Annotated in this window: 94 protein-coding genes and 1 pseudogene (2 of these 95 running past the window's edge); 37 read left to right on the top strand and 58 right to left on the bottom strand. The window is 66.3% G+C overall.

Going from position 1 to position 115343, the window contains the following annotated elements:
- Positions 1 to 273, bottom strand: the start of a protein-coding gene (locus AKG11_RS14835) for an MFS transporter (protein ID WP_050744403.1). Its footprint begins 894 nt before the window's first position; 273 of the gene's 1167 nt are visible here — the first part of the coding sequence; its start codon is at positions 271 to 273; the stop codon falls past the left edge of the window.
- A 24-nt stretch (positions 274 to 297) separates the two neighbouring features.
- Positions 298 to 501 carry a DUF1127 domain-containing protein gene (locus tag AKG11_RS14830; protein WP_050744435.1) on the bottom strand — a complete coding sequence of 68 codons (204 nt, stop codon included), beginning with the start codon at positions 499 to 501 and terminating at the stop codon, positions 298 to 300.
- 134 nt (positions 502 to 635) lie between these two features.
- Here AKG11_RS14830 and AKG11_RS14825 point away from each other — a divergent pair, with 134 nt between their 5' ends.
- The 8 genes from AKG11_RS14825 to AKG11_RS14790 all read left to right on the top strand — a co-directional run bounded on the left by AKG11_RS14825 (position 636) and on the right by AKG11_RS14790 (position 10203).
- The gene (locus AKG11_RS14825; RefSeq protein ID WP_050744402.1) at positions 636 to 2141 is read left to right on the top strand and encodes a winged helix-turn-helix domain-containing tetratricopeptide repeat protein; all 1506 of its coding nucleotides are present in this window, start codon (positions 636 to 638) and stop codon (positions 2139 to 2141) included.
- Between the two features lie 70 nt (positions 2142 to 2211).
- Entirely contained in the window at positions 2212 to 3108 is an 897-nt protein-coding gene (locus AKG11_RS14820) for a fructose bisphosphate aldolase (protein ID WP_050744401.1), read from the top strand.
- 114 nt (positions 3109 to 3222) lie between these two features.
- Positions 3223 to 4506 (top strand): NAD(P)/FAD-dependent oxidoreductase, encoded by a 1284-nt coding sequence (locus AKG11_RS14815; protein ID WP_050744434.1) that lies wholly within the window; start codon positions 3223 to 3225, stop codon positions 4504 to 4506.
- A 218-nt stretch (positions 4507 to 4724) separates the two neighbouring features.
- Complete coding sequence (locus AKG11_RS14810) at positions 4725 to 5561, top strand: MurR/RpiR family transcriptional regulator (RefSeq protein WP_024270290.1); 837 nt, start codon at positions 4725 to 4727, stop codon at positions 5559 to 5561.
- Between the two features lie 24 nt (positions 5562 to 5585).
- The gene (locus tag AKG11_RS14805; RefSeq protein WP_050744432.1) at positions 5586 to 6707 is read left to right on the top strand and encodes an ABC transporter substrate-binding protein; all 1122 of its coding nucleotides are present in this window, start codon (positions 5586 to 5588) and stop codon (positions 6705 to 6707) included.
- Between the two features lie 51 nt (positions 6708 to 6758).
- Positions 6759 to 8504: an ABC transporter permease gene (locus AKG11_RS14800; protein WP_023516416.1), complete on the top strand. Its 1746-nt coding sequence runs from the start codon at positions 6759 to 6761 to the stop codon at positions 8502 to 8504.
- Entirely contained in the window at positions 8501 to 9601 is a 1101-nt protein-coding gene (locus AKG11_RS14795) for an ABC transporter ATP-binding protein (RefSeq protein WP_050744400.1), read from the top strand. Before AKG11_RS14800 ends, AKG11_RS14795 begins: the two co-directional genes overlap by 4 nt.
- A complete protein-coding gene (locus tag AKG11_RS14790) occupies positions 9598 to 10203 on the top strand; it encodes a histidine phosphatase family protein (RefSeq protein WP_050744399.1) in 606 nt (201 codons plus the stop codon). Before AKG11_RS14795 ends, AKG11_RS14790 begins: the two co-directional genes overlap by 4 nt.
- A gap of 56 nt (positions 10204 to 10259) precedes the next feature.
- Here the strand turns inward: AKG11_RS14790 and AKG11_RS14785 are convergent, their stop codons facing one another.
- The gene (locus AKG11_RS14785) at positions 10260 to 11555 is read right to left on the bottom strand and encodes an SGNH/GDSL hydrolase family protein (RefSeq protein ID WP_082342441.1); all 1296 of its coding nucleotides are present in this window, start codon (positions 11553 to 11555) and stop codon (positions 10260 to 10262) included.
- A complete protein-coding gene (locus AKG11_RS14780; RefSeq protein ID WP_050744398.1) occupies positions 11552 to 12745 on the bottom strand; it encodes an MFS transporter in 1194 nt (397 codons plus the stop codon). Before AKG11_RS14780 ends, AKG11_RS14785 begins: the two co-directional genes overlap by 4 nt.
- Positions 12746 to 12840: 95 nt before the next feature.
- On the opposite strand from AKG11_RS14780, the gene AKG11_RS14775 reads away from it, so the two are divergent.
- Positions 12841 to 13746, top strand: a complete 906-nt coding sequence (locus AKG11_RS14775) for a LysR family transcriptional regulator (RefSeq protein ID WP_050744397.1) — start codon at positions 12841 to 12843, stop codon at positions 13744 to 13746.
- Between the two features lie 15 nt (positions 13747 to 13761).
- Here the strand turns inward: AKG11_RS14775 and AKG11_RS14770 are convergent, their stop codons facing one another.
- Together AKG11_RS14770 and AKG11_RS14765 are read right to left on the bottom strand one after the other, a co-directional pair.
- Positions 13762 to 15012, bottom strand: a complete 1251-nt coding sequence (locus tag AKG11_RS14770) for a GGDEF domain-containing protein (protein WP_050744396.1) — start codon at positions 15010 to 15012, stop codon at positions 13762 to 13764.
- A 145-nt stretch (positions 15013 to 15157) separates the two neighbouring features.
- The gene (locus AKG11_RS14765; RefSeq protein WP_245290156.1) at positions 15158 to 16180 is read right to left on the bottom strand and encodes a LacI family transcriptional regulator; all 1023 of its coding nucleotides are present in this window, start codon (positions 16178 to 16180) and stop codon (positions 15158 to 15160) included.
- A 306-nt stretch (positions 16181 to 16486) separates the two neighbouring features.
- On the opposite strand from AKG11_RS14765, the gene AKG11_RS14760 reads away from it, so the two are divergent.
- The gene (locus AKG11_RS14760) at positions 16487 to 18961 is read left to right on the top strand and encodes a beta-mannosidase (RefSeq protein WP_050744394.1); all 2475 of its coding nucleotides are present in this window, start codon (positions 16487 to 16489) and stop codon (positions 18959 to 18961) included.
- Between the two features lie 150 nt (positions 18962 to 19111).
- Here the strand turns inward: AKG11_RS14760 and AKG11_RS14755 are convergent, their stop codons facing one another.
- From AKG11_RS14755 to AKG11_RS14745, 3 genes are all read right to left on the bottom strand, one after another.
- Positions 19112 to 20125: an NAD-dependent epimerase gene (locus tag AKG11_RS14755; RefSeq protein WP_050744393.1), complete on the bottom strand. Its 1014-nt coding sequence runs from the start codon at positions 20123 to 20125 to the stop codon at positions 19112 to 19114.
- Complete coding sequence (locus tag AKG11_RS14750) at positions 20122 to 21465, bottom strand: UDP-glucose dehydrogenase family protein (RefSeq protein ID WP_050744392.1); 1344 nt, start codon at positions 21463 to 21465, stop codon at positions 20122 to 20124. Before AKG11_RS14750 ends, AKG11_RS14755 begins: the two co-directional genes overlap by 4 nt.
- Before the next feature lie 184 nt (positions 21466 to 21649).
- Entirely contained in the window at positions 21650 to 22612 is a 963-nt protein-coding gene (locus AKG11_RS14745; RefSeq protein ID WP_050744391.1) for a glycosyltransferase family 32 protein, read from the bottom strand.
- 260 nt (positions 22613 to 22872) lie between these two features.
- Here AKG11_RS14745 and AKG11_RS14740 point away from each other — a divergent pair, with 260 nt between their 5' ends.
- The 9 genes from AKG11_RS14740 to AKG11_RS14700 all read left to right on the top strand — a co-directional run bounded on the left by AKG11_RS14740 (position 22873) and on the right by AKG11_RS14700 (position 35950).
- Positions 22873 to 24768, top strand: coding sequence for a dipeptide ABC transporter ATP-binding protein (locus AKG11_RS14740; protein ID WP_082342445.1), 1896 nt, complete (start codon positions 22873 to 22875; stop codon positions 24766 to 24768).
- Positions 24765 to 26666: an ABC transporter substrate-binding protein gene (locus AKG11_RS14735; RefSeq protein WP_050744430.1), complete on the top strand. Its 1902-nt coding sequence runs from the start codon at positions 24765 to 24767 to the stop codon at positions 26664 to 26666. Before AKG11_RS14740 ends, AKG11_RS14735 begins: the two co-directional genes overlap by 4 nt.
- A gap of 112 nt (positions 26667 to 26778) precedes the next feature.
- Positions 26779 to 27777, top strand: a complete 999-nt coding sequence (locus AKG11_RS14730) for an ABC transporter permease (RefSeq protein WP_023515393.1) — start codon at positions 26779 to 26781, stop codon at positions 27775 to 27777.
- A complete protein-coding gene (locus AKG11_RS14725) occupies positions 27774 to 28949 on the top strand; it encodes an ABC transporter permease (protein WP_023515394.1) in 1176 nt (391 codons plus the stop codon). Before AKG11_RS14730 ends, AKG11_RS14725 begins: the two co-directional genes overlap by 4 nt.
- A gap of 73 nt (positions 28950 to 29022) precedes the next feature.
- Positions 29023 to 30225 (top strand): glycosyltransferase family protein, encoded by a 1203-nt coding sequence (locus tag AKG11_RS14720; RefSeq protein WP_023515395.1) that lies wholly within the window; start codon positions 29023 to 29025, stop codon positions 30223 to 30225.
- A 17-nt stretch (positions 30226 to 30242) separates the two neighbouring features.
- Positions 30243 to 31553: a glycosyltransferase family 4 protein gene (locus AKG11_RS14715; RefSeq protein WP_050744429.1), complete on the top strand. Its 1311-nt coding sequence runs from the start codon at positions 30243 to 30245 to the stop codon at positions 31551 to 31553.
- Positions 31550 to 32701 carry a glycosyltransferase family protein gene (locus AKG11_RS14710; RefSeq protein ID WP_050744389.1) on the top strand — a complete coding sequence of 384 codons (1152 nt, stop codon included), beginning with the start codon at positions 31550 to 31552 and terminating at the stop codon, positions 32699 to 32701. Before AKG11_RS14715 ends, AKG11_RS14710 begins: the two co-directional genes overlap by 4 nt.
- A 70-nt stretch (positions 32702 to 32771) precedes the next feature.
- A complete protein-coding gene (locus AKG11_RS14705) occupies positions 32772 to 35483 on the top strand; it encodes an ABC transporter transmembrane domain-containing protein (protein WP_024270293.1) in 2712 nt (903 codons plus the stop codon).
- Between the two features lie 47 nt (positions 35484 to 35530).
- Positions 35531 to 35950: a cyclic nucleotide-binding domain-containing protein gene (locus AKG11_RS14700; protein WP_023512973.1), complete on the top strand. Its 420-nt coding sequence runs from the start codon at positions 35531 to 35533 to the stop codon at positions 35948 to 35950.
- 506 nt (positions 35951 to 36456) lie between these two features.
- Here the strand turns inward: AKG11_RS14700 and AKG11_RS14695 are convergent.
- Positions 36457 to 37191, bottom strand: a complete 735-nt coding sequence (locus tag AKG11_RS14695; protein ID WP_050744388.1) for a polysaccharide deacetylase family protein — start codon at positions 37189 to 37191, stop codon at positions 36457 to 36459.
- Positions 37188 to 38285, bottom strand: a complete 1098-nt coding sequence (locus AKG11_RS14690) for a glycosyltransferase family 4 protein (RefSeq protein ID WP_050744387.1) — start codon at positions 38283 to 38285, stop codon at positions 37188 to 37190. Before AKG11_RS14690 ends, AKG11_RS14695 begins: the two co-directional genes overlap by 4 nt.
- A gap of 221 nt (positions 38286 to 38506) precedes the next feature.
- Here AKG11_RS14690 and AKG11_RS14685 point away from each other — a divergent pair, with 221 nt between their 5' ends.
- The 8 genes from AKG11_RS14685 (at position 38507) to AKG11_RS14650 (ending at position 47216) form a co-directional block, all read left to right on the top strand.
- Positions 38507 to 39850, top strand: a complete 1344-nt coding sequence (locus AKG11_RS14685; protein WP_050744386.1) for a nucleotide sugar dehydrogenase — start codon at positions 38507 to 38509, stop codon at positions 39848 to 39850.
- Between the two features lie 11 nt (positions 39851 to 39861).
- On the top strand, positions 39862 to 40347 hold the full coding sequence (locus AKG11_RS14680; protein WP_050744385.1) for a class I SAM-dependent methyltransferase: 486 nt from the start codon (positions 39862 to 39864) through the stop codon (positions 40345 to 40347).
- A 5-nt stretch (positions 40348 to 40352) separates the two neighbouring features.
- The gene (locus tag AKG11_RS14675) at positions 40353 to 41996 is read left to right on the top strand and encodes a metallophosphoesterase family protein (RefSeq protein WP_050744384.1); all 1644 of its coding nucleotides are present in this window, start codon (positions 40353 to 40355) and stop codon (positions 41994 to 41996) included.
- 119 nt (positions 41997 to 42115) lie between these two features.
- Entirely contained in the window at positions 42116 to 43060 is a 945-nt protein-coding gene (locus AKG11_RS14670; RefSeq protein ID WP_245290157.1) for a hypothetical protein, read from the top strand.
- Positions 43057 to 43932, top strand: a complete 876-nt coding sequence (locus tag AKG11_RS14665) for a HesA/MoeB/ThiF family protein (RefSeq protein WP_050744382.1) — start codon at positions 43057 to 43059, stop codon at positions 43930 to 43932. The genes AKG11_RS14670 and AKG11_RS14665 overlap by 4 nt, the downstream gene beginning before the upstream one ends.
- Positions 43929 to 45131: a hypothetical protein gene (locus AKG11_RS14660; protein ID WP_050744381.1), complete on the top strand. Its 1203-nt coding sequence runs from the start codon at positions 43929 to 43931 to the stop codon at positions 45129 to 45131. Before AKG11_RS14665 ends, AKG11_RS14660 begins: the two co-directional genes overlap by 4 nt.
- Positions 45115 to 46218, top strand: a complete 1104-nt coding sequence (locus AKG11_RS14655; protein ID WP_050744380.1) for a GNAT family N-acetyltransferase — start codon at positions 45115 to 45117, stop codon at positions 46216 to 46218. The genes AKG11_RS14660 and AKG11_RS14655 overlap by 17 nt, the downstream gene beginning before the upstream one ends.
- Positions 46215 to 47216 carry a hypothetical protein gene (locus AKG11_RS14650; protein WP_050744379.1) on the top strand — a complete coding sequence of 334 codons (1002 nt, stop codon included), beginning with the start codon at positions 46215 to 46217 and terminating at the stop codon, positions 47214 to 47216. The genes AKG11_RS14655 and AKG11_RS14650 overlap by 4 nt, the downstream gene beginning before the upstream one ends.
- 200 nt (positions 47217 to 47416) lie before the next feature.
- On the opposite strand, the gene AKG11_RS14645 is transcribed toward AKG11_RS14650, so the two are convergent.
- From AKG11_RS14645 to AKG11_RS14635, 3 genes are all read right to left on the bottom strand, one after another.
- A complete protein-coding gene (locus AKG11_RS14645; protein WP_050744378.1) occupies positions 47417 to 50815 on the bottom strand; it encodes an acyl-[ACP]--phospholipid O-acyltransferase in 3399 nt (1132 codons plus the stop codon).
- Between the two features lie 75 nt (positions 50816 to 50890).
- Complete coding sequence (locus AKG11_RS14640) at positions 50891 to 51169, bottom strand: YiaA/YiaB family inner membrane protein (protein WP_023517096.1); 279 nt, start codon at positions 51167 to 51169, stop codon at positions 50891 to 50893.
- Positions 51170 to 51194: 25 nt separating this feature from the next.
- Positions 51195 to 51872 carry a PspA/IM30 family protein gene (locus tag AKG11_RS14635; protein ID WP_050744377.1) on the bottom strand — a complete coding sequence of 226 codons (678 nt, stop codon included), beginning with the start codon at positions 51870 to 51872 and terminating at the stop codon, positions 51195 to 51197.
- A 105-nt stretch (positions 51873 to 51977) separates the two neighbouring features.
- Here AKG11_RS14635 and AKG11_RS14630 point away from each other — a divergent pair, with 105 nt between their 5' ends.
- Positions 51978 to 52571 (top strand): TetR/AcrR family transcriptional regulator, encoded by a 594-nt coding sequence (locus AKG11_RS14630; protein ID WP_050744376.1) that lies wholly within the window; start codon positions 51978 to 51980, stop codon positions 52569 to 52571.
- 364 nt (positions 52572 to 52935) lie between these two features.
- On the opposite strand, the gene AKG11_RS14625 is transcribed toward AKG11_RS14630, so the two are convergent.
- From AKG11_RS14625 to cyoA, 10 genes are all read right to left on the bottom strand, one after another.
- The gene (locus AKG11_RS14625) at positions 52936 to 53178 is read right to left on the bottom strand and encodes a hypothetical protein (RefSeq protein ID WP_050744375.1); all 243 of its coding nucleotides are present in this window, start codon (positions 53176 to 53178) and stop codon (positions 52936 to 52938) included.
- A gap of 22 nt (positions 53179 to 53200) precedes the next feature.
- A complete protein-coding gene (locus tag AKG11_RS34565; RefSeq protein WP_023517515.1) occupies positions 53201 to 53347 on the bottom strand; it encodes a hypothetical protein in 147 nt (48 codons plus the stop codon).
- Between the two features lie 11 nt (positions 53348 to 53358).
- Positions 53359 to 54279 carry a dihydrodipicolinate synthase family protein gene (locus tag AKG11_RS14620; RefSeq protein ID WP_050744374.1) on the bottom strand — a complete coding sequence of 307 codons (921 nt, stop codon included), beginning with the start codon at positions 54277 to 54279 and terminating at the stop codon, positions 53359 to 53361.
- 12 nt (positions 54280 to 54291) lie between these two features.
- Positions 54292 to 54708, bottom strand: a complete 417-nt coding sequence (locus tag AKG11_RS14615) for a hypothetical protein (RefSeq protein WP_156334100.1) — start codon at positions 54706 to 54708, stop codon at positions 54292 to 54294.
- On the bottom strand, positions 54701 to 54895 hold the full coding sequence (locus AKG11_RS14610) for a hypothetical protein (protein ID WP_130516631.1): 195 nt from the start codon (positions 54893 to 54895) through the stop codon (positions 54701 to 54703). The genes AKG11_RS14615 and AKG11_RS14610 overlap by 8 nt, the downstream gene beginning before the upstream one ends.
- A gap of 134 nt (positions 54896 to 55029) precedes the next feature.
- Positions 55030 to 55749: an SURF1 family protein gene (locus AKG11_RS14605; protein ID WP_050744371.1), complete on the bottom strand. Its 720-nt coding sequence runs from the start codon at positions 55747 to 55749 to the stop codon at positions 55030 to 55032.
- A 266-nt stretch (positions 55750 to 56015) separates the two neighbouring features.
- Positions 56016 to 56414, bottom strand: a complete 399-nt coding sequence (gene cyoD / locus AKG11_RS14600; RefSeq protein ID WP_050744370.1) for a cytochrome o ubiquinol oxidase subunit IV — start codon at positions 56412 to 56414, stop codon at positions 56016 to 56018.
- Complete coding sequence (cyoC, locus tag AKG11_RS14595; protein WP_050744369.1) at positions 56411 to 57034, bottom strand: cytochrome o ubiquinol oxidase subunit III; 624 nt, start codon at positions 57032 to 57034, stop codon at positions 56411 to 56413. The genes cyoD and cyoC overlap by 4 nt, the downstream gene beginning before the upstream one ends.
- A gap of 3 nt (positions 57035 to 57037) precedes the next feature.
- Entirely contained in the window at positions 57038 to 59041 is a 2004-nt protein-coding gene (cyoB, locus tag AKG11_RS14590) for a cytochrome o ubiquinol oxidase subunit I (protein ID WP_050744368.1), read from the bottom strand.
- A 102-nt stretch (positions 59042 to 59143) separates the two neighbouring features.
- On the bottom strand, positions 59144 to 60238 hold the full coding sequence (cyoA, locus tag AKG11_RS14585; protein ID WP_023516010.1) for a ubiquinol oxidase subunit II: 1095 nt from the start codon (positions 60236 to 60238) through the stop codon (positions 59144 to 59146).
- A gap of 296 nt (positions 60239 to 60534) precedes the next feature.
- Between cyoA and AKG11_RS14580 the strand changes: the two genes are divergently transcribed.
- Positions 60535 to 61860, top strand: a complete 1326-nt coding sequence (locus tag AKG11_RS14580) for an MFS transporter (protein WP_050744367.1) — start codon at positions 60535 to 60537, stop codon at positions 61858 to 61860.
- A 105-nt stretch (positions 61861 to 61965) separates the two neighbouring features.
- Here AKG11_RS14580 and AKG11_RS14575 read toward each other — a convergent pair whose 3' ends face one another.
- From AKG11_RS14575 to AKG11_RS14565, 3 genes are all read right to left on the bottom strand, one after another.
- On the bottom strand, positions 61966 to 63042 hold the full coding sequence (locus AKG11_RS14575) for an NAD(P)H-dependent flavin oxidoreductase (protein WP_050744366.1): 1077 nt from the start codon (positions 63040 to 63042) through the stop codon (positions 61966 to 61968).
- Positions 63043 to 63104: 62 nt separating this feature from the next.
- Positions 63105 to 63530 carry a hypothetical protein gene (locus AKG11_RS14570; RefSeq protein ID WP_050744365.1) on the bottom strand — a complete coding sequence of 142 codons (426 nt, stop codon included), beginning with the start codon at positions 63528 to 63530 and terminating at the stop codon, positions 63105 to 63107.
- 130 nt (positions 63531 to 63660) lie between these two features.
- Positions 63661 to 64575: a LysR family transcriptional regulator gene (locus AKG11_RS14565; protein ID WP_050744364.1), complete on the bottom strand. Its 915-nt coding sequence runs from the start codon at positions 64573 to 64575 to the stop codon at positions 63661 to 63663.
- A gap of 142 nt (positions 64576 to 64717) precedes the next feature.
- On the opposite strand from AKG11_RS14565, the gene AKG11_RS14560 reads away from it, so the two are divergent.
- The 3 genes from AKG11_RS14560 to AKG11_RS14550 all read left to right on the top strand — a co-directional run bounded on the left by AKG11_RS14560 (position 64718) and on the right by AKG11_RS14550 (position 70280).
- On the top strand, positions 64718 to 65515 hold the full coding sequence (locus tag AKG11_RS14560; RefSeq protein WP_050744363.1) for an alpha/beta hydrolase fold domain-containing protein: 798 nt from the start codon (positions 64718 to 64720) through the stop codon (positions 65513 to 65515).
- A gap of 58 nt (positions 65516 to 65573) precedes the next feature.
- Positions 65574 to 66764 carry an efflux RND transporter periplasmic adaptor subunit gene (locus AKG11_RS14555; protein WP_050744362.1) on the top strand — a complete coding sequence of 397 codons (1191 nt, stop codon included), beginning with the start codon at positions 65574 to 65576 and terminating at the stop codon, positions 66762 to 66764.
- Between the two features lie 327 nt (positions 66765 to 67091).
- A complete protein-coding gene (locus tag AKG11_RS14550; RefSeq protein ID WP_050744361.1) occupies positions 67092 to 70280 on the top strand; it encodes an efflux RND transporter permease subunit in 3189 nt (1062 codons plus the stop codon).
- A gap of 100 nt (positions 70281 to 70380) precedes the next feature.
- Here AKG11_RS14550 and AKG11_RS14545 read toward each other — a convergent pair whose 3' ends face one another.
- The 7 genes from AKG11_RS14545 to AKG11_RS14515 form a co-directional block, all read right to left on the bottom strand.
- Positions 70381 to 72000 carry a dihydroxyacetone kinase subunit DhaK gene (locus AKG11_RS14545; RefSeq protein ID WP_050744360.1) on the bottom strand — a complete coding sequence of 540 codons (1620 nt, stop codon included), beginning with the start codon at positions 71998 to 72000 and terminating at the stop codon, positions 70381 to 70383.
- A 14-nt stretch (positions 72001 to 72014) separates the two neighbouring features.
- The gene (locus AKG11_RS14540) at positions 72015 to 73010 is read right to left on the bottom strand and encodes an ABC transporter ATP-binding protein (RefSeq protein WP_050744428.1); all 996 of its coding nucleotides are present in this window, start codon (positions 73008 to 73010) and stop codon (positions 72015 to 72017) included.
- Positions 73003 to 74100, bottom strand: a complete 1098-nt coding sequence (locus AKG11_RS14535; RefSeq protein WP_050744359.1) for an ABC transporter ATP-binding protein — start codon at positions 74098 to 74100, stop codon at positions 73003 to 73005. The genes AKG11_RS14540 and AKG11_RS14535 overlap by 8 nt, the downstream gene beginning before the upstream one ends.
- Before the next feature lie 4 nt (positions 74101 to 74104).
- Positions 74105 to 74293: a hypothetical protein gene (locus AKG11_RS14530; protein WP_050744358.1), complete on the bottom strand. Its 189-nt coding sequence runs from the start codon at positions 74291 to 74293 to the stop codon at positions 74105 to 74107.
- On the bottom strand, positions 74290 to 75231 hold the full coding sequence (locus AKG11_RS14525) for a carbohydrate ABC transporter permease (RefSeq protein WP_050744357.1): 942 nt from the start codon (positions 75229 to 75231) through the stop codon (positions 74290 to 74292). Before AKG11_RS14525 ends, AKG11_RS14530 begins: the two co-directional genes overlap by 4 nt.
- Entirely contained in the window at positions 75228 to 76175 is a 948-nt protein-coding gene (locus tag AKG11_RS14520; protein ID WP_050744356.1) for a carbohydrate ABC transporter permease, read from the bottom strand. The genes AKG11_RS14525 and AKG11_RS14520 overlap by 4 nt, the downstream gene beginning before the upstream one ends.
- Positions 76176 to 76499: 324 nt before the next feature.
- A complete protein-coding gene (locus AKG11_RS14515) occupies positions 76500 to 77834 on the bottom strand; it encodes an ABC transporter substrate-binding protein (RefSeq protein WP_037406593.1) in 1335 nt (444 codons plus the stop codon).
- 296 nt (positions 77835 to 78130) lie between these two features.
- Here AKG11_RS14515 and AKG11_RS14510 point away from each other — a divergent pair, with 296 nt between their 5' ends.
- Positions 78131 to 79177 (top strand): LacI family DNA-binding transcriptional regulator, encoded by a 1047-nt coding sequence (locus tag AKG11_RS14510; RefSeq protein ID WP_050744355.1) that lies wholly within the window; start codon positions 78131 to 78133, stop codon positions 79175 to 79177.
- Between the two features lie 116 nt (positions 79178 to 79293).
- Here the strand turns inward: AKG11_RS14510 and AKG11_RS14505 are convergent, their stop codons facing one another.
- From AKG11_RS14505 to AKG11_RS14480, 6 genes are all read right to left on the bottom strand, one after another.
- Positions 79294 to 81945, bottom strand: coding sequence for a nitrate reductase (locus AKG11_RS14505; RefSeq protein ID WP_050744354.1), 2652 nt, complete (start codon positions 81943 to 81945; stop codon positions 79294 to 79296).
- A 175-nt stretch (positions 81946 to 82120) separates the two neighbouring features.
- Positions 82121 to 82456, bottom strand: coding sequence for a nitrite reductase small subunit NirD (gene nirD / locus AKG11_RS14500; protein WP_245290158.1), 336 nt, complete (start codon positions 82454 to 82456; stop codon positions 82121 to 82123).
- 5 nt (positions 82457 to 82461) lie between these two features.
- Positions 82462 to 84912 (bottom strand): nitrite reductase large subunit NirB, encoded by a 2451-nt coding sequence (gene nirB, locus AKG11_RS14495; protein ID WP_050744353.1) that lies wholly within the window; start codon positions 84910 to 84912, stop codon positions 82462 to 82464.
- A gap of 9 nt (positions 84913 to 84921) precedes the next feature.
- Positions 84922 to 86148, bottom strand: a complete 1227-nt coding sequence (locus AKG11_RS14490; protein ID WP_050744352.1) for an MFS transporter — start codon at positions 86146 to 86148, stop codon at positions 84922 to 84924.
- A gap of 314 nt (positions 86149 to 86462) precedes the next feature.
- Complete coding sequence (locus tag AKG11_RS14485; protein ID WP_050744351.1) at positions 86463 to 87674, bottom strand: ABC transporter substrate-binding protein; 1212 nt, start codon at positions 87672 to 87674, stop codon at positions 86463 to 86465.
- Positions 87671 to 88285, bottom strand: coding sequence for an ANTAR domain-containing response regulator (locus tag AKG11_RS14480; RefSeq protein ID WP_050744426.1), 615 nt, complete (start codon positions 88283 to 88285; stop codon positions 87671 to 87673). Before AKG11_RS14480 ends, AKG11_RS14485 begins: the two co-directional genes overlap by 4 nt.
- Before the next feature lie 355 nt (positions 88286 to 88640).
- Between AKG11_RS14480 and AKG11_RS14475 the strand changes: the two genes are divergently transcribed.
- Entirely contained in the window at positions 88641 to 89453 is an 813-nt protein-coding gene (locus AKG11_RS14475) for an alpha/beta fold hydrolase (RefSeq protein WP_050744350.1), read from the top strand.
- On the opposite strand, the gene AKG11_RS14470 is transcribed toward AKG11_RS14475, so the two are convergent.
- The 7 genes and pseudogenes from AKG11_RS14470 to AKG11_RS14445 all read right to left on the bottom strand — a co-directional run bounded on the left by AKG11_RS14470 (position 89438) and on the right by AKG11_RS14445 (position 96908).
- Positions 89438 to 90535 (bottom strand): pyridoxal-phosphate-dependent aminotransferase family protein, encoded by a 1098-nt coding sequence (locus AKG11_RS14470; protein ID WP_050744349.1) that lies wholly within the window; start codon positions 90533 to 90535, stop codon positions 89438 to 89440. The genes AKG11_RS14475 and AKG11_RS14470 overlap by 16 nt on opposite strands.
- Positions 90525 to 91322 (bottom strand): ABC transporter ATP-binding protein, encoded by a 798-nt coding sequence (locus AKG11_RS14465; protein WP_050744348.1) that lies wholly within the window; start codon positions 91320 to 91322, stop codon positions 90525 to 90527. The genes AKG11_RS14470 and AKG11_RS14465 overlap by 11 nt, the downstream gene beginning before the upstream one ends.
- Complete coding sequence (locus tag AKG11_RS33720) at positions 91319 to 92083, bottom strand: ATP-binding cassette domain-containing protein (protein ID WP_245293363.1); 765 nt, start codon at positions 92081 to 92083, stop codon at positions 91319 to 91321. Before AKG11_RS33720 ends, AKG11_RS14465 begins: the two co-directional genes overlap by 4 nt.
- A gap of 135 nt (positions 92084 to 92218) precedes the next feature.
- Positions 92219 to 93037, bottom strand: a pseudogene (locus AKG11_RS14460) (ABC transporter permease); the annotation flags it as partial.
- Positions 93034 to 94023, bottom strand: coding sequence for an ABC transporter permease (locus AKG11_RS14455; RefSeq protein ID WP_050744347.1), 990 nt, complete (start codon positions 94021 to 94023; stop codon positions 93034 to 93036). The pseudogene AKG11_RS14460 and the gene AKG11_RS14455, both read right to left, overlap by 4 nt.
- A 253-nt stretch (positions 94024 to 94276) precedes the next feature.
- Entirely contained in the window at positions 94277 to 95887 is a 1611-nt protein-coding gene (locus AKG11_RS14450) for an ABC transporter substrate-binding protein (protein ID WP_050744346.1), read from the bottom strand.
- Between the two features lie 178 nt (positions 95888 to 96065).
- Complete coding sequence (locus AKG11_RS14445) at positions 96066 to 96908, bottom strand: LysR family transcriptional regulator (RefSeq protein WP_050744345.1); 843 nt, start codon at positions 96906 to 96908, stop codon at positions 96066 to 96068.
- A gap of 303 nt (positions 96909 to 97211) precedes the next feature.
- Here AKG11_RS14445 and AKG11_RS14440 point away from each other — a divergent pair, with 303 nt between their 5' ends.
- On the top strand, positions 97212 to 98228 hold the full coding sequence (locus AKG11_RS14440; RefSeq protein WP_023517343.1) for a LacI family DNA-binding transcriptional regulator: 1017 nt from the start codon (positions 97212 to 97214) through the stop codon (positions 98226 to 98228).
- A gap of 97 nt (positions 98229 to 98325) precedes the next feature.
- Here the strand turns inward: AKG11_RS14440 and AKG11_RS14435 are convergent, their stop codons facing one another.
- The 11 genes from AKG11_RS14435 to AKG11_RS14385 form a co-directional block, all read right to left on the bottom strand.
- Entirely contained in the window at positions 98326 to 99915 is a 1590-nt protein-coding gene (locus tag AKG11_RS14435; RefSeq protein WP_050744343.1) for a metallophosphoesterase family protein, read from the bottom strand.
- Positions 99912 to 100553: a dual specificity protein phosphatase family protein gene (locus AKG11_RS14430; protein ID WP_050744342.1), complete on the bottom strand. Its 642-nt coding sequence runs from the start codon at positions 100551 to 100553 to the stop codon at positions 99912 to 99914. Before AKG11_RS14430 ends, AKG11_RS14435 begins: the two co-directional genes overlap by 4 nt.
- On the bottom strand, positions 100550 to 101395 hold the full coding sequence (locus AKG11_RS14425) for an inositol monophosphatase family protein (protein WP_050744341.1): 846 nt from the start codon (positions 101393 to 101395) through the stop codon (positions 100550 to 100552). Before AKG11_RS14425 ends, AKG11_RS14430 begins: the two co-directional genes overlap by 4 nt.
- Before the next feature lie 96 nt (positions 101396 to 101491).
- The gene (locus tag AKG11_RS14420) at positions 101492 to 102598 is read right to left on the bottom strand and encodes an ABC transporter substrate-binding protein (RefSeq protein WP_050744340.1); all 1107 of its coding nucleotides are present in this window, start codon (positions 102596 to 102598) and stop codon (positions 101492 to 101494) included.
- A gap of 72 nt (positions 102599 to 102670) precedes the next feature.
- Positions 102671 to 103792, bottom strand: a complete 1122-nt coding sequence (locus AKG11_RS14415; protein ID WP_050744339.1) for an ABC transporter ATP-binding protein — start codon at positions 103790 to 103792, stop codon at positions 102671 to 102673.
- Positions 103792 to 105618, bottom strand: a complete 1827-nt coding sequence (locus tag AKG11_RS14410; protein WP_050744425.1) for an ABC transporter permease — start codon at positions 105616 to 105618, stop codon at positions 103792 to 103794. Before AKG11_RS14410 ends, AKG11_RS14415 begins: the two co-directional genes overlap by 1 nt.
- A 222-nt stretch (positions 105619 to 105840) precedes the next feature.
- On the bottom strand, positions 105841 to 106641 hold the full coding sequence (locus tag AKG11_RS14405; protein WP_050744338.1) for an inositol monophosphatase family protein: 801 nt from the start codon (positions 106639 to 106641) through the stop codon (positions 105841 to 105843).
- Between the two features lie 115 nt (positions 106642 to 106756).
- Complete coding sequence (locus AKG11_RS14400) at positions 106757 to 107818, bottom strand: ABC transporter ATP-binding protein (protein ID WP_050744337.1); 1062 nt, start codon at positions 107816 to 107818, stop codon at positions 106757 to 106759.
- Complete coding sequence (locus AKG11_RS14395) at positions 107815 to 110028, bottom strand: ABC transporter permease (protein WP_050744336.1); 2214 nt, start codon at positions 110026 to 110028, stop codon at positions 107815 to 107817. Before AKG11_RS14395 ends, AKG11_RS14400 begins: the two co-directional genes overlap by 4 nt.
- A 72-nt stretch (positions 110029 to 110100) precedes the next feature.
- Entirely contained in the window at positions 110101 to 111129 is a 1029-nt protein-coding gene (locus AKG11_RS14390) for an ABC transporter substrate-binding protein (RefSeq protein ID WP_023515868.1), read from the bottom strand.
- Between the two features lie 122 nt (positions 111130 to 111251).
- On the bottom strand, positions 111252 to 112274 hold the full coding sequence (locus AKG11_RS14385) for an ABC transporter substrate-binding protein (protein WP_245290159.1): 1023 nt from the start codon (positions 112272 to 112274) through the stop codon (positions 111252 to 111254).
- A gap of 233 nt (positions 112275 to 112507) precedes the next feature.
- Here AKG11_RS14385 and AKG11_RS14380 point away from each other — a divergent pair, with 233 nt between their 5' ends.
- Both AKG11_RS14380 and AKG11_RS14375 read left to right on the top strand, forming a co-directional pair.
- Positions 112508 to 113248, top strand: coding sequence for a response regulator (locus AKG11_RS14380; RefSeq protein ID WP_050744335.1), 741 nt, complete (start codon positions 112508 to 112510; stop codon positions 113246 to 113248).
- Positions 113245 to 115343 carry the 5' portion of an ATP-binding protein gene (locus AKG11_RS14375; RefSeq protein WP_050744334.1) on the top strand. The gene runs 4 nt beyond the window's last position, so 2099 of the gene's 2103 nt are visible here — the first part of the coding sequence; it begins with the start codon at positions 113245 to 113247; the stop codon falls past the right edge of the window. Before AKG11_RS14380 ends, AKG11_RS14375 begins: the two co-directional genes overlap by 4 nt.

Genomic DNA, 115343 nt, shown 5'->3' with positions numbered 1-115343 from the left:
GAGGAGTGCGCAGAGGATTGCCAGCCGCGCCCCGCCGACGCGCTGCGCGAGCGCCGGAATGAAGGGTGCGGAAACGATGAAGCCGAGCGGCGTCATGGCGGCCGACAGGCCGATGAGGGCGGGTGTCGTGCCCTGCCGTTCCAGGATGAAGCTGAGCAGCGGATAGGTCAGCCCCTGTGCCAGGGCAAAGACCGAGACGGTCGCGATGATCCCGGCCATCGCGGCCCACGGGATGCCGCTCTCCCCTGTTGATGTCGTGTTTTCCGCCGTCATGCAAACCTCGACATGATCCCGGTCTTATACCCGCCAGAACGGCTTGGCGATCTCGGTCTCGACCGCGTCGCGCGTCAGGCCGATGTCGTCGATCAGGTGCGGGGTCTCCGCCGCCTTGCGCGCAAGATCCCAGCGGAAGCGCAGGCGGGCGTCCCAGGCGGCCAGAAGCGTGCGGATGCTGACACGGCCCGGCGGGGCGGACGGCCTTGCTGTGGAAATGTGGGTCATGGCAACCTCCAAGGGATTTTCCGGGGAAAGGCCCGGTCTTGAAGGCTCGATTGTGCCGGCGGCGGGCGGGAACCGTCCTTAAGCCCTCCCAAAAAGTTCTCAAAAACTTCCAAAACCGGCTATAGATGCGCCCTATGCAGGGAGCGCGCTTTGCCTTTGGTCCGTTCGTGCTTGATTCCGGAGCGGGAACGCTCCTTCGGAACGATGATCCTGTTGCCGTCGGCCATCGCGGGCTGAAGCTGCTTGCCGCGCTCGTCGGGCGGCCCGGCGAAATCCTCGGCAAGGCCGAGCTGATGGATGCGGCCTGGCCCGGCACGGTCGTCGAGGAGGGCAACCTCACCGTCCAGATCGCCCAGCTGCGCAAACTGCTCGGCCCGGCCGAAGGCGGCGGCGAATGGATCTCGACGGTGCCGCGCGTCGGCTATCGCTTCACCGGGGCCATCGCGCCGCACCGGATGGATCGGGTGCCCCGCCCGCTGCCCGACAGGCCGTCGATCGCCGTGCTGCCCTTCGTCAATGTCAGCAGCGATCCGCAGCAGGAGAGCTTTTCCGACGGGTTGACGGAAGATCTCATCACCGACCTTTCCCGCATGCCCGGCCTCTTCGTCATCGCCCGCAACTCGGTCTTCGCCTACAAGGGCAGGGCGGCGGATGTGCGCGCCATCGCCGAGGATCTCGGCGTGCGCTACCTGTTGCAGGGCAGTGCGCGGCATGCCGGCGGGCGTGTGCGGATCAATGCCCAGCTGGTCGATGCGCTGCATGGCGACCATCTCTGGGCGGATCGTTTCGACCGGAGCCTCGACGACATCTTTGCCGTACAGGACGAGGTCGCCGGCAAGATCGTCGAGGCGCTGCTCGGGCGTTTGCGCGCACCGCCGCCACGCAACCGGCCGAAGAGCTTCGAAGCCTACGACCTGTGCGTGCGGGCGCGAAAACTGATCGACGATTCGCCGCAGACGGCGCGCGAGGCGCATCTGATGCTGACGCGCGCCGTCGTGCTCGACCCGCACTATGCCGAGGCCTACCGCTGGCTCGCCATGAACCACTGGATGGGCTGGGTGCACTGGGGCGAGCCGGAGGAGCCGGCCCGTGGGCTTGCCCTCGCGCTTGCGGAAAAAGCCGTCGCGATCGACCCCAACGACGCGGGCTGCCGCTGGGTGCTGGCCAACCTGCTCGCCTACGAGCGCCGCTTCGACGAAGCGGATGCGGAATTTGACCGGGCCATCGCGCTCGATCCGAACGAGGCCGACACCTTCGCCACCCGCTCCGACATCCTCGTGCTTGCCGGGCGCGTCGAGGAGGGGCTGGAGCAGATCCGCAAGGCCTTCCGGCTCAATCCCTATCCGGCGAGCTGGTACTATCTGACGCTCGGTCAGGCGCAATATGCCGCCGGCGCCTACGAGGCCGCCGTCGAGACGTTGATCCGCGACGAGACCTACCGCACCGGCTCGCGCCGGTTCCTCGCGGCAAGCCTTGCCCAGCTCGGCCGGCTCGACGAGGCGCGGGCGGAGGTCGCGTTGTTCCTGATCGCAAATCCGCATTTTTCGACCAGCCAATGGGCCGAGACGGAGCCGTTCCGCGATGCCGCGACGCGCGCGCATTTCGTCGAGGGTTACCGCAGGGCCGGCCTTCCGGCATGAGGCCGGGCGGTGGGCAAGAAGAGATCAGGGCAGGGCGCGCCGCGTCCCGGCCCGCAACAGGGAGGAAACCATGGCCGATGCAAGGATGATGGCGCAGATGACCGGCAAGGAGGGCTTTATCGCCGCCCTCGACCAGAGCGGAGGCTCGACGCCCGGTGCCCTCCGGCTCTACGGCATCGCGGAGACCGACTATGACGGCGAGGAGGCGATGTACCGGCTGATGCACGAGATGCGCGTGCGCATCATGACGGCGCCCGCCTTCACCGGCGAAAAGGTGATCGGTGCCATCCTGTTCGAGAAGACCATGGACGGCGACGCCGGCGGCAGGCCGGTGCCGGCCTATCTGTGGGAGGAGCGCGGCGTGGTGCCCTTCCTCAAGGTCGACAAGGGTCTTGCCACCGAGGAGAACGGCGCGCAGGTGATGAAGCCGATGCCCGATCTCGACGCCCTGCTTGCCCGCGCGGCGAAGAAGGGCATCTTCGGCACCAAGATGCGCTCGGTCATCGCCCATGCCGACAAGGCCGGCATTGCCGCCGTGGTGAAGCAGCAGTTCGCGGTCGGCCGGCAGATCCTCGGCCACGGCCTCGTGCCGATCATCGAGCCGGAAGTCTCGATCAAGAGCCCGAGCAAGGGGGAGGCCGAGGCGATCCTGCGCGACGAGATCGCCCGGGAGCTCGACGCCCTGCCGGCGAGCGAGAAGGTGATGCTGAAGCTCACCATCCCCACGCTTGCGGATTTCTACAAGCCGCTTGTCGAGCACAAGGCGGTCACCCGCGTCGTCGCCCTTTCGGGTGGCTACAGCCGGGCGGATGCCTGCGAGAAGCTCAGCCGCAACCACGGCATGATCGCCAGTTTCTCGCGCGCCCTCACCGAGGATCTGCGCGTGACGATGAACGATGCCGCGTTCAACGCCAGCCTCGGCAGGACGATCGACGAAATCTACACCGCCAGCGTGGTGAAGGTCTGAGGGTGGGGCCGGTGCGGCCCTTGCCCTGAAACGGCATGAAACGCACGCCGCGACAGGGGCGCCGCCTCGTTCGCGGCGTCTGCGTGTGGAACAAGGACAAGCGGGATGACGAACATGCAGGATGCGCCTTCCTCCAACGCCCACCGTCTCGTCGTGGTCGGCGCCGGCTTTGCCGGCCTCGCGCTGGTCAAGGCGCTGCGGTTTCCGGGGCTGCACATCACGATCGTCGACCAGCGAAACCACCATCTCTTTCAGCCGCTGCTCTACCAGGTGGCGACGACGATCCTGCCCACCTCCGATGTCGCCTGGCCGGTCCGCAACCTCTTCAAGGCGCGCGCGGACGTGACGACGATCCTCGGTGAGGTGGTCGGCATCGACGAGGCGGCACGGCGCGTCGATCTCAAGGAGAGCGCCCCGCTTGCCTACGACACGCTGGTGCTGGCCACCGGCGCCCGGCATTCCTATTTCGGCCACGACGAATGGGAGGGCGCGGCGCCGGGTTTGAAGTCGCTGGAAGATGCGACGACGATCCGCCGCCGCGTGCTTCTCGCCTTCGAGAAGGCCGAGGTCTCCGAGAGCGCCGCGGAACGGGCGGCGCTGTTGACCTTCGTGGTGATCGGCGCCGGACCGACCGGCGTCGAACTTGCCGGCATCATCGCCGAGCTGGCGCAGCACATCCTGCCGAAGGAGTTCCGCAACATCGACACGCGCACCGCCCGCGTGATCCTGGTCGAGGCGGGGCCGCGCGTCCTGCCGGCCTTTGCCGAGAGCCTGTCGGCCTATGCGCAGGCGGCGCTCACCCGGCTCGGCGTCAGTGTGCAGACCGGCGAGGCGGTGACGAACATCACCGACGAGGGGGTGCGCATCGGCGAAAACGAGATCGCCGCCCGCACGGTGCTCTGGGCGGCGGGCGTGAAGGCGTCTCCCGCCGCGGCCTGGCTTGGCGTGGAGGCCGACCGGGCCGGGCGTGTGCGGGTCGGGCCGGATCTCGGCGTGCCCGGCCATCCCGAGATCTTCGTCATCGGCGATACAGCCAGCGTGCTCAACGAGAATGGCACGCCGGTGCCGGGCATCGCGCCGGCGGCCAAGCAGCAGGGACGCTTCGTGGCAGGGCTGCTGCGCGACCGGCTCTCCGGTAAACCGCCGCCGGGGCGCTTCCGCTATCGCCATTCCGGCAATCTCGCGACGATCGGCAGGAGCGCCGCGGTGGTGGATTTCGGTCGCATCCAGCTCAAGGGCGCGCTGGCCTGGTGGTTCTGGGGCATCGCCCATATCTTCTTCCTGATCGGCACCCGCAGCCGCATCGCCGTGGCGCTGAGCTGGCTGTGGTCCTATGCCACCGGCCGCAACAGCGCGCGCCTCATCACCCAGCGCGACATTCACCGGAACGAGCGCTAGCGACCCCGCCGGTTCCTTCGCATTCCATCTATCGGGTCGCGGCTCCCTGTTTCGGGTCCGCCCGCCCCGACGCCTTGTTTTCCCTGCCGAATTGTCTCCCACGGCCCCGCCCGGCGGCGCGGCTTTGCAGAGCCTTGCAAGGATTCTTGCGGTGCCTGTCTTGACTGCAAGGTGCTTTGCCAACACCATCGGCGCTGCAAACAACCTTGTCGAGCGCCATGACCCTTCTCGATCGCATAAAGGCCAAGTCCCGCCGGCTCACGGAGGCGGACCAGAAGCTGATCGCCGCCATGCTGGAGAACCGCGCGGAGGCGGCGTTCCTGTCCGGCCCGCAGCTCTCCCAGCGCGCCAGCGTGCATGAGGCGACGGCGACACGGCTGGCGCAGAAGCTCGGCTACAAGGGCTTTCCGGACCTGCGAGCCGAATTGCAGCGCGAGGTTCTGCTCGATCAGGACGCGGCCAACCGCATGCGCCGCTCGGTCGCCAAGGTCGAGCACGGCGACTACCTTTCCGACCTCATCGCGGCAGAGATCACCGCGTTGGAGGCATTGGCCCGCGCGGTGCCGCAGGCCGATATCGACCGCGCCGCCGACATGATCTTCGAGGCGCGCCGCGTCTTCGTCTTCGGTCAGGGCCATGCCCAGTCCGTCGCCGGCTTCCTGCAGCGCCGGCTCGACCGGTTCGGCATGACGACCATCGCGCTGACGGGCCGCGGCCGCGACATTGCCGAGCGGCTGGTCGGCATGGAGGCGGGCGACCTCGTCGTCGCGCTCGCCTTCCGCAAGCAGCCGCAGAGCTACGGGCCGCTGGTGCGCCACGCCGCGCGGGTCGGCGCACGCACCATTCTCGTCTCGGACCTTGCCGGACCGCTGATGGAGCCTGCGGCCGATCTGATGCTCGCCGCCCCGCGCGGGCGTTCGGGAAGTGAATTCCAGACCCCGACGATCCCCTTCGCCATTGTCAACGGCATCGTGCTGACGATCGCCGGACGGCACGAGCGGGAGGTCATCGGGCGATTGGAGAAACTGTCGGAGCTTTTCAACGACTTCGACTGAATGGGGAAAATGGAGGAGGAAACCATGCTGAAACGAGTATACGCATCCGCCCTCGTGGCGTGTCTCGCCCTGCCGGGCATCGCGCTTTCCGAGGATCTCGATAGCCTGACGCCGGAGCAATTGCTGCCGCTCGCCCAGAAGGAGGGCAGCGTTACGGTCTTCTCGCTGTCGAGCCGCATCGCCAAGATCGAGGCGGCCTTCGAGAAGGCCTATCCGGGCATCGACCTGGTCGGCGTCGACATGAGTTCGACCAAGCAGATCGCCCGCGTGGAGGCCGAGCAGCAGGCCGGCGTCCATGCCGTCGACGTGCTCTACATCGCCGACACGCCCGTCGTCTTCACGAAGCTTCTGGAGGGAAAGCGCGTCGTGAACTACGTGCCGCCGCGCGTGGCGGGCGAGCTGGAGGATCGCTACAAGGCGCCGCTGCTGACCCAGCGTCTCTCCACCAAGGTGCTGATGTACAATGAGAAGGCCTTCCCGGACGGTTCGCCCGTCACCAATCTCTGGCAGCTCACCGAGCCGGAATGGCAGGGGAGGGTGCTGATGGTCGATCCGAGCCAGCGCGGCGAACTGCTCGATCTCCTGACCGAGATCGCGCTGCATCCCGACGAGATGGCGGCGGCCTACAAGACGCAGTACGGCAAGGACATCGAGATCGAGGATGGCCTCGAAGGGGCCGGCGAGCAGTATATCAAGGCGCTGTTCGAAAACGACCTGATCCTCGTTCCCAACAGCGACGTGCTCAACAAGTCGGTCGGCGATGCCGGCGCCAAGAACCCGCCCGTCGGCTTCGGCACCTATTCCGACCGCCGCGACAACGAGAAGGAAGGCTGGGCGCTGCAGGTCGCCAACAATGTCGAGCCGTCGAACGGCATCCTCTTCCCGGCGGTGCTGACGATTGCCGACAAGGCGCCGCATCCGGCCGCCGCGCGTCTCCTGATCGACTTCATGTTCGGCGACGACACGCCGACCGGCGGTCCGGGCTTCGAGCCCTTCAACGTGCCGGGCGACTATGCGGTGCGCAAGGCGATCGCCGACCACCCCGATTCCGTCAAGCTCGGCGAGCTGAAGGCCTGGACGATCGATCCGGCGAAGACGGCGGCCGCGCGCGGCCGCATCGCCGACCTCATCATCACGCTTCAGTAACGGACCCGTCCACCGGCGCCTTGCGTGCGCCGGTGGACGTGGAGGATCACCATGACATCCACGTCGCTTTCCGTGCCATCGGGCAGGCGCCTGCTCCGATCGGGCTTTCTCTTGCCGGCGCTGCTCATCGCCATCGTCGCCGTCCTCGTCGTCGCGCCGCTCCTGCGCATTCTCCTGTCCACGCTGACGCCCGAGGGTCTCGAGGCCTGGCAGGCGGTGCTCGCCAGCCGGCTCTCCGCCAATCTGTGGTGGCGCCCGCTCCTCAACACGATGATCCTCGGCTTCAGCGTCGCCGGCGGCTGCCTCCTGATGGGCGGCTTCCTTGCCTGGCTGGTCGTGCTCACCGACGTGCCGGGCCGTCGTTTCCTCGCGCTGATGGCGACGTTGCCCTACATGATCCCGAGCTTTGCCGCCGCGCTCGCCTGGGGCACGTTGTTCCGCAATTCCCGGCTCGGCGGCTCGGCCGGCTTCTTTGAGACGAGCGGCCTTGCCATTCCCGACTGGCTCGCCTGGGGCCTCATCCCGACGGCGATCGTGCTCGTCGCGCACTATTATTCGCTGGCCTATACGATCATCGCCGCCGCGCTCAGCTCCGTCGGGGCCGACCTTGTCGAAGCCGGGCAGATGGCCGGCGCAAAACGCCCCCGCATCTTCTTCGGCATCATCCTGCCGGTCGTCACCCCCGCGCTGATCGCCGCCGCCTCGCTCACCTTCGCCGGCGCCGTCTCCAACTTCGCCGCACCCGCGCTGCTCGGCCTGCCGGTGCGCATGCAGACGCTCTCCACCCGCCTCTTCGGCATGATCGAGACCGGGCAGAACGAGCGCGGCTTCGTCATCGCGCTGCTGTTGATCGCCGTCTCTGCCCTGTTCCTCTTTCTCTCCGACCGTATCGTCTCGGGCCGCAAGGCCTTCATCACCGTTACCGGCAAGGGTGGGCGCACCAAGCGTTTCCCGCTGGGCAGCTGGCGCTGGCCGCTCTTTGCGCTCGCCGTGCTGATCGGCTTCGTCACCACTGTCCTGCCCGTTCTCGTTCTGGCGGCCTCCAGCCTCGCCCCGCAGAGCGGTGCGCTGTTCTCCAACTGGACACTGCATTTCTGGATCGGCGAGGGTGGCGGCGAGATGGCGCAGGGCCAGGCCGGCATCTTCCGCAATCCCGTGCTGCTCGATGCGCTCTGGACCACGATCCGCCTCGGCCTCGTCGTCGCCTTCACCACCATGCTGCTCGGCCTGGCGCTCGCCTATACGATCGTGCAGCGCCGCGGCAGCCTGCTCGCCACCGTGCTCAGCCAGCTTGCCTTCCTGCCGCTGCTGATCCCGAGCATCGCCTTCGCCGCGGCCTATATCGCGCTCTACGGTGCGCCCATCGGCCCGCTGCCTTCCCTCTACGGCACGTTCGCGCTATTGGTCATCGCGGCCTCGGCGCACAACCTGCCCTTCGCCGTGCAGTCCGGCCGCTCGGTGCTCGGGCAGATCTCTGCCGACATCGAGGAAAGCGCCCGGCTGACCGGCGCGAGCCTCGTGCGGCGCCTCTTCGCCATCATCTTCCCGCTGGCGATCCGGGGCCTGTTCGCCGGGGCGATCCTCGTCTTCGTGAAGATGGTGCGCGACCTCTCGCTCGTCGTGCTGCTCTTCACCGCTACCTCGCCGGTGCTCAGCATGGTCGCCTACCGCTATGCGGCCGAAGGCTTCATGCAGTTCGCCAATGCCATCACCCTCGTCATCCTCGTGGTCTGCCTTGCGGCTTCCTTCCTCGCCCATGGCCTGCAGAACCGCGTCCAGAAATGGAAAGAGACATGAACGCCCTTGCGAAAGGCGCCGCGGACGCCATCCAGATCCGCAATCTCGTCAAACGGTTCGGTGCCTTCACCGCCGTTCAGGACGTCGATATCTCCGTTCCGCCCGGCGCTTTCCTGGTTCTCGTCGGCCCGTCGGGCTGCGGCAAGTCGACCCTGCTGCGCATGCTGGCCGGCCTGGAAAGCCCGAGCGAGGGCGAGGTCGCCTTCGTCGGGCAGACCGTCTCCAGCGGCACGGGCGGCGTCATCGCCGATGCCGGCCGGCGCAATGCCGGGCTCGTCTTCCAGAGCTACGCGCTCTGGCCGCACATGACCGTTGCCGGCAACATCGCCTGGCCGCTGAAGGTCGCGAGATGGCCGCGCGAAAAGCGCGAGCGGCGGGTGAGGGAGGTGCTTGCCCTGCTCGGCATCGACGCGCTTTCAGAGCGCTATCCGGCGGAGATTTCCGGCGGCCAGCAGCAGCGCGTGGCGATCGCCCGCACCATCGCGCCCGAGCCGAGCATCCTGCTTTTCGACGAGCCCCTGTCGAACCTTGACGCGAAGCTGCGCATCGAGATGCGCAGCGAGCTGATTCGCATCCACCGGGCAACGGGCGCGACCTCGGTCTATGTCACCCACGACCAGGTGGAGGCGATGACGATGGCGACCCACGTCGCGGTGCTCAACAATGGCCGCGTCGAGCAGTTCGGCAAGCCGATCGACCTCCTGCGCAACCCGCAGACCACCTTCGTCGCCACCTTCCTCGGCACGCCGCCGGCCAATCTCTTGCCGGTGCGCCTCAAGGGCGATGCCCTCTTCTTCAACGACCTCGCCCTCGCGCCGGCGGCGCTTGCCGGCGGGCGGGCGGAAGCGCAGCTCCTTTACCGTGCCGAGGATGTCGGCGTCGGCGTCGTCGCCGGCATGCCCTCGCTGACGGCGCGCTTTGCCGAGGCCGCGCCGATTGCCGGACGGACCATGGTGACCGCGATGATCGGCGACCTGCGCATCACCGGCATGGCGGACGGCTATTTCACGGCGACGCCCGGCGAGCCGATCCCCCTCTCGTTCATTCGAACACCCGATGCGGTCTTTGCCGCCACTGGAGAAAGGATACATCAATGAGGCTGATCCTCATGCGTCACGGCGAAACGGAATGGAACGCCGAGCAGCGCCTGCAGGGCCAGGACAACTCGCTTTTGTCCGAACGCGGCGTCGCCCAGGTCAAGCGCTTCCGCCCCTATGCCAAGGCGCTGAAGCCGGCCCGCATCATCGCCTCGGATCTCGGCCGCACCCGGCAGACCGTCGCGCTCATCGGCCACCCCGACGCCCCCTCCGACGAGCGGTTCCGCGAACTCGACATGGGCGAGTGGACGGGCCTGCGCAAGCCGGACCTGATCGCCGATCATCCCGAGGACTACGTCGCCTGGCGCGCCGGCACCTTCACCCCGACGCGGGGCGAGACGTGGGGCGCCTTCCGCGGCCGCGTCGCCGATGGTGTGCACGACTGGATGTCCCGCACGGAGGGCGACCTGCTGGTCGTCGCCCATGGCGGTGTCATCCGCGCCGTCTGCCATGAATTCCTCGACCTGCCGCCGTCGCGCGTCGTTCCCGTCACGCCGGGTACCGCGACGATCCTCAACTTCCCGCAGAAGAACGGCGCGGCCGCCCAGCTCGAAGGCTACAATATCGGCTCCGTCGCCCCGGATGTTTCCGTCGCCGACTGACGAGGCGAGGGCCCCGGCGGACAGCCGGGGCCTTCCGCGCGGAACGGTGGCCGGGATCAGCGGCCGAGCAGTGCGTCGAGATCGATGGCCTCCGCCATCGCCCGGTTGCCCGCATCGCCAGGATGCAGATGGTCACCGGAATCGAACGACGGGGCGATGCGCTCACGGCGCTCCGGATCGCGCAGCACCGCGTCGAAATCCACGACGGCATCGAAAGCGCCGCTCTCCCGGATCCAGCGATTGATCTCCTGGCGCAGGGCGTCCTTGTCGGGGTGATAGTAGTTGTCGAGCGGCGTTCCGCTGAGTGCACCTTCGAAGGGCAGCAGCGTCGCTCCGATGACCCTGACATTGCGCGCATGGGCAAGGCTGATCACCTGCCGGTAGCCGGCGATCAGGTCTTGCGCCGTCGGTTGCGGTTGGTTCGGGGCAAAGTCCGTGCCGGGCCAGGAAATGTCGTTGATGCCGATAAGGACGATGATGGCCTTCAGGTTCGGCTGGGAGAACACGTCCCGCTCAAGCCGCGCGGCGATGTTCACGCCCATCTTGTCCTGCAGCAGCCGGCCGCCGGAAATGCCGGCGTTCAGCACGGCCACCCGATGCGGGGCGAGGCGCCTTGCAAGGAAGTCGGGCCAGCGGGTGTCGGCATCGACCGTCGCGCCGTTCCCGTCGGTGATCGAATCTCCGATCGCAACGACGGTGCCTTCGTTCGGCGTATCGACCAGCACCTGACTGAGGAAAAGGCGGGTGTCCGTGCTCGCCGTCGCGGGGAAGTCCTTCGCCGCCGTGAGGTCTCCCTTGCCGAACCATGCCGTCTGCCGGCCGTCCCAGTGAAAGGTGGTCAGCGGCGTTTCGCCGGGCAGGTAGAGGGAGACGGCGAGCTTGCCCTGGGCATCGACCTCGATGTCCAGGGGATCGCTGACGACGGGCGCTCCGGGTGGCACGACGATCATATCGCCGCCCCCGAAAGTGATCTTATGGATCGTGCCGGATACCGCTCCGGTTTCTCCGGCGAGCCCCACGCTCGCTCCGCCGATCCGCAGCGGACGGTCGCCATAGGCATTGGAAAAGACGAGGCGGACACGCGAGCCGCCGAGGCTGACGCGCACGATCTGGCGGATGGTCTCGTCCGTCACGGAGGCGGGGATTTTCGTCGGCAGGGCGAAATCCGCTCCCCAGATCGGCTGGGGGCTCGCCGCCCAGGTTCCGACCCAGCTCGTCTCTGCGGCCATCGCCGGCGATGGGCCGGAGAGAGCGGCGGCAAGCAGGAGGGTGCTGGCGAGAAGCGCGGTGCCGGCAGGTTTTTCACGTGGTTGACGGCGGCGGGTCGGCCAGTGTGATGTAAGAGAGGTCATTTGCTCAATCCTGCGGTTTGATTTGCGTAGACGGTTTGCGCGGAAGGCTGCGGGCTCCGTGCCGCAAGCGCGGCGACGAGGATGGCGGCGGCGGGAAAGGCGGCGGCGACGAGCGGCACCCAGGCGAGGCCGGGCCCCTGGTCGAGGATCACGCCACCGACCCAGGCGCCGATGGCGTTTCCGAGGTTGAAGGCGCCGATATTGAAGCTCGAAGCGAGGCTCTGGCCTGCGCCTTCCGCCTTGGAAAGCACCCACATCTGCAAGGGGGCGACCGTGGCAAAGCCGGCGGCTCCGAGGAGCCCGATGAAGATCACCGCGGCCACCTGGCTGTTGAAGGCGAAGGTCATCAGCCCGAGCACAAGGGCGAGGGCGGCAAGGGTGCCGAAGATGGAGCGCAGCAGGTTGCGGTCGGCGAGCCTTCCGCCCAGCAGGTTGCCAACGACCAGCCCACCGCCGAAGACCAGAAGGATCAGCGACACCGCGGTATCCGAGAAGCCGCTGATCTCAGTCAGAAGCGGCGCGACATAGGTGAAGACGGCAAAGACGCCGGCATAGCCGAGCACCGTGGTCAGGAGACCGAGCAGGACGGCGGGGCGGGCGATCGCCCGCAGATCGGCCCGCCAGTCCGACACGGTGGGCGCAGCCGTATCCCGGGGAACCAGCGTGGCGAGAACGATCAGCGCGACCAGTCCGACCAGCGTCACGGCCCAGAAGGTGGACCGCCAGCCATAATGCTGGCCGAGCCAGGTGCCGAACGGCACGCCGATCACCGTCGCTACGGTCAGTCCCGTGAACATGAGGGCGATGGCGGAGGCGCGCTTGTCCTCGGCGACGAGGTTCGTGGCGACGACCGAGCCGACGCCGAAGAAGGTGCCGTGGGTCAACGCCGTCAGCACGCGTGCCGCCATCAGCCAGCCGTAGTCCGGCGCAAGCGCCGCGGCAGCGTTGCCGGCGACAAAGATGGCCATCAGGCCGACAAGCACGCGCTTGCGCGGCCAGCGTGCGGTCATCGCCGTCAGGATCGGTGCGCCGATGGTGACGCCGAGCGCGTAGCCGGAAATCAGCAGCCCCGCGGCCGCGATGGTGACGTTCAGTTCGCTGCTGACCTCCAGAAGGAGGCCCATGATGACAAATTCGGTGACGCCGATGCCGAAGGCACCAACCGTCAGGGCGTAAAGCGCTAGAGGCATTGTCCACTCCAATCGTGTGTTGACCGGAAGATAGACACTGACGAAGGGGTGAATTAGATATCCGAGAGGAACATAATTTGTGAGTTGAATTCATCATGGGTCGATCCGAAGTCAACCGATCCGGCGAAATGGAGATCTTTGCGCGCGTGGTCGAGCTCGGGGGATTTTCGCCCGCTGCGCGTGCCGCGGGCATGACGCCCTCGGCGGTCAGCAAGCTCATCGCGCGGCTGGAGGCGCGGCTCGGTGCACGCCTGCTCAACCGCTCAACGCGGCAGCTGCAGGTGACGCCGGAGGGCTGCGCGTTCTACGAGCGGGCAAAGCGCATCCTGGCTGATCTAGAGGATGCCGAGCGGGCGGCGGGCCTCGGGGAGCAGCCGGTCGGGCGCGTGCGCATCAACACCAGCGCGTCCTATGCCACGCATGTGCTCGCGCCGCTTCTGCCGGAGTTTCTGGCGCTGCATGCCGGCATCACCCTCGACATCATTCTGACCGACGCCGTCGTCGATCTTCTTGCCGAGCGCACCGATGTCGCCGTGCGTGCCGGACCGCTGAAAAGCTCGAGCCTCATCGCCCGCAAGCTGGGGGAGACGCAACTGGTCGTCGTTGCCGCGCCCGCCTACCTTTCACGCTGCGGCGAACCCCACACGATCGCCGAGCTTCAGGCGCACAACCGCCTCGGCTTCGGCTATACGCGGGCAGTGGACGGCTGGCCGCTGCGGGAGAACGGCAAAGCCGTCATCGTGCCCGCCACGGGCCGTATCCAGGCGAGCGACGGCGAAGCCCTTCGCCATCTGGCATTGGCGGGGGTCGGCCTTGCCCGTCTTTCCGCCTTCACCGTGCGCCAAGACATTGCCGCCGGCCGCCTCGTGCCTGTGCTCGGGCATCTTGGTGCCGAAGAGAAGGAGGCCTTCCATGCGGTCTATGTCGGCCAGGGCGGGCCGCTTCCTTCCCGCGTGAGGGCGCTGCTCGATTTTCTTGCGGAGCGCGGCAAGGTCTCCTGACCGGCTTGCCGCTTGCTAGCAGAAGGCCACTTCGAGGTTCTGCCGGTCGCGGGCAATGACCGAACAGGCCGTTTCGAAGCCCTCCGCCTTGATGGAGAGCATGAAATCGGGCGGTATGCCCGCGGAATTGCTGACCGTGATGCCCGCGCCGTCCACGCCGAGGCTCTTGACGGTGCAGTCGATCGTCGAGCGGCGGTCGTTGAAGATGATGGATCCGGCCTTCAGCACGCGCCGCCGTGCGCCGATACCGCCGGCCGCCTGCAGGGACGACCAGGCGGTGCAGCGGTTTCGCCCGTTCTGCTTGGCGTGGTACATGGCGGCATCCGCCTGGGCCAGCAATGTTTCGATGTCCCGCCCGACGATGGACAGAGCCGCGCAGCCGAAGCTGGCGGTAACGGCGAGTGTGCCGAAGGCGCCGGAAATCGGCCATGCGGCAATCTCGCCGCGCAGCTTTTCCGCGGTGATCATCGCATCTTCCGCGCTGGTATGGGGCAGTACGATGGCGAACTCCTCGCCGCCGAGCCGCCCGAAAAGATCACTGGCGCGCAGGCTGGACCGGCAGGCGGCGGCCACGGCCTTCAGTGCCTCGTCGCCCGCCGCATGGCCGTGGGTGTCGTTGACGTTCTTGAAGTGATCGACATCCAGCACCAGGCACGACAGGTCGTGCTTGTGGCGCAGTGCCGCGGCGATCAGCTGTTCCGCCTCGCGCTTGAAGGCGCGGCGGGTGAGGGCCTCGGTCAGGCTGTCGGTCGCGGCCGTCTGCATCAGTTCGATCCGGTCCATCGCAGCCCCCGCCAGCTCCCGCAGGATGTCGAGATCCTTCCGGCCGAAGGAGCGCGGCCTCCGGTCGATCGCGCAGACCGTGCCGACTGTGGAGCCGGCCTTGGTCTTCAGCGGCACGCCGGCATAGAAGCGGATGTGCTCGGGGCCGGTGACCGCGGGATGCGCGACGAAACGCGGATCCCGCGTCGCGTCCTGGACGATCATCGGCTGCTCGTCGACAAGCACATGGCGGCAGAACGTATCCTCGAGCGGGACCTCGTCTGCGGAAAGGCCGGAGCAGGCCTGGTACCATTGCCGATGCCCGTCGATGAGGGAGACGAGGCCGATCTCCACGGTGAAGATCTGCTGGATCAGCCGGACGAACCGGTCGAAGCCCGCGTCGCGCGGACTGTTGAGGAGATCGAGGTTTTCCAGTGCGGCAAGGCGTTTCCTTTGCCGCTGGATCGTCTCGTCAGACGATTTGCCGAATGTCCTGACCGTCACGAAACACTCCTCCGCTGGACAAAACCGGTTTGCTGGTTTCAGCACGACGGGCGCCTGCCTGCAACACTGCCAGGGTTGGCGCCGGGTGTTTTCCCCGCCGGGCTTGCCGGCATGCGAACCGGGCGTTGCGCCGGCGCGGTGCCTATCAACGCAGGTGTGAGGCCGCTTCGGGATTCTTCCAGACCGGATGGCTGAGGGTTTGCAGGCTGCGGGCATCGGCGCCGGCGATCCGGGCCATCAGCGCTCTCGCCATCTCGCGGCCGGCCAGATGCACGTCCTCGTCGGCCGTCAGGATCTCCGGGCGCATCCAGTTGAGGGCGGGCGAGACCTGCTTGGAAACGATGTCGAGGTCCTTGCCGATCTCCTTGCCGGCCATCTCGGCACCAGCGCTGACGGCAACGGCGAGGCTGGCGCTGACGCAGAGGACGGCGTCCGGCGGCTCCGGCGCCCGCATCGCGCGGTCCATCGCGGCCCTGACGTCGAGAAGGGGGGTGTCGATCGAGACCGGCAACGGCACCTCGGTCATGCCGAAGTCGCGCAGCCCGCGCTCGAGCCCGGCGGCGATATGGGCCGCGTAGGTGAGATCGCGGGGAGGGCGGATGATCGCCAGGCGCCTGCGGCCCCGGCCGGCCAGCTTCCCGACGGCCTGATAGACGAAGCTCTCATTGTCGAAATCGTGGAAGGGATGCGTCCATCCGGAATCGGTCCGGCCATGGGTCACGAAGGGAAAGTCCTTCTCCAGCAGCAGCTGCACGCGCCGGTCGTCCGGCGCAGTGCGCATGATGATGACGCCGTCGGCCGAGCGGCTCTGCAGGATGTTGCGGACCGGCAGCAGGGGATCGCTGTCATGGGAACTCGGGCTGACGATCAGATTGTATCCCGTGTCCTTCAGCGCCTGCGAAATGCCGAAGATCATCTGGCTGGTGAAGCCCATGATCTCGTCGTCGACATTCAGGACCAGTGCCAGCACGCTGGTCCTGCCCGTCCGGAGGCGCAGGCCCGCCCTGTTCGGCTGATAGCCGATCTGGCTGGCGACGAGCCGGACACGTTCCTTGGTTTCCGGCCCGATATCCGGCGCATCGCTGAGCGCGCGTGAAACCGATGTGGTGCTGAGGCCCGTCATGAAGGCGATGGTCTTCAGGGTGGGCGGCAGGTTTCCATCCCGCATGTCGCTCTCCATTTCCCTATGGCGCCTGATGCGATCAGGCCCGCCGGGCATCCGCTCGAAATTTTCTACGATTCGCTTTAACGATAAAGTATCTTGGGTGATATCCCCGCTCGGAAAAATATCTTTATGAATCAGAATAGTAGGAGATGCTTTTGGTGGTGTATTGAAAAATATTCCGATGTGGCGTAGCAATTTACATTATCGATTAAGTTGGCGATTGTCGATGCACCTGCGCGTGTGGTCATCGTCGCTGCCGATCCCTGCAGGCCGCCGGTCGTCCATCGAGCGGCAGATCCGGACAAAGCCATGACATCCTTGCCGAAAGCCAATCCCGCGATCGATCTTTCCGGCCCGTGGACACTCACCTCGGCCGATGGCGACATCACGGCGCCGATCACGCTGCCGGGCGATGTGCACACGGCGCTGACGGCCGCGGGCCTCATTCCTGATCCCTATGTCGGCCGCAACGAGGGGGCGGTGCAATGGGTGGCGCATCGCGGCTGGGTTCTCGAGCGCCGCTTCCTGTTGCCGGAACCGGATGGCGACTGGTACCTCGACATCGACTATCTCGACACGGTGGCAGCCGTCTTCGTCAACGACGCGCCGGTGCTGCTCGCCGACAACTGCTTCCGCCGCTACCGGCCCGATGTCGGCGCCCAGTTGAAGGCGGGCGAGAATGTCATCCGCATCGTCTTCCAGTCGAGCATCGCGGCGGGTGCCGACCGACAGGCCCGGCAGCCCTTCTACGTTCCCTACCATCCCGGCAATTCGCCCATCCCCAACGGCAACATGCTGCGCAAGCCGCAGTGCCATTTCGGCTGGGACTGGAACATCGCGATCGCGCCGCTGGGTCTCTACGGCACGATCCGGCTCTGCCGGCTCGACAGGGCTCGCATCGAGCACGTGACGACGCGGCAGACGCACAATGCGGATGGTTCGGTCTATCTGCAGGTGGCGGCGACGGTTTTTGCGAAGAACCCAGACATCGTGGCCCTCCATTTCGCACTTGATGACGAGCGTGTCCGCCTCGATGTCGGCGTCAATGCCGGCGAAACGGTTGTCACCCATGTCTTCGAGATCGCCGCGCCGCGGCTGTGGTGGCCGGCGGGAAGCGGCGAGCAGGCGCTCTACACGCTTGGCGTGGAGCTGCCCGGTGATGTCGTCGTCAGGCAGATCGGTCTGCGCATGGTGGAGCTCGTCACCACGCCCGACGCGGCCGGAAGCCGCTTCGCGCTGAAGGTCAACGGGCGCGAAATCTTCTGCCGCGGCGCCAATTGGATCCCGGCCGACGCGCTGTTTTCACTGTCGAGCCCGGACGGGACCGCGGATCTCCTACAATCCGCTGCGGCAGCCAACATGAACATGATCCGCGTCTGGGGCGGTGGTTTTTACGAGCCGGACTGGTTCTACGACCTTTGCGACCGGCTGGGTCTTCTCGTCTGGCAGGACTTCATGTTCGCCTGCAATCTCTATCCCTCCACCGAGGACTTCCTCGACAATGTCGCACGGGAGGTGGACTACCAGGTGCGTCGCCTCTCCTCCCATCCGTCGCTCGCGCTCTGGTGCGGCGACAACGAGCTGGTCGGCGCGCTCACCTGGTTCGACGAGCCGCGGAAAGACCGCGACCGTTACCTGGTGTCCTATGATCGCCTGAACCGCACGATCGAGCAGGCGATGCGCAAGGCGGCGCCCGATGCGATCTGGTGGCCGTCGAGCCCGGCCTCCGGCTATCTCGATTTCGGCGACGCCTGGCATGCCGATGGCTCCGGCGACATGCACTACTGGTCCGTCTGGCACGAGAACAAGCCGTTCGACAATTACCGCAGCGTGCGGCCGCGTTTCTGCTCGGAGTTCGGCTTCCAGTCCTATACGTCGCTGCCCGTCATCAAGACCTATGCCGAGGCGAGGGATATGAACATCGCCTCGCCCGTCATGGAACTGCATCAGAAGAATGCCGGCGGCAACGAGCGCATCGCCGCCACCATGTTCCGCTACTTCCGCTTCCCGAAGGATTTCCCGAACTTCGTCTATCTCAGCCAGATCCAGCAGGGTCTCGCCATCAAGACGGCGGTGGAATACTGGCGTTCGCTGAAGCCGCATTGCATGGGCACGCTCTACTGGCAGCTCAACGACACCTGGCCGGTCGCCTCCTGGTCGAGCCTCGACTATGGCGGCCGCTGGAAGGCGATGCACTATCTCGTCCGCCGCTTCTTCCAGCCGGTCGCGATCGCGGCAATCCCGGAGGAAGGCGGCGGAGCGATCCGCTTCTCGCTGGTCAACGACACGCTTGCCGATGTCACGGTCGACCTTTCGATCGCGCTCCTCGACATGAAGGGGAAGCGCCGGCCGCTCGTGGAGGCCCGGGCGGCCTGCACGCCGGATGCCGCGGTAACGGCTACGACCGTCACGGCGGCGGATCTGCCGGCCGGTGCCCTCATTGTCTGGCGCTTCACCGCATCGAACGGCATGCAGGGTGAAGGGCACTATGTGCATGGCACCTACAAGGCGCTGGACCTGGAGCCGGCCGGGCTGACATTCACGCAGGAAGATGGACCGGACGGGACCATCCACCTCGATGTCACCGCCACCGGACTGGCGCTCTTCGTGATGATCGAGACCGACAGCGACGGCCGTTATTCCGACAATGCCTTCGACCTTGCGGCCGGCGAGACACGCCGCATCGCCTTCACTCCCGCCAAACCGCTCCCCGCCGGCCCCCGCCCGGTCTTCCGCCTCTACGACCTGCAATCCTGCCATGCGACAGAACCGGCTGCCGGGTGAGACGCTTCCGGCCGGAGGCATGGGCGGTACATGCGTTCCATAAATCGCCTTATGTGATCTGAGGGCAAAAAATGCGGCTCTGATCGCCGAGGCACTGTCTGGCGGCCCCAGTCACCTTGCGCCACCCCTGCCCGGTGGGCAGACGCGGCGTCAGTGCGCCCGCCACTCCCGATACCATGCCGCGAAGGCGGCGATGCCGTCTTCCAGCGACACGCGTGGGACAAAGCCGGTGAGGTGGGTCAACAGGTCGGTGGAGGCGAAGGTGCGGGGCACGTCGCCGGGCTGCATGGGCATGTAGTTGCGCGTGGCGGGGCGGCCGAGCGCTTTTTCGATCGTCTCGATGAAGGTCATCAGCCCGACCGGCTGACCGCCGCCGATGTTGACGGTGCGGAAGGGCGCGCCGGCCGAGAGCGTATCGATGATGCCGGGCGCCGTGACACGGCCGTCTTCCCGCGGCACGACGTCGACGAGCCGCACGATGGCCTCGACGATGTCGTCGATATAGGTGAAGTCGCGGCTCATCCCGCCCTCGCCATAGACGTCGATCGGGCGGCCGGAGAGGATGGCGTCGGAGAACTTGATCGGCGCCATGTCGGGCCGGCCCCAGGGGCCGTAGACGGTGAAGAAGCGGAAGGCCGTCGTCGGCACCCCATAGAGATGGGCGTAGGAATGCGCCATCAGCTCCATGGATTTCTTCGAGGCGGCATAGAGCGTCATCGGCTCGTCGGCCCGGTCGGCCTCGGCGAAGGGAACCTTCTCGTTGGCGCCGTAGATCGAGGAGGTGGAGGCGAGCAGCAGGTGCTTCGGCTGCAGCGCGCGTGCCAGCTCCAGCACGTTCCACGAGCCGACGAGGTTGGATTCCACATAGGCGCCGGGATTTTCCAGGCTGTAGCGCACGCCGGCCTGGGCGGCGAGATGGAGGATGACGTCGGGCTCTTTCAGCGCGGCCGCGGCATCGAGCGCGGCACGGTCCTCCAGCCGGCCGGTGACCTGGCGGAAGCCGTCATGAGGTTCGAGCAGGGCGAGGCGTTGCGCCTTCAGCCGCACGTCGTAGTAGGGTGTCATGCCGTCGAAGCCGGTGACCGTGTGGCCGTCGGCGAGCAGGCGCCGCGCGAGGTGGAAGCCGATGAAGCCCGCGGTGCCGGTGACGAGGAAATGCGTCATTCCGCCGCCTCGGAGACCGGTGCGACCATCGGAGAGGTGCCGCGGCCGATGCTCGAATAGGCAAAGCCGTGGCGGGCCACTTCCTCCGGCTTGTAGACATTGCGCAGGTCCACCAGCACGGGTTTGGCCATGCTCGCCTTCAGCCGCTGGAAATCGAGCGCGCGGAACTGGTTCCATTCCGTGACGATGACCATCGCCTCCGCACCTTCGGCAATGTCGTAGGGCGAGGTGCCGTAGGTCACGTGGTCGAGCACGGTCCTGGAGGCCTCCATGCCCTCGGGGTCGTAGGCGAAAACTTTCGCGCCGCCGTCCTGCAGGGCCTGGATGATGGAGATCGACGGCGCGTCGCGCATGTCGTCGGTCTCCGGCTTGAAGGTGAGGCCGAGCACGGCGATCTTCTTGCCGCGCACCTCGCCGCCAAGTGCGGTGACGACCTTGCGGGCCATGGCGCGCTTGCGCGTGTCGTTGATGGCGATGGTGGTCTCGATCAGCCGCACGGGGCTGTCATTATCCTGCGCGGTCTTGACCAGCGCCAGCGTGTCCTTCGGGAAGCACGAGCCGCCATAACCGGGGCCGGCATGCAGGAACTTCGCGCCGATGCGCCCGTCGAGGCCGATGCCGCGCGAGATCTGCTGCACGTCCGCGCCGACCTTTTCGCAGAGATCCGCAATCTCGTTGATGAAGGTGATCTTCATCGCGAGGAAGGCGTTGGCCGCGTATTTGATCAGCTCGGAGGTGCGCCGGGTGGTGAAGAGCAGCGGCGACTGGTTGAGGTAGAGCGGCCGGTAGACCTCCGTCATGACCTCGCGCGCCCGCTCGTCCTCGATGCCGACGACGATGCGATCCGGTCGCTTGAAATCGCTGATCGCAGCCCCCTCGCGCAGGAACTCCGGGTTTGACACGACGGCGATGTCGGCCTCGGGGCGGGTTTCGCGCATGATGCGCTCGACCTCGTCGCCGGTGCCGACAGGCACGGTCGATTTCGTGACGACGACGGTGAAACCCTTGACCGACTCGGCGATCTCGCGGGCGGCGGCGTAGACATAGGAGAGGTCCGCATGGCCATCGCCGCGTCGCGAAGGCGTGCCGACGGCGATGAAGACGACGTCGGCCTCGCTGACAGGGCCGGAAAATTCGGTGGTAAAGGAGAGCCGGCCCGCCTTGACGTTCTCCGCCACCAGCGCCTCGAGACCCGGTTCGAAGATCGGGATCTCGCCGCGGTTCAACGCCTCGATCTTCGCCTCGGCCTTGTCGATGCATACGACGGTGTGGCCGAAATCGGCAAAACAGGCGCCGGATACCAGGCCCACATAGCCCGAACCGATCATCGCGATCTTCATGATGCTTCTTCTCCGGATGGGACCTTTTCGCGGCTGTCCTGGCCGTCGACGATCACAGATAGAATACGACGCCGGGCAAAGCACGGAACGCCGCCCGCTTCAAGCGGAATGCGGGCGGTATCTAGTGTGCGGCGGCGGCCTTCGCCACCCCATGCCTTCCGCCCTGCCGGCCAGGGGGCGCCTGTCACCACGATTTCCAGGCCAGCAACAACCCGCCATCGTCATGCTCGGCCGCCCGGCAGGCCGCCTCGACATCGCCGAACGGTGCGCCGCGCGGCAGGTCGCCCGCCACAAGCGCGGCGTCGGCCAGCGTGATCGCGCCGCCCCGGGTGACGACGGTGAAGATCAGCGGGCCGGTGGACCACCAGGCCGGCGCCCCGGGCATGGCCGCGACGACATCGGGCAGCACCGCATTGAGGCGGATGAGGACCGGGTGATGGGCGGGCGCGGCCAGGAAGGAATTGGCGAGCAGCAGGCTGCCGCGGCCGGTCTTGCGGGGAATGTCCTCCGCCATGGCGGTCAGCCCGGTCATCGGCAAGAGATCGTGGAAGCTGATGTCGGCGCGGGCGGGATACCAGTCGCAATCGAGGTAGATGCCGCCCTCCTGTTCGACGAGGAGATAGCGCGCGATATCGACGGCGCCGGGATAGTCGCCCCGCTCCAGCATGGCGCGGAACGCCTTGTTCTCGTGGATGCCGGCCTCTTCCAGGTCCTTCTCCCGCCAGAGGAAATGGCCATAGCCATGGGCCTTGGCGTGCTTTTCCCAGGCTTTGGCCGAGGGCGGCACGGCCCCTTGCCCGATCCAGACCTGATGGATGACGGGCGGGATCGCGGTGCGGTTCGCCTCGGCGATCGCCCGCCGCTCGGCCGAGGAGAAGGTTCCGTGCGTGGCCAGAAGGTCCGGATCGGGCACGAGATGGTACTGGTAGCCGATCCGCTCCAGCGGATCGTCCTCGGCCTTCGCGAGCTTGAGGAAAGCCGAATGCAGCCGGCGCGGCAGGCCGAGCGCCGTTTCCTGCCCGAGGGCGGCACGCTCCGGATCGGCGGAAACCGCCTCCAGCACCTGCCAGGCGGCACCGAAATCGCCGTCCTCGCGGTATTCGGCGGCTTTTTCCAGTTGTTCGTTCAATCGTTGCTTGGCTGACATCAAGCTGTCCTAGGGGAGTTCCGGCAAAAGTGCGAAGCGGTTTTGCATCCGCCGGCGGGGTTGAAGCAAGAGCGTGCCCGTCTGCCGGCGGCGTTTCTTCATATTCGGTCCCGGCCGGAGCAACGACAACCCCCAACCTTGCCTGGAGTAAGGCGTGGACAGAAAAAAGTGTGCGCGCTAGTGTCTTGGCGGGGAACATCAAGAAAAGGCCGCGTGGAAAAAATCCGTCAGGCGGGAAAGCACATATGAATTCGAATGCGATGCGCCGGCCGAGGGACCTGCTGCGGATTGAAGACCTGCACGTCTCCTTCTCCCTGATGGGCGCGAGGATCACTGCCGTCAGGGGCGCAAATCTCAGGGTGTTGCCCGGCAAGGTGACCGCCCTCGTGGGAGAATCCGGCTCCGGCAAGTCCGTCATCAGCCAGACCGCCATGGGCTTGCAGCCGCCGACCGCGCGGGTCACCGGCAAGATCCTCTTCGACGACCCGCTCTCCGACGAAGGCCCGATCGACATCCTGCCCCTGCCCCGCGACGGCAAGAAGATCCGCTCCATTCGCGGCGGGCGCATGGGCATGATCTTCCAGGAGCCGATGACCTCTTTTTCGCCGCTGCACACGATCGGCGACCAGATCAGCGAGTCCCTTGTCATCCACACCGGTCTTACCGGCGCGGAGATGCGCGAGCGCTGCGAGGATATGCTGGGGCGCGTCGGCTTCAACAATCCGCGCAAGGTCTACGACATGTATTCCTTCGAGTTGTCCGGCGGCATGCGCCAGCGCGCGATGATCGCCATGGCGCTCGTCTGCGGCCCGGCGCTGCTGATCGCCGACGAGCCGACCACGGCGCTCGACGTGACCATCCAGGCGCAGATCCTGAAACTCCTGCGCGACCTGCAGCAGCAGATGGACATGGCGGTGCTGCTCGTCACGCACGATCTCGGCGTCGTTGCCAACATCGCCGACGAGGTCGTGGTGATCTACCAGGGCGAGATCATGGAGGCGGGGCCGGTCGAGACGATCTTCCATCGGCCTGCCCATCCCTATCTCAAGGGCCTGATGGCGGCGATCCCGCATTTCGGCATGAAGCGCGGCGACCGGCTGAAGCCGCTGCGCGAGATCGAGGTCAACCAGGACAGCCTGCTGTCGAAGAAGTATCAGGCCCGCACCGGGCCGGACGTCATTCTCTCGGTCCGCGACCTCAGCAAAACCTTCGTGACCCGCAAGGACAACTGGGCCATGCCGGGCCAGCAGAAGGAAAAGCCGCGGCCGGCCGTCGATAGCGTCAGCTTTGACATCAGGCGCGGCGAATGTCTCGGCCTCGTCGGCGAAAGCGGCTGCGGCAAGACCACCGTCAGCAAGATCCTGATGCGCGCGATCAAGCCGGACGCCGGATCGGTGCTGTTCGACGACGGCAAGGGGCCGGTCGATGTGCTGAACGCCAAGGGCGCCGAGCTGCAGTCGCTGCGCACGCGCCTGCAGATGGTGTTCCAGGACCCGCAATCCTCGCTCTCGCCGCGCATGACGGTCGGCGACATCCTGCGTGAACCCCTCGACATCCACGACTATGGCGATGCGGCCAAGCGCAGGATGGCGTCGAAGGCGCTGATCCGCGCCATCGGCCTCGACGAGGCCTCACTGAAGCGCTATCCGCACTCCTTCTCCGGCGGCCAGCGCCAGCGTATCGGCATCGCCCGGGCGCTTGCCCTCGGCCCGAGCATGATCATCTGCGACGAACCGGTTTCCGCGCTCGACGTTTCCGTGCAGGCGCAGATCCTCAACCTGCTCAAGGACCTCCAGAAGGACCTCGGCCTCACCTATCTCTTCATCTCGCACAACCTTGCCGTGGTCGATTACATGGCCGACCGGGTCGCCGTGATGTGGGCCGGGCGCATCGTCGAGATCGCGCCGCGCGAGATCATCATGACCGCGCCGGTGCATCCCTATACGCGGGCGCTGCTCGATGCGGTTCCCTTCCCCGATCTCGAGCGCCCGCTGAACTTCGAGACGGCCGGCCGGACCAGCGCCGTCTCGCGCGAGAGCTGGGCACAGGTCTTCCGCGACGAGGAGGGCAGCGAGGGTCTGGCGCCGGCCGATCTCGGTGGCGGCCATTTCGTGCTTGCCCGCAGGAATGCCGACATGCGGGAGCTTTGCTCGTGATCACGCGCCGCACCACACTCGGCCTGCTGGCCGCCGCCTTCGTTCCCGGCATCGCCCGCGGCTTGGACAGCGATGCCGCCTATTTCCAGGACAAGATCGCCGCGGGCGAACTGCCGCCGGTTGCAGAGCGCCTGCCGAAGGTGCCGCGCGTCGTCAACACCGCCGCGCTCGGCGGCGTCCCCGGCAAGCAGGGCGGGCGGTTGCGCATCCTGATCGGCGGCCAGCGCGACGTGCGCCTCGTCCCGATCAACAGCTATTCGCGCCTTGTCGGCTACGATCGCGACCTGAAGCTCGTCGCCGACATCCTCGAGAGCTTCACTGTGGAAGAGGAGCGCATCTTCACCTTCCGCCTGCGCGAAGGGCACAGATGGTCGAGCGGCGACCCCTTCACGGTGGAGGACTTCCGCTATTGCTGGGAAGAGGTCATCCTCAACCGCGAACTCCTGAAGGGTGGTCCGCCCACCGACCTGCTCGTCGAAGGCAAGCCGCCCGCCTTCGACGTGGTCGATCCGCTGACGGTGCGCTACACCTGGGAAAAGCCGATCCCGGATTTCCTGCCGAAACTCGCCTCGCCCATTCCGCTGGTGCTGGCGCTGCCGTCCGCCTACATGCGGCAGTTCCACAAGAAGTTCCAGACAGCGGAGGCGCTGGAAAAGCATATCAAGAAGCAGCGCGTCGACGACTGGCGCGGCCTGCACATCAAGATGTCGCGCCAGACCCGGCCGGAAAACCCGGATCTCCCGACGCTGGAGGCCTGGCGGCCGCGCACCGCCCCGCCCGCCGAACAGTTCATCTTCGAGCGCAACCCGTTCTTCCATCGGGTCGATGAGAATGGCACCCAGCTGCCCTATGTCGACCGGCTGGTGCTGAACGTCTCCTCGCCGGATCTCATCTCCGCCAAGACGGCGACCGGGGAAAGCGACCTGCAGATCGGCAATCTCGACTTCACCGACTACACGCTGCTGAAGAGCGCCGAGGCGACGTATCCGATCAACGTGATGCTGTGGAAACGCACGCTGGGCTCGCGTGTCGCCCTGATCCCCAATCTCAACTGCGGCGATGAAGGCTGGCGCACGGTGCTGCGCGACGTGCGCGTGCGCCGGGCGATGTCGCTCGCCATCAACCGTACGGAGATCAACAAGGCGGTCTTCTACGGCCTCGGCCAGGAAAGTGCCAACACGGTGCTGCCGGAAAGTACCCTCTTCAAGCCGGACTATGCAAAGGCCTATGCCGGCTACGACCCGGCGGAGGCCAACCGCCTGCTCGATGCGGCCGGGCTCGACAAGCGCGACGACGAGGGCACGCGGCTTCTTCCGGATGGCCGCCCCGCCCAGGTCGTCATCGAGAGCGCCGGCGAGAGCACGCTGGAAACGGACGTGCTGGAACTCGTCACCGACTATTTCCGCGAGATCGGCCTCGGGCTTTTCGTACGGGTTTCCCAGCGCGACATCTTCCGCAGCCGCGCCATCGGCGGCGAGGTGGTGATGTCCGTCTGGTACGGGCTCGACAATGGCGTGCCCACACCGGAAATGTCGCCCGCCGAACTGGCGCCGAGTTCCGACGACCAGTACCAGTGGCCCGTCTGGGGCATGTACTACGCGACCGTCAAGACCAAGGGCGAGCCGCCCGACATGCCCGAGGTGCAGTATCTCGTCGACAGGCTCGCCGCCTGGGAAATGACGACGACGGAAGCGGAGCGCACGGCGATCTGGCATGAAATGCTCGCCCATCACGCCGACCAGGTCTTCACCATCGGCACGGTCAACGGCATTTCCCAGCCGGTGGTGCGTGCGCGCCAGCTGCGCAACATGCCGGAAAAGGCCCTCTGCGGTTTCCAGCCCACCGCCTTCCTCGGGGTCTACATGCCGGATACGTTCTGGTACGAGGAGGGTGCGTGATGGGACAGGCGATCTTCCATGCGTGGTCGTCAGCCAGCCGGCAGGCGGATGAGGGGCGGCCACGGACGAAACCTTGTCGCTTCGCCCTGCCCCGTCCCCAGGAGCCAGCCCGATGATCCGCTACATCCTCTGGCGCATCGCCGTCATGGTTCCGACGCTCGCGCTCATCTCGGTGCTGGTTTTCACCATCATCGAGCTGCCGCCAGGCGACTATTTCGAGAGCTACATCTCGGAGCTGCGCGCCATGGGCGAGGCGACCGACATGGCCGAGATCGAGGAGCTGCGCGAGCGCTACGGCTTCGACAAGCCTGCGCCGTTGCGCTACCTGCACTGGGTCGGCGGCATGCTCATCGGCGATTTCGGCTACTCTTTCGAATATCGCCTTCCCGTTTCGGAGGTGGTGGGTGACCGGCTCTGGCTGACGGTGCTGGTCTCCTTCGTGACCATCATCTTCACCTGGCTCATCGCCTTCCCGATCGGCATCTACTCGGCCACCCACCAGTATAGCTGGGGCGACTACGGCCTGACGCTCGCCGGCCTCATCGGCATTGCCGTGCCGAACTTCATGCTGGCGCTGGTCGTCATGTATTTCGCCAATATCTGGTTCGGCGTCTCGATCGGCGGGCTGATGGACCGCCAGTTCCTCGGTGCGCCGATGAGCTGGGAGAAATTCCGCTCCATCCTCTCGCATATCTGGATACCCGTGATCATCATCGGCACGGCGGGCACGGCCGCGATGGTGCGCCGCCTGCGCGCCAACCTGCTCGACGAGCTCAACAAGCAATATGTCGTGACCGCACGCTCCAAGGGCCTGCATCCGATGCGTGTCCTCACCAAATATCCGCTGCGCATGTCTCTCAACTTCTTCATCTCCGATATCGGTTCCATCCTGCCCTCGATCATCTCGGGCGCGGAGGTGACCGCCATCGTGCTGTCGCTCGAAACGACCGGCCCCATGCTGATCAAGGCCTTGCAGACACAGGACATGTATCTCGCCGGTTCCTTCCTGATGTTCCTGGCCTTCCTGACGGTCATTGGCGTGCTGATCTCGGATATCGCGCTCGCCATTCTGGATCCGCGCATCCGGCTCGGCGGAGGAAGCCGCAAGTGAAGACGCCTCTTCCCGAACCCGGCGCCCCGCTCGGCCATTTCGTCTCGGACAAGCCGTTCGACCCCTATGCCGCCGAACACAAGACGGAGGAGCTGAAGAAGGTCGCGCAGGCCTCGCAGTTCCAGTTGATGTGGTGGCAGTTCCGTCGCCACCGCATGGCGCTCGTCTCCGGCATCTTCCTCCTCGTCATCTACCTGATGATCGCGGTCAGCGAGTTCCTGTCGCCCTACAACCTGCATACCCGCAACATCGACTTCATCTACTCCCCGCCGCAGACCCTGCGCTTCATGCATGAGGGCCAGTTCGTCGGTCCCTTCGTCTACGGCCAGAAGATGACGCTCGACATGGACAATCTGCGGCGCGTCTACACGGACGACAAGACGGACGTGCAGAAGCTGCGCTTCTTCTGCAGCGGCGACAAATACAAGTTCTGGGGCCTGTTCACCTCGGACGTCCATCTTGTCTGCCCGGCCAAGGACGGCCAGTTCTTCTTCCTCGGCACCGACCGGCTGGGGCGCGACATGCTCTCGCGCATCCTCTATGGCGCGCGCATCTCGCTCACCATCGGTGCGCTCGGCGTTGCCATGAGCTTCGTGCTCGGCATCGTCATCGGTGGCCTTGCCGGCTACCACGGCGGCGTCTTCGATCTCATCGTGCAGCGCGTCATCGAGGTCCTTCAGTCGATTCCAAGCATTCCCCTGTGGATGGCGCTCGCCGCGATCATCCCGGTCACCTGGAGCCCCATTCTCGTCTATATCGGCATTACGATCATCCTCGGCATGCTCGACTGGACCGGACTTGCACGCGCCGTGCGCTCGAAACTTCTTGCCTTGCGGGAGGAAGATTATGTATTGGCGGCCCAGGTCATGGGCGCGGGCAGCGCCCGCATCATTCGCCGCCATCTCATACCCGGCTTCATGTCCCACCTGATCGCCAGCGCAACGCTGACCATTCCGGGCATGATCCTCGGGGAGACGGCACTGAGTTTCCTCGGGCTCGGCCTCCGGCCACCCATCACCAGTTGGGGCATCCTTCTGACGGAAGCCCGCAGCATCAACATTATCGCTCTCTATCCGTGGCTGCTCTTTCCGGTGGTACCCGTCGTTTTGGTCATTCTGGCTTTCAACTTCCTTGGCGATGGACTGCGTGATGCGGCTGACCCCTATAAGTGAAATCGGGATTACGAATGCAGAAGAATCGCCCCTCCACGATGGCGAGCCCGGCGGATTTCGGGAGACTTTGCCCTTGAGCCGCAGTTTCGAGCACGCCCGCATCCTCATGTACAGCCACGACACGTTCGGCCTCGGGCACCTGCGCCGCTGCCGTACGATCGCCCATGCGCTGGTGGAGGAATATCGCGGCCTCAACGTCCTGATCATCTCGGGCGCGACGATCGCCGGCGCCTTCGATTATCGCGCCCGTGTCGACTTCGTGAAGATCCCCAGCGTCATCAAGCTGCGCAACGGCGAATACACCTCGCTGGAGCGCCATATCGACCTGGAAGACACGCTGACCATGCGCCGGTCGATCATCCGCCACACGGCCGAGACGTTCAATCCGGACATCTTCATCATCGACAAGGAGCCGATGGGCCTTTCCGGCGAGGTGGAGGAAACGCTGGCCTACCTGAAGGGCCGCGGCACGCGGCTGATCCTCGGCCTGCGTGAAGTCATGGATTCTCCGCACCTGCTCGATGCCGAGTGGAAGCGCAAGGACGTCATGCACAAGATCGCGCGGTTCTACGACGACATCTGGGTCTACGGCCCGCCGGATTTCTACGATCCGCTCGTCGGCCTCGACGTGCCGCAGGGCGTGCGCGACAAGCTGAACTTCGTCGGCTTCCTGCAGCGCAACGCGCTGCAGATGGACCGCGCCCAGTACCAGCCCTCGGGCGACTACATCCTGGTGACGACCGGCGGCGGCGGCGACGGGGCTGAACTGGTGGAGGATGTGCTGCGCGCCTACCGGCACGATGCCGGTCTCACCCATCGCGCCCTCATCGTGCTCGGCCCTTACATGCCGCAGGGCGAGCGCACCAAGCTGACGCAGGAAGCTGCGAAAATCCCCTATGTCGAGGTGATCGAGTTCGATTCGCGCATGGAGGACCTGGTGGCCGGCGCGAAGGCCGTGGTGGCGATGGGCGGCTACAACACCTATTGCGAGATTCTCTCCTTCGACAAGCCGGCGCTCATCGTGCCGCGCGTGCAGCCGCGCGAGGAGCAGCTCATCCGTGCCACCCGCGCTGCCGAACTCGGCCTCATCAACATGCTGCTGCCGGAGGAATCGGCCGATCCCGCACGCCTTGCCGCCGTGCTGAAGACCCTTCCGGAATGCCGACCGCCCTCGAGCGGCAATCCCGAACTCCGGCTCGAAGGCCTGCGCAACATCGCCCGCATCGTCGGCGAGGAGCTTTCCGCGCGGGAACTCACCCCGCCGTCCGTCGCTTGAAAGAGGCCACGCCCGCCGTGTCGCTGCCGCATAAGATCGTCGTGCTGCTGAAGGGCTATCCGCGCCTTTCGGAAACCTTCATCGCTCAGGAACTGCGCGGGCTGGAGCGCGCCGGGCTCGAGCTTGTGCTCGTCTCGCTCCGCCGCCCGACGGACAAGAAACGCCATCCCGTACACGACGAGATCAAGGCCCCGGTGTTCTACCTGCCGGAATACCTGCACGAGGAGCCGCTGCGCGTGCTGCGCGGCCTGTTCAAAAGCCTTCGCGCTCCCGGCTTCGGGGCCGCTTTCCGCCAGTTCCTGAAGGATCTGCCGCGCGATTTCAGCCGCAACCGGTTCCGCCGCTTCGGCCAGGCGGCGGTGCTCGTGGGGGAGTTTCCCGAGGCCGGCGGCTGGCTGCACGCCCATTTCATCCACACCCCCGCCTCCGTCGCCAATTATGCGGCCCGCATGCTTGCCCTGCCCTTCTCGGTCTCGGCCCATGCCAAGGACATCTGGACATCGAAGGACTGGGAACTCGCCGACAAGCTGACGATCGCCGACTGGGCGGTGACCTGCACCAAATCCGGCCACGCCCACCTGCAGACCCTCGCCGGCCCGCACCGCGACCGGGTGCACCTCAGCTACCACGGCCTCGATCTCGACCGGTTTCCGCCGCTTGAGACCGGGGAGCACGCCCCCCCGGCCGGATGCGACTGCGCCCATCCGGCAGAGGCCGCCGCGAGCGGCAATGCCCGCCCACTGCGTGACGGAGCTGACCCGCAGGATCCCGTCACCATCATCAGCGTCGGGCGCGCGGTGCCGAAGAAGGGCTACGATGTCCTGTTGAAGGCCCTTGCGCGGCTTCCGGCCGATCTTCACTGGCGTTTCGTCCATGCCGGCGACGGCGGCGAGCGGGCGAAGCTGCAAAAGCTCGCCGACGAGCTTGGCATCGCGCAAAGGATCACGTGGCTCGGCGCGGTCGACCAGAAGGATGTGCTTGCCGCCTATCGCCGCTCCGACATTTTCGCGCTCGCCTGCCGCATCACGCCGGACGGCGACCGCGACGGTCTGCCGAACGTGCTGGTGGAGGCGGCAAGCCAGCAGCTCGCCTGCGTGGCGACCGACATTTCCGGCATTCCCGAGCTTTTCGAGAACGAGGAGAACGGCCTGCTCGTCCCCTCCGAGGACGTGGATGCGTTTTCCCGAGCGCTTGAACGTGCGATCCGCGATCCCGCCCTTCGCCACCGCCTCGGTGCGGCCGCCGAGGCGAAGGTGCGCCGGAGCTTCGACCACCATACCAGCATTGCGCAGCTGAAGGCGCTGTTCGAGGCGGGAGCCCGCCGATGAGCGTCCCGCGCGTCCTCTTCTATGTCCAGCACCTGCTCGGCATCGGCCATCTCGCCCGCGCCAGCCGCATCGTGCGCGCGCTCGTCGATGACGGCTTTGCGGTCACGCTCGTCACCGGCGGCATGCCGGTCGACGGCTTTCCCGGTCCCGGCATCGACCATATAGCCCTCCCGGCCATCGCGGTCGGTGACGGCGGCTTTTCCGCGCTCGTCGACGAGAACGGCGCGGTCATCGACGAGGCCTTCAAGGCCGCGCGGCGCGACGAACTGCTCGCCGCCTATCATGCCCTGCGGCCCGATATCGTCATTGTCGAGGCCTTCCCCTTCGGCCGCCGCCAGGTGCGCTTCGAGCTGCTGCCGCTGATCGAGGCGATCGAGGCGAGCACGCCGCGCCCCCTCCTCCTGACCTCGCTACGCGACATCCTGCAGGAGCGCGCCAAGCCGGGCCGCGACGAGGAGACGATCGACCTCGTGCGTCGTCATTTCGACCGGGTGCTCGTGCACGGCGATCCCGCCTTCGTGCGTCTGGAGGATACGTTCCCGCTGGCGGACGCCATTGCCGAGCGGGTGGTCTATACCGGCCTCGTCGGCGGTCCGGCGGCAGAGCCTGCCGCCGAACGCTACGACGTCGTCGTCTCGGCTGGCGGCGGGGCTGTCGGCGCCGGCCTGGTGGAGGCCGCGCTCCAGGCGGCGCAGGAGCTCGATAGCGCCCGCCGCTGGCTGGTGATCACCGGCCCCAACATGCCGCAGGCCGATTTTTCGCGCCTTTCCGGCGCATGCCCGGCCAATGTCGATCTCGTGCGCTTCCGCACCGATTTCCGCAATCTCCTCGCGGCAGCGCGGCTCTCGGTCTCACAGGCCGGTTACAACACCGTCTGCGACGTGCTGCAGGCCGGCTGCGGCGCCGTGCTGGTGCCCTTCGCATCGGGCGGCGAGAGCGAGCAGACGGCGCGTGCCGAACGGCTGGAACGGCTCGGCCGGGCTGTCGTGCTGCGCGAGGATACGCTTTCCAGGGAGACGATGGCAGACGCAATTTCTCGTGCGCTTTCCGCGGAAACGGAGAAAAATGTGCCTGTTTTGCAACTGGATGGCGCCAATCGCACCGCAAAAATCCTGAGGGACCTACTAAAACAGCGAGCGACTACCTAGCTCTTGCGGTATTGCGGCTGTCTTATAATCTTCACACGAGACAGCGGCCTTTCACGCACAGAAGCTCTTCATGGAAAAAAGCCTCGCCCGGTACATTTGGGTCCACACCCGGCCGCAGCAGCTCGCGATCCTGCTGATCGTCGCCCTGTCCATGATTCCCTACTATCTGGCCTTCGACCTGCCCAAGCAGATCGTCAACGGCCCGATCCAGGGGACGGGATTCGAGCAGCCCGGCAACACCCAGCTCTTCATGCCGATCGCCTTCGACCTGCCGTTCTTCGGCCATGTCGAGCTTTTCGCGGGCCTGCCGCTGGAGCGCATGCCCTCGCTGCTCGCCCTCAGCCTGACGTTCCTCGTGCTCGTCATCATCAACGGCCTGTTCAAGTATTTCATCAACACCTACAAGGGCCGCCTCGGCGAGCGGCTGCTGCGGCGCATCCGCTACGAACTCGTCGATCGCATCCTGCGTTTCCCGCCGCGCTATTTCAAGCACATCAAGGCCGGCGAAGTTTCCTCCATGGTCAAGGACGAGGTGGAACCGCTCGGCGGCTTCACCGCGGATGCCTTCGTGCAGCCGGCGCTGCTCGGCGGCCAGGCGCTGACGGCGCTGATCTTCATCTTCATCCAGCATTTCTGGCTCGGCTTCATCGCCTTCGCGATGGCGATGATCCAGGTCGGCATCATCCCGCGCATGCGTCGCCGGCTCATCGAGCTCGGCCGCGAGCGCCAGCTTACCGCCCGCCAGCTCGCCGGGCGCGTGGCGGAAATCGTCGACGGCATCGACACGATCCATGCCTACGACACCTCGAACTACGAGCGCGCCGACATCGCCGCCCGGCTCGGCCGCATCTTCAAGATCCGTTACGACATCTACCAGTGGAAGTTCCTGGTCAAATTCCTCAACAACTTCCTCGCCCAGCTGACGCCCTTCCTGTTCTACTGCATCGGCGGCTACCTCACGATCGTCGGCAGGCTCGACGTTGGCCAGCTCGTCGCCGTCATCAACGCCTACAAGGAGCTTCCGGGGCCGCTGAAGGAGCTGATCGACTGGGAGCTGGTGCGCCAGGACGTGCAGGTGAAGTACGAGCAGGTCGTCGAGCAGTTTGAAGCCGATGAAATGATCGCCCCGGAAATCCAGGCGATCGATGCGGAGAGCCAGCCGGCGCTGAACCATCCGCTCAGCACCACGAATCTCCTGATCGACGACGATATCGGCGGGCGGGCCCTGGAGCATGTTACGGTCAAGATCGCGCCCGGCGAGACCGTCGCCATCATCGGCACGGCGGCGAGCGGCGGCGATCGTCTTGCCGAGGTGCTGGCGCGCGTCGTCTGGCCGGCCGGCGGCAAGGTGACGGCGGGTGACGACGACCTCTTCAGCCTGCCTGAGGCCGTGACTGGCCGGCGCATCTCCTATGTCTCGCCTGACGCCTATTTCTTCCATGGCAGCCTGCAGGACAACCTGCTCTACGGCCTCAAGCACGCACCGATCGAGCCGGCCGTCTACAAGGGGCAGGAGGCCGACCAGCGCAAGTGGGACGTGCTGGAGGCGCGCCGCTCCGGCAATCCGGATTTCGACCTCAACGGCAACTGGATCGACCTCGCCACGCTCAATGCCAACGGCACGGACGGGCTGTTCGGCGCGATGATGGCGGTGATGGACGTGGTGGAGCTGTCCGACGACGTGCTGCAGCTGGCGCTGCATTCCTCGATCGCGGTCAACAACAATCCCGATTTCGCCGCCCAGATCGTCGAGATGCGCCATGACCTTCGCGAGGAGCTGAACCGCCGCGACCTCAACAGCCTCATCGTGCCGTTCCGCGACAACGAGTACAACACCGAGGCACCGGTCGCCGAAAACCTGTTCTTCGGCATGATGCCGGATCCGAAGGCTTCCACCAGGGCCATCGTCAAAACGCCCTATTTCCGCAACATCATGCGCGAGAGCGGGCTTGGCGAGGCGCTGTTCGAGATGGGCAAGGGCATTGCGGAGAGCACGGTGGAGCTCTTCAAGGACCTGCCGCCCGACCACCCGTTCTTCGAACAGCTGACCTTCATGCGGGCGGACGAGATTCCGACCTATCAGCACCTCCTCCAGAAGCTGCGGCACAATGCCGCACCCAGCGAGGAAGACAGGATTGCGCTGATCAGGCTCAGCTTCTTCTATGTCGAGCCACGGCACCGCTTCGGCGTGCTCGACGAGACGCTGATGCGCAAGATCGTCGAGGTGCGCCACCAGTTCCACGCGAACCTGCCGGTGGAACTGCAGACCCATATTGAACGTTACAATCCGAATGCCTATCTGACATCGGGAACGCTGGTCGACAATATCGTGTTCGGCAAGCTCAACCATCGCTTCAGCGACGCGATTTCCAAGCTCAGGGAGATCGGTGGGGAGCTTCTGGCCAAGCGGCCGGAACTCTACCGCGCGTTGATGGCGTTGGGGCTGGAATCGAATATCGGGACCGGTGGCCGGCGACTGAACAGCCTGCAGCGCCTGAAGCTGGGCCTTGCCCGCGCCCTCATCCGCCGCTCTGACTACTACATCTTCAACCGGGCGTTCTCGGGCGTCGACCACCACCTCCAGGAGCACATCGTGGAGGCGGCCCTTGCGTTCCTGGCCAAGAGCGGTGATAATCCAGCCGTTGTCTGGGTTTTGTCAAATACCCCGCTTGCAAAACACTTTAAAAGAGTGCTTGCTTTTGATGGCGGAAGTTTGGTGGAAGACGGAACCTACGAAACGATCGTCGAAAGTGGTACGGTATACAAGCAACTGATAGCATGACTGGTATGAAGTGATCAGATAACCGGAATTCGAGGCGGTTGACTGTTATGATCTTGAACGACGAAGTGCAGATGTTACGACGGGTGCCGCTGTTCTCGGGCATCGACGCAGGCAAGCTGAAACTGCTCGCCTTCGCTTCGGACCGCGTCAGCTACCGTGAGGGCCAGGAGCTCTTCCATCAGGGCGATGAAGGCGATGCCGCCTATGTCGTTCTGTCGGGCGTCGTCGATGTCTACAAGGAAGGCCCCTCAGGAGACGAGAAGATCGCATCGACCGGCAGTTGCTCGGTCGTCGGCGAAATCGCCATCCTCTGCGGCACGACCCGCAATGCCACCGTCAAGGCCTCCACGGTCGTGGAAGCGTTGCGCATTCGCAAGGATTGCTTCCTCAAGGTTCTCTCGTCCTGCCCCCGCAGCATGGCCGAAACCATGCGCGTGATGGGCGAGCGGCTCGCAACCGCGCACTGAGGACCTCTCCGTCGGCCTTGCCTGCCGGCATTTCCTGAACGTCCCCTTCGGGTCGGCCAGATTGCTGTTGCGTGCGTCCACGCAACAGGCGTTCTCATCCTTTTCCGATAGCCTTTCGCGAAGGCATTCCGTTACCGGACTTTTCGCGGCTGTGAATGGAAAACCCGTTCCGCGAAGCAGCGAAGCACCTTGCGGCGCGGGCTGGATTTGCCAAGGAATTGCGGCAGAAACAAGGGACTAGTCCCCTCACCCCGCTCTCGCGTCTTTCATATTTCTGTGATCATCCGTTCACCGTCTGCAAGGCCGTGGTTTGCGCAAGTCGCCCGGCGCAGCGGCGGCGGGCGACTTGCGACCGGCATTTCCCGCTGGAAACCCTGGGCCGTCCGACGGTGAAGCGCTCCGCCCTGCCGGGAGGCGGGTGGTCACGGAACAAGACGTCTCTTCCTTTCCTGGCGAGCCGGACGGCAGCAAAAAATGAAGCGGCGGCACTGGAAGAGGATACTACCCTACCCGACGAGGTCTCCCGCGCGGGCCCAGACGCAGCCCGCCGTCCCGGCGGTCGCCTCGAAAATCAGCGCCATCAGCGCCCACGCGGCTGCGTCGTGCACGAGGTGGTGGGTCAGGAGGCCGATCGGGCCGTCGTGGGCCTGCGACAGGCGCACGAGATCGGCAATCACCGCCTCGGCCGGCCGGGCACCCCGCGTGCCGCGCCAGTCGATGATGTCCACATGCGTGTTGAGCACAGCGAGCGGTGCCGGCTTTTCCGGACCGAAGACGGAGAGCGCCTTGAAACCAAGGGACGGCAGGCCGCCGACAACGGCAGGTGCGATGCGGTTCCACGGCGGCACCAGCATGGGCACGAAGCGGCCGGCATGGAGCGTGGAAAGGTGTTTGAAGCCCTGCTCAAGCTCGGCAAGGACCGTTTCCGCCGGGCGATGGGCGCCGAGCTCCTGGTTCTTCTCCCCTGGCCCCGCATGGTTTGCATGCGCCCAGCCATGCACCGCCACCTGCGCCTGCGGGGCTTCGGCCAGCCGCGCCGCGAGTGCCGCACCTGTGAAGGCCGGGATGACCGCGATGAGCACGGGCACCGCGTGGCGCTCCGTCAGCGCCAGCAACGTGTCGAGCGCTGCTGTGGGCTCCACGGCGTCGTCGTCGCGCAGCCACAGCCTCAGCGGCTTTCCCGCCGCGGCCCGGCGGGCGATTTCTTCCACGAGGGGTTTTGCGCTGGCTGGCGGCGTCATCCTGTCTCTCCTACAGCTTTCCGCACGATGGCGTCGAGCGCCGCGGCGGCGGCCGGCAGCGAATGCTCGGCCAGCACGCGGGCGCGGGCGTTGTGGGCAAGACGCCGGCGTTCCGCTGCGTCGTCCATGAGGGCCGCGATGGCCGCCGCATAGGCAGCATGATCGCCCGGCGCGGTGAGGCGCCCCGTCTTGCCGTCCTCGACCACCTCCGGAACGCCCGCCGTCCGCAGGGCGACGACGGGAAGGCCGGCGGCCTGCGCCTCCAGATAGGCGAGCCCATAGGCTTCGCCGCAGCCCGGCCAGACATAGAGCGCGCCCTCGGCCAGGATCTCTGCCACAGCGGCCTGCGGCTTCTGCCCCAGCCAGGCGATGCGCCCGTCGCCGATGCCGGAAAACAGTGCTTCCACCTCGCCCCGCAGCGGCCCGTCGCCCACCACCGAAAGGCGCCAGGGCCTGTCCTCGACCAGCCGCAGCGCCGCAGCAAGCGCGCGAAAGCTCTCCAGCTTGTCGCCGGCCCGCATCATGGCCACGGTGACGAGATGGCCCGGCTGTGGCCGCGGGGTCTGACCTGTGAACGGTGCGGCGTCGATGAAGGGTTTCAGCGGCGCAATGACCGCCTCCGGCGTGGCGGCGGCAAGGCCCGCCCGGTCGCGGGCGGTGAGCCCGATATTGACGGCGGCGCCGCGGACGGCGTCCAGGACGCGCGCCTGCATGTCGGCCCAGATGCCGATATTGCGGCGCCCGGAATAGGAGGCTTCGGCCGTGGCATAGGCGATGCCGAAACGTTCGCAGAGCGCGGGGCCGATCAGGTCCGGCGCCTTGTAGTAGGGGTGGTAGCAGAACCAGAGGTCCGGCGCCCCTTCCGCCCGCCAGAGCGCCGAAAGCCGCTCGACCTCGGCCGCAGCCTGCGCCGTGAGCGCCGCATAGGCCGCTGCGTCATCGCTGTCGCCGCAAAAGGCGCGCAGCTCCGAGGCGAGCGCCACTGCATGGCCGGCGTGGCCGAGGCATGCGAGAAGCTGGCGGGCCATCAACCGGTCGCCCGAGGGCACGGGGTGGTGGGGCGATTTCAGCGGGGCGTAGAATGCGATCTTCATGCTCGCCCGCGGGCCCTTTCTGCTTGTCGTCCGGGTGCCGCAAGCACGGCGCGCGTTGTGGAACAGCTCGCTGCGCACCGTGTTGCCGCAGCATTGCGGGCGGGTCGGAAACCGGCCCACGGACCTCGCATCCATCCCTCGCCCCGTTCGGGCTAGGGTTGACAGGCTGGCCAAACTCTCCCATCTCAACGCGCGGTCCTGTATATGTGCGCGGAGTGCCGATGCCAACTGCCTTGCTTTCCCACGAGACGCTGCTGGCCCGAATAACGTCTCGCGGGGCCCGCGTCGGCATTGTCGGCCTCGGCTATGTCGGCCTGCCGCTCGCCATCACCGCTGCCCGTGCCGGCTTTACCGTGACGGGTTTCGATATCGACCCGGGCAAGATCACCGCGATCGAGGCCGGGCGCAGCTATATCGAGGCGGTGCCGAGTGACATTCTCGACGCGGAGCATCGCGCCGGCCGCTTTGCCGCGACGAGCGATTTCTCCCGGCTCGGTGAATGCGATATCATCGCCATCTGCGTGCCGACGCCGCTGACGCGTCACCGCGATCCCGACATGCGCTATGTCGAGCAGACCTGCCGCGACATCGCCGCGACGCTTCGCCCCGGCCAGCTCGTCGTTCTGGAATCGACCACCTATCCCGGCACGACCGACGGCCTGGTGCGTCGCACGCTGGAGGCCGGTGGCCTGAAATCCGGCACGGATTTCTTCCTCGGCTTCTCGCCGGAGCGGGAGGACCCCGGCAACCGCGAATTCCAGACCTCGACCATCCCGAAGGTCGTCGCCGGCGACGGCGATACGGCGCAGGCGCTCGTCACCGCCTTCTACGGCGCGGTGGTCAAGACGGTCGTGCCCGTCTCCTCCACCGCCACGGCGGAAGCGGTGAAGCTGACGGAGAACATCTTTCGCGCCGTGAATATCGCCTTGGTGAACGAGCTGAAGGTCGTCTACGAGGCCATGGGGATCGACATCTGGGAGGTGATCGACGCCGCCAGTTCGAAACCCTTCGGCTACATGCCCTTCTATCCGGGCCCGGGCCTCGGCGGCCATTGCATCCCGATCGATCCCTTCTACCTCACCTGGGCCTCGCGCGCCCACGAGCTGCCGACCCGCTTCATCGAGTTGGCCGGCGAGATCAATTCGGCCATGCCCCGCCATGTGGTGGCGAGGCTGGCCGAAGCGCTCGACCGGCGCGCCGGCAAGGCGCTGAGCCGCTCGAAGGTGCTGGTGATCGGCCTTGCCTACAAGAAGAACGTGCCCGACATCCGCGAAAGCCCCTCGCTGAAGCTGATCGAGCTGATCGAGGAGCGCGGCGGTTCGGCAAGCTACTATGACCCGCATGTGCCGGAGATACCGCCGACCCGCGAATACGGCGCGTTCCGCGGCCACCCGTCGGCTTCCTGGAACGAGGCGGATATCCGTGCCTTCGACGCGATCCTCATCGCCACCGACCATGACGATGTCGACTATGCGGCGCTCGCCGAATGGGGCGCGCTGATCGTCGACACGCGCAACGTCTTTGCCCGGCGCGGCATCGCCGCCGATACGATCCTCAAGGCCTGAGATTTTCCTGCATGAGCCGTCTCGAAAGCTTCATCCGCCGCATGTCCGCCCAGCGCGACGTCATCGATCATGTCGCGCAGAACCTGCCGCTGCCGGACGACGGCGCGATCCTCGAAATCGGCCTTGGCAACGGCCGCACCTTCGATCACCTGCGCGAAAAATTCCCCGGCCGGCGCATCGTCGCCTTCGACCGGGCGCTCGGCGCGCATTCCTCCTCCACACCGCCACCGGGCGACCTGGTGCTCGGGGAAATCGTCGAGACGGCAAGGGCTTTTGCCGGCACGAATGCCGCGCTCGTCCATGCCGATATCGGCACCGGTTATGACGACAAGGACGCGGTCACGCTGACCTGGCTGCCGGATGTCGTCGCCCGCGCGCTCGGCACCGCCGGCGTTGCCATCAGCGGCCTGCCGCTCGACCATGCCGCACTGGAGCCTCTGGCGCTGCCCGCCTCCGTCGACAGCAAGCGCTACTTCCTCTATCGCAGGCGGGCCTGAGCCCCATGGCCCGCGTCGCCGTCATCGCGGACGCCCATTTCCACGATATCGAAGGCGACTATGATTTTCCCGGCATCGTCGTGAACGGACGAAGGCTGACGGTGCGCACCTTCGCCGATACCGTCCGCTCCACCCGTGTCTACAACGAGAGTTTCGCCGCCCTGCCCGCGGCGCTCGACCGGATCGTCGCCATGGGCATCCGCCATGTCGTGCTGCTCGGCGACTATACGGATGACGGCCAGCGCGGCACGGTGGCGAGCCTCGTAGGGCTGCTCGCGGCCTATCGTGATCGTCATGGCCTCCGCTTCCATGCCACGCCCGGCAACCACGACGTCTTCGGCCCGCTCGGCAAGCATCATGACACCCGCTACGTGAATGCCGAGGGCGGCACGACGCTGGTGACGAGCGATGCGGAAAAGGCGGCGGAGGATCCGGGCCGTCCGGTCGTGACGGAGAAGATGTATTGCGACGGCGTGCTGGCGGGCATTCGCGCGCTCGGCGATTTCGGCTATTTCCGCCGTCCCGACGATCTTCATTTCGAAACGCCCTTCGGCACCCGCGATGCGCCGCCCGAGCGCGAGCATGACCTCCATTCCGCCGATGGCGGCACCGTGCGGCGGCTGATGGACGCCTCCTACCTGGTCGAGCCGGAAGACGGCCTGTGGCTCCTGATGATCGACGCCAATGTCTTCGAGCCGCGCAACGGCCGGCGCGACATCGCTCGCAAAAGGGCCTTTTTTGGCAGTTCCGATGCCGGCTGGAACGCGCTCCTGCGCGTGAAACCCTATCTCCTTGCCTGGATCGCCGACGTCGCGGCGCGGGCGGAACGCGATGGCAAGACGCTCCTCGCCTTCTCGCACTACCCCGTTCTCGACCCGTTCGAGGACGAGACGGACAGCGAGCGCGCCCTCTTCGGCGAAACGATCGTGGCGAAGCGCACGCCGTGCCCGATCGTTGCCGAGACGCTCGCCGCCGGCGGCCTGTCGCTGCATTTCAGCGGCCACCTGCATGTCGAGGCCCGCACGCGCCATTCGGCCGATGGCCGCAGCCTCGTCAATATCGCCGTACCCTCGCTCGTTGCCTTTCCCGCCGGCTTCGTCGTGGTCGAGACGGGAGACGGGGCGCCGTCGGTCGAGACCGTCTCGCTTGCCGAGGCGCCGCTCGATGCCGATCTACTCGCGCTCTACCGGACTGAGCAGGCCCGCGCCGGCCTTGCCCCCGACCCGGCGCTTGCCGCGCGTAACTATGGGGATTTCCTGCACCGCCACATGCGCGCCCTCGTCGTCCAGCGCTTCCTGCCACGGGAATGGCCGGCAGAGATGGCGGAACTGGCGCGCGGCATGACGCTCGCCGGTCTCTCCCGGCTGATGGCAGGGGGAACGTCGCCGGCCGGTCTCGACATCGCGCCGCTGGAGGCCATCCCTCTCCTCGACCTCGTCGTCGACTGGTATTGCCTGCGCCAGTCGCCGGCTGCCGCACCGTCCTATATCGCCCCCGACAGGTTCGCCTGCTACCGGTCTCTGGCCGATCACTTCGGCGGCTTCACGCTGGCGGCCGAGGACGGGCCCAGGCGGTTCTTCGCCATTTTTCTTGGCGTTCTCGGCCGGAGTTTGGAGCGGGCGTCAAGGGAGGCGGGGCGTTCGGCCTGAGGAGGAGCGTGGCGCACGATACCCCCTTACAAACCGCCTATCCTCCGCGTTAAACCAAATCTTACCTCTCGACCGCCACTATGCGCGGCCAGCCCGCCTCTCGTTTCCGGATCGGTCCCTTGTACAACCTCCTGTCGGTCGTCCTGAAGAAGCGCCTCGACCTCGATCTCAAGACCTCGGCCGATTTTCGCGCCCGGATCGTCGAGTTTCCGGGCCTGTGGATGAACGAGCGCGAGCTCGGCGCGCTCAGGGCCGATCTCCTGAAGGTCGCCGGCCGCGCGGTGCCGCATGGCGATCTCGACTACGGCGTCTTTTCGGCGCGCGAGGACGTGCTCCAGCGCACCATCGTCACGCTGGTCTACCGCGTTTCCGACGGCACGCCCGTCGCCTTCAATGCGCTGCCGGTCCTCTCGCTCTCGCTGTCGGGCAAGCCCGTCGAGGTGCTGCATCTCGGGCTGGTGATGATCGACCCGACGGTGCGCAGCCAGGGTCTTTCCTGGGTGCTCTACGGCCTCACCTGTTTCCTGCTTTTCCTGCGCAACCAGCTCCGGCCGCTCTGGATCTCCAACGTCACGCAGGTTCCCGCCGTCGCCGGCATGGTGGCGGAAACCTTTTCCGACGTCTTTCCCTCGCCGAGCCGCGGCGCGCGGCGCTCGCTGCGCCAGCAGATGATCGCGACGGAGATCATGGCCGCGCACCGCCATGTCTTCGGCGTCGGCAAGGAGGCGGGCTTCGATGCCGACCGTTTCGTCATCACCGATGCCTATACCGGCGGCTCGGACAACCTGAAAAAGACCTTCGACGCCGCGCCAAAGCACCGCAAGGCGGAATACAACGATTTTTGCGCCGCCGAACTCGACTATGCCCGCGGCGACGACCTGTTGCAGATCGGCCAGCTCGATCTCAACGCCGCCCAGCGCTACCTCCTCGAAAGTGTGCCGCGCAACGCGCTCGGGCGCCTTGCGGTGGCGAGCTTCGTCATCCTCGTGCAGCGGCTGGTGCTGCCCCTCATGCACTGGGCCGACGGCCGCCGGCCCTGGGGCATATTGAGACCTTCCCGATGAGCTTTTCCTACGAGACCTTCACCACCCGCAATATCGGCTTCGTCAGCGAGGCGGAGCAGCGCCGGCTGCAAGAGGCGACCGTCTTCGTCTGCGGCACCGGCGGCATGGGGGGCGCAGCCATCCAGGCGCTGGTCCGCGCCGGCATCGGCCGGCTGGTGCTTGCCGATATCGACCGCTTCGAGATGTCCAACCTCAACCGTCAGGTCTTCTGCTTTGCCGATACGATCGGCCGGCAGAAGGCCGAGGCGACACGCGACCTCTGCCTGAAGATCAATCCGGATCTCGCCATCACCGTCTTCGGCCCGGACTGGACGGATCAGGTGGAGACGCTGGTCGCAAATGCCGACGTTGTCATCAACGGCACCGACGATCTCGGCGCGAGCCTCCTCCTCTACCGCACCGCGCGCCGCCACGACAAAACCGTCATCGACGCCTATGCCGCGCCGCTCCCCTCCATCTATGTGACGCGTGCGGAAGACCCGATGCCGGAAGAACGGCTCGGCTACCCGACGACTGGCACCGCCTGGAACGCGCTGACGCCCGACCAGCGTGCGGAGAGTTTTCTGCGCGAGGCGGAGCATGTGATGGTGCATTCCTCCTCCCGCCACCATGTCGACCTTGCGCTCGCCGGCGAGGTGGTGGCCGGCACGCGCAGCCGCATGTCCTTCGCCCCCATGGTCATCTCGACCGGCATGCTGATGGCCTACGAGGCGATCAACGCCGTGCTCGGCCGGCCGCACGGCGCCGATTGCCGCGGCTGGTTCTTCAATCCGCACGCCGGCCGCGTCGAGCGCCCGCGCAATGCGCTTTTCGCGGCGCTGCTGCGCCCGCTGGTGCGGCGCTTCATTCAGCGGCTGACGGCAAAACCATGATCCCGCCGACCATCGCCGACACGTTCATCTCGCTTGCCGCCTTCGCAGGGCTCATCGTCCTGATCCGCGCCATCCGTTCGTTCGATGCGGAAAGCCCGCTGACCCGCCGCTTCCTCTTCGGCCTGCGCGTGCTGGCGGCGCTGATGATCAGCCGCGTCTTCGCCTGGTGGACGGGTCTGTTCGTCTTCGAGGCTGCAACGATGATCGCCGCCGGCCTCGTGCCGCTCGCCACCGTCATCCTCGCCGAGGGCCTGATGCGCCGGCATGCGCCGCGCCTCACCAAATGGATCGCCGCCGGCGGCGCGGTAAGCTTCGCCGTGCTCGCCTTCCTGCCCGCCTCCTTCGCCGATCCCTGGCGGTTCCTTGGCCTCTTCCTCTACCAGCTCGTCACCTTCGCGCTCGCCGGCCACATGGCCGTGACGCGCGACCGCAAGAGCCTTTCCCGGGCGGAAAACCAGGCGGTGGACCGCATCGCGCTGTCGCTGCTGCTCATCCTGCCGCTGCTCGTCACGGATTTCCGCTCGACCTATATCGACCTGCCCGTCCGGCTCGGCGGCGTCGCCATCCTCTTCCTCTGCTGGCTGCTGATCAGCCTCGGCCAGCGCGCCACCAGCCACCGCGACACCGTCACCGCCTTCGTCATCCTCACCGCCGTCGCCCTCACCGCCGCGCTCGCCATCGGCATGGAGAACGGTTTTGACGCCGCCGCCTTTACGCGAACCGCCAGCGTCATCACCGCGGCGGCGCTGCTCGGCACCCTCTGGAACGACACGATCAGCCTGCGCACCGAACATCGCCGCCAGAGCCTCATCCGCCATCTTGCCGAAGACCGCATCGACGACACGCTGGGTTTCCTGAAGGAATTGCAGAACCATCCGCTGGTCGAGGGCGCGCTGCTGCTCGAGGAGGCGGCGCTTGCCGATCTCGACCTTGCCGGCCTCAAGACGCTGCTTTCCGCCCGTCCGCTGCTGCGCGCCACGGAAACGGCGGACCTTGCGCAAACCGACGCCGAACAGCTCGCCTGGCTCACCGAAAAATACGAGGCGACCCACTTGATGCTGGTTTCCCGAAAACCCTTCCGGCTGATCGCCCTCAACATGCCCTCCGTCTCCGCCACGCCCGGCGCCGAGACGGAGCTGAAGGTCGTCCAGCGCATGGCGCTTTTGATTTCGGAGAGGGCGCATGATCGAGATCCGTGAGGGCGACATCGACGCCTTCTTCGCCGCCCCCTTCGCCGCCTATGCCGGCACGCCCTATGTCTCGCCGATGAAAGGCGACCTCAGGCGCTTCCTCTCGGCGAAGACCAACCCGCTCTTCGAAACCCCTGACGATTTTTCCATCTTCACCGCCCATGACAACGGCGCGGTGCGCGGCCGCATCACCGCCCATGTGCACCGCGCCTCCAACACGCGTTTCGGCCTGAAACGCGGTTATTTCGGCTATTTCGACTGCGCCGACGACGAGCGCGTCGCCGCCGCGCTGCTGGAACGGACAGAAGACTGGGCGCGCCAGAAGGGCTTTTCGGAAATCCTCGGCAACTTCAACCTCACCGCCATGCAGCAGGCCGGCATCATGACCGGCGGCTTCGAACATGCGCCCTATACCGACCAGATCTGGGGCCCGCCGCACCTACCGCGCCTTCTGGAAAAGCGCGGTTACTCCCCGTCCTTCCCCATGACGACCTTCGAGATCGACATCCGCTCGGCACCCCTCGGCGGCATCCTCGACGGCGCGGAGATGCGGGCGCTGCGCGCCGACGGTTTTTCCTTCTCGCCGATCGAGCGGAAAACACTCGACCGGCGGCTGGAAGATTCCCGCCTCATCCTCAACGAGAGTTTTGCCGACAACCCGATGTTCGTGCCCGTCAGCCGCGCCGAATACGAATTCCAGGCGAAAGAGATGAAGTGGATCATGGACCCGCGCATCTCGGCCGTCGCGGAAAAGGATGGCAACCCCGCCGGCGCCGTCATCGCCATTCCCGACGTCAACCCGATGCTGAAGGCCATGGGCTCGCGCCTCGGCCTCTCCACGCCCTGGCACCTTATAAAACATCGGCTGAGACGCCGCCGCGCCGTCGTCATCTTCCAGGGCGTCAAGCCGGAATTCTGGGGCCGCGGCCTCAACCCGCTGATGCTCGCCCACATCCTCGGTGAGATGAAGCGGGCCGGTTACGAGACCGCCGGGGGCACCTGGATCGCCGATGCCAACGCCGCAAGCCTGCGCCAGGCGGAAAAAGCCGGCGCCCGCCCCATGCACCGGCTGCATCTCTTCGGAAAAACGCTGTGATCGACATCGCCACCCTCAAGACGCTCGCCGCCGAGGCCAACCGCGCGCCCTCCACGCACAACACCCAGCCTGCCCGCTTCGCGCTGGATGATGCCGGCCGCATCCTCGTGCTCGCTGATCTCTCCCGCCGCCTTGCCGTCGGCGACCCGACGAACCGCGACATGGGCCTTTCCTGCGGCGCGGCGCTCGAAGGCCTCGTCATGGCCTTTGCCGGCCGCGGCATCGGCGCCGAAGTCGAGGACCTTTGGCCTGCGGATATCCTGTGGCGCCCCGGTTATCGCCTCGCCGCCCGCCTCACTCCATCGGGCGCGGCGACCGCGCCTGATCTCGCCGCCTTCACCGAAAAACGCTTCACATGGCGCGGCCTGTTTTCACCCGCAACGCCGGAGACGCTGGCGGCCCTCGAAGCCTCAGTGCGGGGGAAAGACGACGTCACCTTCGCCGGCGGAAAGGATGCCCTCGCTTTCATCGCCGCACGCAACGACGCGGCAAGCCTCGCCGTCATGCGCGAACGTGCCTTCCGCGACGAGCTCGTCGCCTGGATGCGGCTTTCGCCGAACCGCCCCGCCTATAGGAGCGACGGCCTCAATCTCGACGCGCTGCGCATGGGCCGGCTGGAGGGCGCCGTGGCGCGAAAAATCCTCGCCTCTCCGCTCTTTTCCCTCGCCGACCGTCTCGGCCTCGCGGCATCGCTGGTCTCCGAGACCGCCAAGACGATGACGGCGGCGGCCTGCCTGCTCTTCCACCGTCCGGCAGGCGAAAGCCCGGTCGCGACGGGCCGGGCCTTCTACCGGTTCTGGCTGGATTTCACCCGCTTTGGCCTTGCCGGCTGGCCGATGGCGGTTCTGGCCGACGTACCCGCCGCCGCCGAGGCGATGGGACAGCGCTTTGCCGTTCCGGCGGGGCATCGGCTGATCAATGTGCTACGCGTCGGACCGGCGCCTTTCGTGACGACGAAGTACCGGTTGCCGGCGGAAGAGCTTGTGCTGGACGGCTGACGGCGACGCAGATTGCCCCTCATCCGGCTGCCGCCACCTTCTCCCCGCAAGCGGGGAGAAGGGCATCTGTGGCTACATTCTTCCTCACGCAAGGCGGTTTCATTTGCGGGAGGCCGGTGCATCCTTTTCCTTCGCCCCGCAAGCGGGGAGAAGGTGGCGGCAGCCGGATGAGGGGCGAACCCTCGCCAGCGCCAAAAACCTCAAGCCGCCACTTCCGCCCGGGCCTGTTCCGCCAGCAACTTCTGTGCACTGACGAAATCCACCTTGCCGGAGCCGAGCACCGGAACGGTGCCGACCTTCACCTCCGAGGGCACCATCATGTCCATCGCGCCCTTTTCCTTGGCAAAGCGCAGGAAGGCGGCGCGGGTGGCGTCGGGGGCGTCGGTGAGGAGGACGAGGCGCTCGCCCTTCTTGGCATCCGGCAGGGAGACGACGACCGACAACTTTCCGGACCAGAGTTCGCCGGCCAGCGCCTCGACGGCGGCGAGCGAGACCATTTCGCCGCCGATCTTGGCAAAACGCTTGGCGCGGCCGCGGATGGTGATGAAGCCGTCCTCGTCGACGGTCACGATGTCGCCGGTGTCGTGCCAGCCGTCCGGCGTCGGCTCCAGCACGCCGGGGTTTTCGGCGCGCAGATAGCCGGACATGACGTTTGCGCCGCGCACGAAGAGGCGGCCGCCGACATCGACGCCCGGCACCGGGTCGAGCCGGTATTCCATGCCGGGCATGATCTTGCCGACGCTGCCGGCCTTGTTGAACATCGGCGTGTTGAGCGCGATGACCGGGGCCGCCTCGGTGACGCCGTAGCCTTCGAGGATGCGCACGCCGAACTTTTCCATGTAGAGCGCGCGCGTGGTGGCGCGCACCGGTTCCGCGCCGGCGAAGCAGTAGCGGATCGAGCGGAAATCATAGGGGTGCGCGGTGCGGGCGTAGCCGTTGAGGAAGGTGTCCGTGCCGAAGATGATGGTGGCGTTGGAGGAATAGATCAGCTCCGGAATGATGCGGTAGTGCAGCGGCGAGGGATAGAAATAGACCGGCACGCCCGAGACGAGCGGCAGGATGGTGCCGGCCGTGAGCCCGAAGGAGTGGAAGACCGGCAGGATGTTGAACACCTTGTCGCCGGAATGGAAATCGATGCGCGAGGCCGCCTGCGCGGCGTTGGAGAGGATGTTGCGGTGGGTGAGCACCACGCCCTTCGGCGCGCCTTCCGAACCCGAGGTGAAGAGGATCACCGCCGGATCGTCGGCCTTGCGCTTGACGAGCGGCCGGCCTTTTCGCAGGAGGCCGCGCAGCTTGTCGGCAAAACCGATGGTCTGGCGCAGGTCGTCGAGCCAGACGATCTCCAGCGTCTTTGCAAGTTCTTCCACGACCGGGCCCAGTTTCGCCTGGGTGATGAAGGCGCGGGAGGTGAGCACGCGGCGCACCTCGGCCGCCTTGCAGGCCGACAGGATGTTGGCGGAACCGGCGGTAAAATTCAGCATGGCCGGCACCTTGCCCGCGGACATGACGCCGAGAAGGGTCGCGACGGAGCCGTTGGCATTGGGCAGGAGCACGCCGAGCGTCCGGTCTTCCGGGTAGAGCGCGCGGAATTTTGCGCCGAGCACGGCGGCACCGGTCAAAAGCTTGCCATAGGTGAGCGAACCGGTGACGGGATCCTGCACGGCAAGGCGGCGCATGCCGCGCTCCTCGGCGCTTTCGATGACCTTTTCGAGGACGGTCGTGCTGGTGTCCGTGGTGGAGAACATCAGCATGGACATGATCTGGTAGAGTTCGGCACCCGCCGCCATGCGGCGCTTGCGGCCCTTCAGTTCGGCCGGCACGGTAAGGCGTACCGGCGGCAGGATCGTCACCTTGACCTTGGGGAACAGGCGGCGGCGCACATGCAGCGAGGAAAGGCGCGAAAAATAGCTCTTTTCCAGTCCGTCGATGCGCACGGGCACGACCATCGCGCCGGTCTTATCGGCCACCATGGCGGCGCCGTCATAGACCTTCATCAGCGCGCCCGTGACAGTGATGCGGCCCTCGGGGAAGATGACCAGCGGTTCGCCGTTGTTGACGGTCTTGATCAAGGTGCGCGTCGCCATCGGCTTCGAGGGATCGAGCGGCAGGAAGTTGCACATCTTCAGGAAGGGTTTCACCCACCAGGCCTTGGCGATGGTGTAATCGACGGCGAAGGTCGGTTCTTCGTCGGTGAGGGCAAGCGCCAACGCGCCGTCGAGGAAGGACACGTGGTTGAGCGCGATGATCGGCGCCTTGCCGGCCTTCTTCAGGTTGTCGAGCCCGTCCACTTCCAGCCGCAGGAAGGCGCGGAAGAGGATGGAGACGAAATCGCGGAAGGCATTGGTGGGAAGCGTCTTCAGCATCACCCAGGCAGCGACGATATTGGCGATGGCGAGGCCGGCGAGAAGCAGGGGCGTCGAGGTGCCCGCCGCCTGCAAGGCCGCGACAAGGCCGCCGCCGACTGTCATGAAGCCGGCCGAGAGCACATTGGCCGCGCCGATGACGCGCGAGCGCTGCTCTTCCTCTGCCCAGGCCTGCAAGGCGGCGAAGGTGGGCACGACGAGGAAAGCGCCCGCGATCGCCATGCCGGCGAGGTCGATGGCGATGCGGATCGTGTAGGGGCCGGCGAAGAAAGCGGAGAGGCTTTCCGCGGGCGCCGCGACACCGGCATGGCCGACGCTCCAGGCGAGATCGAGGCCGAAGAGGGCCATGATCAGCGTGCCGATCGGCGCCGGCAGCAGCACGATGCGGCCGGCGGACATCCAGGCGGCAATGGCCGAACCGATGCCGACGGCGACGGCGAAGACGGCGAGATAGGCGGTGATGGCGGTCTCGTCGCCGCCGAGGCTGCCCTTGGCCATGGGCGGCAGCAGCGAGAGCACGATGGCGCCGACCAGCCAGAACCACGACGCCATCAGCGCTGAACGCCACAGGCGCTTGTCGCCGCGCAGCGCATTGACGAGGCGGCTCGTGGAGCGGAAGACGTTGCGATCGACGGCGAGATCCGGGGCCTTCGCGCCGACGCGGGGAATGTAGCGGCTCGACAGCCAGCAGGCGAGCGCAAGGCCGAGCATCATCGGCCCGAAGAGCCAGGGATTGACGCCATCAGCGGCGGCAAGGCCGGCGACCAGCGTGCCGCCGAGAATGGCGATGAAGGTGGCGCCCTCGATCCAGGCATTGGCGCGCGGCAGTTCCTTGCGTTCGAGATGATCGGGCAGGATGCCGTACTTGACCGGGCCGAAGAGGGCGGAGATGACGCCGTAGAGGAAGAGCGCCGCCATCAGCACCGTGATGGAATGGAAGGCAAGGCCGATGACCGCAACGCCGGCGGCCGCCAGTTCCACCCGCTTCAGCCGCTCGGCCATCACGGCCTTGTCGAACTTGTCGGCAAGCTCGCCGCCGAGGGCGGAGAACAAGAGGAACGGCGCCATGAAGACGGCGCCGGCGAGCGTCACCAGCGATCCCGCGTCCTCTGCCGCGACCGTCGCGAGGATCAGGAAGACCAGCGTGTTCTTCAGGAAATTGTCGTTGAAGGCGGACAGGAACTGGGTCCAGAAGAGCGGCGCGAAGCGCCGGGACGTCATGAGATTCTGTTGCACGGCGCATCCCCCATCTTGCGGGATTGTTTAAAGGCAAGACCTTGCCGCTTGGTTGAGAGGCAAGGTCGCTTTCGATCAGACGTCTTCGCTCTTGATGCCGAGCAGCAGCTTTTCCGTCTTGGCGTCGTCGATGCGGCGGAGCAGCTTGTCGGCTTCCTGGTTGTCGCGCAACGTCTTGGTGACGTTTACGGTGGTCTGCACCAGCATCAGGATGCCCATGGCGAGATAGCCTTTGCCCCAGAGATCGAGCGGCATCATGTAGAGGCCGAGCGCCAGCATGAAGGCGGCGAGGCCGAAGCTGGCATAGGAGAAGGTCGTCCAGGCGGACGAGTGTTTCATCAGGCTGTCGTTCATGGCGATGGTTCCCTTCAAATCCGTTTTATTGGGCGTTCATGCGGCTGCGCAGGCGTTGGAGCACCTCGTCCGCGCTGGTGACGAGCGGGCGGCCGCAGCCGGCGGCGGCGAGTTTTTCGGCGAGCGCCGCCGGGTCCGGGCCGGTCTCCAGCGTCGTCAGCGCCTCGGCCGTCAGTTCGGCCTCGCGCTGGCGCTGCTCCAGCCGGGCCAGCGTCGCTTCGGCGTCGGCGAGCGTGTTTTCGCCTGGTGCGTCGTTCGAAAGGCGCCGCGTGCGATCGCGCGCCAGGGCCAGCCGTTCGCCGCGGCGCAGCGCCGAAAGCCGCATCTCGCTCTGCCGCACCGCCTGTCTCAGACGGTCGATGCCGCCGGAAAATTCGGCCTGCACCTGGCGGGCGTTCTGCAATTCGGTCTCCAGCCGGGCAATCGAGCCGGCGGCCTCGGTGGCAAGCTTGTCGCGGCCCGTTTCGAGCGCGGCGATGGTGCGGCTTTCGAGGTCCTTGATACGGGCGGCGAGGCGTTCGGCGTTTTCCGTCTCCAGCCGGTTCTGGGCAATGGCGACGGCCACCGCCCGGCGTGCCGCCTCCACGCCGCGCGCGGCGTCGCGGATCTGCTGGGCGAGGATGGGAAGGGCATGACGGTCGCCGAAGGCCTCTTGCGCCTCGTGGGCACGGCCGCGCATCAGCGTCAGGATCTGTTTGAACATTTGCGTCTCTCCCTATATGAACAATGTTCAATAATCTTGTCGCATAAAAATGAACGTTGTTCAATATAGAAAGTGAACGACGTTCAAAAATAGGAGTCGAGGCCGATGGCGGGACCACGGACGAAGAAGGAAGACCTGAAAGCCCGGCTCGTCGCCGCCGGCACGGACCTTATCCGCGACCAGGGGCTGAAGGGTCTGCGCGCCCGCGACATCGCCGAGCGGGCGGGATCGGCGCTCGGCGGGCTCTACACGGTGTTTCCCGATCTCGACGGGCTGATCCTGGCGGTCAATTCCGGCACGCTGAAGCGGCTGGAGACGGCGCTGGAAACCGCCATCCCGCAAGAAGCCGGCATCGAGGAAACGTTCCTCAACCTGTCGCTCGCCTATCTCCGTTTCGCGCTGGCGGAAAAGAACCTCTGGGCCGCGCTCTTCGAGCATCGCATGCCGGAGGGCGTTGCAGTGCCCGACTGGCACCTTGCCGAACACGCCTTCCTGATCGGCCTCATCGCCGTGCCGATGGCGGCGCGCATGCCGGATGCGTCCGCCGAGGACATCGCCATCCGCGCCCGCACCTTCTTTTCCGCCGTGCACGGCGTCATCGCCATCAGCCTGGAGGGGCGCTTCGTCGGCATCACGCCGGCGCGGCTGGAACAGGAGGTCGCCGCCCTCGCCCGCATTCTGGCGAGAAGTCTCGGGTGACCGGCGGGACGGGCGGATTTTCGAACAAAGTCCCCCTCTGCCCATCGGCACTTTCCACAAGCGCCGGCAATCGCTCGGGCATGCGCGGTGGCCGCACCTTCCCTTCTCCCCGTGGGGAGAAGGTGGCCCAAAGGGTTCAGGCGCAACATGTTGCGCCGGGGATGAGGGGGGCACGCGGATGGCTCCCCGGCTTTTCTAGCCTTCGGCTTCCCCCTCATCCCGCTGCCGCGACCTTCTCCCCCTCGGGGAGAAGGGGCTGGGGGCAGCGAATGTATTCCATAGGCAATAGCCCGCCCCCGGGGAGATTGGGAACGGGCCTTCGTGATGTAAACCGGCTCTGCTGCGGCAGCCGGCCGTAAGACTTTTAGGCGAACCGGAACGCGATCGCGGCGCCAATTTGCTGGCGGCGCACGGCCTCGCGGTCACGGTTGCTCTCTTCCAGCGCATAGTGCATCGCCGCCTCCTCGCTGGCGAACAGGCCGCCGACGCGACCGAGGCGGTCTTCCACCACCCACCAGCCATGCGGGTCGCGGCCGACGGTAAAACGGGGCGGCTCCGGCGGCCGGCTGGCGCGGCGGACGCGGTTTTTGCGAGTCTGGCGGTGCATGGGTCTTCCTTTCGGGGATGGATCAGGGTTGCGGCAGAAAATGCTGCACGGCCGCCGCGGCGACGAGGATGAGGCCGATGCGCAGAAGCAGCGCCGGCAGCGGCAGCGGGGGTTTGGGGTGTGGCAGCGCGGCGGCGATCGCCTTGCGGTCCTTCTTCCTGGTTTTCATGTGCCGGTCCCTCAGCTCGCCCTGGCAAGCTGCGCGGCGCATTCCGGCAGGCCGGCAAGCGCCCGGCGCACCGACGCGCCCATCGCGGATGAGGCGGGCACCAGCGGCAGCCGCACCGTCTCGGAAAGGCCGAGCACGGGCGAGAGCCCGTGTTTGACCACGGCCGGGTCGGGCGTATCGCCGAGTGCGGCAAAGAGCGGCGTGAGGCGATCCTTCAGGTCGAGCGCAAGGTCGATGTTGCGGGTCCTGAGCGCCTGGTGCATGGCGCTCGTCAGGCGCGGCGCAAGGTTTGCGGCCGGCGACAGCGTGCCGCTTCCGCCGAGCACGTTGAAGGCGAAGGCGGTCGCATCATGGGCGGAATAGAGCGCCAGCCGCTCGCGCAGCCTGCGGTCGATCACGGCGAGCCGCGCCATGTCGCCGGATGCGTCGACGAAGCCGTGGATGCCCACGATCTCGCTGAGTGCCCAAAGGGTTTCGGCCGTGACGTCCGAACGCGTTGTCGCGGGATCGGCGAGCGCCAGGATCGGCAGCGCCGTCGCCTCCGCCACGGCGCTGATATGGGCGATGATGCCCTTCTGCGTCGGCTTGCTGTAGTAGGGCGTCGCGATAACCAGTCCGTCCGCGCCCTCTTCTTCCGCATCGAGCGCCAGTCTTATGGTCGCGTCCGTCGCATAGGTGCCGACGGCGGCAAGCACGGGCACGGCAAGGCCGGCGCTGCGGACCGCCGTCGCGAGCACGGCGCGGCGCTCCTCGCGGCCAAGCGCCGGCCCCTCGCCCAGCCGACCACAGACGGCGATGCCGGAAACGCCGCTCGCAATCTGCCAGTCGATGAGGGCGGCGAGCGCCGCGTGGTCCACCGCCTCGCCGGAAAAGGGCGTGACGAGATCGGAAATGAGGCCCTGAACGGGAATGCGGCGCCGATGCTCCGGCATGGGATTGTCCTTTCAGTGTTGTGAGGGGGCGGGGCGATCGAGCGCCACCAGGGCGGCCATGACGGCGGCGCGCCGGTCGCCATGCACGGCGACGGCGCGGCGTCGCTCGGCCTCCAGGAAGACGATGCGGGCGATCCACACGCCGTCGAGCGCCTGCAGCCGGTCGAGCCGGCGGGCGGGGCGCGCGGCGGCAACCAGCGCCCGGCTTGCGCCGTCGAGGTCGTCACGCTCCATCAGGATGCGGAAGGCGCGGCGGAACCCGATGTCTTCGCGCGCTTCGGCAAGCGAGGGCAGGATGCGCAGCACCTCCCAGAGATGATGTTCGCGCAGGCGCGGCACGGTGGCGAGGCGCGCGGCGAGCGCATCGGTATCGGCGGGCAGGATTTCCGGCACGGCAGCCGGCAATTGCCACGGAGAAAGCCTAGGCATGGGCCACCGCCAGCAGCGCCAGGGCGGCAAGAGCCGCGAGCAGCGCCCAGGTCGTGGCGGGCCGCGGCGTCGCATCCGCCCGGCGGAACCGCCTTGCGGCGTTTTCGTGCATGCGCACGCGGTGGTTCAGAAAGATCATCCGCGTCGAGAGCGGCGGCAGGGACGGGTCAGGCTGGTCTTTGCGCATCAGGGCGCCTCCTGGAATGTCGAGGCCAGGGCCGTATCCGGCGGTGGCTTCGACCTTCAAGCTAGGCGTGCCGACATAACTTCTCGATTGGGAAAAGCAGCGGGGAAGATAGGGATTTCATAAAGACGGCGGGGCTAAACAAGCTTCCGGCGATGCACGGCCCAGACGGCCGCCGCGCTCATGGCCGCCAGCGCGAACCAGGTCAGCGCGTAGACGAGGTGACTGTTGCGGAAGGCGATGACAGTCATGCCGCCGACCGGCAGGCCGCCGGGATTTGCCGTCGCGTCCGCATCGATGAAATAGGGCGCGACATCGGTAAGGCCCTTTGCAGCGGTGATGGCGGCGACATCGCGGGAGAACCAGCGATCCCCGGCCGGGTCGTTGGCGCGCAGGAACGCGCCGCCGGGTTCGCTGAGCCTGAGGAGGCCCGTCACCGCGACGGGGCCGGCGGCAAGTTCGCTGGCGATGCGGTCGGCGGGCTCGCGTCGGTCCGCAGGCACGAAGCCGCGGTTGATCAGCACGATCGTCTCGTCCGGCAGGCGGAGCGGCGTCAGCACCCAGAAGCCCGCGCCGCGCTCCGTCACGGCCTGCACCAGCACCGTCCTGTCGTGCTGGAAGAGGCCGGTGGCGGTGACGCGGCGGTACTCGTCCTTTTCCTGGGAAATGCCGGGCCATTCGGCGCGTGAAGGCGCCGGCACGGGGTCCGCGTTCACGCGACTGTCGACGCGGGCAATGAGGTCGAGCTTCCAGAAGAGACGCTGCACCTGCCAGGCACCGAGCGCGAGGAAGGCGGCGACGAGAAGGAGGAGGAAGCCGGTAAGGAGGCGCCGGGCGCGGCGGGACGGTTGGGGCATCAGGCCTATTGTATCCCTCTCTGCTCTGCCGAAGACCCGCACGATGCGTCGAGCCATTGTATCCGGGCAATGCCCCTCACCCTAACCCTCTCCCCGCAAGCGGGGAGAGGGAACTTGCCCCACGGATCGTTGCAACTTGAGAAAAACGGCGCGGCATATCCCCTTCGCCCCGCTTGCTGGGAGAAAGTGGCCGGCAGGCCGGATGAGGGGCAGAGGGGCGTGGTCGCCAAAGCGGTCCATTTTTTCCCGCACATCCACCACCCCGCTCAGGGCATGTTCTTCATCATCTCGTGGGTCATCGGCATCATGTTGGTGTTGAGGTGATGCATGACCCAGAGCGAGCCGGCGATCGCGATGCCGACGATGATGAGGGTGAAGATCAGCGCCATCATCGTCCAGCCGCCTTCCGAGCGCGGGTTCATGTGCAGGAAGTAGACCATGTGCACGACGATCTGCACCACGCCGATGCCCATGACGAGAACGGCGGTGAAAAGCTTGCTGTCGAGCACGCCGCCCATGACCAGCCAGAAGGGAATGGCCGTCAGGACGATCGAGAGCACGAAGCCGATCATGTAGCCCTTGAACGAGCCGTGGCCGGCGCCATGGCCATCGCTGTGGGCATGGTGGGTGTCGTGGGCGCTTTCGTGGGTGGGGTGGGCGCTCATCCGAGGACTCCCAGGAGATAGACGAAGGAGAAGACGCCGATCCAGATGACGTCGAGGAAGTGCCAGAACATGGACAGGCACATCAGGCGGCGGCGGTTCTCGGGGTTGAGACCGTGTTTCTTCACCTGCACCATCAGCGTGATCAGCCAGATCATGCCGAAGGTGACGTGCAGGCCGTGCGTGCCGACCAGCGTGAAGAAGGAGGACAGGAACGCCGAACGCGTCGGGCCGGCGCCCTCGGCAATCAGGTGGTAGAACTCGTAGAGCTCCAGCGCCAGGAACGCCGCGCCGAAGACGCCGGTGATGCCGAGCCAGACCAGGGTCTCCATCTTGGCGCCCCGCTCCATCTGGAGCATCGCAAAACCGTAGGTGATGGAGGAGAGGAGCAGCATCGCCGTGTTGATGGCGACGAGATTGAGGTCGAACAGATCGGCCGGCGAGGGCCCTGCTGCATAGTTGCGGCCGAGCACGCCGTGCGTTGCGAACAGCACGGCGAAGATCAGGCAGTCGCTCATCAGGTAGAGCCAGAAACCCAGCATGGTGCTGTTTTCCGGGTGATGATCGTCCTTGAGGTAGAAGACCGGCTTTTCGTCGGGATTGTGGACTTGGGTCGCGCTCATGGCTCAGGTCCGTTCTTCAAGCAGTTTCGTGCGCGCATCCTCCGTCGCCGTCACGGTGTCGGCGGGGATGAAGAAGTCGCGGTCGTAGTTGAAGGTGTGGGCGATCGACACGGCGACGATGCCGACGAAGGCGAGCGCCGCCAGCCACCAGATGTACCAGATCAGCGCGAAGGCGAGCACGACGCTGATGGCCGACAGGATGACGCCCGTACCGGTGTTCTTCGGCATGTGGATCGGCCGGAACCCGCCGAGCGGACGCTCGTAGCCGCGGCTCTTCATGTCGTACCAGCTATCGTGGTCGTGCACGACGGGGGTGAAGGCGAAGTTGTAGTCCGGCGGCGGCGAGGAGGTCGACCATTCGAGCGTGCGGCCGTCCCACGGGTCGCCGCTGTCGCAGCGCAGCTGGTCGCGCTTGAAGTAGCTGACGACGAGCTGGACGATGAAGGAGCTGATGCCGAGCGCGATCAGGAAGGCACCGAAGGCCGCGATGATGAACCAGATCTGCAGCGAGGGATCCTCGAACTGGCTGACACGGCGGGTGACGCCCATCAGGCCGAGCACATAGAGCGGCATGAAGGCGAAGAAGAAGCCGATCTGCCAGAACCAGAAGCTCATCTTGCCCCAGAAGGGATCGAGCTTGTAGCCGAAGGCCTTGGGGAACCAGTAGACGACGCCCGCCATCAGCCCGAACAGCACGCCGCCGATGATGACGTTGTGGAAATGGGCGATGAGGAACAGCGAGTTGTGCAGCACGAAGTCGGCCGGGGGGATGGCTAGCATCACACCCGTCATGCCGCCGATGACGAAGGTCACCATGAAGCCGACCGTCCACAGCATCGGCACCTCGTAGCGGATGCGCCCGCGATACATGGTGAAGAGCCAGTTGAACATCTTCGCCCCCGTCGGGATCGAGATGATCATCGTCGTGATGCCGAAGAAGGCGTTGACGGACGCGCCCGAACCCATGGTGAAGAAGTGGTGCAGCCAGACGAGATAGGAGAGGATCATGATCACGCAGGTGGCATAGACCATCGACGTGTAGCCGAAGAGCCGCTTGCCGCAGAAGGTCGCGACCACCTCGGAGAAGATGCCGAAGGCCGGCAGAACGAGGATGTAGACCTCCGGATGGCCCCAGATCCAGATGAGGTTGATATACATCATCGGGTTGCCGCCGAGGTCGTTCGTGAAGAAGTTCGTGTCCACGTAACGGTCGAGCGACAGGAGGGCGAGCGTCGCCGTCAGGATCGGGAAGGTCGCGACGATCAGGATGTTGGTGCAGAGCGCGGTCCAGGTGAAGACCGGCATCTTCATGAAGGTCATGCCCGGCGCGCGCATCTTCACGATGGTCGCGATCAGGTTGATCCCGGACAAGGTCGTGCCCACACCGGCGACCTGTAGCCCCCAGATGTAGTAGTCGACGCCGACGCCGGGACTGTAGTCCGCGCCCGAAAGCGGCGGATAGGCGAGCCAGCCGGTGCGCGCGAATTCGCCGACGAACAGCGACATCATGATGATGACCGCGCCGGCCGTCGTCATCCAGAAGGAAAAATTGTTCAGGAACGGGAAGGAGACGTCACGCGCGCCGATCTGCAACGGCACGACATAGTTCATGAAGCCGGTGACGAAGGGCATCGCCACGAAGAAGATCATGATCACGCCATGGGCGGTGAAGATCTGGTCGTAGTGATGGGCGTTGAGATAGCCCTCGTTGCCGCCAAAGGCGATCGCCTGCTGGATGCGCATCATGATGGCATCGGCAAAGCCACGCACAAGCATGACGATGGCGAGGATGATATACATGATGCCGATCTTCTTGTGATCGACCGACGTGAACCACTCGTTCCAGAGATAGCCCCAGAGCTTGAACTTGGTGATCAGGCCGAGAAGCGCGATGCCGCCCAGCGCCACGACCGCGAAGGTCACGACGAGGATGGGCTCGTGGTAGGGGATCGCTTCCCAGGTGAGCCGTCCAAAGATGAATTGCGTGAGGCTGATGTCGCCGAACATGGGATCGTCCAATATCGTTGCGTAGGCGGCCCGGTGGGACCTTGGGCCTTGCGCGCCCGCCGCAGCCGGCGGGCGCAATGAAAACTGGTGCGACCAGCGCGGCTAGTGCGACTGGTGCGCGTCGTGGTTCATCGTTGCCGGGTTCTCCTCGACGCCCTCGGCCGGTTCTTCGCTGCGCGCGGGATTGCCGGTCTCGGGGAAGGTGGCGGCGGGCGCCTCGTCCTCGGCATGGCGGTTGTCGTGCTCGAGCTTGGCCTTGTTGTCGTGGCTTTCCTTGCCGGCGCCGCCCATCATGTCGATGTGCATCATGTCCTTCATGCACATCTGGCCGTCGCGCACGCACATGTTGAGCACAGCCTGGTAGAGCCCGTTGTCGACAGTGGCGTAGTAGCGCACCGGCTCCTTCACGCTCGGCTTTTCGAGCTTCAGGTAGGCGTCGCGGTTGAGCGCCGTGCCGTTCTGCTTGACCCGCGCCACCCAGGCCTCGAAACCGGCCTGGTCGACCCCGTGGAACTTGAAGCGCATGTGCGAGAAACCGTCACCGCTGTAGTTGGACGACAGGCCCTCGTATTCGCCCGCCTTGTTGATGACGGCGTGCAGCTTCGTCTCCATGCCGGGCATGGTGTAGATCATGCCGGCAAGCGCGGGCACATAGAAGGAGTTCATCACCGAAGAGGCGGTGAGCTTGAAGTTGATCGGCACGTCGACGGGCGCTGCCATCTCGTTGACGGTGGCGATGCCGTATTCCGGATAGAAGAACAGCCATTTCCAATCGAGCGCCACCACCTCCACGGTGATCGGTTTCATCTCTTCCGTCACCGGCCGCGCCGCGTCGAGCCGCTCCAGCGGCCGGTACGGATCGAGCTTGTGGGTGCTGACCCAGGTGATGGCCCCGAGCGCGATGATGATGGCGAGCGGGGCCGACCAGATGGCGACTTCCAGGCCCGTCGAATGATGCCACTCCGGATCGTACTTCGCTGCGGTGTTCGACTGGCGGTAATGCCAGGCGAAATAGAGCGTCATTGCCAGCACCGGTACGATGATGATCAGCATGAGAATGGTCGAGACGACGATCAGGTCCCGTTGCTGGGCGGCGATGTCGCCGGACGGCGACATGACAACCATGTTGCATCCGGTGAGCAGGACCAGCATCAGGGGAAGGATCGAGACTCGGGCTAAACTGAATGGCTTCGGCATTGCGGCCTCAACTTGCGTTCTGTCTAGTCGGCAATAAGCGGGCATGGTCGCGCTTGGAAGTGAGGTGCTTCGTCGCAGCGCAGCATTCTGTCGCAGTGCGGTAGAAACATTTGGGCTGTCCGCCGCCGCAAAATTGATCTAGCGCAATAATCGTCGCGGGTCTCGCATGCCCGCTGCGACGGATCGAAGGTTCGGACGCAATCTTGCCGCAACGCGCACGTTTCGCCTAATTCTTGATATTGGACGCCGAATAGTCAACACTCTAACGACATGGCGCACATTGCTCGGAGAAATTCATGAGTTCGGTCGCTAATCCTTCGTCCTCCGGTCTCGAGCGGGATGCCCGCCGCATGCATGCGGACGACAAGCCGCTGTCGCCCGGCAGTGTCGCCATCGGCGTGGTGATCGGGCGCACCTCCGAATTCTTCGATTTCTTCGTTTACGGCCTCGGCTCCATCCTCGTTTTCCCGAAGCTGATCTTCCCCTTTGCCGGCAGCGCCGTCGCCGCGACGCTGATGTCCTTCGCGCTCTTCCCCCTCGCCTTCCTCGCCCGTCCGGTCGGCTCCTTCGTCTTCATGTGGATCGACCGCAACTACGGCCGCGGCACCAAGCTGACGGTGGCACTGGTCATCCTTGGCGGCTCCACCGCCTCCATCGCCTTCCTGCCGGGCTACGAGACGATCGGCTACTGGGCGGTCGCGCTGCTCGCGCTCTTCCGGCTGGGGCAGGGTTTCGCGCTCGGCGGCGCCTGGGACGGGCTCGCCTCGCTGCTCAGCCTCAGCGCGCCGGAAAACCGCCGCGGCTGGTATGCGATGATCCCGCAGCTCGGCGCGCCCTTCGGCTTTGCGCTCGCCAGCATCCTGTTCGGTTATTTCGTCACCAGTCTTTCGGAGGCGGATTTCCTCGCCTGGGGCTGGCGCTATCCGTTCTTCGTCGCCTTCGCCATCAACGTCGTGGCGCTCTTCGCGCGCCTGCGCATCGTCGCCAGCAAGGAGTTCGGCGCGGCCATGGAAGCGCAGGAACTGCAGCCCCGGCCGGTCTTCGAAATGCTCAGCAAACATTCGATGGATGTGGTGCTCGGCGCCTTCGTGCCGCTGGCAAGCTTCGCCATGTTCCACCTCGTCACCATCTTCCCGCTCTCCTGGATCACGCTCAATGGCGGCCAGTCGGTGCAGGAGTTCCTCTGGGTGCAGGTGGCGGGCGCGGCCGTCGGCGCCGTGGGGATCGTGCTCTCGGGCGTCATCGCCGATCGCATCGGGCGGCGCAACCAGCTCATGGCCGGCGCCATCCTCATCGCGATCTTCTCCTTCTCCGCGCCGTTCCTGCTGGATTCCGGCGGCAAGGGGCAGGATGCCTATATCCTGATCGGCTTCTTCATCCTCGGCCTCACCTTCGGCCAGTCCTCGGGCGCCGTCTCCTCGCGCTTCACGAAGTACTATCGCTACACCGGCGCGGCGCTGACCTCGGACCTCGCCTGGCTCGTCGGCGCCGGCTTTGCGCCGCTCGTGGCGCTCGGCCTTGCCACCAGCTTCGGCATCATCTTCATCGGCGGTTATCTGATCTCGGGCGCGATCTGCACGATTGCGGCCCTGACGCTGACGCGGGCGCTCGACCAGAACTGAGGTCGAACTCAGAGCGACTTCGCCCCGCATCCGCCTGCCGGCACCTTCTCCCCGCTTGCGGGGAGAGGGTTAGGGTGAGGGGCAAAGCTCACACCTTGGTCCACATTAACGCCGCCCCAAAACCTCCATCGCCTCCGCAACGAGCTTTGTCGTCAGCTCCCCTGCCGGCAGGGCCCGCGCGAGCCGTGCGGCCTGGCCGGACCAGAGATTGGTGAAATCATCCCGTCCCGCCGCCTCGGCCTTCGCGCGGATCGGGGCGAGCGCGCCGCCGGCCGTCGGGAAGGCGGGGGCGAGCTCCGACATCGGGCCGATCTCCCGCATCAGCCGGTTGAAGATGCCGCGTGCCGGCCGGCCGGTGAAAAGATTGGTGAGCGCCGTGTTGTCGTCGCGTGCCGTCGCCATCGCCGCCTTGTGGAACGGGTTCATCCGCGCCTCCGGTGTGAAGAGATAGGCCGTGCCGACCTGCACGGCCGACGCGCCCAGCATCAGCGCCGCCGCCACCCCTCGCCCATCGGCGATGCCGCCCGCTGCGATGACGGGAACCTTCACCGCATCCACCACCTGCGGCACCAGCGCCATCGTGCCCACCTGCGCCGCCATGTTGTCGGTCAGGAAACTGCCGCGGTGGCCGCCGGCCTCGAAGCCCATGGCGATGACCGCATCCACGCCATGCGCCTCCAGCCAGACGGCCTCGGCGACCGTCGTCGCCGACGAGATGATTTTCGCGCCCGTCGCCCTGACCCTTGCGAGCAGCCCCGCCTCCGGCAGGCCGAAATGAAAGCTCACCACCTCCGGCCGCACCGTTTCCACCACGCGGCAATAGGCGTCGTCGAAGGGCGCGCGCCCCGTCGCGGGGATCGGCATGGCGGGGTCGAGACCCGCTTCGAGGTAATAGCCGGAGAGACCCTGTTTCCAGGCCGCATCGGCGGCCGCGTTCTCCGTCGGCGGCGTATGGGCAAAAAAATTCACATTGACCGGCCGATCCGTGGCGGTGCGGATATCGGTGAGCGCCGCCTGTACCTGCTCGACGCTGAGCAGCGCACTCGGCAGTGACCCCAGCCCGCCGGCCCTTGAAACGGCGATGGCCATCTCCGCTCCGGTCGAGCCGGCCATCGGCGCCTGGAGGATGGGCAGGTCGATGCCGAAGAGATCGAGAATGCGGCGGTCGGGCCAGCGGTCCATGGGCTGTTCCTTTCGGTGGGGAAGATGTGTTGGATCCGTTATACGCCCATTGCCACGAGCGTCTATGTCGCACTCGGAGAGACGGCCTTCCGCATGGCAACCTGGCTCTGGCCGGCAGCGGCCATGGCGGCAAGCAGCCGCAGCGCGTCGGCGGCGAGCGACGGCTGGCGGGTGAACCGGAAGCGCGTGCGGGCGGCAAGGCCGAGGGCGGCAGCGCCCTCCTCCGTCAGGACAAGCTCGACATGGTCGGGATGGCCGATGAGCGCACGCACCGCGTGGCCGTCGCAGGCAAGGTCCTGGTCCGTGCGTTCAAGATAGAGCAGGTCTTCGAGGAGCGGCGGTTCCGTGCTGCTCCGGGTACGCCCGCAGGCGATGTGCAAGATGTCGAGCGGATCGTCCGCTGACGCAAAGCCGAGCGAGAGCACGAGGAGTTCGCCCTCCTCAAACAGGATCTCCTCGATCTCGAAATCGTGCGTGTCAAACGCCAAGAACCGGCATCCTCTCGTTCTTGAGGGTGGTCGCCGCGTTCCGTTTGCCGGGTGCGACCCGTATTCGCGCCGTCAAACCGGACATGCCTTCTCCCCTGTGCCGGCGTCATGACGAGACAGCCGTTTCGGCCTAGGCCGGTTTGCCGAGCTGTGCTTCGGCAAGCAGGCGCACCAGCCAGTCGACGAAGACGCGCACCTTGTTGGAGAGGTGTCGGTTCGGCGGATAGACGATGTAGAGCGGAATGGGCTCGGAGCGCCAGCCGGGCAGAACGGGCACCAGCGCCCCGCTCGCCAGCGCCTCCGTCGCCATGAAGCGCGGCAGCGGCACGATGCCGAGGCCGGAGAGCGCGGCGGCGAGATAGCTGCGGGCATCGTTGACCGACACGATATAGCGGCTGTTGACCTCGATTTTTTCCGCGCCTTTCTCGAATTCGAAGGGCATGGTGCGGCCCGTCTGTGCGAGGAAGTAGTTGACGCAATGATGCTCCCCGCCGAGATCCAGCGGATGCTCCGGCGCGCCGAAGATCTCCAGATAGGCAGGCGCGGCACAGGTAACCACGTCGATCTCCGCCACCCGCCTTGCGATCAGCGACTGGTCGCCCGGCGCCCCGCCGCGCAGGGCGCAGTCGACGTTCTCGGCGAGATAATCCACCGTCCGGTCGCCGACCCCGAGGTCGATATGGATATCGGGATACTTCTTATGGAAATCGCCGAGCTTCGGGATGATCAGGAGGTCGGCGAAGGCCCCCGCCATCTCGACGCGCAGCCGGCCACGGGGGCTTGCATGGGAGTGTGAAAGGCTGCCGTCGAGTTCGTCGATCTCCGCGACGATCTGGATTGCCCGCTCGTAATAAAGCGCGCCGTCCGTCGTCACCATCACCCGCCGCGTCGTGCGGTTGAGCAGCTTGGTCTGGAGATGGGTTTCCAGATTCTGGATGAGATTGCTCACCGTCGCCTTGGGCATGCCGAGCGCGGCGGAGGCCCGGGTGAAATTGCCGGTCTCGACCACACGGAGAAAGGCACGCATTGCGGAAAGCTGATCCATGGAACATTCCTGCGTCGGAAGCTATGATTGTTCGAAATTCTGGATAGTGAAGTCAGTTTTAGCACACTTATATCGCAGAGATCAGGTACGATATAAATGGTGAGGCCCCATTCTAATTCCGGAGCGGGGCGAGGGCGAGACGATGTCGGTAGAGATCAAGGACATGACGTTCGACAAGGTGGCCAGCGGCCCCGTGTCCGCGCGCGTCTATCAGGGAGCGGAGTTCGCCAAGGGCGCCCCCATCCTGCTCTACTTTCATGGCGGCGCTTTCCTCGAATCCGGTGTTGTCGAGTGCCCGCTTGCCGAAATGCTGGCTGCGACCGGTGCCATCGTCGCCGTGCCCGACTATAATGCGCCGGGTGGCGGGATCTTCCCCCAGCCGCTGGAAGTCGGCTTCTCGGTGTTTTCCTATCTTGCCAAGAAGTGTGCAGGCCTCGGCGACCGCAAGTCGCCGCTGCTCATCGGCGGCGAGGAAGCGGGCGGCAACATCGCCGCCGGCGTGGCGCTCAAGGCGCGCGACCACTTTGCCAACGAGCTCGACGGCCAGGTGCTCATCTCGCCGCTGCTTGATCCCTTCATGGGTACGACCTCCTTCCGCAGCGCCGATGAGATCGGGATGCGCGAGCGTTGGTCCAATGGCTGGAGCCATTATCTCAGCGGCGGCGTTTGCCACCCCTACGCCGCCCCGAGCCTCTGTTCACGGCTCTCGGGCGTCGCCCCGGCCCTTGTCCTGTCGGCGGCGGACGACCCGCTCCTCGACGAGGCGCAGGGTTATGCCGACCGTCTGAGGGCGTCGGGCGTCAAGGTTCAGCAGCATGTTCTTCCCGCGGGAACAGGCTGGTCTTCGATTTACAGCGGGAAATCCGATGTCACCGGAGCATGGCGAAACTCCCTCGCCGACCATTTCTCCGATTTCATCAAGGATATAAGCATTCACTAATTTGCATTGAGAACAAGCCGATAGAGCGTGGCCGGAAAGGCCGCAAGGAGAAAAGACAATGACGTCGAAGCGCAAACGCTGGGCCCTGACGGGCGCCGGCCTGGCACTGGCTGTGTCCGTTTCCGCCGCAGCCCTTTATTTCCAACTGCCGGGCAACGTCGCCCAGGCCGAAGCCACCGTGACGGCCGAAGTGCCGGCGGTGCCGGTCACGGTCGCCGTCGTCGAGAACCGCGATGTCGTCGCCTGGCAGGAGTTTTCCGGCCGCCTGGAGGCCATCGACCGCGTGCAGATCCGCTCGCGCGTCGCCGGCGCCATCGAGGCGGTGAATTTCCGCGAAGGCGCATTGGTGAAGGCGGGCGACCTGCTCTTCACCATCGACCAGGAGCCCTACAGGACAGCGGTGACGCAGGCCGAAGGCCAGTACGCCTCCGCCGAAGCGCGAGTGAAACTCGCCTCGATCGAACTGGAACGCGGTGAGCGGCTTGCCAAGAGCAACAGCGTCTCGCAGAGCGAGGTCGATCAGCGCCAGAACGCGCTGGCCGAGGCCCGCGCCGCGCTGAAGACGGCGCAAGCCGCCCTGCATGCCGCAAAGCTCCAGCTCGGCTATACCGAAGTGCGCGCACCGGTCGCCGGCCGTGTCGGCAAAGTGGAGATCACCGTCGGCAACCTCGTTGCCGAAGGCTCCGCCTCGCCGGCCCTGACGACGCTCGTCTCGGTCGATCCGATCTATGCCGGCTTCAATGTCAGCGAGGAGACGGTCGCCAAGGCGCTCGCCGCCCTGCCGGCCTCCGATGGCGCACTGCCGCCGATCGACCAGATCCCGGTCGAAGTCGGCACGCTTGTCGACGAGGGCACGCCGATCCACGGCAAGCTCCAGCTCATCGGCAACGAGGTGGATGCGGCAAGCGGCACGATCACCGTGCGCGCCGTCTTCGACAATCCCGGCGGCCGGCTGATCCCCGGCCAGTTCGTGCGCATCCGCATGGGCGAGCCCAGGGCCGAGAGCAAGATCCTCGTCAGCGAGAAGGCTGTCGGCACGGACCAGGACAAGAAGTTCGTCTTCGTCATCGACAAGGACAACAAGGTGACCTACCGGCCGGTCGTGCTCGGCGGCCTCTCGGGCAATGAGCGCATCGTCGAAAGCGGCCTTTCCGGCGGTGACCGCATCGTCGTCAACGGCCTGCAGCGCATCCGCCCGGGTGTCGTCGTCGATCCGCAGGTGCAGGAGAACGTCGCCTCGGTGAAGTAAGCGGGCGGGTCGAGGTTCGGCCCCTCACCCTAACCCTCTCCCCGCAAGCGGGGGGAGGGGACGTGCCCCACGAACGGGCACGATAGGGGAAACCGGCGCGGCGGATCCCCTTCGCCCCGTTTACGGGGAGAAGGTGGCCGGCAGGCCGGATGAGGGGCCAGACCGACTGCGACGATCTTCCCTACGGAAGGCGTGGCGATCGCCATAACCAAAGATCGGCAGGACGCTCACCCGCCCTGCCCCAATGCAAGCAACAATCCCATACCCGCCGGCGGCGCATCGCCCGCCGGATGGGCCTGTTCGTCCCTGGAGAGGGGTCCTTTCGCCATGAATATCTCCCGTTTCTTCATCGATCGCCCGGTCTTTGCCGGTGTGCTGTCGATCCTCATCGTGGTCGCCGGCCTGATCGGCATGCGCGCCCTGCCGATCTCCGAATATCCCGAGGTCGTTCCGCCCTCGATCGTCGTGCGCGCCACCTATCCCGGTGCAAACCCGGTCGTCATTTCCGAAACCGTCGCGACACCGCTCGAAGAGCAGATCAACGGCGTCGAGGACATGCTCTACATGAACAGCCAGGCGACCTCCGACGGCGTCCTGACGCTGACGGTCACCTTCAAGCTCGGCACCGACCCGGACAAGGCCCAGCAGCTCGTGCAGAACCGCGTGTCGCAGGCCGAGCCGCGCCTGCCGGCGGAAGTGCGCGCGCTCGGCGTCACCACGGTCAAAAGCTCGCCCGACTTCATCATGGTGGTGAACCTCGTCTCGAAGACCGACCGATACGACATCACCTATCTTCGCAACTATGCCACGCTGAACATCAAGGACCGCCTCGCCCGCATCGAAGGCGTCGGCCAGGTCCAGGTGTTCGGCGCGGGCGACTATGCGATGCGCGTCTGGATCGACCCGCAGAAGGCGGCCGAACATGCGCTCGCCGCCAGCGATATTTCCAACGCCATCCGCGAGCAGAACGTCCAGGCGGCCGCCGGCATCATCGGTGCCTCGCCGACGTCCAGCGACGTCAACCTCCAGCTCAACGTCAACGCGCAAGGCCGCCTTCGCACGCCGGAAGAGTTCGGCAACATCATCGTGAAGACCGGCACGGAAGGCGAGATCACCCGCCTTCGCGACGTCGCGCGCATCGAGATGGGCGCGGCCGACTATTCGCTGCGCTCGCTGCTCGACGGCGAGCCGGCCGTCGCCGTCGCCGTGCTCCAGGCGCCAGGCTCGAACGCCATCGAGATCGCCGACAACGTGCGCGCCACGATGGACCAGCTCCAGCTCGCCATGCCCGAAGGCGTGAAATACGAGATCGTCTACGACACGACGGAATTCGTGCGCGCCTCGATCGAAAAGGTCGTCGATACGCTGCTCGAAGCGATCGCCCTGGTCGTGCTCGTCGTCATCGTCTTCCTCCAGACCTGGCGCGCCTCGATCATCCCGCTGCTCGCCGTCCCGGTCTCGATCATCGGCACCTTCGCCGTCATGTATGCCTTCGGCTTCTCGGTGAACGCGCTGACGCTCTTCGGTCTCGTTCTCGCCATCGGCATCGTGGTGGACGACGCGATCGTCGTCGTCGAAAACGTCGAGCGCAACATCGAGAACGGCCTCACCCCGCGCGAAGCCACCTACCGGGCGATGCGCGAAGTCTCCGGCCCGATCATCGCCATCGCGCTGGTGCTCGTCGCTGTCTTCGTGCCGCTCGCCTTCATCAGCGGTCTTTCCGGCCAGTTCTACCGCCAGTTCGCGCTGACCATCGCCATCTCGACGGTCATCTCCGCCATCAACTCGCTGACGCTTTCCCCGGCATTGGCGGCTCTTCTCCTGAAGGACCACCATGCGCCGAAGGATTGGCTGACGCGGATCATGGACGGCCTGTTCGGCTGGTTCTTCCGCGGCTTCAACCGCGCCTTCAACGCCGCCGGCAAGGGGTACGGCCGCAGCGTCGGCGGGCTGGTCTCGCGCAAGTCGCTGGTCATGGCGGTCTATCTCGCCCTCGTCGGCGCGACCTATGCGGTGTTCAACGCCGTGCCCGGCGGCTTCGTGCCGGCACAGGACAAGCAGTATCTCATCGGCTTCGCACAGCTTCCTGACGGCGCCACCCTCGACCGCACGGAAGAGGTCATCAAGAAGATGAGCGAGATCGCCTTGGAACAGCCGGGCGTCGAGCATGCCATCGCCTTCCCGGGCCTCTCCATCAACGGCTTCACCATCGGCTCGAACTCCGGCATCGTCTTCGCCTCGCTCGCCCCCTTCGAGGAGCGCACGACGCCGGAGCTTTCCGGCGGTGCCATCGCCATGCAGCTCAACCAGAAGTTCTCCGGCATCCAGGACGCCTTCATCGCCATGTTCCCGCCGCCGCCGGTCAACGGCCTCGGCACGACGGGCGGTTTCAAGCTGCAGATCGAAGACCGCGCCGGCCTCGGCTACGGGCCGCTCAACGAGGCGACGCAGGCGTTCCTCGCCAAAGCCTACCAGACGCCGGAGCTGGCGGGCCTGTTCTCCAGCTTCCAGATCAACGTGCCGCAGCTCTATGCCGACCTCGACCGTTCCAAGGCCCAGCAGCTCGGCGTGCGCGTGACCGACGTGTTCGAGACGTTGCAGATCTATCTCGGCTCGCTCTACGTCAACGACTTCAACGCCTTCGGCCGCACCTATTCGGTGCGTGTCCAGGCCGACTCCGCCTTCCGCGCCAAACCGGAAGACATCGGCCAGTTGAAAGTGCGCTCGCAGTCCGGCGAGATGATCCCGCTCGCCGCGCTGCTCAAGGTGGACGCCACCACCGGCCCGGAGCGCACCACGCGCTACAACGGCTTCCTTGCCGCCGACATCAACGGCGGCCCGGCCCCCGGCTTCTCCTCCGGCCAGGCGCAGGCCGCGGTGGAAAGGATCGCCGCCGAGACGCTGCCATCAGGCATCGACTTCGAGTGGACGGATCTCACCTACCAGCAGATCCTTGCCGGCAATTCGAGCATCGTCGTCTTCCCGCTGGCGCTGCTGCTGGTCTACCTGGTGCTCGCCGCGCAATATGAAAGCCTGACGCTGCCGATCGCCATCATCATGATCGTGCCGATGGGCGTGCTCGCGGCACTTGCCGGGGTCTGGTACACGGGCGGCGACAACAACGTCTTCACCCAGATCGGCCTCGTGGTGCTGGTGGGCCTATCGGCGAAGAACGCCATCCTGATCGTCGAGTTCGCACGCGAACTGGAATTCGAGGGCAGGACACCCGTCCAGGCCGCGATCGAAGCCAGCCGCCTGCGCCTGCGCCCGATCCTGATGACCTCCATGGCCTTCATCATGGGCGTCGTGCCGCTGGTGCTCTCGACCGGCGCGGGTGCCGAAATGCGCGCCGCCATGGGCCTTGCCGTGTTCTCCGGCATGATCGGCGTCACCTTCTTCGGCATCTTCATGACGCCGGTGTTCTACGTGCTGCTGCGGCGCCTCGCGGGCAACCGCCCGCTGGTGCAGCACGGCAAGTCGACGATGGAAGGGGAAAGCGAGGCGCACGCGGCGTAAAGCCAAAAAACCCTCCCCAGAATGTGTGGGCGGAGGGCGGTGCGACAACACAAAAGGCCGGAGGGAAATCCTCCGGCCTTTTTTACATGACAAAATGCTTTCAAGCCGCCAGATGCTCGAACAGCCGGGCGACCGCCTCCGCACCCGGATCGACATGCCCCTCCAACTGCTTCGCATTGATGTAGGCCGCCCGCCCGGCCTTCGCCCGCGTCAGCGTCGCGGTGAAGTTCGCGCCCTGCCTTGCCGCACCCGCAGCGGCGGCAACACTCTCGCCGAGCGCTTCGAGCGCCGGGGAGAGCGCATCGACCATGGTGCGGTCGCCGATATGCGCGCCGCCGATCTCCTGCATGCGGGCAAGGCCCGCGCGCAACGCCTCGCGCATCGGCAGGCCGCTGGAGGCGCCGTCGCCGGCGGCGGCGAAGAAGATGGCGAGCAGCACGCCGGAGGAGCCGCCCATCGTCTGGCTCAGCTCCTGGCCGATGGCGCGCAGGAGCTGCGTGTGGTCGGAGAGCGGCAGACGGTCGATGGCGCTGATCAGCGCGCGGGCGGCGCCGGCCAGCGTCGAGCCGGTGTCGCCGTCGCCGGATTTGGCGTCGAGGGCGTTGAGGTCCTGTTCGGCGGCGATGAGGACATTGCAGCAATCGATGACGAAGGCGCGGGTCGCTTCGTGGTGCGAGGCCATCGGCGTGATCGGCGTCAGGCCGTCCGGCAGGGCGGCGATGGCGATCGGCCGGATTTCCGAAACGCCGGGCCAGGCGGCGATCGGCACGGGGGTTTTCAGGAGTTCCAGCTCGGCCGCGTCGACGGGGAAGACGGAGATCGAAAAGCCCTGCATGTCGAGCGAGGTCATCAGTGGCGCGGGGCCTATGGCGTGGGTGATTTTTCTGCCGATCGAGGAGCCGAGGAGGTCATGGGCGAGCACCGACATTTCCACCACCGAGGCGCCGCCGAGATTGTTGATCAGCACGACATGCGGCCCCTCGCCCATGATGGCGGCAAGCCGCTCGACCATTGTGGCGACGGCGGCGCGGGCGCCGGTGAAATCGATCTGCTCGACGCCCGCCTCACCATGGATGCCGAGGCCGAGTTCGGCCTTGCCGTCGGGAATGCGGTCCTCCTTCGGCGAACCGGGCACGCGGCAGGTATCGAGCGACATGCCGATGGAGCGCGTGCCGGCGATGACGTGCCTGGCGGCTTTCGTGACCGTGTCGAGGTCGGCGCCCTGTTCGGCGAGCGCGCCGGCGATCTTGTGCACGAAGAGCGTGCCGGCGACGCCGCGGGCTTGCGGCAGGTCGGGCAGCGCGATGTCGTCGCCGACGATGACCATCGAGACGTTGAGGCCGAAGGCGCGGGCGCGCTCGGCGGCAAGGCCGAAATTGAGGCGGTCGCCGGTGTAGTTCTTGACGATGAGGAGACATCCGGCGGGGCCGGTGACCGCCAGAATGCCGGCGAGCACGGCGTCGACGCTCGGCGAGGCAAAGACGTCGCCGCAGACGGCGGCAGTCAGCATGCCCTTGCCGACGAAGCCGACATGGGCAGGCTCGTGGCCCGAGCCGCCGCCGGAGACGATCGCCACCTTCGACTTGTCCCAGTCGCTGCGCAGGACGACGCGGATATGCGGATAGCCGTCGAGCCGGGTCAGCGCCCCGCCGGAAAGGGCCAGCACCCCGTCGATCGCCTCGGTGACGACATCTTCGCGCTTGTTGATGAATTGCGCCATGGTTGTTGTTCTCCCTAAGCTATACGCATGCCGGCGGCGTCGAAATAGAGCGGCCGTGACGGTTGGATTTTTATGGTCTCGCCGCCCCGGAGCGGCGTGTGGGCGTCGGTGACGGTGATGAGGTCGTGCCGCTTGAAGGAAAGGTGCAGGCGGGTCTGGTCGCCGAGATGCTCGACGCGCTTGACCAGCGCCTCCTCGCCCTCCCCTTGCGATATATGCTCCGGACGAAGGCCGATGTTCTTCGCCCCCGCCGGAGCGCCGGCGAAAAGATCGGCCGGCAGCACGTTGATGCGCGGCTGGCCGAGGCGGGTCGCGGCATAGACGCTGACGGGCTGCTCATAGACCTCGCGCGGCGAGCCGAACTGCACCAGCCTGCCCTCGTTGAGCACGCCGACATGGGTCGCCATGGTCATCGCCTCGATCTGGTCGTGGGTGACGTAGAGCAGCGTCGCGCCGGATTTCGCCTGGATGCGCTTCAATTCGATGCGCAGGTCCGCCCTAAGTTTCGCGTCGAGCGAGCTTAGCGGCTCGTCCATCAGGAAGATTTCGGGATTGCGCACCAGCGCACGGCCGATGGAGACGCGCTGCATCTCGCCGCCCGAAAGCGCCGTCGCCTTGTTTTCCAGCTTGTGGGCGATCTGCAGGACCTCTGCGACCTCCCGGACCTTCCGGTCGATCGCCGCTTTCGGCGTCTTCAGGAGCGGGGATTTCAGCGGGAATTCCAGGTTCTGGCGGACGGTGAGGTGCGGATAGAGCGAATATTGCTGAAACACCATGGCGACATTGCGCTCGGCCGGCGACAGGCCCTTCATCGGCCGGCCGTCGATAAAGACCTCGCCGCTGTCGGGCGCATCGAGGCCGGAGACCATGCGCAGCGTGGTCGTCTTGCCCGCGCCCGTCGGCCCGAGCAGCACGACGAAGGAGCCGTCCGGCACCGTCAGGGAGACATTGTCGAGCGCGACGGTGTCGCCGAAGCGTTTCGTGACGTTTTCAAGCACGATCTCAGCCATGGGCCAGCACTCCTTCATTGCCCTCTGACAGGAGGGCCTTGCCGCTTTCCGCATCGAACAGCGAGAGGGTTCGCGCGTCGAAATCGAGGCCGACCAGCTCGTCCTCGCGCACCCTATGGCCGGAGGAAATGCGCGCCTTCAGCTCGCCGTGCCCCGTCGAGAGCGTGACGATCTGCGTCGTGCCGAGATATTCGACGGCGCTGACCTGGCCGCGATAGGCCGCGTCGTCGCGCAATCTCACATGTTCCGGGCGCACGCCGAGTGTCAGGCGGCCGGCGCGGCCTTCGCGGGCGGCGGGCACGGTCATCCTGATGCCGCCGAGATCGACGCTGTCGCCGCCAATGCCGATCATGCCTTCGAACTCCAGAAAGTTCATCGAGGGCGAACCGATGAACTGGGCGACGAATTTCGTCGCCGGCCAGTCGTAGATCTGCTGCGGCTTGCCGAACTGTTCCACGACGCCGTGGTTCATCACGACGATCTTGTCGCCCATCTGCATGGCTTCGAGCTGGTCGTGCGTGACATAGACTGTTGTCGCGCCCATGCGGTCGTGCAGCGCGCGCAGTTCCTCCGCCATGTGCTCGCGGAACTCCGCATCGAGCGCGCCGAGCGGCTCGTCCATGAAGAAGGCTTTCGGCCGGCGCACGATGGCCCTGCCGAGCGCCACGCGCTGGCGGTCGCCGCCGGAGAGGCCGCCGACGGGTTTTTCGAGGATATGCTCGATCTTGAGGATGCGGGCGACCTCGGCGACGCGCGTCTTCACCTCCTCGCGCTTCATGCCCTGGCTGACGAGCGGATAGGAGATGTTTTTGCGCACGTTCATGTGCGGGTAGAGTGCGAACATCTGGAAGACGAAGGCGATGTCGCGCTGGCTGGCCGGCTTCATGCCGACCTCCTCGCCGTCGATGAAGATTTCGCCCGAGGTCGGCAGTTCGAGGCCGGCCATCATGCGCAGCGTCGTGGTCTTGCCGCAGCCGGAGGGGCCGAGCAGCATGAAGAACTCGCCGTCCTCGATGGTGAAGGAGGAGGAGCGCACGGCGGTGAAGGCGCCGAACTCCTTGCGCACGTTCTGGATCCTGATTTGCGCCATCGGCCTACTCCGGGAAATGGCTGACGATGATGAACATCACCGTGCCCAGCAGGGTTATGACGAAGGACCAGGAATAGAGCGCGAGCGCGAAGGGCTGCATGAGCATGACGACGCCCGCGGCGATCAGCACCGAGGCCAGCATTTCCCAGGCGCTGCGCCGAAAATGCAGGAGGCCGTTGAAAAATCGTGTCATTTGCGGACTGCTCCGAAGGTGATGCCGCGCAGCAGATGTTTGCGCAGAAGGATGGTGAACACCATGACCGGCACGAGGAAGAGTGTGGCGCCGGCGGCGACGGCGGGCCAATCCTGGCCGCTGACGCCGATGATGGTGGGAATGAAGGGCGGGGCCGTCTGGGCGTTGCCAGATGTCAACAGCACGGCGAAGGCGTATTCGTTCCAGGCGAAGATCAGGCAGAAGATCGCGGTCGAAGCGATGCCCGTCGCCGCCTGCGGCAGCACGACCTTGTAGAAGGCCTGGAAGCGGGTGTAGCCGTCGATCAGCGCCGCCTCCTCGTATTCGACGGGGATCTCGTCGATGAAACCCTTCAGCAGCCAGACGGAAAGCGACAGGTTGACCGCCGTATAGAGCAGGATCATGCCGGCATGGGTGTCGCTGAGGCCGAGCGAGCGGAACATCAGGAAGATCGGGATGGCGACGGCGATCGGCGGCATCATGCGCGTCGAGAGGATGAAGAAGAGAAGATCGTCCTTTAGCGGCACCTTGAAGCGCGAGAAGGCATAGGCCGCCGCCGTGCCGAGTACGATGCACAATACCGTCGAGCCGAAGCCGATGATGACGGAATTGGTGAAGCGTTCGGCAAACCGCGAGGGACCGGAAATGACGAGCCCGTCCTTGCGCACCAGCTTGTCATACCAGGTGGTGGGCTCGCCGAGCGCCTGCAACTGTTCGGGCGACAAGCGGGTGCGGGTGGTGAAGACGTTGACATAGCCTTCCACCGTCGGCGTGAAGAAGGTTTTCGGCGGATAGGCGATGGCGTCGGACGGGGTCTTGAAGCTGGTGCCGATGATCCAGACCAAGGGCAGGATGGTGATCAGCGCATAGCCGACGACCAGGATGCCCGCGACCCATTTCTGCCGCCGCGACGGCTCGGTGACGGAATAGCTGCTCATCGTTGTTTCACCTTGTTGAGCGCTTTGACATAGATCGAGGCGAGGCCGAAGACCGTGACGAAGAGGATGACGGCATAGGCCGAGGCGTAGCCGGTGCGCCACTTCTCGAAGGCCTCGCGCTTGAGGTTGATCGAGGTGAGCTCGGTGATCGAGCCCGGGCCGCCGCCGGTCAGTTGCACGACGAGGTCGAACATCTTGAAGTTCTCGATGCCGCGGAAGAGCACGGCGAGCATCAGGAAGGGCAGGACGAGCGGGATGGTGATCGTCCAGAACTGCCGCCACTTGCTGGCGCGGTCGCATTCGGCGGCCTCATAGATGCTGCCGGGAATGGAGCGCAGGCCCGCAAGGCAGATCAGCATGACGAAGGGCGTCCACATCCAGGTATCGACGATGATGATCGCCCAGGGCGCCAGTTTGACGTCGCCGATCATCGAGAAGCTGGAGGGGTCCGCGCCGGTGAGGAAGCCGACCGCGTAATTGAACAGGCCGATCTGCGGCTGGTACAAAAAGGTCCAGAAATTGCCGACCACGGCCGGGCTCAGCATCATCGGCAGCACGATGATCGTCGTCCAGAGGTCGTTGCCGCGGAACTTCTTGTTGATGAGATAGGCGAGCGCGAAACCGATCAGCACCTGCAAGACGATGGTCCAGATCAGGAAATGCGCCGTCGCCTGCATGGTCAGCCAGATGTCGCGGTCCGACAGGATGTTCAGGTAGTTCTTCAGGCCGACGAACTCGACCTCGGCATTCGGCCGGTTGACGCGGAAATTGGTGAAACTCAGCCGGATGGTCCAGATGAGCGGGAAGATGTTGACCGCCAGCAGGAGCACGATCGACGGGGCGACGAAGAGCCAGGCGAGCGCGCGGTCGGACAGGCCGTGCATGCGTCTGGCGATGGAATGCGGCGTCGCCTCGGCGACCCGGTCCACGGAGGATTTCAGCATGGGTATTCCCCTAATATTTTTCGACTGAGCGGCGACAGAGCCGGGGGAACATTCCCGGCTCCGGCCGCGCCGTGGCCCGCTGGGAGGCGCGGGTACAGGGCGGAGTATGAAGGCGATCGGCGGTGACGCAATACGGTGCCGCTCTCCCTTCTCCCCCGCGGGGAGAAGGTGGCCCGAAGGGTCGGATGGGGGGGGCGCCGACGGATCACTCCGATTTTTGACGCCGTCGATCTCCCCTCATCCGCCTGCCGGCACCTTCCCCCCGCCGGGGAGAAGGGGATGGGGCAGCGTTTCCATCCCTAGGCGAGCGACCACCCGATGGCGTCAGTACTTGCCTTCGTCGTCAAACACCTGCGTCCAGTCCTTGACCAGACCATCGAGCGCATCCTTGGACGAACCCTGGCCGGCGACGACATAGTCGTGGAAGCGTTTCTGCGCCGCCTGGAGCAGCGAGGCATAGGCCGGCTCCGCCCAGAAATCCTGCACGATCGCCATGGAATCGAGGAAGGTCTGCGCATAGGGCTGGCTGGTGGCGAACTTCGGGTCCTCGACCACCTTCAAGAGCGCCGAGTAACCGCCCATCTCCCACCATTTCTGCTGGATGTCCGGCTGTGCGAACCACTTGATATAGGCGAGCGCATCCTCCTGCTTTTCCGAGGAGGAGACGACCGAGATGCCCTGGCCGCCGAGCTGGGCATAGGCGACACCGTCAGGCCCGGCCGGGTTCGGGAAATAACCCGACTTTTCGCCGCCGACATTGGCGTCGGCATGGATGCCCGGCCAGGTGAAGGCGAAGTTCATGTGCAGCGCGACCTGGCCCGACTTGTAGGCGTCGATATCCTCCGACATGTAGGCGTCGGAATGACCGGGCGGCGTGCAGCAATCGTAGAGTTCCTTGTAGAACTCCAGCCCCTTCACCGCCTCGGCGGAGTTGACGTAGCCCTCCAGCTCATAGGGCTTTTCCGGGTTTTCGTATTTGAAGCCGAAGCTATAGAGCACATCCATGACGCCCATGGTGATGCCCTCGGAGCCGCGCTCCGTATAGATCGCCGCGCCATAGACGGTCTTGCCGTCGATCTCGCGCTTCTGGAAGAACTGCGCGATGTCCTTCAATTCGCCGAACGTTTTCGGCACGGCCAGTTCGCGGCCGTATTTCTCCTTGAACTCGGCCTGCAATTCCGGACGGGCGAACCAGTCCTTGCGGTAGCTCCAGCCGACGACGTCGCCGAAGGCCGGCAGCGCCCAGTAGTTCGGCGAATTCTTCGGCCATTCGGCATAGCCGACGACGGTCGCCGGGATGAAGTCGCTCATCTTGATCCCTTCCTTGTCGAAGAAATCGTTGAGCTTGACATATTGGCCGTTCTCCGCGGCGCCGCCGATCCACTGGCTGTCGCCGATCATGAGATCGCAGAGCTTGCCGCCGGAATTCAGTTCGTTGAGCATGCGGTCGGCAAAATTCGGCCACGGCACGAACTCGAATTTCATGGTGACGCCGCTCTTGGCCTCGAAATCCTTGCTGAGTTCGACGAGCGCGTTCGCCGGATCCCAGGCGGCCCAGCACAGCGTCAAGTCCTTGGCGCTCGCCTGACCGGTCGTTGCGACGCCGGCGGCCAGAAGCGCACCGAAAGCGGCCAATGTTTTTACGTTGCGAAATTTCATGGCGGGACCCTCCTCCCTCGCCTCCCGAGCCATCGGAAGGCTGAAAACGCCCGTTGCGGGCACATGACGCGGAATGACTTCCCGGCGGGCCTGTCTCCTCCGCGCCGCCTCTGCGGCACGCATTTTCCTCCTGCAAGCCGCGTCAGGAGTCATATTGAGGTGCGCACCTCAATGCAAGTGATTTTTGAGGTGCGCACTTCAATTCTTGCTTTTCGCTTGGCTTTGTTAGAGAAATCGCATCAGGGATTACGCCGTCGTGCCCGGCATCGCGCCGGCATCATGAAAGAGAGCGGAGAATGCGGCCAACCGCAAAAGACCTGGCAGAAGCCGCAGGCGTCAGCCTCGCGACCGTCGACCGCGTCCTCAACGAGCGCCCGAATGTCAGTCCCAAGGCGGCAAAGCGGGTGGCCGAGGCGATCGAGCGCATCGGTTTCGTCCGCAATCCCGCGGCCGTCGCGCTGGCGCGCAACAAGACCTATCGCTTCCGCTTCGTGCTGCCGACCTCCGGCGACCAGTACCTGACGGAACTCATCGCCCGCGTCGGCGAGGCCAAGGAGGCGCTGCGCGCCGATTCGATCGAGGTCGAGGCCGTGCGGATCCCGATGAGCGACCCGCACCATGTCGCCAAATATCTGACGGCTATCGACCACGATGCGGTGGACGGCGTGGCGGTGATGGCGCCGGAATCGCCGCAGGTGCGCGACGCGCTGGTGCGGCTCGTCGAGCGCGACGTCAAGGTCGTGCAGTTCCTCTCCGGTCAGGAGCGGCTGGAAAGCGCCGATTATGTCGGCATCGACAATTTTGCGGCGGGCGCCACGGCGGGCAAGATCGCCGGCCGCTTCATCGGCGCGCGGCCGGGAAAGATCATGGTCGTTGCCGAAACCATGATGGCGCTCGACAGCATCCAGCGCCGCCTCGGCTTCGACAGCATCATCAACGCGCAGTTTCCGCACCTGCAAAGCCTGCCGTCGCTGGAAACCTATGCCGACGAAAAACGCGCCGACCTCATCATCCAGCGCACCCTGCAGCACAATCCCGATACCATCGCCGTCTACGTGCTGAGTTCGGAAGCCCGCGTGCCGCTGACTGCCGTCTGGAACGCGCAAGGCGCCCGCCCCCTCACCGTCGTCGCGCACGAACACACGCCGTTCAGCGAACAGGCGCTGCTCGACGAGCGCATCGACGCCGTGATCGCCCAGGACCCCGGCCATGCCGTGCGCAGCGCACTGCGCATCATGCGCGCCCGCGCCGATCACCGCGAACTCTTGGCCTCGCAGGAGCGCATCCGCATCGAGGTCCTGCTGAAGGAGAACCTTCAGTTGCAGACGGCGGCGGGGTTCTGACGGGGCACATGGGGCAGGACGATGCCGCCTTCCCTTCTCCCCCGCGGGGAGAAGGTGAGCGTGGCGACGCTTGCATTTCACAAGCTGCCGCCTTGCCGCTGCTAAGCCTTCCAGCGCTACTCCGCCGCCGCGGCAAGGCATCTGTCGATGATGCCGCGGATTTCGCCGCGGCAGGAGCCGCAGTTCGTGCCGGCATTCAGCGCCGTGCCGACTGCCTCGACGCTGTGGCACCCTCCGCGCACTGCAGCCACGATCTGGTTGACGCCGACGCCGAAACAGGCGCAGACGGTGGCGCCGGGATCCGGCTTGTCCGCCCCCGGCCGTCCCGCGACGAGGGCGAAGCGCTTGCGCAGGTTCGTGTGTTCGGCGGAGAGTTCTGCGATCGCCCAGTTGCGCGCCACCGCCACCGGCTCCTTTGCCAGGAAGAAGGCGGCCAGCAGGCGTGGCCCGTCGAAGAAGGCGAGCCGGATTTCGCCGGTCTGCCGGTCGGCGTAACCGATCGGCTCGATGCCGTCTGTTATGGCAAAGCTGCGGTGACACCATTCGGCCCAGTCGTGTACGGGGTTGTCGAAGGCAAGCTCCAGCCGCCAGCCGCCCTCGGCCCTGGCCAGCGCCCAATAGGCGGCATCGATCCCTTCGGGTTTCGCCCGCGACACGGCAAAGCCATACAGCGCCGCCTTGAACGGGCGGGCGGCGACGGCGACGTTTTTAGAGGCCGGCTGGCCTGAAACTTTATCCGTCACCGGCGGTACGAGGGCGTCGATACGGGCTTTCGCCGCATACTGGTCGTTCCAGTGCATCGGCGCAAAAAGGCTGCCGCGCGCCTGGCGATCGGTGACGAGGGCGCGCACCACCGCCCTGCCCAACGGGCTTTCGATCTCGACGAGGCCGGCCGGCACGACGCCGATCTCCAGCGCATCGCGCGGATGGAGTTCGGCAAAGGGCTCGGCGATATGGGCGCAGAGGCGGGCGCTTTTGCCGGTGCGCGTCATGGTGTGCCACTGGTCGCGGATGCGGCCGGTGTTGAGCGTGAAGGGATAGGCGGCGTCCGTGCGGTCCGCGGCGACGGGTGCGACCGCGATGAAGCGGGCCTTGCCGTCCGGGTGATAGAAGCCGCCAGCGGCAAAGAAGCGGGTTTCCGCTGGCCCGCTTCCGAGGGGCTGCGGCCATTGGAAGGGGACAAGCGCCTCATAGGCCGCCCCCTCGATGCCGGCATGGGCGCCGATGTCGAAATCACGGCTGCCGTGGTTCTCGAAGGCGGAGAGCGCGGCATGCTCGGCGAAGATCGCGGCCGGCGTTTCGTAAGCGAAAGCTTTCGCAAAGCCCATGCGCCGGGCGATTTCGGCGAGTTGCCACCAGTCCGCCCGCGCCGCGCCGGGCGCGGCCATGAAATCGCGCTGGCGGGAGATGCGGCGTTCGGAATTGGTGACCGTGCCGGTCTTCTCGCCCCAGCCGAGCGAGGGCAGCAGCACATGGGCGTGGCGCGCCGTGTCCGTCTCGCGCAGGATGTCGGAGACGACGACGAAGGGACAGGTTTTTAGCGCCGCCGCAACGGCGTCGGCGTCCGGCATCGAGACGACGGGGTTCGTCGCCATGATCCACAGCGCCTTGATGCGCCCCGCCGCCACCGCCTTGAAGAGATCGACCGCCTTCAGCCCCGGCTTGTCGGCGATGCGGGGCGCCTGCCAGAAGCGCCGCACCCGGTCGCGATGACAGGCGCTCTCGATCGCCATATGGGCGGCGAGCATGTTGGCGAGCCCGCCGACTTCGCGTCCGCCCATGGCGTTCGGCTGGCCGGTCAGCGAAAACGGTCCCATGCCCGGCCGGCCGATCCGGCCGGTGGCGAGGTGGCAATTGAGGATGGCGTTGACCTTGTCGGTGCCCGACGAGGACTGGTTGACGCCCTGGCTGTAGCAGGTCACCACCTTTTCGGTCGCCGTGAACAGCCGGTAGAATTCGCGAAGCTGCATGGCCGGCAGGCCGGTTCTCTCCAGCACGTCGTTGAAGGAAAGGGCCGCGGCGAAGGTTTCGGCAAAGCCTGTCGTATGCGCCGCGACGAAATTCTGGTCCACCGCGCCGTTCTGCACGAGATGGGAGAACAGGCCGGCGAAGAGCGCCACATCCGTATCCGGCCGGATGGCAAGATGCAGGTCGGCGATATCGGCCGTCATGGTGCGGCGCGGATCGATGACCACCACCTTGAGGCCCGGCCGCTTCGCCTTTGCCGCCGCCAGCCGCTGGTAGAGCACCGGATGGCACCAGGCAAGGTTCGAGCCCGTCAGGATGACGAGGTCGGCCAGTTCCAGATCCTCGTAGGTTCCCGGCACGGTATCCGAGCCGAAAGCGCGGCGATGGCCGGCGACGGAGGAGGACATGCAGAGCCGCGAATTGGTGTCGATATTGGCCGAGCCGATAAAACCCTTCATCAGCTTGTTGGCGACGTAGTAGTCTTCCGTCAGCAACTGGCCGGAGACGTAGAAGGCGACGGAATCGGGGCCGTGCTCGGCGATGGCCGCGGTGAATTTCTCGGCGACGCGGTCGAGTGCTTCATCCCATGTCGATGGCCGGCCGCCGATTTCGGGATGGAGGAGGCGGCCGTCGAGGTTGATCGTTTCGGCGAGCGCCGAACCTTTCGAGCAGAGCCGGCCGTGGTTCGCGGGATGGTCGGGATCGCCCTTGACGGAGACGGCGCCGTCGTCGGCCACCGTTGCAATGACCCCGCAGCCGACGCCGCAATAGGGGCAGGTGGTCTTTGTTTCAACGGGCATGGGCGGCTCCTACCGGGAGCGACGCACGCCCCTCATCCCCCTGCCGGGACCTTCTCCCCGCAAGCGGGGAGAAGAAGGGTGTGGCAATGCCGGTGCTCCAGCAGCCTTCTCCCCGTCTCGACGGGGAGAAGGTGGCGGCAGCCGGATGAGGGGCGAGACTGGCTCCTGTCATCGCCTACTCCGCCGCCGCCATCAGCCGTTCGAGCGCGATGAACAGCGCCCCACCCTCGTTGCGCAGCGGAATGGTCCTGACGGCCCCCTCGTCCGCGCCGAGTGCCCTGCCGGTCTCCAGCGAGATCACCCAGTTGTGCAGCGGGCAGGTGACGGCTTTCGCATGCACGATGCCCTGCGAGAGCGGGCCGCCCTTGTGCGGGCAGTGGTCGTCGATGGCGAAAACCTCGTTTTCCGCCGTGCGGAACACGGCGATCTTGCCTTCGGGCGTCTTCACGCAGCGCGCGCCGCGCAGGGGGATGTCGGCGATGTTGCCGATGGGAAACCAGCGCATGTCCATATTCCTCATTCCGCGGCCTCGCCGTAGCCGATGGTCGCCATCGGCCTGAACTCGTGTTTGTCCTTGCCGGAGACCCGCTCCGACCACGGATCGACCTGGGCGAATTTCTGCGAGAAGACGAAGCGCTCGTAAAAAGCCTTGCGCTTGTCGGCATCGCCGAGGATCTGGCGGCGGATCTCGTCGAGGCCGATGCGCTTGGCCCATTTGTAGATGCGTTCCAGATAACGCGCCTGCTCGCGGTACATCTGCGTCAGCGCCACGATATGCTCCAGCGCCTCGTCCTCGGTCTTCACGAGGCCCAGAACCTCCGTGCCCTTGATGTCGAGGCCCGCCGCCCCGGCGAAATGGATCTCGAAGCCGCTGTCGACGCAGATGACGCCGATATCCTTGCAGGTCGCCTCGGCGCAGTTGCGCGGACAGCCGGACACGGCGAGCTTCAGCTTGGCCGGCGTCCAGGAGCCCCACATGAACTTTTCGATGCGGATGCCGAGCCCGGTGGAATCCTGCGTGCCGAAGCGGCACCAGTCGGAACCGACGCAGGTTTTGACGGTGCGCAGGCCCTTGGCATAGGCCTGGCCGGAGATGAAGCCGGCCTTGCCGAGATCGGCCCAGACCGCGGGCAGGTCCTCCTTCTCGATGCCGAGCAGGTCGATGCGCTGGCCGCCCGTCACCTTCACCAGGGGGATCTCGAACTTGTCGACGACATCGGCGATGGCGCGCAACTCGCCGGCATTGGTGACGCCGCCCCACATGCGCGGCACGACCGAATAGGTGCCGTCCTTCTGGATGTTGGCGTGCACGCGCTCGTTGATGAAGCGCGACTGGTAGTCGTCGGCATATTCGTCCGGAAAATCGCAGACGAGGTAATAGTTGAGCGCCGGGCGGCATTTGGCGCAGCCGCAGGAGGTCTTCCATTCCAGTTCCTGCAGCACGGCGGGAATGGTCTTCAGCCCCTTCGCCTTGATCAGGCGGCGCACGTCGTCATGGCCGAGATCGGTGCAGCCGCACATCGGCTGAACGGCGGCGGGGTTGTAGCTGTCGCCGAGCGTCAGCGTCATCAACTGCTCGACGAGGCCGGTGCAGGAACCGCAGGAGGCTGACGCCTTGGTGTGGGCGCGCACCTCGTCGAGCGCGGTCAGGCCCTTTTCGGTGATGGTCGAGACGATTTTGCCCTTGCAGACGCCGTTGCAGCCGCAGATTTCCGCATCATCCGGCAAGGCTGCAACGGCCGCCATAGGGTCCAGCGGAGCACCCCCCTGGTAAGCCTGGCCGAAGATCAGCGTCTCGCGCATCTCGGAAATGTCGGTCTGCTTCTTCTTGAGGTCGTTGAACCAGGCGCCGTCGGCGGTCTCGCCATAAAGCACCGTGCCGATGATGCGGTTGTCCTTCAGCACCAGCCGCTTGTAGACGCCGGCCGAGGCGTCGCGCAGCACGATTTCCTCCCGGTCGTCGCCGTCGGCGAAATCGCCGAGCGAGAAAAGCTCGATGCCTGTCACCTTCAATTTGGTCGGCGTATCGGAATGTACGAAGGCGGCCGCGTGCTCGCCGGCCAGATGCGCGGCGGCGACACGGGCCATCTCGTAGAGCGGGGCGACGAGGCCATAGACCATGCCGCCCACCTCCGCGCATTCGCCGAGCGCGAAAATGCTGCCGTCGGAGGTCTGCATGCCGTGATCGACGACGATGCCGCGGTTGACGGCAAGGCCGGCCTCCTTGGCGAGGCCGACGCTGGGGCGGATGCCGACGGCCATGACGACGAGCGTTGCGGGAATGATGCGGCCGTCGTCCAGTTCGATGCCCTCGACCTTGCCGTTGCCGACGATGGCCCTGGTGTTCGCCTTGCAGAGGATCTTGATGCCGCGCCCTTCCAGCTCCCTTTGCAGGAGATAGCCGGCGGCGGGGTCGAGCTGGCGGTCCATCAGCGTGGGCATGACGTGGAGCACCGTCACATCCATGCCGCGGCCGGCAAGGCCCGCGGCGGCTTCGAGGCCGAGCAGGCCGCCGCCGATGACCACGGCCTTTTCGCGCGACTGGGCGGCGAGCAGCATGGCCTGCACATCGTCGAGGTCGCGATAGGTGATGACGCCGCGCATGTCGTGACCCGGCACCGGCAGGATGAAGGGCACGGAGCCGGTGGCGATGACGAGCTTGTCGTAGCGTTCGGTGACGCCGTGATCGGAGGTGACGGTTTTTGCGGCGCGGTCGATGGCGATGATGCGGTGGCCCTTGTAGAGCGTGATGCCGTGTTTGATGTACCAGCCGTCGCCGTGGATGATGATCTCTTCGTAGTCCTTCTCGCCCGAAAGCACCGGCGAGAGCATGATGCGATCGTAGTTCACCCGCGGCTCGGCGTTGAAGATGGTGACCTCATAGCGGCCGGGGGCCTTTTCGAGGAGGTGCTCCAGCATGCGCCCGGGGGCCATGCCGTTGCCGACGATGACGAGTTTCTCGGTCATGGGATTTCCTTACGCGGCAACGGGGGAGACGGAGGGGCGCTCCATCTGGCGGATGGAGAGGTGCATCCAGACAAGCGAGACGGCGACGACGGCGAAGAGCAGCAGGAAACAGCTCGACCACAGGCCGGTCGCGTCCTTCAGCAGGCCGAAGGCGATGGGCAGCACGAAGCCGCCGAGCCCGCCGACCATGCCGACCACCCCGCCGACCGCGCCGACATTGTTGGGGTAATAGGCCGGGATGTGCTTGTAGACCGCAGCCTTGCCGAGGCTCATGACGAAGCCGAGCACGAAGACGGTGACGATGAAGACCGCGGGCGTGACGCCGGACGGCAGCGCGAGGATAAGCGTCGCGACCGCGGAAACGCCGAACATCCAGTACATGACGGCGCGGGCGCCCTTGCGATCGGACAGCATGCCGCCGAGCGCGCGAAAAATGCTGCCGGGGATGGAATAGGCGGCGGCGACCATGCCGGCGGTGGCGATATCGAAGCCGTAGACGCCGACGAGGTAGCGCGGCAGCCAGAGCGCCAGCGCCACGAAGCCGCCGAAGGCGAAGAAATAATAGAGCGAGAAGCGCCAGACCTGCGCCTTCTTCAGGGGGGCGAATTCCTGCATGAGGCTGCGCTTCGGCGCCGTGCCGGCGCGGCGGCTGCGGAAGGCCGGATCGTCGCTGGTGGTGAACCAGAACAGGCAGGCGGTGAGGATCAGCGCCGCCGCCCAGATTTCCGCCACCATCTGCCAGCCGGCGGCGACGAGCACGAAGGGCGCGACGAATTTGGTCAGCGCCGCGCCGACATTGCCGGCACCGAAGATGCCGAGCACCGTGCCCTGCTTTTCCGCCGGAAAGAACGGCGAAACATAGGCGACACCGACCGCAAAGGACCCGCCGGCAAGGCCGACGCCGAGGCCGGCAAGCAGCATCTGCGGGAAGGTGGTGGCATGCGAGAGCAGCAGCGTGGAAAATGCCGCGGCCAGCATGGTCAGCGTATAGACGAGGCGGCCGCCGAAGCGGGGCGTCCAGACGCCGAGCAGGATACGCACCAGCGAGCCGGTGAGGATGGGCGTGCCGACGAGCAGGCCGAACTCTGCTTCCGTGAGCCCGAGGTCTTCCTTGATGCGAATGCCGATGATGGCAAAGATCGTCCAGACGGCGAAACAGATGGTGAAGGCGAAGGTGGACATCCACAAGGCGATGGCGGGTTCGCGTGGGGACAGGGGTTGCTGGGGCTTGGACATAGCTTCTCCGGGGCCCGACAAGGTCGTGCCGCTCCATCTTGGGGGTTGAAAAACAAAAAGCCGCTGGTCAGGTCTTTCCCGCGCGGCACGGAGGGAGGCCGTGTGCGCAAAAAACCCGATCAGCGGCTTTGCTGGTGGCGCCCGTCGTTGGACGCCGATATCGTGGCCCGAGGGCCTACGGAGAGAAAAGCAATCGGCGTGCCAGTTCGGCAAGCCGTTGATTTACAAGCATCTCCGCGGCAGCAGCGTGACGGCGCGCATGTGCCGTCGGCACGAGCGGCGTTAAATTTTGTGCAGTGCGCATAAAATAGGCGCTAGCGCGATTGCGCTGCGATATAGACATCGACCGCGTCGGGATCGAAGCGGCCACCATCGAAGAAGCCGTCCGGGCCGAGCGTCAGCGCGCCGGAGGAGCCGACGGGCGTCTCCGTGGTAAGCGCGCCCTCGACCTTGGCGCTTGCCGAGGGCATGGCGATGCCGAGCGCCTTCAGCGCGGTGCGGTAGACATCCGGGCGATAGGTCTCGGCGGCGATCTCACGGTTCGCCTCCGTATGCGCCACCTGCCGCCAGCGGACCATCTGGGTGTAGAACCACAGCGCATGGCTCTTCCACGGGAAGGTCGCGGCCTTGGCGTGCGGCACGAAGAAATCGCCGACCGGGCGCACCACGCCGCCACCGACCGGCATTGCACCGCTGAGCGCCGGCAGCAGCAGGTCCGCCGCGCGCCCGACATAGGTGGGCAGCGCCAGCAGCCGGGCGAGTTCCGCGTGGTTGCGCGCATCACCGCACCAGAGCGAGGCGTGGTGCAGCGCGACGAGCAGCGCGGCCAGCGCCTCCGGGTTCGCCTCGCCCCAGCGCGCGTTGACGCCGAGCACCTTTTCCGGGCTGGATTTCCAGATCGCCGCCTTGACGGTGGCGAGATGCGCGCCGCGTTTCAAAACCCCAAACGTGTTCCACGGTTCGCCGGCGCAATAGCCGTCGATCAGGCCCTCGGCGAGCGCATCACCCATGTCCGGCGGCGGCAGGACGAGGATTTCGATGTCGCGGTCCGGATCGACGCCGCTCGCCGCCAGCCAGTAGCGCAGTTCGTAATTGTGCCCGGAATAGGGATGCACGACGCCGAAGCGCAGCGGCTCGCCCCCGCGCCCGTCGATCACTTTCCGGAGCGCCGCGCCGTTCCGGTGCGCGTCGAGATCGTCCGTCGCGCCGGCCCCGGCCATCGCCTGCCAGAGCGCGGCGGAAACGGTGACGGCGTTGCCGCCGAGGCCGAGCGCCATCGGCACGATCATTTTCGGCGCCGGGGCGGAGAGGCCCAGATTGCAGGCGATCGGCATGGGGCCGAGAATATGGGCGACGTCGAACTGGCGGACGGCGAGGCGGTCGCGGATGCTCGCCCAGGAGCGCTCGCGCACCAGCGTCAGGTCGATCGACTGCGCTTCGGCAAAACCCTTTTCCCGGGCGGTGATGAGCAGCGCACTGTCGAGCAGCGGCACGAAGCCGGCGGTGATGGCGTGGCGCATCGTCACTCCTTTGCTCCAGGATCGGGCGCTCCCGGATCGAGCAGGCTCGCCGCCGTGACGAGGCTTTGCGCGATCTCGGCGATCTTGCGGTTCTGGTTCATCGCCGTGCGGCGCAGCAGCGCATAGGCCGCCTCCTCGGAAAGCCCGCGCGAGCGCATCAGGAGCCCCTTGGCGCGGTCGATCACCTTGCGGTTCTCCAGTTCGCTGCGCGTCTCCTCCAGTTCGCGGTTGAGGCGGGAGAAGGCGTTAAAGCGGCTGATCGCCATCTTGAGGATCGGCCGCACGCGCTTCTGCTTCAGCCCGTCGACGATATAGGCCGAGACGCCCGCCTCCACCGCCGCCTCGATGGAGGCCTCGTCGGACTTATCGACGAACATGGCGATGGGCCGCTGCACGGCGCGGGTGAGCTGGAAAATGCTCTCCAGCATGTCGCGATTGGGGTTTTCCAGGTCGATGACGATGACGTCGGGGTTGAGGTCGGCGATGCGGCGGGCGAGGCCCTGCATCTCCTCGACCACGGTGACGGCATAGCCGGCATCGCGCAGCCCCTCCTCGATGATGGCGGCGCGAATGCGGTTCTCGTCGATGACCAGTACGTTCAGTGCGCCCGGTTTCATATCCCACCGTGTCAGCGTCAGGGTCTTCGGCAGATGCCTCCGAATGGCCGGGAAAATCAAGCTGCGCTGCGGGCAAAAAAAATGGGCCAGCGGAAACCGCGGCCCATGAAGTGTGAAGGTCATAAAACCTCCAGAGGGGAACAGCTGATGCAGCGGCACTGGGAGGAAAACCGCTGTGTGCATCAACTGAGGGCACTATGCGGCTTTTTTGACCAAATGGGAAACATTTATTGTGCAATGCAGCTATGCAAATGCTGCGTTGCTTCTTGCGACGGCACGGTCTGCCCGATTTTTACGCAGGCTTGTCGGGAGGCGCCAGGCTCGGCCGTCTTCCAGAAAAGCCAGGGAGAAGCCCATGCAGGTGAACGACGACGATCTGAAAATTTTCGAGGCGGAGGGCGCGTCGCCGCTTCCGGCAGGTGGCCGGCAGGGTTTTGTCGCGCGCGACGGCGCGCGAATCTGGTTCAGCATGCATGGCGCCGGCCCGGCGGTGGTCCTGCTGCATGGCGGGCTCGGCCATGCCGGCAACTGGGGCCATCAGGTACCTGCGCTGATGGCGGCGGGCCGCACGGTACTCGTCGTCGACAGTCGCGGGCATGGCCGCAGCACGCGCGAGGCCAGGCCGTTCGGCTATGTCCGCATGGCAGAGGACGTGCTTGCGGTCATGGATCATCTCGGTCTTCAAACGGCGGGCCTCGTCGGCTGGAGCGACGGCGCCGTAACAGCGCTCATCCTTGCCGACCGGCATCCCGAACGGGTCGAGGGCGTGTTCTTCTTCGCCTGCAACATGGACCCGGGCGGCACGCGCGATCTGGAATCGGCGCCGGTGCTGGACCGTTGCTTTAATCGCCACCGTCTCGACTATGCGGCCCTGTCGGCGACGCCCGATGATTTCGACGGCTTCGTAGCTGATGTCTCGCGCATGATGCAGAGCGAGCCGGACTACAGCGCCGCGCAGCTCGCCGCCATCCGGGTGCCGGTCGCCATCGTCATCGGCGAAAGGGACGAATTCATCCGGCAGGAACACGCCGCCTATCTGGCCCGCACCATTCCCGGTGCCACGCTTAGGGTGCTGCCCAGCGTCAGCCATTTCGCCCCGTTGCAGCGGCCGGACCTCTTCAATCGCACAGTGCTCGATTTCCTCGACCGGCTTCAGTCCGCGCCGTAATGGGCGGCGACCGCCGCGGCGGCGGCCGCGAGATCCGCCGGAGCGCCGCATTTCTGAAGGGCGATGCCATAGGCGAGTACATTGCCGAGCACGATATCGAAGCGCGCACGGCGGCCGGTATGGTTGAGCCGTACCAGCCGCCCGGCGCCCGGGCCGATGCCGGCGGAAAGCTCCATGTCGAGCGGCGCGGCGGCGGCAAGGAACAGGTCGGGATCAACAGTCTCTGGCAGCGCCGCGGTGGTGACGAGATGGGACGCCCGGCCCGGGTCCGCCCAGGGACGGGCGCCGAATGCCAGGAGGCCGTCACGCGTCGCGGCTGCCGCCCGGGCATGGCGGGCGAGCACGGCGTCGGCCCCTTCGGCCTCGAAGCGGTCGAGCGCGGCCTCGAGGGCGAAGAACTCCAGCGGTGCCGCCGTACCGGGCAGTGCACCGCGCCCGCTGTCGAGCCAGTCCCCGCGATCGAGCAGGGAGAGCGTCGAGTTCCGTACTCCGCCCTCCGCGGAAATCAGCGCCCAGGCAGCCCGGCTCACTGACAGTGCGCAGACCCCGGCCGGCCCGGCCAGCGATTTCTGCGGGCCGATCACGGCAATATCGATGCCAAGCGCGTCGACATCGAGCGCATGCCCGGCCACCGAGGCGACGGCGTCGACGATCGTCACGATGCCGCGTGCGCGGGCGGTGGCGGCGATCTCCGCCAGCGGGTTGAGTACGCCGTTCGCCGATTCGGCATGGCAGAGGATGACGGCCTTCACTTCGGGATGGGTGTGGAAGGCCGCCTTCACGCTCTCGACGTCGATGGGTCGGGCGGCTTCGGCCGAAAGCGTGACGACCTCCGCCCCGCCGCGCCGCAGCCAGTCACCGAACCAGGCGCCGAAGGGGCTGGTGACGATGTTGAGCGCCGTCAGCCCCGGCCGCGCGATGCTGCTCGCCACCGCCTCCAGCGCCACGACGGCCTCCGTCTGGAAGAGCAGGATGTCGTTGCGGGTCTTCAGGATGCGGGCGATCCGGTCGGCGAGCGGTCCGAGGCGGCCGGCCGGGAAATCGGGCACATCGTTGAGGGCGTTCCAGCGGTCAGCGGCCATCGGGGCTTTCCTTGCTTTCCGGGGGGAGGAGGCGCGGCACGGCGCGGATGAGGGCGCGGGCGGCGGGCGATTGCGGGTCGGCGATGACGCGGCCCGCCGGCCCGCATTCGACGATGCGTCCGGCCTCCATCACGGCGATGCGATGGGAGAGCGCGCGCAGCACGGCCAGGTCGTGCGAGACGAAGAGATAAGCGATGCCGCGTTCTTCCTGCAACGTGGCGAGCAGCATCAGGATACGTTCGCGCACCGAGACGTCGAGCGCCGAGACCGCCTCGTCAAGCACGATCAACGCCGGGCGTGTGGCGATGGCGCGGGCGATGGCGACGCGCTGGCGCTGGCCGCCGGAGAGGTCGCGGACCGCGCGGCCGGCATAGGCGGCGGGCACGCCGACCCGTTCGAGCAGGGCGGCGATCTCGCGCGGCCGCTCGGCCTTCGGCACCACGGCGTGGATGCGCAGGGGATCGTCGAGCGCGGCGGCCACGGTGGCGCGCGGATTGAAGGCGCCGGCGACGTCCTGGAACACCATCTGCATGCGGGCGCGGCGGTGGCGCAGGTCCGCGCCCGACAGGCCGAGCCAGTCCTCGCCGGCAAAGCGCACGCTGCCGCCATCGGCCGGCAAGAGCCGGGTGAGGATGCGCGCCAGCGTGGACTTGCCGCTGCCGGAGGCGCCGGCAAGGCCGAGGGTTTCCCCTGCGGCAAGGCTGAGCGAGACATCGTTCATCGCCGCCACGGTTCGGCCGCCGTAGGAAAAGCGCTTGCTGAGATTGTCCGCGACGAGGAGGCTCATGCGCCGATCTCCCCGACCAGCGGCGTGGAGGCGAGATCGCGGTGGCTGGCGACCAGCTGCTTCGTATAGGTCGCGTGCGGGGCGGCAAGTACGGCGGCCGCGGGACCGGTTTCGACGAGCCCCCCGTCCTTGAAGATCGCCACCCGATCGGCAAAGCCGGCGGCCAGCGCGATGTCGTGGGTGATGAAGACGAGTGTCATGCCCGCCGCGCGCACCAGTTCGTCGAGCAGCGCGACGATCTCCGCCTGCACCACCATGTCGAGCGCGCTGGTCGGCTCGTCGGCAATGAGCAGCCCCGGGCGGGCGGCGAGTGCGGCGGCGATCGCCACGCGCTGGCGCTGGCCGCCCGAGAGCTGGTGCGGATAGGCGTCGAGCAGCTTTTTCGGCTCGGGAAGATGCACCCGCTCCAGCATGTCGAGCGCGCGGGCGCGCGCCTCGGGCCAGGAAAGGCCGAGATGCCGGCGGGCGCCTTCGGCCACCTGTTCGCCGATCGTCAGCACCGGGTTGAGGCTGGCGGAGGGGTCCTGCAGCACGTAACCGAGATCGCGGCCGGCACGCGGCGCGGCGCTTCCCGTCCAGTGCACCCTGCCCTCCATCTCGGCCCCGTCGGGCAGGAGCCCGGCCAGCGCCCGCGCAAAGGTGCTCTTGCCCGAGCCGCTCTCGCCGATGATCGCCAGCCGCTCGCCGACGCGGATCGGAAGGTCGAGATCCCTCAGCGCCGGCGTCTCCTGGCCGCGATAGGTGACGGAGAGGTTTTTCACCCGGCAGAGCACGCCCTCCTCTCCCTGTTCGGCAGGAGGATTGTCGCCAGCGCTGTCATCCCTCTCTGCCCTGCCGGGCAAAGAGGAGGATTTGCCGCGGCTTCGACGCTTCTTTCCTTCATTGACGTTTGCTCTCCCCTCCCCCGCAAGCGCATTGGTCAGCCCCTCGCTGAACAGGTAGACGCCGATCACCGTCGCGACCAAAGCGAGGCCGGGAAAGATCGACAGGAAGGGCGCGGAGCGCAGGACGTTGCGCCCCTCGGCGATCATCGAGCCCCAGGTGACGACATTCGGATCGCCGAGGCCGAGGAAGGAGAGCGCCGCCTCCGTCAGGATGGCGGCGGCGACGATGGTGGCCGAGAGCGCCAGCACCGGCGGCAGCACAATGGGCAGGATCTCGCGCAGGGCGATCTCCACCGGGTGCATGCCGGCAACACGCGCGGCGGCGACATAGTCCCGCTCGCGCGCGGACAGCACCTCGGCACGGGTGAGCCGCGCAGGATCCGCCCAGGCGCCGAGCGCGATGGCCAGCACCACGACCGGCACTGAAGGCCCGACAACGCTGACGAAGGCGAGCGCCAGAAGGAAGCTCGGCACGATCTGGAAGGCATCGACCACGCGCATCAGCGCCTCGTCTGCAATCCCCCCGGCAAAGCCCGCTGCAAGCCCCACCGAAAGGCCGATTGCCAGCGCCGCGAGCGCCGCCGCAAGGCCGACGAAGAGCGAGGTGCGCGCGCCGTGCACGATGCCGGCCAGCACGTCGCGGCCGAGCCGGTCGGTGCCGAGCGGAAAGGCGGGATCGGTGAAGGGCACGGTCAGCGCCCGGCCGGCGATCTTCAGCGGATCGCCGGGGAAGAGAACGGGCGCCAGCAGCGCGAGAAGCGCAAGCACGGCGAGGAGCACAAGGCCGGTCGCGGCTTCAGGCTGGCGCAGGACGGTGCGGACGAGGATCATGCGCCGCGCTCCGCGGCGCCGACACGCGGATCGAGCGCGGCATAGACGATGTCGACGAGGAGATTGACGAGGATGACCAGCACGGCGCTCGTGACGATGATGCCGCAGAGCAGCGCCGCGTCGCGCCCACTTACGGCCTCCTGCGCCAGGCGCCCGAAACCGGGAATGGCGAAGATGCTCTCGATGACGACGCTGCCGCCGAGCATGGCGGCGGCCTGCAGGCCAAGCATGGTGACGAGCGGCAGGAGCGCATTGCGCGCCACATGGCGCAGGACGATGCGAAGGCGCGAAAGCCCCTTGGCCCGGGCGAAGAGCACGAAATCCAGCCGCCAGATGCCGGCCATGCCGGCGCGCATGACGCGCAGGAACAGGGCGGTGTAGAGGAGCGCCAGCGTGCCGACGGGCAGGGCGAGATGGGCCGCGATGTCGGCGGCGCGGGAAAGGCCCGTGCGGCCGGAGGCGATCGTCTCGATGCCCGAGGTCGGCAGCCAGCGCAGCTGCACGGCAAAGACGATGGCGAGCACTAGGCCGAGCCAGAAGCCCGGTATGGCATAGACGACCAGCGAGACGGTGGAAAGCAGCCGGTCGCGCAGGTTGCCCGGCCGCGCGCCGGCGAGAATGCCGAGCGTCGAGCCGAAGGCGAAGGCGAGTGCGGTGGCGCTTCCCATCAAAAGCAGCGTGTTCGGCAGGCGCTCGACGATCAGCCCGAGAACCGGCCGGTCGAAGGTGACGGACCAGCCGAGATCGAACCGGGCGAGCGAGGAGAGATAGAGCCACAGCCGGGCCGGCATGGACTGGTCGAGCCCATAGGTCTGCCGCAGCGACTGCGCAATCGCGGCATCCCCGCCGCCGATGGAAAGCAGGTAGGCATCGACCGCATCCCCCGCCGCGGTCTCCAGCAGCAGAAAGGTCATGACGATGACGATCATCAGCACCGGAATGCTGCTGAGAGCGCGGCGTGCGGTGAGGCGGAGGGCACGGGTCATGGGGTGCGCCGGGTGGGGGGCGTGGTGCGGGAACCACTCCCCTCTGCCCTGCCGGGCATCTCCCCCACAGGGAGGGAGACCGAATGGAGCGCCGTCTCGCCCATCTTCCACGCTGCGGTTTGAGCGAGGCTCTTGCTTCTTGCTGATCTCTGCCCTTGTGCGGGAGATGCCCGGCAGGGCAGAGGGGGGGGCTGGTATCCTATGCGATTGCCATTTATCCCGAGAAGGTGAGAGCTGTTCACGGCAACGCCCGTCACGCCTTGAGCGCGGTATCGGCCCAGTTCGACACCGCCCAGCGCGGATTGCTGGCGACGTTGAGCACGCTGTCGCGCGCCACCGTGATGAAGCCCCATTCGGCGACGTTGATCAGCGGCAGGTCGGCGGCGACCAGCTTCTGGAACTGGCGGTAGAGGTCGGTGCGGGCTGTCGTGTCGATCGTCTCCGCCGCCTTTGCGATGACGGCGTCGAGCTCGGTGTTGGCATAACCGCCCTGGTTGGAGAAGCCGACGCCGGCCGGAATGCCCGACTGCACGAGAATGGTCGTGGAGATCGCCGGATCGCCGCGGAAGACCGGTGGGGCGACGGCAAGGTCGAAATCGTGGTCGGTATAGATGGCTTTCTGGTGGGCGGCCGAATCCGCGTTCACCAGCTCCGCATCGATGCCGATTTCGGCGAGTGCCTGGCGGAGATAGTCGCCGAACTGTCGCGTCTCGTTGAAATAGGGCGCCGGGCGCAGCTTCAGCGTGAAGCGCGTGCCGGTTTCGCCCTTCGCATAGCCAGCCGCGTCGAGCAGGGCATTGGCCTTCGCGATGTCGAAGGCATAGGCTGGCACGTCGGCTTCGTAAAATTGCGGCGCGTTCTTCGGCACCGGGCCGGTCGAGGCTTCGGCATAGCCGAGAAAGATCGTGTCGACGACGAACTTTTTGTCGATGGCGTGGGCGATCGCCTGGCGCACCCTGAGGTCGGCGAGTTCCTTGCGGCGGTGGTTGATCTCCACGACGAGCTGGTAGGTCAGCGCCTCGTAGCCCTTCGTGACGACCGCAAGGCCCGGCACCTTGGAAATGCGGTCGAGATCGGCGAGCGGAACGGCGGAGAAGGCGGCAAGCTGGATTTCCTCCGCCTCCAGCGCCGCACCGGCTCCGGCGCGGTCCGGCAGCACGCGGAAGATGATCTCGTCGAGCTTCGGCTGGTCCTTGTCCCAATAGGCCTCGTTCCGTGTCAGGCGGTAATATTCGCCCGGCTTGTATTCGGCGAAGCGGAAGGGGCCGGTGCCGACGAGCCGGGTGTTCGCCGGATTTGTCGCGATATCCGTGCCCTCGTAGAGATGTTTCGGGATGACGCTGCTGACGACCGGCAGGGCATTGCGGATGAGCTGCAGCGGTGTGGGCTTGGAAAAGCGGAAGATGGCAGTGGCGGCGTCCGGCGTTTCGACGGCCTCGAGATGGGCGAAGACGATGCGGCCGAGATTCTGCAGCGGTTTCCAGACCTCCAGGGCCGAAAAGGCGACATCGGCTGATGTGAAGGGTTTGCCGTCGTGCCAAGTCACACCCTCGCGCAGGCGGAAGGTGACCGAAAGGCCGTCTTCCGACCCCTCCCAGCCCGTCGCAAGGCGGGGCGACAGCCCGTCCTCACCCGCAAAGGCGGCTTCCGCCAGCGGCTCGACGACCTTGCTGGCGACGAAGAACACGCCGTTGGAGGCGACGATCGCGGGGTTGAGGTTCTTCGGTTCGGAATCGGCCGCCACCACCAGCCGGCCGCCGGCAGGCGCACTTTCGGCACGTGCGATGGCCGGCAGCGCCGTCGAGGCGAGAAGGACGGCCCCGGCCTGCAAGAACGAGCGCCGGGTGGGATTCGCGATCAGCATCTTTGTCTCCTGCGGTCAGCGTTTGCTGCCGATATTGGCGGCGATTCGCCGGTTAACATAGGCAGGAAATTCTCCTCTTGCCGCCGGCAACAACAAAATCTTGTCCGGGTGACATTCCGTTACCGCATGCCTGTTGCGGGCGGCGGAAAATCGCGTTGCAGCGCCGTCTCCCGTAACGTCAGGGAGAGACCTGCCGCAGGCCGCGCAGGGCCTCCTGCACATCCTGCCGGGCCTCGGCCGTTTCCGGATAGACGGCATAGGCCGGATAGGGGAATTCGGGGGCATCTTCCACCCGCTCAAGGTCGCCCGCTGCCAGATGGGGCGCGACGGTTCCCTTGCGGAAATAGCCCATGCCGCCCGTGCGCAGAATATAGTGGAGGGCGAGCGGACCGAAATCCACCTTCAGCGCCGGTTCGGCAAACCCCGCCGGCCCGAAGCCGCCCTGCCCGGCAAATTGCGGCCCCCAGTCGACATGCACATAGTCCGGCAGACCGCTCTCTCCCGAGCTGGCAACCCTGCGCACCAGCACGAGCCGTTCCTCCTCCATCAGCTCGACCTTGAAGCCCGGCATCAGCTTCGGCGCGTAGAGCACGGCGACATCGAGCACGCCGGTGCGCAGCTGCTCGAGCAGCTGGTCGGGTATGCCGACGGCGGCATGGATGGCGATGGCAGGGCAATTGCCCTTCATCCAGACCAGCCAGTCGAGCATCAGCGGGTTCCACAGGCTCATCTCGCCGCCCACCGCCACGACCGAGGTTCGACCCGGTGGCACGGTGAGCTGCTGGCGTGCCCGCTCCCAGACCTGGACGAAGGATTGCGCGAAACGCTCGAATTCGCGGCCGGCAGCGGTCAATGCGGCTCCGTTGCGCGTGCGCACGAAAAGCTTGCGCCCCAGCGCCTCCTCCAGCGTGCGGATGCGCGCACTCACCGTCGTCTGGGTGATGTGCAGCCGCTCGGAAGCCTTCAGGAAGCTGCCGGTATGGACGATCTCGAGGAAGGTGCGCGCCCGGTCGATATCCATGGAATCCCTCGTTGAGTGCAATTATTTTGCCTTCATACAGGATTTGATGCGACTTGCCTTCCGTCTTCCCGGCGGTCGAACCTTCCGGCCGCAGGACCCGGCACACCATCGTGTCGACGTGCATGACGCCCGCGTGAGCGCTCTTTGCACAGCCGTGCGAAAACCTGTGAGGGTCCTGGCATGAAAGTGCGGGAATGCTCCGCATGATTTCCGGTTTTTCCGGAGAAATCTGCCCCGGCGCCGCTTTGCACAGGGCGAAGAATATGCGCAAGTAGGCGTAGACGCCACCGGAGGCAGGAAGACGTGTCGACACCCAGATCCAGGCCGAAAAAGGCCTCGGTCAGCGCCATTCGCGTGGCCGAGCTCGCGGGCGTCTCGCGCTCGGCCGTCTCGCGCACCTTCACCGACGGGGCCAGCGTTTCGCCGGCAACGCGTGCCAAGGTGCTCGCGGCGGCGGAAAAACTCGGATACCACGTCAACCATCTGGCGCGCGGGCTGATCCATCACCGGTCCGGCATCGTCTGCATGATCGTGGCGGAACTTCAGGCGCCTTTCCACTCCAATGTGGTGGAGGTCACCACGCGCAAGCTGCAGGCGATCGGCAAGGTGGTGATGGTGCTGAATACCGCCGGCCAGCCGGACAATGTCGAGGCGGCCCTGCGCCAGACGCTGAACTACCGGGCGGACGCCACGGTGGTGGTGTCAGGCGCCCCGCCTGTCTCGCTGATCGAGACCTGCATCGAGAACGGCCAGCGTGTGATCCTCATCAACCGCGACGACCCGATCGAGGGGCCGGAGATCGTGCTGGTGGACAACGAGAGCGCTGCGCGCGAAGCCTGCCTCATGCTGCACCGCGCCGGCTGCCGGCGCCTTGCCGTGGTCAGCTCGACGGCCGGCACGCCGAGCATCGTGACGCGGGAACAGTCCTTCGTCGCCGCTGCCGCCGAGCTCGGGCTTGAAGCCCAGGTCAGCCGTGCCGGGCCGACCAGCTACGCGACCGGCGCGGAGGGCGCCCGCCAGCTGCTCGGGGCCTCCAGCCGGCCGGACGGCGTGTTCTGCGTCACCGACCTGCTGGCGCTCGGCTTCATGGATGTGGCCCGGCTGGAATTCCGCCTCGACATCCCCGAGGCGCTCTGCGTCGTCGGCTTCGACGATATCCCGCAGGCGGGCTGGATCGGCTACAACCTCACCACCTTCCGCCAGCCGATTGGCGCGATCGCCGACCATATCGTCGCCATCATCGAGAAGGACGAGGCCGAGCCCGCCCCGCCCAAGCGCCTGCCGACGCAGGTCGCCTGGCGCAAGAGCGTACGGCCCTAGAACCTGTCAGGTTCATTCTGAACCTGACAGGTTCTAGGTTTCTTTGTGTTCGTTTTTCTCTTCGGGAAAACCGGTTCCCACTTTTCCCTGACAAACTCTAAAGTGCCCTGACGGCAAGGTCGGGCAGGCTGAGGGAGAAATCCCGGTTCGGCGGGCGTTCGAGATAGGCGCGCATCATGCGCAGCAGCGTGGCGAAGCGGGCCGGCAGGCCGTCGCCCTCGATATGCGGCGCCCTTGCGCAGATGTCCCGATAGAAGGCCAGCCGGTCGGCTGCGATGTCCGCATGGCTGAGTTCACCCGCCTTGCGCAGCCGATACCAGTCCTCGACGAGCGCGCCGAGGCCGAAGGCCGGCGCGCCGGCGCGGTCGAACCCAAGCGCTTCAAGAAGATCGGCGACCGTCGCCGTGCGCGCGAACTCCACCATCTCGCGCGGCCATTCGCGTGCGAGATAGCGCCCGTGCACGAGATTGACCAGATGGCAGCTGAGGAAGGCGCCATGATCGGCCGCCGAGCTGGCGGCAGGCTCCTCCGCCCCTTCCCGCGCCGCCTCGGCGCGATAGGCCGCAAAGGCTGCGTCGTGGCCGGGCACCTGCCGCAGCGAGAGCGTGCGGATCTCGCTGCGATCGGCATGGAGATCGACGATCTTCAGGCCCGGCCCGTAGCCGACCGGCGATGGCACCGCGATATTGACGAAGCGCCCCGCGCCCGTCTCGTGCCGCGCCGTGTCGTTGACATGAAGATGGCCGGAAAAATGCAGGGGAACGCCGGTGGCGGCAAACGCATCGGCCACCGCAGCCGTCGGCGCGCGGCGGGCAAGGCCGGTGGCGCCGAACAGCGCGACCTCCTCGCTCGACACGCCGCCGAGCGGATCGAGCGCCGGATAATGCGAGAAGGCGACGAGCCGCTTGCCCTTCACCTTCGCCCGTGCCGCCACGTCCGCCATCCAGGCAAAGAGATGGGCGCGATGCGCGAGCACCGCCCGCCAGCCGCCGTCGGTCGGATCGTGGAACTGGGCAGGATCGGCAAGATCGTCCGCCCCGTCGCGCGGCACGCAGACATTGGCGTCGATGGCGAGCACCCAGAGGCCTTCCACCGGCTCGACGAGATAGGAGGAATCGATCATCCGGCAGCGCGTGCCGCCGTCCGGGCTCACCGCTTCGTAACTGCGGGCCGACCAGGCGGGGTCGGTGCCGAAGGGGCTTTCCCAGTGGAGATCGCCGGCTTCCGGCGTGAAGCCGAGGCCGGAGAGCATGGCAAGCGCCTCCGCCGTGCCAAGCGTTGCCGCCTCCGGGCAATCGGCGCTGCGCAGGAGCAGCGGCGTGCCGTCGGTCATGAGGAAGCTCTTGTCCTGCGGTCGGCCGGCAAGGGCATAGAAATCGTGGTTGCCGGGGGTCATCAGCACGCGGATGCCATGGCGCTCCCGATACTCCGCAACAAGGGCAAGCGCGGCGCGGATATTCGGCCGCTGGCCGTCGTCGGTGAGGTCGCCGACGAGGAGCACGATCTTCGCGCCTGACGCGGCGACGCGGTCCAGCGCCGCGCGGAAGGCGGGGATGCTCTCGTTGAAGACGCGGGTCGAGGCGGCGGTCTCGGCGAAGCTGCGGATGGCGCCGGGCAGGCCCGAACCGTCCGGTATCCAGGCACAATCATGCACATGCGGATCGGCAATGACGGCGATGCGGATCATGCGGTGGCCCTTGCGGGGGCGGCAGCGCGGGCACGGTCGGCCTCGACGAGGCGCACCCAGCCGGCGGCGCTTTCGGCGGCGGCGACCAGCATGGGCTTCGGCGTCTCGTGCCATTCGTCGGGGTGCAGCGCGCGCTTCACCCGCACAAGGTCGACGGCGGAGGCGAGCGTCGGGAATTCGCCGGGGATCTGCAGGTGCAGCAGCAGCGCGGCGAGGATTACCGAGCGGGAACGCCCGGCCCGGCAGTTGACCAGCACGTTGCCGCGCTCGCGCATCGGGTAGCTCGGCTTTTCGGGAAGTATCTGCTGCAGCGCGCCGAGCAGCTGGTAGTAACCGGCGAGGAACATCGTGTCGGGATTGCCGGGACCGTCGACAATGCCGAGCTTGTAGTAGCGGATGGGTGCCGGGCCGTAGCCGACGCGGCTGTCATGCGAGACTTCATCGGGCGCCGCGACATAGTTGAAGTCGAGATTGACCGCACAGTTGAGCACGGTGGAAATGCCGTTCTCGCGCAGCAGCGGTACGTCCGATGCTCCCTCGCGGCCGCCGACGAAGAGATCGACGCCGAAGCCCGGCAGGTTTTCGTAGACGCGGCTGATCGACGGGCGATCGTAATGGCGGGTTTTCTTTTCGGTCATGCGGTTCTCCGATGCTCTTCTTCCGCTGCGGCCAGAAGGTCCGGCCCGGCGAGAAGGGGAATGCCTGTCGCCTCCGACAGGGTGGCGGCGACGCCCGGCGCGGCGGCCAGCACGGCAGCGCCGGCGGTCAGCCCGCCGAGCGACAGGAACGGCCCCGTCACCCCGCCGGCCTCGCGCACGAGGAGGAGACCGGCAAGGCAATCCCAGGAATTCATGTGCAGCTCCGCATAGCCATCGCTGCGCCCGTCCGCAACATAGGCGAGCCCCAGCGCTCCGCAGGCGCCGCGCCGGACATTGCTGCCCGCCTCATAGAGCGCGTTGAGCGCGCCGATATAGCGGGAGAGCGGCCGGCGGTTCGACCAGCCCATCTCGAAGGAGGTTGCGGTGATGTCGGTCGTGGCGGAAACGTGGATCGGCTTGCCGTTGAGGGTAGCCCCGCGACCGAGGCGGGCGAAATAGACCTCGTCCAGCACGGGGTTGACGATGGCGCCGAGCTGCACCTCGCCGTCCGCAATGAAGGCGATGGCGACGCAGAAATGCGGGATCGCGCGGGCGAAATTGGCCGTGCCGTCGATGGGATCGACCACCCAGGCCTGGCGGCCCGGCTCGCCGCCGCCCTCCTCGCCAAGGAAGCCGTCCTCGGGGAAGGCGTCGGAAATCCGGGCGCGCAGATGATCCTCCACCTGCCCGTCGGTTTCCGTGAGGTAATCCTGCGGGCCCTTCATGCTGATCGCCTGCCCCGTCTGCCGGGCAAAGCCCGCGCGGGCGAGATCCGCCGCCTCGTGGACCAGGTCGTGCAGGAAGGCCTCCCGGCGATCGATCGCCCCGTCGTCAATGCTCATGCGCCCTGTCTTTCCTGCCCTGTTCGTCGTTTTCGGTTCGTCAGTCCCGCTGCAAAGGCGGCAGGCGGGCCGCGGACCGGCCCGCCCGTCTTTCGCTCAGCGCTTGTAGTGGACGCGCCAGAAATCCTGCCAGTCCTGCCGGCTGTCCCAGTCTTCGAGGCCCGTCGCGGGGTCGTAGATCAGCAGCGTTTCAAGATGTTTGCTGATGCCCGACGGCTCGTCGGCGGGCAGGCCCACGCTGCGATTGCTCGACATCTTGCCGTCGTCGGTCTGCGGTGCGATGCCCTCGGCCGTCATGGCGTAGTGGACGAAGAGCTTCGCCGTGTTCGGGCTGTCCGAGCCCTTGACGATGACGCCGACCGTCGGGTTGGCGAAACCGATGATTGGATCCACCCCGGCGCAAAGGCCGAGCGTGAAGCCCTTGCCCGCATTGTCGCGGAACTTGGCGGAGGAGACGAGGCCGATGAAGGGCTCGCTCTGGCCGGGCGCGGCGACGGCCTCGGCGGCGGCGGAATCCGAATCCGTCAGCAGCGGGCCGTTGGCCGCCAGCGCCGCCACGAAGGCTTGCGTCGCGCTGCCGAGGTCGCTTTCCAGCTTCTTGCCGTACTGCTTTTCGTAGGCGGCGGCGATCTTGTCGTCGATGCGGCTGCGCATCTGGTTGAACCAGTCGGTGTAGGACGGCTTGCCGAGCGGGTCCTGCATCGCGACCTTGCCCTTCCACTCCGCCTCGGTGAGCTGCCAGATGTTGGTGATCGGGCACTTGTCGTAGAGCTTGGTGTTGTAGGCGAGGAAGTTGGGGCTCGAAACGACGAGCAGCGGGTTGTGCGCCTCGGGCGAGATGTCCTTGGCGAGATCCGGCGGCACCCAGTTTTCCACAAAGCCGGCGGGCATCAGCTGGCCGACCACCGCCGAGGGGTCGGAGATGAAGGACACGTCCGTCTGGATGTTGCCCGACTGGGATTCGCGGATGATCGTCTCGAGCTGCGCGGTCGCCTTGGATTTGGCGCCCTCCGCCTTCAACCCGTATTTGGCGTTGAACGCCTCGACCATGTCGACGATCTTGCCGGTGCTGTCATAGACCGACAGCGGCGGCTCCTTCTTTGCCGCCTCGATGAGGGCGTCGAGATTGAACTCTTCCGCCAGCGCCCCGCCGGCCATGCCGAGCACAAGGGCGACACCCGCCAGTAAACCGTATTTCCGCATGCTCTCCTCCTCCAGCTTCGCCCCATCCGTCTCTTCCCATCGGATGGCGCGGGTTTCAGTTTCCGTTTCGGTTCAGGCGGCCTGCGCCAGCGTGTCGTCAGCGCCGGGGAGCCTCAGGCCCGCCGCGTCGAAGACGTGCATGGCCGTCGGCCGCGCATGGACGAAGACCCGCTCGCCGCCCTTCAGCACCGGGCATTCGGTGGTGGTGGCGAAAAGGGCGCGGCCGTCGACCTTCAGTTCGATGATCCAGCTTCCGCCGGTCGGCAGGATGCCGGTAACCTCGGCCGCATGGCGGAAGCTGTCGCCGGGAACGGCAGCCTCCGAGCGCGCGATCTGCAGGGCCTCGGGCCGGAAGCCCACCGAGCCGACCCCCGCGCTCTCGCCGAGCCGACCGGCGAGCCAATGCGATGCGGCGCGATCCAGCGTATGGCCGGTCGCGGTTTCGAGAATGTTGATCGGCGGACTGCCGACGAATTCGGCGACGAAGCGGTTTGCCGGCCGGTCGTAGATGTCGTTGGGCGTGCCGAGCTGCTGCAACCGGCCCTCGTTCATGACGGCGATGGAGGTGGCGAGCGTCATCGCCTCCCACTGGTCGTGCGTGACGAAGACGATGGTGGTGCGGAAGGCGGCGTGGATGCGCTTCAGTTCGGCGCGCATTTCGAGCCTCAGGCGCGCGTCAAGGTTGGACAGCGGCTCGTCGAGCAGCAACACCCCGGGATTGACCGCCAGCATGCGGGCGAGCGCCACACGCTGCTGCTGGCCGCCGGAGAGCTGCGAGGGATAGCGGTGCCGGTACTTCTCGATATCCAGCGCCTTCATGACCTCGGTGACGCGCGCCTCGCGCTCGGCCTTCGGCATCTTGCGCAGGCGCAGGCCGAAATCCGTGTTGCGCTCGATGGTGAGATGCGGCCAGAGCGCATAGGACTGGAAGACGAGGCCCATGCCGCGCTTTTCCGGGCCGATGAAGGCACCGCGCGCCGGGCTGTCGACGATCTTCCCGCCGACGCCGATCTCGCCGTCGGTCAGGTTCTCCAGCCCCGCGATCATGCGCAGCGTCGTCGTCTTGCCGCAGCCGGAGGGCCCGAGCAGGCACATGAACTCGCCGTCCCCGATGTGGAGGTCGAGGTCGCTCACCGCGTTGGGCGAGCCGGCGCCGTAGGATTTCTGCACATGGCTGAGAACGATATCGGGCATCAGTTTCCAAGTCCCTCGGCAAGGTTGGTGCGGGTGAGCCGCTGGGCGAGCACCGTGCCGCCATAGGCAAGGCCGGCGATGATCAGCACCACGGCATTGGCGGCCTGGGTATAGTTGTAGTCCACGAGGCGCAGCGAGAAGGTCGTCAGCACGTCCGTGGCGGGCACGGCGAGGATGACGAAGAGGCTGAGCCCTTTGATGCCCGAGATGAAGGGCAGGAGGATGCCGGTGACGAGCGAGCCCTTCTGGATCGGGATGACGATCGATGTCATGCGGCGGAACCAGCCGGCGCCGACGATCTGCGCTGCCTCCTCCGGATCCTTGCCAAGCTGCATCATGGCCGAAATGCCGGCGCGGGATGCATAGGGCATCTGGTCCGCCATCAGCGCGAGGATGAGGATCAGCGTCGTGCCGTAGAGGCCGGGGATCGGCCCGCGCTGCACGGCGAAAAGCGAGAGATAGGCCGCGGCAAAGGCGATGCCGGGCACCAGATAGGGCATGAAGGTGACCTGCCGCAGGAAGATCGCCAGCGGCCGGATGGTGGTGCGCACCACGACATAGCCCGTCAGCACGCCGAGGATGCCCGAGCAGATGGAGGCGATACCGACGATCGAAATCGTGTTCCACGCCGCCTGCCAGAGATCGGGGCTGAGCAGGATGCCGGTGCGCATGGCAACCGTCGGCAGGTCCTGGCCGATCCAGTAGTCGAGCGTGAAGTTCGACAGGGCGAAGCTGCCGGGCTGGTGCATGACCGTCGAAAGCGCCAGCGTCAGGAGGGGCATGCCGACCGAGACGACGAAGATGGCGGCGGCAAAGCCGCTGGCCGGCCAGCGCCAGGATTTCAGCCGCGACAGCCGGTTCATCGCGCCCTTGGAGCCGACGGTGACGAAGCGGCGCGCCTCGCGGGCGAGATGCGCGTCGATCATGATGGCCAGCACGCCGATCAGCATGATGGCGCCGGCGAGCACGCCCGCAACGCCGGTCTGGCGCGAGCCGATGGACCGGTAGAGCGAGGTCGCCAGCACGTCGAACTTCACCGGCAGGCCGAGCACATAGGGCACGCCGAACTCGCCGAGGCATTTGGCGAAGATGAGCAGCACGGCCGACAGCAGCGCGGGGCGCATTAGCGGCAGGATGATCTGCAGGGCGACCACCCGGCCCGGCGCACCGAGAATGCGCGCGCTGTCCTCCAGCTGGCTGTCGAAGCGGCGCAGCGCCGAGCCGAACAGCAGGATGACGAAAGGGGTATAGTGCAGCGCGAGGATGATGGTGATCGGTACCTGGCCATAGGCGAGCCAGTCCGGCGGCGTCAGGCCCACCGCCTCGAACCAGCCCGGCTGGCCGCCGACGGTGCGGTTCTTGAACAACGTGGTCCAGGCGAGCGCGAAGGTCCAGGCCGGCAGCATGTAGGGCACGATGAGGGCGGTGGCGAACCAGCGGCGGCCGAACATGTCGGTGCGCGCGATCAGCCAGGCGAGAATGCCGCCCACCGACAGCGAGATGGCAATGGCGCCGAAGGCGACCTTCAGCGTGTTGAGGAGCGGTTCCCAGAAGAGATCGTGCGCGACCGGCGAAGCGAAGGCGCGGTAGAGGTAGTAGGCGGTGAAGCTGCCCGTTTCGCCTGCCGTGCGCCGCTCGTCACCGAACTGCACGGTCGCCGCGTCCGCAAGGATCGACAGGATCGGCACGACGATGAGATAGGCGAACAGCGCCGCCATCAGGACGGCGATGACAGTCGTCGGCTCGCGCAGCGCCAGCCGCAACCGGTAGCGCCAGCGCGCGCCGCCAACGGGCGCCGGCGCTACAGTCGCATCAGAGGCGGCCATGAAGCCCGCCTTGTGCGCTGCGGCACGTTTTTCCAACAGTGTTCGCAAAGCCGTGCAATGTTTCCTCCCCTGCCCGCTTTCGCCGGCCACCGCACCGAATTTGACCAAACCGGGAATGTTTCCTCCCATCCCGATTGGTCATTGGGTGCAGTCAATCACTGAGGGTCGGTGCTTGTCAATATTATATTGCACAGCCGTGCATTCATGCGCAAAGCCGACCTGCTAGGTGAGCCCGGCCAGCCTTTCGAGGTCGGCGCGGGCGCCCGGGCCGGCGGCGACGACCGGCCCGCCCCTGGTCAATTGCTCGCCCTCCACCGGGAAGGGATGATGCCAGCCGCCGGCCTCCTTCACGAGGCAATAGCCGGCAAGGCAATCCCAGGCGTGCATGTAGGGCTCGTAGTAGCCGACGAGCCGGCCGGCCGCGACATAGGCGAGCATCAGCGCACCGGAGCCGTTGCGGATGAAGGTGCCGCCTGCCTGCAGCAGCCGGCGGATGATGTCGGCCATGGCGTCCGGCGTCACATGGCTGTTGGCGCCGATGCCGGTCATGGCGTTGCGCACGTTGCGGGTGGGATCCAGCGTCAGGACCTTGCCGTTGAGCTTGGCGCCCCGGCCGGCGGCGGCGGCATAGAGCTCGTTGTGGCAGGGCGCGCCGATGACGCCGATGACGGGCTCATTGTGGTGCAGCACGGCGATCGAGACGCACCAGGTCGGCATGCCGCTGACGAAAGGCGCGGTGCCGTCGATGGGATCGACCACCCAGGTGTAGCCGGAGCTGCCGGCCGTGTGGCCGAACTCCTCGCCGAGGAAGCCGTCCCCGGGGAACGTCGCCTCGACCCGCTCGCGGATCAGCTTTTCCACGGTGCGGTCGGCGATGGAGACGACATCCTGCGGGTCGCGCTTTGTCTCGATCACCAGGCTGTCGCGACGGTTGAAATAATCGAGTGCCATGGCTCCCGCCTCCTGGGCGATGGCCTTGGCGAGGACGAAGCGTCTGTCTAGGTCCGTCTCTTGCGACGTCATGCTGTTTTCCTTGGGTAAGCAATTCCAGCAAAAGTGCGAAGCGGTTTTGCGTCCGGAATTGCGTAAAAACAAAAAGATAGAGCGTTTCCGCGATTCGAAGAAAAGTGGACTTGCTCTAGTTGCTGATGAGGGCGATGCCGCGGCCCTTGAAGCCGAGCGTGGCGTCGGAGGCAGCGGGCAGGATGCGGTCGATGGCATGGTCGACGATGAAGAGCGTGCCGACATCGGTCTCCACCTCGTATTCGACATGGTCGCCGAGATAGGCCGAATGCAGGATGCGCCCGGCCAGCCCCTCGCCGCGGCCTTCGGCGAGCGTTACCGCGCCGGGGCGCACGGCAAGACTGGCAGCGCCCGGCTTCGCCCGGCCGGCCGGCACGCGGTGCTTCAGGTTGCCGATGCGGATGTCGGCCTCCGTGCCGTCGATGCCCAGGACCTCGCAGGCGATGACATTCGCCTCGCCCATGAAATCGGCGATGAAGGCGGAGGCGGGGAACTCGTAGAGATCGCGCGGGGCGCCGGACTGCGCGATCTCGCCATCCTTCATGACGATGATGCGGTCGGAGACGGCGAGCGCCTCGTCCTGATCATGCGTGACATAGACGGCGGTGAAGCCGAGGCGCTGCTGAAGTTCGCGGATCTCCGTGCGCACCCGCCGGCGCAGGCGCGCGTCGAGGTTGGAGAGCGGCTCGTCGAGCAGAAGCACCTGCGGTTCCAGCACCAGCGCGCGGGCGACGGCGACACGTTGCTGCTGGCCGCCGGAAAGTTCGGCCGGCAGGCGTCCGCCCATGCCGGCGAGGCCGACGAGTGCCAGCCCCTCCTCCGCCTTCTCCCGCGCCTCCTTGCGCGAGAGGCCGGAGGATTCGAGGCCATAGGCGACGTTGTCGAGCGAACTCATATGCGGAAAGAGCGCATAGGACTGGAAGACCATCGAGACGTCGCGCTCGTTGGCCGGCAGCATGGTGACGTCCTTGCCCCCGATGAGGATGCGCCCGGCCGTCGGATGTTCCAGCCCGGCGAGCATGCGCAGCGTCGTCGTCTTGCCGCAGCCGGAAGGGCCGAGCAGGGTGACGAGCGTGCCGGGCTCGATGGTGAGCGAGAGGTCGGGAATGGCGGTGAAGGCGCCGAAGGTCTTCTTCACGTTCTCGAACGTGACGGAGCCGGCTTTCTGGTTGATCATGCGATTTTCTCCTGACGAGAGGGGGCAAGGCCGGCGACGCGGTTCTCACGGCGCAGGCGCCGTTCGCCCACGAGAAGCTGGAAGCCGGTGATGACCGTGATCATCACGACGATCAGCATGGAGGAATAGGCGATCGCCACGCCGTACTCGCCGTTCTCGACGAGGCCGACGATATAGGAGGTCGCCATGTTGTATTCGGCGCTGACGAGGAAGATGACGGCGCTGATCGAGGTGATGGCGCGCACGAAGGAATAGACGAGCGCGGCGGTGATGGCGGGCCGCAGGAGCGGCAGGATGACCTTGCGGATGGTGCGGAAGCTGCCGGCACGCAGCGTCAGCGAGGCCTCGTCCAGGCTCTTGTCGAGCTGGCTCATCGCCGCAATCCCGCCGCGCACGCCGACCGGCATGTTGCGGAAGACGAAGCAGGCGATGAGGATCAGTGCCGAGCCGGTCATCTCCAGCGGGGGCAGGTTGAAGGCCATGATGTAGCTGACGCCGATGACCGTGCCGGGAATGGCAAAGCTCATCATCAGCGCGAACTCGAAGACGTTCTTGCCGGTGAATTTCTGGCGCACGATGATGTAGGCCGTCAGAAGGCCGACGATGGCCGTCAGCGGTGCGGAGATCAGCGCGATCTCCATCGTCGTCCAGAACGAGTTCCAGGCAACGCCCGTCCAGGCGATGCCGCCATCGAAGCCGATGGAGAAGGCCTTGGCGTAGTGGTCGAGCGTCAGCGAGTTGTCGAGGCCCCAGGTCTTCACGAAGCCGCCGACGAGGATCATGCCGTAGACGACCAGCGTGAACAGGCCCCAGGGGATGACGATGGCATGCACGCCGAGCGACACCCCGCGCGGCAGCGCGATATGCGCCCCGCTGTCGCCCTTGCCCGTCACGGTGGCGAAGTTCTTGCCCGACAGCCAGAAGCGCTGGGCGAGGAAGGCCGAGAGCGTGAAGACGAGCAGGACCGTGGCGAGCACGGCGGCGCGCGATGGGTCGTTCTGCGAGCCGACCACGGCGAAGAAGATCTCCGTCGAGAGCACGCCGTGGCTGCCGCCGAGCACCAGCGGATTGCCGAAATCGGCCATGCTCTCGATGAAGCCGATGAGGAAGGCATTGGCGAGGCCCGGCTTCATCAGGGGCAGCGAGACGCGCCGGAAGGTGCGCCAGCGATCGGCGCGCAGTGTCGTGGAGGCCTCCTCCATCGACGGGCTGACACCCTCGACGACGCCGATCAGGACGAGGAAGGCGATCGGCGTGAAGGAGAGGACCTGCGCGATCCAGATGCCGGTGAGGCCGTAGAGCCAGCGGCCGGGCTCGATGCCGAAGAGATCGGAAAGCCCCTGTGTGACGACGCCCGCGCGGCCGAAGAGCAGCGTCAGCGCCAGGCCGATGACGAAGGGCGGCGTGATGATCGGCAGGATGGTGAGGAGGCGCAGGCCCTTCTTGTAGGGAAAGCGCGTGCGGGTGGCGACCAGCGCGAAGGCAAGGCCGAGCAGCGTTGAGCCGAGGCCCGTCATGATGGCGAGCCACAGGGTGCGCCAGGCGACGCCGCAGCGCCCGTCACCGATGACGCAGCTGAGGCTCCAGATGCCGGGATCCTGCATGTTGCGGATGAAGCCGTCCGGATTGAACGAGCCGTCGAAATCCTGCACCGAGCCGGCGAACATGCTGCCGATCGGATAGAAGACGAAGACCGCGACGAGGAAGACGAGCAGCGAGATGGCGCTGACGACGAAGGCATCGCCCTTCATCACGCCGCGCTCGGCAAGGCCGAAGGCGAAGAGAAGCACGAAGACGACCGCCGAGAGCACGGCCCCGGCGCCCATCGAGGGCTGGCCGTCCGAAAGCGCGCCGAACAGGCTTTCGCTCACCGTCCATGTCCAGCCGGAAAAGCCGATGGCAAGGCCCTGCAGCGACAGGAAGAGGATGCCGAGCGCGCCCAGAAAGGCGAGGGCTGCACCACGGCGCATCGGATCCGCCATGCTGCGCGCGGCGACCGCGAGAAGAAGAAGAAGCGCGCTACCGGCCAGCCACAGGCGGCCATGCACGGCGATCTGCACGAGGCCAGGCGCGGCCTCGGTGGAAAGAGGGAACCCGGCCAGCCAACCGAACCCGTAGAAGCCGCCGTCGATCCGGTACCAGGGCAGTAGGGTCAAAGCGACCACGCCCAGGATCAGGACCACGTCCAGCCTGCGATTGCCATGTCTCATGGCCGACCTCGCTGTGATTTGTCGTTTCGGGAAGACGGCGCCCGGAGGAGACGGGCGCCGTCCATCAGGCCGTCAGTTGGCGGCCGCGCCGACTTCACGGTCCCAGCGCTCCAGCAGCGCCTTGCGCTTGGCCGGGTCGCCATAGGTCTTGAAGTCGTAGTCGATCAGCTTGATGTCCTCGAAGCGCGGTGCCTCCTTCGGGATTTCGGCGCTCTTGTTGGACGGCAGCTGGAAGGATTTCGCATCCTTCATGCGCGACTGGACTTCCGGGGTCAGCGCCCAGTCGTACCAGACCTTGGCGTTGTCGAGGTTGCGCGCGCCCTTGACGATCGACATGGAGCCGATCTCGTAGCCGGTGCCCTCGCAGGGCGTGATCGACTTGACCGGGAAGCCTTCGGCCGTCTGCGTCACCGCGTCATGCACGAAGACGATGCCGAGCGCCGTCTCGCCGCGGGCCGCCGCCTTGACGGGTGCCGAGCCGGACTTGGTGTATTGCGAGATGTTGTCGTTGAGCTTCTTCAGGTAGTCGAAGGCCGGGTCCTCGCCCATGATCTGCACGAGGGAGGCGAGCGCCGTATAGGCGGTGCCGGAGGAGTTGGGGTTGGCGATCTGGATTTCGCCCTTCAGCTCCGGTGCCAGGAGATCGGCCCAGCAGACCGGCTCCTTGAAACCCTTCGCCTTGAAGATCTCGGTGTTGTAGCCCCAGCCGAGCGCACCGGCATAGATGCCGACCGTCTTGTAGCCAGCGCTTTCGGCCTGTTTCTTCGCCCAGTCGTTGAGTTCGTCGAGCTTCGGCGACTTGTATTCCAGCGTCAGGTTTTCCGAGGCGGCCTGGAGATGCGGATCGCCGGTGCCGCCCCACCAGATGTCGGTCTTCGGGTTGCGGGCCTCGGCGCGCACCTTGGCATAGGTCTCGCCCGAGGACAGGCGCACCATGTTCACCTTGATGTCGCTGTGCGCCTTCTCGAAATCGCCCTTCATCTGCTCGCAGATGACGACGTCGGCCGAGCAGATGAGGTTGAGGTCGCCGGCCGCCTGCGCCGGCAGGGCGGCAAGCGCCGTTCCGGCGAAAAGCATGAGGGAAAGGGTCTTGGTCTTCATTGGGGCATCCTCCTGTTGCCTTGGTTTGAATCCTGGCGCGAACGGACATGCCGGGGCCATCGGGCTGCCCGCGGGCGGCTCGTTCGCGTTCTTGTCGATTTGGGTCTGTTTCCGGTCCTCGATCAGTTCGTTGCGGAGAGCACCGCGTCGAACCGTTTGAGCAGCCGATGTCGTTCTTCGGGCGTGCCGAAGGTGGCGAAGTCGTAGTCCACCATCTTGATCAGCGAGATGTCGGGCGCGGCGAGCGGCAGGCTCGCCATGGAATTCGAAGGTACCTGGTTCTGGCCGGCCGCGGCACCCGTCGCCTGGCCTTCCGGGCTCAGCGCGAAATCGACGAAGCGTTGTGCCGCTTCGACATGGCGCGCGCCCCTGACGATGCTGACGGCGCCGATCTCGTAGCCCGTACCTTCGCAGGGCGCGACGATGACCAGCGGGGACCCCGCCTGTTTCTGCGTGACCGCATCGTGCATGAAGGAAATGCCGATCAGCACCTCGCCCCGCGCCGCAGCCTTGACCGGGGCGGAGCCAGACGCCGTGTAGCGCTCGATGTTGCGGTTGAGCGCGGCGAGATAGCGGAAGGCCTCGTCCTCGCCGAAGAGCTGCACCAGCGTCGCCAGTGTCGTGAACGCGGTGCCGGAGGAGTTCGGATTGCCGCTCTGGATGCGGCCGCGATAGGCGATGTCCGCCAGGTCCTTCCAGCAGGTCGGCGCCGGCAGCTTCGCCGCACGCAGCAGGTCGGCATTGTAGGCAAAGCCCAGCGCCCCGGCATAGATGCCGGCCGAGCGGCCGCCGGACATGGCGAAGAAGTTCTGCGCCCAGGGCAGCATGTCGCGCTCATGCGCCGGCTGGTAAGGCTCGAGCAGGTTTTCCGAACCGGCCTGCAGATGCGTGTCGCCCGTGCCACCCCACCAGACGTCTATGGTGGGCGCGTCCTTTTCCGCGCGGATCTGGTTGAGGATGTCGCCGGTGCTCCGGCGCGTCATCGCGATCTCAAGGCCGGTTTCCGCCTCGTAGGCCTTCTGCATGGCGGCACACCACACCTCGTCCACACCGCACAGGACGGTGAGCGAAGGGGCCGTCATGCCGGCCGTGGCGGTCGCCAGCCACAGGGCCACGCCCGCGCCGAAAGCGCTGATGCCTCTCACGATGTTCCTCCCATTTGGAACGCCCTCCTCACTGCCGGACGTTCCAATCTCCGTGTTCAGGATGGCATATCCGCCGCGCACCGCAATCGAAGAATGGTTACCGTTCTTACAATCCCCGGCCGGCGCGCCCTGTCAAAAATGACAAAGGTTACAAATGTGACAAAGCCGCATAATGCGAGCTGCTTTGAACAATCATCCGGGCCTTACTATGATGGGTGCGGGAGGACGGACATGTGTTGAACGAGAGGGTACGGATTCTGATCGTCGAGGACGATCCCGACATGGCGGAGCTCATCTCCGATCTGGTGGAGGCCGAGGGCTGGATACCGGTGACCGCACCATCGGCGGAGATGGCGGCGGGCGTGCTGGCGCGCGAGAGCGTGCATCTCGTGCTCATCGACCATAACCTGCCCGGCATTTCCGGCAGGGCCTTCGCCCAGCGCCTGCGCGCGCAGACCAGTATCGGCATCGTCATGGTGACGGCGGCGGGCAGCGCCGCCGACCGGGTGCTGGGGCTGGAGACGGCGGCGGACGACTATGTCGTCAAGCCCTTCGAGCCCATCGAGCTGACGGCGCGCATCAAGGCCGTGCTGCGGCGGACGATCCCCACGCTGAAGCCCGAGCGGGACGGCGAGCGTGAGCACGAGCCGGCTTCCCTGAAGCTCGGCGACTGGTCGGTGGATCTGGCGCGCCGCCGCGCCGTCTGCCGCACCGATCCCGGAAAGTCGCTGACCGGCGCTGAATTCGCCCTGCTGGAAATCCTCGCCGAGACGCCGAACATCCCGGTCAGCCGGGCGCATATCCTCGACCGTCTCGGCGCGGAAAGCGACCGCTACATTGACCGCAACGTCGACGTGCTGGTGCTGCGCCTGCGCCGCAAGATCGAGCGCAATCCGGACCTGCCGCGCCATATCAAGACGCGGCGCGGCAAGGGTTATGTGCTCGACACCGACGACGCCGAGCTTTCGCCGTGATCAACCGCCCCTTCCTGTCCTCGATCGCCTTCCGCCTGCCCTTTGCGATCGTCTTCATCTGCGTGCTCGTCGTCAGCCTGTCGACCATCGCCATCTATGGCTTGCAGCGGGCGCGCGAGGAGATGGCGACCTATGGCCTGCAGGCCTTTTCCAGCCTCGCCAAGGCCTCGCTGGTCTCGCGACAGGTCTCCGATCTCGTCTCCAGCGCGCCCTTCCTGATGAACGCCACCTCGCCCTACCGGGTTTCCAGCGAAAGCCGCTCGGTGGTCGCGCAGGTCGATGCGCTGCTGCACGCCATGGCGCCGGATAGCGGCCCGGCCGGGATGAAGGGTTTTGCCAGCACCCGTATCGTCGAGCTTCTCGAAACGATCCGCACGCAGACCACGGCACTTGCCGGCGATGCGGACAGCGCCCAGCAGCACAAGGCCGAGGCCGCCGCGGCGCTCGGCGAGATCGCTACCGGCAGCGGCATCGCGGATGCCGATTTCCGCCGGCGGCTGAACGCCATCGTGCAGTCGGTGTCCAATTCCGACAGCCTGTTCCAGCTCGGGGAACTGCGCCGCCGCTATGTGGCCGAAACCGCGCCGCGCATTGCGCGTGCAGCGCCGGACGTGCGGATTTCCGCTGCCGAATTCGCGCCCTACGAGCGCATCTTCGAGGCGCAGACGCGCTATCTCCTCGAAATGTTTTCCATCCGCGCCGCCGTCTCGCGGCTGCATTCCGTGTCCCGCGATCTTTCGCACGCCACCGAAACCCAGAGCGAGGCGGTCGCGCGCAGCCTGAACGACGATCTCGCCTCGACATCCGCCGCGCTGAGCCGCCTGCTCGTCATCGTCGCCTTTGCGGCGCTGCTCGTGCTCGTCATGGCGATCTTCTCCATCCGCTCCGTCATGCGCGTCTCGCGCGGCATCGTTGCGCTGTCCAACGGCATGAATGCGCTGGCGGAAGGGTGCAAGGATGTCGACGCGCCGCGCTACGACGGCACGGAGACCGAGCTGGTGCGGTTGCTGGAGGCCTTCCGGGCCTTCCGGGAAAGCGTCGAGCGCGTCTCGCGGCTGCGGCGCACCGCCGAGGCCGCCGCGCGCACCATCCGCTCCACCTTCCGCACCATGAACGAGGGCATCGCGCTGTTCGATCCGCGCGGCAAGCCGATCACCATGAACCGCCGCGTCATCGAACTGGTCGGCTGGTCGGGCTCGGCGCGCAAACTGCCGGTGCGCAAGTTCGTCGCGCCGATCCCCGAGATCGACCCGGCGCTGCTACCTGCCGAGGGCGAGGCGGGCGCGCTCGGCGATCGCTCCGTGCTGCGCCATCGCTCCGAGGCAGGGCGGGTGACGGAGGTCTCGCTGTCGCGCCAGCCGGATGGCGGTATCGTGCTTTTGGCGCGCGACGTCACAGACATCGACCGGCAGGAGGCGGAGACCGCCAAGATCCAGCGTCTCGACGGCATCATGCGCATGACGCACCAGGTGAGCCACGAGGTCGGCAACATGATCGGCATCATCACCGGCAGCCTCGGCCTCCTGGAGCGCGAGACCGGCTTCAACGACCGGCAGAAGCGCCACCTTGCCCGCATCCGCAAGGCCGCCGACCGGGGCCGGTCGCTGGCCGGCAGCATGCTTTCCATCGGCAGCCAGCAGCCGATCCATCCCGGCGCGGTGGAAATCGGTGCGCTGCTGCGCGGCATGGCGGACGTGCTGGAGATCGCCGTCGGGGAGAAGTGCCGGCTCGTCTTCGACATTGCCGATGGCCTGCCGACGGTGCTGCTCGATGCGGCGCTGTTCGAGCAGTCCGTGCTCAATCTCTGCCTCAACGCCGCCGCCGCCATGCCGTCGGGGGGAACGATCCTCATCCGCTGCCTCGGCGGGGGAGCCGGCGTCGTGGTTTCGGTGGCCGACGAGGGTATCGGCATGTCGCCGGAAGCTGCCGACAAGGCCTTCGAGCCCTATTTCACCACGCGCGACGAGGAAGGCGGCGCCGGCCTCGGCCTTGCCGTGGTCTACGGCTTCGTGCGCCAGAGTGGCGGCGACGCCCGCATCCTCTCGATACAGGGAAAGGGGACGGTGGTGGAGCTCACGTTCCCCGTGCTCCGGGC

This window comes from Shinella sp. SUS2, assembly GCF_001262505.1.
Classification (GTDB): domain Bacteria; phylum Pseudomonadota; class Alphaproteobacteria; order Rhizobiales; family Rhizobiaceae; genus Shinella.
Note: the sequence above shows the minus strand (reverse complement) of the source record. Positions and strands in the feature narration are given on the sequence as shown.

Coding starts and splice junctions, on each gene's coding strand:
- AKG11_RS14550 (WP_050744361.1), top strand. CDS start 67,092: ATGAATATCTCCCGTTTCTTCATCGATCGCCCGGTCTTTGCCGGTGTG.
- AKG11_RS14400 (WP_050744337.1), bottom strand. CDS start 107,818: ATGATCAACCAGAAAGCCGGCTCCGTCACGTTCGAGAACGTGAAGAAG.
- AKG11_RS14790 (WP_050744399.1), top strand. CDS start 9,598: ATGAGGCTGATCCTCATGCGTCACGGCGAAACGGAATGGAACGCCGAG.
- AKG11_RS14575 (WP_050744366.1), bottom strand. CDS start 63,042: ATGGACCGCTGGCCCGACCGCCGCATTCTCGATCTCTTCGGCATCGAC.
- cyoC (WP_050744369.1), bottom strand. CDS start 57,034: ATGAGCGCGACCCAAGTCCACAATCCCGACGAAAAGCCGGTCTTCTAC.
- AKG11_RS14815 (WP_050744434.1), top strand. CDS start 3,223: ATGCAGGATGCGCCTTCCTCCAACGCCCACCGTCTCGTCGTGGTCGGC.
- AKG11_RS14480 (WP_050744426.1), bottom strand. CDS start 88,285: ATGAAACCGGGCGCACTGAACGTACTGGTCATCGACGAGAACCGCATT.
- AKG11_RS14580 (WP_050744367.1), top strand. CDS start 60,535: ATGAGTTCGGTCGCTAATCCTTCGTCCTCCGGTCTCGAGCGGGATGCC.
- AKG11_RS14825 (WP_050744402.1), top strand. CDS start 636: ATGCAGGGAGCGCGCTTTGCCTTTGGTCCGTTCGTGCTTGATTCCGGA.
- AKG11_RS14705 (WP_024270293.1), top strand. CDS start 32,772: ATGGAAAAAAGCCTCGCCCGGTACATTTGGGTCCACACCCGGCCGCAG.
- AKG11_RS14785 (WP_082342441.1), bottom strand. CDS start 11,555: ATGACCTCTCTTACATCACACTGGCCGACCCGCCGCCGTCAACCACGT.
- AKG11_RS14680 (WP_050744385.1), top strand. CDS start 39,862: ATGAGCCGTCTCGAAAGCTTCATCCGCCGCATGTCCGCCCAGCGCGAC.
- AKG11_RS14620 (WP_050744374.1), bottom strand. CDS start 54,279: ATGCCGGAGCATCGGCGCCGCATTCCCGTTCAGGGCCTCATTTCCGAT.
- cyoA (WP_023516010.1), bottom strand. CDS start 60,238: ATGCCGAAGCCATTCAGTTTAGCCCGAGTCTCGATCCTTCCCCTGATG.
- AKG11_RS14745 (WP_050744391.1), bottom strand. CDS start 22,612: ATGTCAGCCAAGCAACGATTGAACGAACAACTGGAAAAAGCCGCCGAA.
- AKG11_RS14475 (WP_050744350.1), top strand. CDS start 88,641: ATGCAGGTGAACGACGACGATCTGAAAATTTTCGAGGCGGAGGGCGCG.
- AKG11_RS14555 (WP_050744362.1), top strand. CDS start 65,574: ATGACGTCGAAGCGCAAACGCTGGGCCCTGACGGGCGCCGGCCTGGCA.
- AKG11_RS14635 (WP_050744377.1), bottom strand. CDS start 51,872: ATGTTCAAACAGATCCTGACGCTGATGCGCGGCCGTGCCCACGAGGCG.
- AKG11_RS14540 (WP_050744428.1), bottom strand. CDS start 73,010: ATGGCTGAGATCGTGCTTGAAAACGTCACGAAACGCTTCGGCGACACC.
- AKG11_RS14535 (WP_050744359.1), bottom strand. CDS start 74,100: ATGGCGCAAATCAGGATCCAGAACGTGCGCAAGGAGTTCGGCGCCTTC.
- AKG11_RS14395 (WP_050744336.1), bottom strand. CDS start 110,028: ATGAGACATGGCAATCGCAGGCTGGACGTGGTCCTGATCCTGGGCGTG.
- AKG11_RS14765 (WP_245290156.1), bottom strand. CDS start 16,180: ATGCGGGATGGAAACCTGCCGCCCACCCTGAAGACCATCGCCTTCATG.
- AKG11_RS14685 (WP_050744386.1), top strand. CDS start 38,507: ATGCCAACTGCCTTGCTTTCCCACGAGACGCTGCTGGCCCGAATAACG.
- AKG11_RS14780 (WP_050744398.1), bottom strand. CDS start 12,745: ATGCCTCTAGCGCTTTACGCCCTGACGGTTGGTGCCTTCGGCATCGGC.
- AKG11_RS14405 (WP_050744338.1), bottom strand. CDS start 106,641: ATGACGTCGCAAGAGACGGACCTAGACAGACGCTTCGTCCTCGCCAAG.
- AKG11_RS14490 (WP_050744352.1), bottom strand. CDS start 86,148: ATGTCCAAGCCCCAGCAACCCCTGTCCCCACGCGAACCCGCCATCGCC.
- AKG11_RS14510 (WP_050744355.1), top strand. CDS start 78,131: ATGCGGCCAACCGCAAAAGACCTGGCAGAAGCCGCAGGCGTCAGCCTC.
- AKG11_RS14530 (WP_050744358.1), bottom strand. CDS start 74,293: ATGACACGATTTTTCAACGGCCTCCTGCATTTTCGGCGCAGCGCCTGG.
- AKG11_RS14410 (WP_050744425.1), bottom strand. CDS start 105,618: ATGGCCGCCTCTGATGCGACTGTAGCGCCGGCGCCCGTTGGCGGCGCG.
- AKG11_RS34565 (WP_023517515.1), bottom strand. CDS start 53,347: ATGAAAACCAGGAAGAAGGACCGCAAGGCGATCGCCGCCGCGCTGCCA.
- AKG11_RS14420 (WP_050744340.1), bottom strand. CDS start 102,598: ATGCGGAAATACGGTTTACTGGCGGGTGTCGCCCTTGTGCTCGGCATG.
- AKG11_RS14415 (WP_050744339.1), bottom strand. CDS start 103,792: ATGCCCGATATCGTTCTCAGCCATGTGCAGAAATCCTACGGCGCCGGC.
- AKG11_RS14760 (WP_050744394.1), top strand. CDS start 16,487: ATGACATCCTTGCCGAAAGCCAATCCCGCGATCGATCTTTCCGGCCCG.
- AKG11_RS14605 (WP_050744371.1), bottom strand. CDS start 55,749: ATGCCCCAACCGTCCCGCCGCGCCCGGCGCCTCCTTACCGGCTTCCTC.
- AKG11_RS14615 (WP_156334100.1), bottom strand. CDS start 54,708: ATGCCTAGGCTTTCTCCGTGGCAATTGCCGGCTGCCGTGCCGGAAATC.
- AKG11_RS14710 (WP_050744389.1), top strand. CDS start 31,550: ATGAGCGTCCCGCGCGTCCTCTTCTATGTCCAGCACCTGCTCGGCATC.
- AKG11_RS14470 (WP_050744349.1), bottom strand. CDS start 90,535: ATGGCCGCTGACCGCTGGAACGCCCTCAACGATGTGCCCGATTTCCCG.
- AKG11_RS14390 (WP_023515868.1), bottom strand. CDS start 111,129: ATGAAGACCAAGACCCTTTCCCTCATGCTTTTCGCCGGAACGGCGCTT.
- AKG11_RS14445 (WP_050744345.1), bottom strand. CDS start 96,908: ATGGATATCGACCGGGCGCGCACCTTCCTCGAGATCGTCCATACCGGC.
- AKG11_RS14525 (WP_050744357.1), bottom strand. CDS start 75,231: ATGAGCAGCTATTCCGTCACCGAGCCGTCGCGGCGGCAGAAATGGGTC.
- AKG11_RS14625 (WP_050744375.1), bottom strand. CDS start 53,178: ATGCACCGCCAGACTCGCAAAAACCGCGTCCGCCGCGCCAGCCGGCCG.
- nirB (WP_050744353.1), bottom strand. CDS start 84,912: ATGACCGAGAAACTCGTCATCGTCGGCAACGGCATGGCCCCCGGGCGC.
- cyoB (WP_050744368.1), bottom strand. CDS start 59,041: ATGTTCGGCGACATCAGCCTCACGCAATTCATCTTTGGACGGCTCACC.
- AKG11_RS14640 (WP_023517096.1), bottom strand. CDS start 51,169: ATGAACGACAGCCTGATGAAACACTCGTCCGCCTGGACGACCTTCTCC.
- AKG11_RS14450 (WP_050744346.1), bottom strand. CDS start 95,887: ATGCTGATCGCGAATCCCACCCGGCGCTCGTTCTTGCAGGCCGGGGCC.
- AKG11_RS14655 (WP_050744380.1), top strand. CDS start 45,115: ATGATCGAGATCCGTGAGGGCGACATCGACGCCTTCTTCGCCGCCCCC.
- AKG11_RS14810 (WP_024270290.1), top strand. CDS start 4,725: ATGACCCTTCTCGATCGCATAAAGGCCAAGTCCCGCCGGCTCACGGAG.
- AKG11_RS14565 (WP_050744364.1), bottom strand. CDS start 64,575: ATGGATCAGCTTTCCGCAATGCGTGCCTTTCTCCGTGTGGTCGAGACC.
- AKG11_RS14675 (WP_050744384.1), top strand. CDS start 40,353: ATGGCCCGCGTCGCCGTCATCGCGGACGCCCATTTCCACGATATCGAA.
- AKG11_RS14690 (WP_050744387.1), bottom strand. CDS start 38,285: ATGAAGATCGCATTCTACGCCCCGCTGAAATCGCCCCACCACCCCGTG.
- AKG11_RS14800 (WP_023516416.1), top strand. CDS start 6,759: ATGACATCCACGTCGCTTTCCGTGCCATCGGGCAGGCGCCTGCTCCGA.
- AKG11_RS14545 (WP_050744360.1), bottom strand. CDS start 72,000: ATGGCGCAATTCATCAACAAGCGCGAAGATGTCGTCACCGAGGCGATC.
- AKG11_RS14795 (WP_050744400.1), top strand. CDS start 8,501: ATGAACGCCCTTGCGAAAGGCGCCGCGGACGCCATCCAGATCCGCAAT.
- AKG11_RS14755 (WP_050744393.1), bottom strand. CDS start 20,125: ATGACGCATTTCCTCGTCACCGGCACCGCGGGCTTCATCGGCTTCCAC.
- AKG11_RS14630 (WP_050744376.1), top strand. CDS start 51,978: ATGGCGGGACCACGGACGAAGAAGGAAGACCTGAAAGCCCGGCTCGTC.
- AKG11_RS14465 (WP_050744348.1), bottom strand. CDS start 91,322: ATGAGCCTCCTCGTCGCGGACAATCTCAGCAAGCGCTTTTCCTACGGC.
- AKG11_RS14695 (WP_050744388.1), bottom strand. CDS start 37,191: ATGACGCCGCCAGCCAGCGCAAAACCCCTCGTGGAAGAAATCGCCCGC.
- AKG11_RS14520 (WP_050744356.1), bottom strand. CDS start 76,175: ATGCTGAAATCCTCCGTGGACCGGGTCGCCGAGGCGACGCCGCATTCC.
- AKG11_RS14775 (WP_050744397.1), top strand. CDS start 12,841: ATGGGTCGATCCGAAGTCAACCGATCCGGCGAAATGGAGATCTTTGCG.
- AKG11_RS14730 (WP_023515393.1), top strand. CDS start 26,779: ATGATCCGCTACATCCTCTGGCGCATCGCCGTCATGGTTCCGACGCTC.
- AKG11_RS14430 (WP_050744342.1), bottom strand. CDS start 100,553: ATGACCGAAAAGAAAACCCGCCATTACGATCGCCCGTCGATCAGCCGC.
- AKG11_RS14740 (WP_082342445.1), top strand. CDS start 22,873: ATGCGCCGGCCGAGGGACCTGCTGCGGATTGAAGACCTGCACGTCTCC.
- AKG11_RS14610 (WP_130516631.1), bottom strand. CDS start 54,895: ATGCGCAAAGACCAGCCTGACCCGTCCCTGCCGCCGCTCTCGACGCGG.
- AKG11_RS14455 (WP_050744347.1), bottom strand. CDS start 94,023: ATGACCCGTGCCCTCCGCCTCACCGCACGCCGCGCTCTCAGCAGCATT.
- AKG11_RS14665 (WP_050744382.1), top strand. CDS start 43,057: ATGAGCTTTTCCTACGAGACCTTCACCACCCGCAATATCGGCTTCGTC.
- AKG11_RS14515 (WP_037406593.1), bottom strand. CDS start 77,834: ATGAAATTTCGCAACGTAAAAACATTGGCCGCTTTCGGTGCGCTTCTG.
- AKG11_RS14560 (WP_050744363.1), top strand. CDS start 64,718: ATGTCGGTAGAGATCAAGGACATGACGTTCGACAAGGTGGCCAGCGGC.
- AKG11_RS14505 (WP_050744354.1), bottom strand. CDS start 81,945: ATGCCCGTTGAAACAAAGACCACCTGCCCCTATTGCGGCGTCGGCTGC.
- cyoD (WP_050744370.1), bottom strand. CDS start 56,414: ATGAGCGCCCACCCCACCCACGAAAGCGCCCACGACACCCACCATGCC.
- AKG11_RS14700 (WP_023512973.1), top strand. CDS start 35,531: ATGATCTTGAACGACGAAGTGCAGATGTTACGACGGGTGCCGCTGTTC.
- AKG11_RS14830 (WP_050744435.1), bottom strand. CDS start 501: ATGACCCACATTTCCACAGCAAGGCCGTCCGCCCCGCCGGGCCGTGTC.
- AKG11_RS14425 (WP_050744341.1), bottom strand. CDS start 101,395: ATGAGCATTGACGACGGGGCGATCGATCGCCGGGAGGCCTTCCTGCAC.
- AKG11_RS14660 (WP_050744381.1), top strand. CDS start 43,929: ATGATCCCGCCGACCATCGCCGACACGTTCATCTCGCTTGCCGCCTTC.
- AKG11_RS14820 (WP_050744401.1), top strand. CDS start 2,212: ATGGCCGATGCAAGGATGATGGCGCAGATGACCGGCAAGGAGGGCTTT.
- AKG11_RS14805 (WP_050744432.1), top strand. CDS start 5,586: ATGCTGAAACGAGTATACGCATCCGCCCTCGTGGCGTGTCTCGCCCTG.
- AKG11_RS14750 (WP_050744392.1), bottom strand. CDS start 21,465: ATGAAGATCGCGATGATCGGTTCGGGCTATGTGGGCCTGGTATCCGGC.
- nirD (WP_245290158.1), bottom strand. CDS start 82,456: ATGGACATGCGCTGGTTTCCCATCGGCAACATCGCCGACATCCCCCTG.
- AKG11_RS14435 (WP_050744343.1), bottom strand. CDS start 99,915: ATGATCCGCATCGCCGTCATTGCCGATCCGCATGTGCATGATTGTGCC.